The sequence below is a fragment of the Nocardia sp. NPDC041819 genome, from assembly GCF_055590505.1.
The window spans coordinates 164,894-278,069 of sequence record NZ_JBVJAP010000010.1 but is presented as its reverse complement, the minus strand read 5'-3'; the positions used below and the strand labels follow the sequence as shown (position 1 = coordinate 278,069).

Genomic DNA, 113,176 nt, shown 5'->3' with positions numbered 1-113,176 from the left:
GCTGGTCGGCTGGTCCGTGCCGGAGCAATACGCCTGGCGGACCGGAAACTACTGCGCGAGTGGTGATCCGGTGTGCGAGGGCGGCATCCGTCCGGCCGCGCACACGGACTACCGCTGGGCCATGTGGCCCGCCGTGGAGTTCGCGGTGTACCGGATGTGACCGCGCGGGACCGGGAATCCGCAGGAGTGGGGCCGACCGAGGTCGGCCCCACTCAGCTGTGCGGAGCTACCAGTGCAAGCCCGGGACCACACGAGCGACGCGCGCCGCGGGGGTCGGCAGCGCCATGAGCGGCATGATCACCGGGGCCAGCGCGGACAGCGCGCCGCCGCCGGTCGCGGGCGCGGTGGCGGGCGACGGGTCGGCCGGCCGGCGCTCCGCGTCGCCCCGCGCGGCGCGGGACTCGCCGAACATGCGGTAGCCCTGGTGCATGATCTGACGCTTCACCGACGGCATCAGCAATTCCACCGCCTGGGCGAAGGTGCCGACCGGCGTGTCGATGCGATGCGGCCGGTCCTCGAGCGCACGCACCACGATCGCGGCGGCCTGCTCCGGATCCGGCACCGGAAGCGAGCGGTACAGGTCGGTCGGCGCGATCATCGGGGTCCGCACCAGCGGCATCCGCACCGAGGTGAACGTAATCCCGGCATCCCGGTTCTCCACCGCCGCGATCTCGCTGAAGTTGTCCAGCGCCGACTTGCTCGCCACATAGGCGGCGAATCGGGGCACCTTGGTCTGCACCGCGATCGAGGAGATGTTCACCACGTGCCCGAAGCGGCGCGCCCGCATCGACGGCAGCAGTCCGAGGATCAGCCGCACGGCGCCGAAGTAGTTCACCGCCATGGTGCGCTCGAAATCGTGCATCCGGTCGGTGGAGTTGAGCACCGAGCGCCGGATCGAGCGGCCCGCGTTGTTCACCAGGTAGTCGACGTGGCCGTGGTCGTCGAGCACGCACTGAACGAGCTTCTCGACCGCTTCGGAGTCGGTGATGTCGCACGGATAGGTATGCGCGACACCGCCTTCGGCGCGCACGGCGTCGGCGGCGGCCGCCAGGTCGTCGTGCCCGCGGGCGACCATCAGGACCGTGGCGCCGCGCCGGGCGACGGCGTGCGCGGTGGCCAGCCCGATACCGGAGGACGCGCCGGTGATCAGCACGACCCGTCCGGCGAGCGGGTCGCCGGTGATGGACACGCGTCCGCGCTGCGGGTCGAGGTGGTCGCGCCAGTATTGCCACAGCCGCTCGGCGTAGCTGTCGAACGACGGCACCGTCAGGCCGCAACCACGCAGCTGGGCGCGGGTGGAGTCGCTGATGAACTCCGCGGAGAACGAGGTGTGTGGAGCGACTTCGACCGGGATGCCCACCTGCTCGAGCAGGAAATCGCGCACGGCGGTGAGGCCGGGGATCTGCGCGAGCCCGCTGAGCGCCAGTGCGCTGCCCGGCACCGTGCCCACACCGGTCGGGGCGCCCGCCGCGGCGGCGAGCGCGCGGTACACCTCGCCGAACGGCTGCGGCTCCGGGTTGACCAGGTGGAAGGTGCGTCCGTCCAGGCCGGGACGGCGGATCAGCTCCGCCATGGCGGCCGAGACATAGTCCACCGGAACGATATTCGTGGCGCCGAGGTCGGGGAGCGGCAACGGCAGCTCGGACGGCAGCGCGGCCAGCCGCGCGATCGCGCCGAAGAAGTAGTAGGGACCGTCGATCTTGTCCATCTCGCCGGTGCGGGAATCGCCCACGATGATCGCGGGGCGATAGACCCGCCAGCGCACGCCGCGCGACTCGCGGACGAGCTTCTCGGCGGCGAACTTGGTGCGGTGATACGGCGAGGTCAGCCGCTGCCCGAGGTCGAAGTCCTCCTCGAAGAACTTGCCTTTGTGGTCGCCCGCCACGGCCACCGAGGAGACGTGGTGCAGCACCGCGCCCAGCTCGCGGGCCAAGGCCAGCACCGAGCGCGTGCCGGTGACGTTCGCCGCGTGCGCGGTGTCCTCGTCGGCGGTCATGTCGTAGACGGCGCCCAGGTGCACCACGTGGTCGGCCCGCGGCGCCTCGCACGCCAATCCCAGGCCCTCGGCGGTGAGATCGCCGATGAGCGCGAAGACCCGCTCGGCGCCGCGCCAGCCCGCCGCGATGTCGGTGAATTTCGCCAGCGATGTCTCGCGCACCAGCACGTGGACGATCGCGTCGGCGTCGCGATCCAGCAGGTCCTGCACGACCCGCCTGCCCAAGAATCCGGTTCCGCCCGTCACGATGTAAGTGGCCATCGCACTCTCCTGCTGCTTACTCGAACCATGTTGTCGCACAAGTCATCCGGCATGCGGCAATGGATGCGGACAGCGTTGATTCGGCCCCCAGCGACAGAACGTCGGGCCGAAAGTAGGAACACCTTCGTCCTGACTTATTACTGAAGAGTAATGGAGCGCGGGCTGCCCCGGCAAGCGATCATGGGCCGTGTGGCCTGTGGGACTGATCACCGTCCGTGCAGGTCAAACGGTATGTGTTACAGAGATTTCCAGTTACTCGCGTTCTGGTCGAGTGTCCAGCAACTTCATGGCGTCCCGTCGCGGCTACTTCTTCTCGACCCGTGCGGACGGGGCGCGCAGCGCGGGCTTGTCACGCAGGAACGTCTCGAAGGCGTCCAGGTCGGTCGGCCCCACCGCGGTGTCGACGCCCTCGGTGAAGACGGTGAATCCGTCGCCGCCCGAAGCGAGGAAGTTGTTGGTCGTTACGCGATAGGCGGCGACCGGGTCGAGCGACTGCCCTCCGATACGGACGCTGCCCGCGATCACCTTCGCACCTGTGGGAGCGGTATCGGAGTAGGCGTAGCCGATGCCCGCGAGGGACAGGATCGTCGGTTTGCCGGGGTCGGTCCACTGCTGTTCCAGCAGGCGCAGGATCTGGCTGCCGGTGAGCGTGAGCGTGACGACCTGGTTGCCGAACGGCTGGACGGTGAAGAGGTCGCCGTAGGTGATCGGTCCCTGTTTCAGATCGGCGCGTACGCCGCCTGGGTTCATGAAGGCGGCCACGGCGGCGGCCGGGCCCGCGGTGACCGACAGCATGGAATCGGCGATCACGTCGCCCAGCGGTGAGGTGCCCGCCGGGTTCGGGTCGTGCGGGAGGGTGGCCGCGGTCGCGCCGACCACGCGGCCCGCGCGAGGGCGGGACTGCTCGGTGTAGAAATCGATCAGCGCGGTCGTCGGGGCGTCGGGTGTCACCTCGCGGGTCACCACTCGGTTGACCGCCGACGCTTGCACGCCGTCGGGGCCGAAACGCAGCGTGACGTCGGTGATGAGCCGTCCGTAGGACAATGCCTGGGTGATGACCTTGTCCCCTGCGGTGCACACGTAGGGCTGGTGGCTGTGGGCGGTGAACACCGCCCGGACCGCGGGGTCGATCCGCTCGGCCAGCCCGGTCACGTTCGGGGTGACGTTCGCGCAGCCGTTGTAGTCCAGTGGCGCGTCCGGTTCGGGCCGCTGGGAGCCGCCGTCGTGCACCAGCGCCACGATCGCCTCGGCGCCCGCAGCTCTGATCTCCGGCACGTAGCGGTTGATCGCGGCGGCTTGGTCGCCGAACAGATAGCCCCGGATGCCCTCGGGCAGAACGATATTCGCGGTGTCCGGCGTGACGGTGCCGACGACGCCGATCCGGTGCCCGCCCACCTCCAGCAGGGTCCACGGGCGCAGTGCGGGTGGCAGGTTGCCCTGCGCGTCGGTGACGTTCGCGGCCAGGTAGGGGAATTTCGCGCCGGTGAACGGAGCGCCGGGAGTGCATCCGTCCCACGCGCACCCGCCCTGCTGCAAACGCGTCAATTCTCGTACACCGTCGTCGAATTCGTGATTGCCGACCGCGGAGGCGGCCACTCCCACGTTGCCGAGGAAGTCGATCGTCGGCTCGTCGTGGAACAGGCTGGAGACCAGCGGGCTCGCCCCGATGTTGTCCCCGGCCGCCAGTACGGCGCTGGACGGATAGGCGGCCTTCAGCCGTGCCAGATGGGTTGCGAGATAGGCGGCTCCGCCCGCCTCGTATTTGCCGATCTTCCCGTTGGACCCGCTCGGCGGCTGGAGGTTTCCGTGCAGATCGTTGAAGCCGAACAGGTGCACCTCGTCCGGCTGCGCGGGACGCAGATCGTTCGTCGAGATCAAGGGCACGATCTGTGCCGCCGTCGACGAGCCGGGCCCGGCGCCGGGGTCGGACGTCGTGCCACAACCCCCCACCAGACCGACGCCGACAAGACCGGCCACAACCACGGCGATGCGACGGCGCGCTCTCATACCATGACTGTCCCACGTCCCCGGCATTTGCGCAGCACTGCCGAAATACCGCGCGCCGCAGCGCGATGAGTCAGGTGGATCCGGCTACTGAGCGGCCGGGAATTCCTCGGCGAGTTCTTCGAAGACCGCGGTGTTCATCGCGAAGGCGCGCTTGCCCTCGTCGAGTACGCGGCGGCGCTCCAGATCATCGAGCGGCAGGCGATCGAGCAAGCCGCGGTATTCCCGCTTGAACGCCGCCGGATTGCGTACGCCGTCGAAGACGTAGAAACGCACCCCGTCGCCGCGATGCGGAAGGTTCCACAGCTTTTCGGCGGTGCCGCGGATGACTTGTCCGCCGGACAGGTCACCGAGGTAGCGGGTGTAGTGGTGGGCGATGTACCCGGCGGGCCAGTCGCGTGCGCACGCGTCGATGCGGTCGGCGTAGGCCGCGGTGGCGGGCAACGGTTCCAGGCCGGTACGCCAGCCGGAGCCGAGGAGATGCGCGAGATCGCGTTCGAGTTCCGCGGTGCGGGCCAGCTCCGGCCGGATGAACGGTCCGGCGACCGGGTCGTCGGCCAGCGTCTCCCACCGCTGTTCGAGCGCGCGGTAGATGAACCAGAGCTGACCGGTGTAGCGGTGATACGAGTCGACGCCGAGGGATCCGCCCAGCATGTCACTCATGAAGCGGGAGTTCTCCGCCTCCGCGTGCTGCTGCGCGGTGGCGGTACGGATCTGCTTCGAGAACGGATCTGTTTCCGGCATGTCCGAACCACCTCACCTCACACCGGGGCTGCCGCCGCATCGCGCCGCCCTGACCAGTCCGATAAGAGGTTACCGGGCGGGCGTTCGGCGCGCATGCGCCTCGCGGTTCAGTGCGCGGACGCCGAGCGGCGCCGTCGCCGCACGATCGGGCGGCGCAGCGAGCCGAACCGGCGCAGTATCCGGGGCCTGCGCACGGTGCGGTCGCACCACTCGCCGAGGGTGACACCGGCAGCCAGCGCGCAGCCGATGCCGAAGGCCGACAGCAGTTGGTTGCCTCCGATCACCAGTTCGTCGTTGAGCAGGGCGTAGAGCCCGCGGTAGACCTTGAGGCCGGGGAGCAACGGTGTGATGCCCGCGACCGCGACGACCAGCGGGGGAGTCAGCGCCCGACGGGCCATCAGGCCACCGGCAAGCCCGACCAGCGTGGCGGCCGCGCCGGAGGAGATGACGGGACCGAACCCGGCCTGCTGGACGAGCAGGAAGCAGATGATGCCCGCGGCGCCGCTGCCGGCCGCGGCGGCGAGGGCCCGGCGCTCGGCGTAGCAGGCGAGCGCGAACGCCAGGGCCGCCACCGCACCGGCCAGGATCTTCACCGGCAGGTCGGTGATATCGCGGGCGGAGGTCAGATAGACCGGTGGCACCGTGGCGTCGAGGAGGTCGGCGATGCGCAGGGTGAACGCGATGCCCGCGATGATGCCGCCGGTCATCATCATCACCTCGAGCATGCGGGCCGTGGCGGTGATGGGAGCGCCGGTGATCGCGTCCTGCACCGAGCCGACCAGTTGCAATCCACTGAGCAGCACGGTGATCCCGGCGGCGATGATCAGGGTCGGGTCGGCGTCGATCCGCAAGCGTGCGGCCAGGCTCGCCAGCACGATGGCCGGGATCGCGGCGATGGCGCCGCCCACCATGTGCTGGAAGAAGAAGGGCAATCCGTAACGATTGAGGACGCGATTGGTGCGGTCGATCGCCGCGGTGGTCGCGAAACTGATCGCGGCCACGAGTGCGCCGGCGCCGAGTAGCGCGGCGATCGCGGCCGCCATCAGCGACCACGCGGCGGTGGCGGTCCACCGGTGGTAGGGGTGCGGCGCCGAGGTGATCGCGTCGAGCGCGGCGCGGGCCTGGTCGGGAGGGACCAGTTCGTTGCGGATCCGGCGGGTGAGCCGGTCCACCGCGGCGAGCCGGGTGAAGTCCAGGGCGCGATAGTGCACGATCCGCATGGTGCTGGCCGGTGGCAGCGCGGGCCCGCGGTCGGCCCAGATGCGGATGGCGTCGTAGGTGACATCGATGCTGCAGCGGGACAGGCCGTAGGTGGCGGCGATGAACCGCACCGTCGTGGTGGTGTCCACCACGCCGGTGCCGGAGGCGAGCACCACCTCGCCGACCCGGACCGCGAGGTCGAGGACTTCGGCCACTCTGGCGTCGTCGGTGAGATCGATCGGCTGCAACGGCGTCGGCGCGGTGACGATGGTGTCCGCGGTCGCCTGCCGGTCGGCCACCAGCAGGCCGACGGCCTGGGTGACGACGGGTATGGGCCGGGCGCGCCGCAGGCGAAGCCCGCGACGCCAGCCGAGGTGATCCACCCGTTCGGTGGTGACATCGCCTACGGAAGATGCGTCGAGACTCATGGAGGCGAACCTAGTCATCCGACGTCTCCTTGGCATCCGTGCGGGTCGCGGCGGGCGCGCCGGTACCGCTCACCCCTTGGTGTGACCCGGCGAACCGTGATAGAACTTGTTCTAATTTCGGCGATGGGAGCGCGTACGGTGCGGTACGGAATCGTGTTGTTCACCAGCGATCGGGGCATCACCCCCGCGGATGCGGCGGTGGCCGCCGAGCGTGCCGGTTTCGACACGTTCTATGTCCCCGAGCACACGCACATCCCGGTGGTTCGCGCCGCGGCGCACCCGCGCACCGGCGATGCGAGCCTGCCCGACGACCGCTATCTGCGCACCCTGGATCCGTGGGTCGCGCTGGGCACCGCCGCGTCCGTGACCGAGCGCATCGGGTTGTCCACCGCGGTGGCGCTGCCCGCCGAGCATCATCCGATCACGCTGGCCAAGACCATCGCCTCGCTCGACCATCTGTCCGGCGGCCGGGTCAGTCTCGGCGTCGGATTCGGCTGGAACACCGACGAGCTGGCCCACCACGGTGTGCCCGCGGGCAAGCGCAGGACGGTGCTGCGTGAGCATCTCGAGGCCATGCGTGTGCTCTGGACCGAAGAGGAAGCGGGCTTCGACGGCGAGTTCGTCACCTTCGGCGCCAGCTGGTCCTGGCCGAAGCCGGTGCAGAAACGCATTCCGGTGCTGCTCGGCGCGGCGGGCACCGAGAAGAATTTCACCTGGTTGGCGAACTACGCCGACGGATGGATCACCACGCCGACCGAGGACGGGTTGGATCAGAAAATCGCTCTGCTGCACCGGGTGTGGCGCGAGCACGGGCGCGCCGACCGCCCCGAGGTCGTCGCGCTCGCCGGGCGCCACGACGCCGAGCAGCTGGCGCGCTGGGCCGAAGCGGGTGTCACGGAAGCGGTTTTCGGGCTGCCCGATCGCGCGGCGGAGGACGTGCGCGCCTACCTCACGCGACTGGCCGGGAAGCTGGGTATCGAGACCAACGGGTGACGCGCTCGGCGCGCCACTGCGGTCACCCGTAGCCGCGGTCGATCGGCGAGCCCGCGAGCACCGGCCCGAGGCGAGGCGATCTGCCCCTGGACGAGAAGTGGCCCGCGCGAAGCGGCTTCGCGCAGGCCACGGGGTCCGGCGTCAGCGCAGGTCGCGCCTGCGGAACGCGGTGATGCCGACGGCCAGCAGGACCGCGGCGACCGCGAGCAGCCACAGCACCGGCAGCGCCTGGAATTCGGCGCCGGGCACCTTCGGTGGGTGGACGAACGGCACCAGATCCACCATCCATTGCGGCAGCCCGTCCAGCGAACCCACGAAGAAGATCACCACCATGGCGCTGAGCACACCCCAGGCGACCGGGGCGAAGCGCGGTGCGACACCGTAGAGCGCGACCGCGATGCCCGTGACGACCCATACCGCGGGCACCTGCACGGCGGCGGCGCCGATCGATTGCCCGAGTTTCGTGCCGAGATCGCCGCCGGTGGCGCCGTACACGATGCCGATCGCCACGCCGGAGACCAGCAGTGCCGCGGCGGGCCCGAGCAGCGCGAAGCCGATGTGGCTCAGCGCGTAGCGGACGCGGCCGACCGCACCGGACAGCGTCGCCTCGACCCGGGCGCTGGTCTCCTCGTCGTGCAGGCGCAGGGCGGCGGAGATCGAGTAGGCGGAGGCCGCCGCGGCCAGCATCGTGATCGCGTAGGTGATGAACGACTGCTGTAGCTGCTGGGAGCCGCCCATCCGGGTGACCATGTCGCGGATGGACGCGCTGCCGTCGAGCATGTCGCCGACGCTGTCGACCGCGCCGCCGATCAGCAGGCCGTAGAGGGCGAAGCCGACCGTCCACGCCAGCAGGGTGCCGCGCTGCAACCGCCAGGCCAATCCGAACGGGCCGGACAGCACAGGCGCCGCGGCCGGCGGCCCGGGACGCTCGGCGATGAGCCCCGAACCGACGTCGCGATTGCCGAGCAACGCGTACGCCAGCGCGGTGCCCGCCACGGCGAGGACGGCGAAGGGCAGCAGCACCCACCATCGTTCGTCGGCGTACGGGCGGATCTGCAACGACCATCCGATCGGCGAGAACCAGGACAGCACACCGTTTCCGGCGTCGCCGACCGCCCGCAGGGCGAAAGCCGCGCCGAGGGCGGCGAAGGCTACGCCGCGCGCCACTCGCGCACCGGCGCTCACCTGAGCGGCGACCGCGGCGATCGCCGCCCAGGCGATGCCGGACGCCGCCAGCGCGGCGCCGAAGGCCACCGATCCCGCGCCGGGCAGGTCGGCGGCATACAGCGCCAGCGCGCACACGATCCCGGCGAGCAACGCCCCGGTGTAGGTCATGATCAGGGTGGCGGTGAGACCGGCGAAACGCCCGATACTGGTGGCGCCCACCAGTTCCGCGCGCCCGGTCTCCTCCTCGACGCGGGTGTGCCGGATCACCGTGAGCACCGTGGCGATGGCGATCATGGTGTACATGGCGCCGGCTTTCCAGGTGCCGATCGAGCCGAGCGCCGAGCTGAACACCGGACCGTACATCGCGATCAGCGCGGGGCTGTCGGCCGTGGTGCGCGCGAAGCTGTCCAGGGACGCCTGGTTGTCGTACAGGCCCTTGATGCTGGCCACCTGGAACGCGGGCATCAGACCGATGAGCAGCGTCCACAGCGGCAGCACGATCCGGTCGCGGCGCAGGTACAGCCGCAGCAACCGCCCGGTGCCCGCGAAGTCGCGGGAGACGCCGCGCGCCGGCGCCGCCGCGGCGCGCCCGGCGATGGCGGTGGTCATGCTCGCACCTTCTCCCCGGTGACCGCGGCGGACTCGGCGTCGTGGCCGTCGACGTGGTAGTGCCGCAGGAACAGCTCCTCGAGCGTCGGCGGCGTGCTGGTCAGGCTGCGCACGCCCGCGTCGCCGAGCACCCGGATCAGCTCGCCCAAGTGCTCGTTGTCGACCTGGCAGCGCAGCGTGTGGTCGTCGAGTTCGATGTCCTCCACGCCGGGGATGCGGCTCAGATCGCCCGCGTCGCCGATCAATTCGGCGGTGATCGACGTGCGCGAGAGGTGGCGCAGGTCCGACAGCGACCCGCTCTCCACCGTGCGTCCGGCCCGGATGATGGTCACCCGGTCGCACAGCACCTCGACCTCGGACAAGATGTGGCTCGACAGCAGGACCGTCGCGCCGCGCTCGCGCGCCTCGTGCACGCACTCCCGGAAGACCTGCTCCATCAGCGGGTCCAGCCCCGAGGTCGGCTCGTCGAGCAGCAACAGCCGCGCGCCGGAGGCCAGCGCCGCGACCAGCGCGACCTTCTGGCGGTTGCCCTTGGAGTAGGTGCGCGCCTTCTTGCGGGGGTCGAGGTCGAAGCGCTCGATCAGCTCGTCCCTTCGTTTCTCGTCGAGACCGCCGCGCATCCGGGAGAGCAGATCGATGGTCTCCCCGCCCGACAGCGACGGCCACAGCGTCACATCGCCCGGCACATAAGCCAATTCGCGGTGCAGGGCGACCGCGTCGGCCCACGGGTCGCGCCCGAACAGCCTGGCTTGCCCGCCCGTGGCGCGCAGGATGCCGAGTAGTACCCGGATGGTGGTGGACTTGCCCGCGCCGTTGGGGCCGAGGAAGCCGTGGATCTCGCCCTCGGTGACCGTGAGGTCGAGGCCGTCCAGCGCGGTGACGTGACCGAAAGTCTTGCGGAGACCGCGGACTTCGATAATGTCGGACATCACTTCTCCTTGGTGAATGTGTCCAAGATCGTGGGATCGGTGATCAGCCCTTGGGTGTAGAACTCCAGGGCCGGTGGGGTGAGTTCTTCGGTGAGTTCGCGAATCGCCTTGCGATAGTCGATCTTCTCGTCGCGGTGCTGGCGCATCTGCATGTACAGCATGGTGGCGCCGACGTTCAGCATCATCAGATAGCGGGCGCGCGCCGCAGGATCGCGGCTCGGCTTGATCCTGCCCGCCTCGACCGCCTTCTCGAGATAGCCCTCGGCATCGGCGGTCATGTGCTCGAACAACGATTCCGCCATCGGTCCGCCCGCCTGCAGGCTGCGCACCATATAGGCGACCAGCGGCGCGTACGACTCGACCTCGGCCAGGGCGTCGAGCATGCCCGCCTTCATGGACGATGCGGTGATCGCCTTGACCTTCTCGTCGCGGATCAGCTGCAGGACTCGGTCGTCGCAGGCGGCGCGCAGGCCGTCCTTGGAACCGAAGTGATGGTTGACCAACCCGGGTGAGACGCCGGCGGCGGCGGCGATCTTGCGGACTCCGACTTGGAATCCGTGCTCGCCGAACACCTCGATCGCGGTATCGCGAATGCGGGCCGCGGTGGTCAGATCCTCGGGGGATCCTTGCGGAACGGGCTGTTGGTTAAACACATGTTCAGTATATTAAACGAGTGTTCAATGGTCTAGCAAGACCCTGTCCCCGAGTTGTCGCGCATCACGGTTTGCCGCCGGTGTACCGGGCTATCGTCGAGACATGACTAGCGGCACGGCAACGACGGCGGACCACCTACGCGCGGCACTCGACGGACCCTGGGCGGCCGTCCGGGACGAAGCCCGGACCCTGCTGGCCGGGGAGGAGTTCACCGGCGACCCCTACCTGGACTACAAGGCCGCGCGAACCCGGGTGCTCGAGCAGATGAAGGCGATCTCCACCATGGGGTTCGCCGAGCGCGGGTTCCGCCGGGAGAACGGCGGTACCAGTGAGCCGGGCGCCGCGGTGGTCGGGCTGGAGATGCTGGCGTACGCGGATCTGTCGCTGTGGGTGAAATCGGGCGTGCAGTGGGGACTGTTCGGCGGCGCGGTGGAGAACCTCGGCACCGAACGGCACCGGGAGTACATCGAGCGCTTGATCTCGCTGGACCTGCTCGGTTGCTTCGCCATGACCGAGTCCGGGCACGGCAGCGACGTCGCGAACCTGGAGACCACGGCCACCTACGACCCGCAGACCCAGGAGTTCGTGGTGCATTCGCCGACGCCGTCGGCCCGTAAGGACTACATCGGCGGCGCGGCCGAACACGCCCGGATGGCCGCGGTGTTCGCGCAGCTGATCACGCTCGGCGAGAACAAGGGCGTGCACTGCCTGCTGGTGCCGATCCGTGACGAGAACGGCGCCGACCTGCCCGGCGTGACCACCTACGACGACGGCCTCAAAGGCGGCCTGCCCGGCGTGGACAACGGGCGCATCGTCTTCGACCACGTGCGGGTGCCCCGGGAAAATCTGCTCAACCGCTATGCCGACGTCGCGCCGGACGGCACCTACAGCTCCGAGATCGAGAACCCGAGCCGCCGGTTCTTCACCACGCTCGGCACCCTGGTGCGCGGGCGGGTCAGCGTCGGCGGCGCCGCGGCTGCCGGCGCGCGGGTCGCGCTGAGCATCGCGGTGCGCTACGCCCTGCAACGCAGGCAGTTCTCCGACCCCGACACCGGTGTGGAGACCGTGCTGCTGGACTACCGCAGCCATCAGCGCAGGCTGCTGCCGCTGGTCGCCAAGTCCTACGCCCTCGCGTTCGCGCAGAACGACCTGGTGCGCCGGATGCATCTGGTGCAGACCGGCCAGAACCTCGAGGAGGGCGCCCAGCGCGCGCTGGAGAAGCGCGCCGCGGGCCTGAAGGTCGCGCAGACCAACCACGCCACCCGCGCCATCCAGGAGTGCCGCGAAGCGTGCGGCGGCGCGGGCTACCTCACGGAGAACCGTCTGGTCACGTTGAAGGCCGACACCGACGTCTTCACCACCTTCGAGGGCGACAACGTCGTGCTCACCCAGCTGGTGGCCAAGGAACTGCTCACCTCCTACGCCGACGAGGTGCGCGACCTGGACGCGCTGGGCTGGGTGCGCTTCGCCGCCACCATGGCCGGTGACGTGGTGCGCAAGCGGTCCGGCGTGCGCCAGCTCATCCAGACCCTGCGCGACCGGGGAGACGACTCCATCGACGAGGGCGACCTGTCCCGCCGGGTGGTTCAGTTGCAGTTGTTCGCCGACCGCGAGGACTACCTGGTCCGGACCGCGGCGCACCGGCTGCGCGCCAGGGCCGAGGAGACCGGTCCGTTCGAGGCGTTCAACAATGCCCAGGACCACATCCTGGCCGCGGGCGCGGCGCACATCGACCGCCTGGTGCTCGAGGCGTTCATCGAGGGCATCTCCGACATCGAGGATCCCGAGGCGCGCGAACTGGCCGACTGGATGTGCGACCTGTTCGTCTACTCCACCATCGAGGAGAACCAGGCGTGGTACATCATGCACCGGTTCATGTCGGTGGACCGGGCCAAGGCCGTGCGCCGTGGCGTGAACGAAATTGTCGACCGGCTGCGTCCGCACGCGCTGACCCTGGTCGAGGCAATGGGGGTCCCGGAGTCGATGCTGCGCGCGGCCATGCTCGACGACGCGAGCGTCTTCGAGCGGCCCCAGCCGATCTCGGCGTCTTCGTAGCGGCTGCCACGATCGGCCGCCGCCCGCCCGCGGCCGATCAGCCCGGCCCGTACGTCGTCAAGGCGGTGACCAGGAACCACACCACCCAGACGAAGCCGACCACCATGCCGATGGCCAGGAGGGTGCGCATCACCGCGCGGCCGAAGTCGAGGTCACCGCTCTCCCGTGGATACAACTTCCACGGGCTGTACCAGGGAGCCCGGATGGCGTACCGGGACGCCTGCGCCTCTCGTTCGGCCTGCGCGAGTTCCTCCGCGTAGGCCTCGGCCTGCGCCTGATTGGGGCCGCCGTGCCAGAGCGTGATGTCGATCGGGCCGAGGAAGCCCTCGTTGATCAGTTCCTGCGGTGCGGGGAGATAGGGCAGGATGCCGAGCCCGCGGAACGCGACGGCGACGTCGTTGGCCGTCCAGAGGTGTTTCTCCTCGGCGGCGAGCGCGTCGAAGTAGTGCCGGAGCCGGCCGGGATCGTCGCCGATGATCACGTCGAAACTCGGATCGGCCCAGCGCTGTTCGAGCTGGAGCTGGGCGCCGGGCAACGTGACGAGCAGCGCGACGCCGTGCACGACGCGCTGCCCGAGACCGCGGGCCGCCAGCCATTCCTGCAGCGCGAAAGTGTGCTCGCGGGACTTGTCCAGCGGTGTGCGACGGTCGCGGCTCTCCGTCGCGATCGGCTCGCCGCCGATGCTCCACGGCCCGTTCAGCGGGACCTCGAGCACACCGTCCTGGCGGGCGACGAGCGCGTCGGCCTCGATCACCACGCAGCTGGTCGGTGTCCAGATCACGGCATCGAACTGGTGCAGCCGATCCTTGTGGAACAGGCTGCAGGTGATCGTCGCGACACCGTGCGGACTCGCGGAGTCCTTCCAGGTGCGCAGCCAATCGATCAGCGCGCGCTCGGCATTGGTGCCTGCGGCGTTCTGGACTCGCACGAGCATTGGCGGCCACCCTTCACGTCGACACTCGACAGTGGACAGGATACGAGGTGCCGCAACGGGTTCGCCGCGCCCACGCCGCGCGAACGGCGTGTCGGGTGCACGCCCGGGTGGAGGCGCTACTCCGGTTCCGCTGCGTCGACCCGGCCGGCCCGCACGGCCTCGACCAGTTCGGCATGGTCGGCCTCGGTGCGGTCGGCGTAGCGCACCGCGAACGCGGCCACCGCCTCGTCGAAGCGCTCGTCACCGTCCAGATAGCCCGACAGCAAGCGCGGATCCAGCGACCGGGAATGGGCCCTGGCCAGCAGTGCGCCCGCCAGCCGTCCGTAGTCGTCCAAATCGGTCGCAGGCAGCTCGGCGGGATCGATGCTGCCCTTCAGGTTGCGGAATTGCCGGACGATGAAAGGCAATTCGGCGCCGTCAGCGGCCGGGGCGAGCGAGGTCCAGCCGAGCAGGATGTCGGATTCGGATTGAACGAGCCGCGCCCCCTGCACGATTCGCTCTCCCTCGTGGCGTACGGCTTGGGACGGCAGGAACGGGGCGAGTGCCGCCGGCGCGGCCTGCTTCACCTGGAGGACCAGCGCTTCGCCGTCGTTGCCGTGCAGCAGCGCGAGGTAGCTGTGCAAGCCGACGCTTCCGGTCCCGACGATCCGTAACGCGATGTCCGACACCGCGAATCGGGTCAGCAGGGTGCGCCGCGACTCGGGCAGGGTGTCGGCGTAGCGCTCCAGGCCGCCGATCACCGCCGCCGCGACGCGCTCGTCCACCGCGGTGAGGATCGGGGGATCGCTGAGGAAGCGGTGCTTGCGGATGCCGGTCTGGTGATCCTCCAGGTGCTCGGTCCACTTCGCCACCACCTTGGCGCTGGTGTTCTTGCGTGCCTTCTTGGCCGCCTTCTTGAAGTCGTCGAGCAAGGCGTCGGCCTTGGCGCGGGTGATCACCGACTCGTCGGGAAGCGCGCACCAGGACGTCATGAACGGCATCGCGGCCAGCTCGTCCGCGGCCAGGCGGTAAGCGCGGGCGGCGTCGCGCGCCGCGGTGCGGCACTCGTCCTCGTCAGCGCCCGCCTCGCGTCCGGCCAGCACCAAACTGGCCGCCAGCCGCTCCAGATCCCACTCCCACGGGCCGGGCACGGTCTCGTCGAAATCATTGATGTCCATGATGATCTCGCCGCGCGCGGTGCCGTACAGGCCGAAGTTCGCCGCGTGCGCGTCACCGCACAACTGGGCGCTGAGCCCACTGTCCGGGCCACCCGCCAGATCGGCCGCCATCAGACCCGCCGCACCCCGGTAGAAGGTGAACGGTGAAGCGATCATCCGCCCGATCCGCAGCGGTATCAGGTGCGCCAGCCGGCCTGCGTTGCTCGCCTCGACGAAGTCGAGCACACCCGGCCGCCGCACGCTGGTCGCCTCCCGGTCCCGTGCGATGACCGGAACCCGCTGACGCAGGGCGCGTCCGCGGGCGCGGACCTCCTCCGCGGGCAGGTAGGAGCGCAGATCGATACCACTGTCCGACACAACGGCTCACGCTAGCCGGAACCGACCGTTCACGCTGCCCGGCCTCGCCCTCATCGCGCCGTAACGCTGGGCGGCGCAGGCTCGATCGGCAGCCGCAGCGCGCCCGGCGCCGCCGCGGGCACCGTGGGGTGCGCGGGGGGCACCGCAGCGATGCGCCGGTAGGGCGAACCCAGTTCCGGCCTGGGGTCGGGATCGTCGCGGTTGGGCCAGTACGCCATGGCGCGCTCGGCCTGCGCGGTGATGGTCAGCGACGGGTTCACGCCGAGATTGGCGGTCACCGCCGAACCGTCCGCCACGTGCAGGCCGGGATGGCCGTAGACCCGCTGATACGGGTCGACCACGCCGGTCCGCGGGCTGTCGCCGATCACGCATCCGCCGATGTAGTGGGCCGTGGCGGGGATGTCGAACACATCCATGATCAGCCCGTGGGTGTCGCCGTCGACCTTGGCGCCGAACCGCTTGCCGATGTCGTGGGCCAGCGGGATCCAGGTCGGGTTCGGCTCGCCGGTGCCCTGCCTGGTCCGCAGCCGCCCGCGCTTGCGGAACGAGGTCAGCGAGTTGTCCAGCGACTGCATGATCAGCAGGATCACCGACTTCTCCGAGGCGTGCCGCGCGTCGAGACTGCGCAGGAACACCAGCGGATGCAGCACGATCGCCAGCAGGAACCGCAGGAAGCGGAACGCACCGCCGTCCACGATGGGCACCGACATCGGGAACAGCGCGTTCTGGCCTTTGCCGTAGTGACACACCTCGACGTGGGTATCGGGCTCCGGGTGGATCGAGGAGGTGATCGCGATGCCCTCGGCGAAATCGCGGCGGGCGCGGCTGACCACGTTGAGGATGGCCTCGGAGTTGCTGCGGGTGAGTTCGCCCAGCCGGGGCGACAGGTGCGCGAGCACGCCGTCGTCGCGCATCTTGTGCAGCAGCTTCTGGGTGCCGAGCGCGGCGCCGGCGAACACGACCTGCTCGGCGGTGAAGGTTCTGCGCTGCTTGCGGATCCAGCGGTCGGAGCGCTGGGTGTCGACGGCGTACCCGCCGCCGGGCAGCGGTCGCACCGCGGTGGCCGTGGTGAGCGGATGAATCTGCGCCCCGGCCTGTTCGGCGAGGTGGAGATAGTTGGTCGTGGTGGTGTTCTTGGCGTTGTGCGGGCAGCCGGTGAAGCAGCGCGCGCAGTGCACACAGCCGGTGCGGCGCGGGCCCGCGCCGCCGAAATAGGGGTCGTCGACCTCGGTGCCGGGAGCGCTCTCGTTGAAGAACACCCCGACCTCGGTCGGGTGGTAGGTGTCGGCCACGCCGAGGTCCTCGGCGATCTCCCGGATCACCTCGTCGGCCGGGGTCGTGCGCGGGTTGGGCGCCACACCGAGCATGCGCTTGGCCTGGTCGTAGTACGGGGCCAGCTCCGCGCGCCAATCGGTGATGTGCGCCCACTGCCGGTCGGTGTAGAAGTTCGGCAGCGGTTCGTAGAGCGTGTTCCCGTAGATCAGCGAGCCGCCGCCGACCCCGGCGCCGGAGAACACGGCGCACTTGCCGAGCAGGCTGATCCGCTGCGGTCCGGTCAGGCCGAGGCGCGGGGCCCAGATCGACTTACGGACATTCCAATTGGTGCGTGGGATGTCCTCGGCGTTCCAGCGGCGGCCCGCCTCGAGCACGCCCACCCGGTAGCCCTTCTCGGTGAGCCGCAGCGCGCTGACGCTGCCGCCGAAACCGGAACCGATCACCACCACGTCGTAGTCGAATGCGGACATGACTTCCTCTCGCTCACCGGCCACACGATGAGAAATATTTCGAATCATTCTGTCACCGGCGCGCTGTGGCGGAAACCATCCTCGCACGCGCCCGCCGGTGGCAATATCCGGAAATTCGGCGCAGGGAGATGGCGAGGACCGGGGCCGGTGGGGTATGCACGGGTCGTGACAACCGAATCGGGCACCGCCCAACCGGAGGAACGCGCCACAGGCGGCGGCGCGCGGGGCGTCTTCGCCGATCGCGTCCTGACCGTGCCGAACGTGCTGAGCGTGCTGCGGCTGCTCGGCGTTCCGCTGTTCCTGTGGTTGCTGCTGATCGAGCGGGCCGATGGCTGGGCGTTCGCGCTGCTGATCGGCAGCGGCGTCACCGACTTCCTGGACGGCAAGCTCGCCCGGCTGCTCGATCAGTCCTCACGACTGGGGGCGCTGCTGGATCCGTTCGTCGACCGGCTCTATCTGGTCACCACGCTGGCGGCCTTCGTGATCCGCGGCCTGATGCCGTGGTGGGTGGCCGCGATCCTGGTCGGGCGCGACCTTGTGCTCACCGCGACGCTCTCGGTGTACAAACGCCGCGAACTGCCCCCGCCGGAGGTGATCTACCTCGGTAAGGCGGCCACCTTCGCGCTGATGTCCGCGCTGCCCTGGCTGCTGGCGGGGGAGATGGACTGGGCCGCCGACGGTTTCGGGCGGGCCTTCGGCGCGGCCTTGCTGATCTGGGGCACCGCGGTCTACGTCTGGACCGGCGTGCTCTATACCGGTAGAGCCATCGCGGTCGCAAGAGCGATACCGGCTGTGGGGCACCGCGCGGCGTAGCCGATAGAGTTTGCGTGCAACGTTCAAACGAAAGGACGGCCTGTGACCCAGACCCCCGACGATCTGCGCTACACCGAGGAGCACGAGTGGGTACGCCGGATCACACCGACCCGGGTGCGGGTGGGCATCACCGACTACGCCCAGTCTCAACTCGGTGACGTTGTGTTCGTGCAGCTGCCCGAGGCGGACGCGGATGTGGCCGCAGCGGACAGCATCGCGGAGGTCGAGTCGACCAAGAGCGTGTCCGACATCTACGCGCCGCTGAGCGCGAAAGTGGTTGCGGTCAACGACTTGCTGAACTCGGAGCCGGAGACGTTGAACACCGATCCCTACGGTGACGGATGGCTGTTCGAGTTGGAGGTGGGTGATGCGGCGAGTCTCGACGCGACACTCGGTGAACTGCTGGATGCCGCAGGTTATCAAGGAGTTATCGGGGGCTGAAGCAGCCTTCCCAGTTCTACCTGCACGGGTGCGGCCCGGCAGGGTACGGTCAATGCCAACAGATGCACCCGGCGGTTGTGCCGGGAATCTAGGGACTCGACGGCAGGTCGTGATGCCAGAGGTATCACCTGCTTGCATGGATAATCAGGTTCGAGGAGGAGAGAAACGGTGAGCGAGAACAAAGACCCGGGTTACGGGGAGACCGCGGCCGAGACGACGTCGGTCTTCCGCGCGGATTTCCTGAACGAGGTCGACGCGTCGCGCTCCGGAGAGCCGACCGGCGAGCAGCCGGTCCAAGGGGTCGAGGGTCTGCCCGTTGGCGCGGCCCTCCTGGTCGTCAAGCGCGGCCCGAACGCGGGCTCGCGGTTCCTGCTGGATCAGCCGACCACGTCGGCGGGGCGCCACCCCGACAGTGACATCTTTCTCGACGACGTCACCGTCAGCCGTCGGCACGCCGAGTTCCGTCAGGACGACGATTCGTTCCAGGTCGTCGATGTGGGCAGCCTCAACGGCACGTACGTGAACCGGGAGCCGGTGGACTCCTCGGAACTGCAGAACGGTGACGAGGTGCAGATCGGCAAGTTCCGGCTGGTGTTCCTCACCGGACCGCGCGCCCAGGTGTCGGACTCGTCGGCGGGCGCGGGGAGTCTATGACGGCGTCGGCCCGGGTCGCGCACTCATGAAAGGCTCGGAGTCATGAAGGACCCGGCGCTGTGACCGGTGCGGCGCAGTGGGCACGCGGAGGAATGTCGATCGGCTCCGTGCTCGACCTGCTGCGTCCCGACTTTCCCGATGTCACCATTTCCAAGATCCGCTTCCTGGAAGCGGAGGGCCTGATCCGGCCGGAGCGGACGCCCTCGGGCTACCGCAGGTTCTCCGTGGCGGATGTGGAACGGCTCCGGTTCGTGCTGACCGCGCAACGCGATCAGTACCTGCCGTTGAAGGTGATCAAGGAACAGCTCGAGGCAATCGACAGCGGTGCGGCGACGCTCGGTGTGCGGGAAGCCCGCGCCCGAGCGCACTCCGTCCGCACCGGGGCGCCGGAGCCCGCACACGCCGCGGCGGACGCCGACCAGGCCGCGCCGGGTTCCGAACGTGAGGTGCGCCCGGTGGCCGCGCCTCGGCGGCTCGGTGTGGTGCCGAGCGAGGTCTCCCCGGATGATCTGCGGTTCGATCACGAAATCCGGGTCACCCGGGCGGATCTGCTCGACCAGGCCGGAATCGAGGAGCGGTTCCTCAACGACCTCATCCGGGCCAACCTGATCACGCCCGGCCCGGCGGGGTACTTCGACGCGGACGCGGTCACGCTGGCCAAGACGGCCAAGGCGATGGCCGAATTCGGTTTGGAGGCACGGCATCTGCGTGCGTTCAAGCTCGCCGCCGACCGGGAAGCCGCGCTCGTGGCACAGATCGTCGCCCCTATCGCGAAGAGCCGGGACGCCGGGGCACGCGCCCGTGCGGAAGAGACGGTGCGGGAACTGGCCGCGCTGTCGCTGACCCTGCATACCTGTCTGGTGAAGTCCTCGGTCCGGGGCTCGCTCGGGGGCTGACCCCCGGGCGAGCCCCGGGTCGGTAGGTTTCGGCGATCCAACACGGTGATTTCGGCTGTGCAGACGGATCGCTGGACCGGTGCGGGTTCGCCTAGACTCGTGGTACGGCGAGCTCTGCAGCGGTCATGCCGGGCCGGCGGCGAGTATGGGAGGCAGTGCGATGAGCGAAATGCGCGTGATCGGCATCCGTGTCGAGCAGCCACAGAACCAGCCCGTGCTGTTGCTCCGCGAAGTGGCGGGCGATCGGTATCTGCCGATCTGGATCGGGCAAGCCGAGGCGACGGCGATCGTGCTCGAGCAGGAGGGGGTGACTCCGATCCGCCCGCTGACGCACGACCTGATCAAGATCCTGATCACCGAGCTGGGGCACACCCTCAAGGAGGTGCGCATCGTGGATCTGCAGGAGGGCACGTTCTACGCCGACCTGGTCTTCGAGAACGATCTGCGGATTTCGGCGCGGCCCTCGGATTCGGTTGCGATCGCCTTGCGGGTGGGTTGCCCGATCCATGCCGAGGAGTCGGTTCTCGAGGAAGCCGGCCTGGTGATGCCGGACGAGCGCGAGGACGAGGTGGAGAAGTTCAAGGAGTTTCTCGAGTCGGTATCCCCCGACGACTTCAAGGCGACCGATAGCTGAAGTAGAGGTCGAGACTTTTTCCGCGCGTCGCGTTTGGCTCGATGACGCCGCTCCCTGGACAATCGTGGGGAGTAATCTCGACAGTTGGGCCACGACCGTTTCGGCCGAATCCGCACCGATTCGGTCGGTGACGGAGCCGGGTCATCGATGAGGCTGGGAATGCGTCGGCGAAGCAAGGGAGTGGTCAGTGGCAGAGCAATCGCAGGATGTGGTACAGCCAGGCCTGTTCCCCGACGATTCGGTACCCGACGATCTGGTCGGCTATCGCGTTCCCAGTGCGTGCCAGGTGGCCGGAATCACCTATCGGCAGCTCGACTACTGGGCGCGCACCGGTCTGGTGGTGCCGTCCATCCGGAGTGCGGCGGGCTCGGGGAGTCAGCGGTTGTACTCGTTCAAGGACATCCTCGTCCTGAAGATCGTCAAGCGGCTGCTCGACGCGGGCATCTCGCTGCAGAACATCCGGATAGCCGTCGACCATCTGCGCAGCCGCGGCGTGCAGGACCTGGCGGGGATCACCCTTTTCTCCGACGGCACCTCGGTCTACGAGTGCACCTCGGCCGAGGAGGTGGTGGATTTACTGCAGGGTGGGCAGGGGGTCTTCGGGATCGCCGTCAGCGGCGCCATGCGTGAGCTGACCGGCGCCATCGCCAATTTCCCGGCGGAGCGCGCGGCGGCGATCACCGAGCGTCCGGAGGACGAGTTGTCATTCCGTCGGAAGGCGCGGATGAACCGCAAGACGGGCTAGAATTCGCCAGGTCAGCGCGGAAACACAGGAACAACGCTTTCACGGCCGGGTAAGGCGTGCAGCCTCCCGGCCGTGTTGGTGACACGCCGTCGGCGGCGGGAGAAGGGGCCGCGGCGGCAGCGAGAGGGGGCGCCGTGCGTGCACGGGACATCACCGGGCTCGTCGGGCCGATCGGCCGGATCGAGGCGTTTCCGACCGTCGATGAACTCGATGAGTTCGCCGACGCGCTCGCCGCGGATCACCCGGATCGGATCTCGATCAACGAACTGGGACGCTCCCGCGGCGGTGATCCGATTCGCGAGGTGACGGTCGGATCGGGCGAGCAGCACATCCTGGTGTTCGGCAACCCGCACCCGAACGAGCCCATCGGCATGGCCACGATTCGCCACCTGCTCGGCCGGATGGCTGCGGACGAGGCGGTGACCGTCGGCGCCACGTGGCACTTCCTGCTGTGTGTCGACCCGGACGGCACGCGGTTGAACGAAGGGTGGTTCGCCGGGCCGCACACCAGGACCGGCGTCGCGCGCGGCTTCTACCGACCGCCCGCGGCCGAGCAACCCGAATGGTGCTTCCCGGCCGAGTGGCGCGGCAGACGCGTCGGGGTGCCGCTCCCGGAGACGAAGGCGATGATGTCGCTGATCGACCGCACCCGGCCCGCGCTGATCGCCTCTTTGCACAACGCGGAATTCGGCGGCGGATTCTTCTATACCTCCGGCGGTGACCCCGGGTACTGGTCGGCGCTGACCGCTCTGCTTGCCACCGCCGAAGTGCCGATCTACCAGGGCGAGCCCGACGCGCCGGGCGCGCGCACGCTGGCGCCCGGCGTCTTCGAACTGCCGCCGTTCGAGGCGATGGCCGATCTGCTCGCGGCACAGGGCCTGGACTCTGTCGCCGCGCTGGGCGGGGGAGGCTGCCGGGACTACGCGGCGCGCTACGGCACGGCGATCCTGGTCTGCGAATTGCCGCTCTGGGTCGACCCGCGCATCGGCGACGGCTCGGCGGGCGACCACGTGCTGGGTGACCTGCTCGATGCCACCGCCGCCGACTATCGGGCCATGGCCGAAGTCGCCGCCGAGGTGCTGGCCCGCCTCGACGGCCGGTTGAGCGGCCGCAGCCCGTTCGAGCGGTCGGTGCGTGCGCTGGTCGCCGGATTGCCCGGGCTGGCCGTGAGCAGACAGGCTGTGCCGGAACGGAACCGGATCGCGACCAGGGGCGAGATCTTCGTCGAGCGGTACGACTGGACCGCGATGCTGCGCCTGCGGCTGGGCGGCATGCTGCTGCGCCTGCTGGAGGAGGAATACGCCCGCGATGGCGCGCCGGTGCTGGCCGTCGAGCGCGACCGGTTCGCGGCGGTCTTCCAGCAGTGGTGCGCCGACGTGGAGCAGAACGCGCCGGGCACCGTAGTGCCGCTGGACCGTCTGGTGGGTATCCAGGCCGAGGCGATCCTGCTTGCCGCGATGAGGGTGCGCGCGGGCCTGGCCGTCTGACGGTCGCTCCGGTTCGAGTGACCAGAACGACACGGTTCGCGCGGGGTCCCGGGGCGCGCTCCGGCGTGGCGTCGGCATAAACTGACCGTGCGTCGCCGCCGTGCGGGAGAGTCTCGGTCTCGAAAAGAGTCCGAGCGCCGAAGGAGCAGCACCTCCCCGTCAATCTCTCAGGCAAAAAGGACCGTGCGGGCTTCGGCGCCTCTGGAAAGCGGTGGCTTCGAGCCGCCCGCCCATGGGGAAAGGGGCTCGGCCACCGGTCGCGGTACCCGAATCTCTCAGGCGCCACGACAGAGGGGGAGGGCCGGTACCCGTCGACCGCGTGGTCGACCCCGCCCGACCTTGGGAGCTGTTGTGACTCGCTCATTCGCCGACCGCCATATCGGACCCGACGGGGACGAACTGGCCACGATCCTGGACGTCGTCGGCGTGCCGTCGCTGGACGAACTGGCTGCCGCGGCGCTCCCTGCGAGCATCCTGGACGGCGACGGACTGGCCGGGATGCCCCCCGCGGCCTCCGAGCACGAGGTACTCGCCGAACTCGCCGGACTCGCGGCGTCGAACACCGTGGCCACCTCGATGATCGGGCTCGGCTACTACGACACGCTGACACCCCCGGTGCTGGTGCGCAACCTTTTGGAGAACCCGGCCTGGTACACCGCGTACACGCCCTATCAGCCGGAGATCAGCCAGGGCAGGCTGGAGGCGCTGCTCAACTTCCAGACCATGGTGTCGGAGCTGACCGGCATGGACGTCGCCAACGCGTCCATGCTGGACGAGGCGACCGCCGCCGCCGAGGCGATGACGTTGCTGCGCCGGGCGAGCAAGGTGAAATCCGGCAGGCTGTTGATCGACACCGATCTGTTCCCGCAGACCAGGACGGTGCTCTACACCAGGGCCGAGCCGCTCGGCCTGGAGATCGTGGAGGCCGACCTGTCCACCGACGAACTGCCCGAAGGGGAGTTCTTCGGCGTGCTGGCGCAGTCGCCCGGAGCCTCCGGTCGCGTCGTGGACCGCACCGGGCTGATCGCGGCGGCGCACGAACGCGGCGCGCTCGTGGCGATCGGCGCCGACCTGCTGGCCATGACCCTGATCACGCCGCCCGGTGAGCAGGGCGCCGACGTGTGCTTCGGCACCACCCAGCGCTTCGGCGTCCCGCTCGGCTTCGGTGGTCCGCACGCCGGATACCTCGCGGTGCGGCAGGCGCAGGCCCGTCAGCTGCCCGGCCGCCTGGTCGGCGTCTCGGTGGACGCGGACGGCGCGGTCGCCTACCGGCTCGCCTTGCAGACCCGCGAGCAGCACATCCGCCGGGAGAAGGCGACCTCCAACATCTGCACCGCGCAGGTGCTACTGGCCATCGTGGCCGCGATGTACGCCTCCTACCACGGCGCCGACGGGCTGCGGGCGATCGCGCGCCGGGTGCACGGGCACGCCGCAGCGATCGCGGCCGGGCTGGACGGCGCGGTCGTACACGACAGTTTCTTCGACACGGTGCTCGCGCACGTGCCCGGTGGTGCGGAAGCCGTTGTGGCGAAGGCGAAGTCGCGCGGCATCAATCTGCGCTTGGTCGACGTCGACCACGTCGGCATCGCCTGCGACGAGGCGACCACCGATGCGCATGTCGCGGCCGTGCTCGAATCCTTCGGTACCGCGGTGTCGTCCGAGCCGGGGACGGCCGCGCCGGTCGCGGCGATCGAGAACCGCGCCTCGGAGTTCCTCACCCACCCCGCGTTCACGAAGTACCACACCGAGACGGCGATGCTGCGGTATCTGCGCACGCTGTCCGACAAGGACATCGCGTTGGACCGCAGCATGATCCCGCTCGGCTCGTGCACGATGAAGCTGAACGCCACCGCGGAGATGGAGGCCATCACCTGGCCGGGTTTCGCGCGCGTGCATCCCTACGCGCCGGTCGAGGACGCGCCCGGTCTGCTCCAGGTTATCGCGGATCTGGAACGCTGGTTGTCGGACATCACCGGCTACGACTCGGTGAGCCTGCAGCCCAACGCGGGCAGCCAGGGCGAGTACGCCGGGCTGCTGGCGATCCGCCGCTACCATCTCGACCGCGGTGACACCCACCGCGACACCTGCCTCATCCCGTCCAGCGCGCACGGCACCAACGCGGCCTCGGCGGCGATGGCCGGACTGCGCGTGGAGGTGGTGAAGTGCCGTGCCAACGGCGACGTCGACCTGGACGATCTGCGCGCCAAGATCGCCGATCACGCCGATCGCCTGGCCTGCATCATGATCACCTATCCGTCCACGCACGGCGTCTACGAGCACGAGGTCGCCGAGTTGTGCGCGCTGGTGCACGACGCGGGCGGTCAGGTCTATGTGGACGGGGCCAACCTGAACGCCCTGGTCGGTCTCGCCCGGCCGGGCCGGTTCGGCGGCGACGTGAGCCACTTGAATCTGCACAAGACGTTCTGCATCCCGCACGGCGGCGGTGGCCCCGGCGTCGGCCCGGTCGCGGTGCGCGCGCACCTGGCGCGGTATCTCCCCGGCGATCCGCTGGAAACGGGATCCCACGCGGTGTCGGCGGCGAAGTACGGCTCGGCCTCCATCCTGCCGATCACCTGGGCCTACATTCGCATGATGGGCGCCGACGGGCTGCGCCGCGCCTCGCTGACGGCGATCGCCTCGGCCAACTACATCGCGCGGCGGCTCGACGAGTATTTCCCGGTGCTCTACACCGGCGAGCACGGCATGGTGGCCCACGAGTGCATCCTGGACCTGCGCGAGATCACCAAACAGACCGGCGTCACCGTCGACGATGTGGCGAAACGCCTGGCGGACTACGGTTTCCACGCGCCGACCATGAGCTTCCCGGTGGCCGGTACGTTGATGGTGGAACCCACCGAGAGCGAAAATCTCGCCGAGCTGGACGATTTCATCGAGGCGATGATTTCCATCCGCGCGGAGATCGACCAGGTCGCCGCGGGTGTGTGGCCGGTGACCGACAACCCGCTGCGCGGCGCGCCGCACACCGCGTCGTCGCTGGTGGGGGATTGGGAGCACCCTTACAGCCGGGAAGTCGCCGTGTATCCGCGGGGTCTCGGACATGCCCGCGCGAAGGTGTGGCCGCCGGTGCGCCGGATCGACGGCGCCTACGGCGACCGCAACCTGGTGTGCGCCTGCCCGCCGCTGGAGGCGTACGCGGGCTGAACTCCGGCCCGGCCACGCCTCGCCGTCATGCCGCGGCGGCCGCTTTCGCGTAACTGTTCGCCAGGTCCGGCCAACCGCCCGAACTGCCGACAGCGTCGTGCATGGATTCCCAGCCCGGTCCGTGCCTCTCGAAACCGGAGTGCACCAGCGTGACGGCGGTGCGATCGGGAGCGATGGCCGAAAAGGTGACGTCGACGCGGCTGGCGCGTTCCGGATCGGTCTCCTGCTTCCAGTCCAGGCCGATCTGCCAGGAGAACGCGAAATGGCTGGGCGGCTGCCAGACCAGTACCGTCCCCCACGGGCATTCGGTGCCGTCCTCCTCGCGGCCGAGGCAGCGGCCGCCCACGCGCGGCTCGATCACCTCCTCGGCGAGCCGGCCGGTGCCGATGTGGTGCTCACGCGGCCACCAGCGGTCGATTCCGGTGGTGAACACCTCGTACGCGGTCTCGATCGGTGCGTCGACAACGAGTTCGACTCGCACGTCCTTGCCGTTGACCTGTTGTGTCATGACTGCTCCTCCTTGCCTGCTCGTTGTTCGGCGGCCCGCCGGTTCGCCTCGTCCTGAAAAGCCGACATCGCGGTCGTCCAGAAGTGCGTGAAGTACGCGCGCAGCGCGTCGATACCGGTGGGATTCAAGCGGTAGACCCGGCGCGTGCCGACCGCCTCGTGGGTCACCAAACCGGCCTGTTCCAGCACCCTGAGGTGCTGGGACACGGCGGGCCTGCTCACCGGCAGGCTCGCGGCCAGCTGCCCGACCGCGCACGGCCCTTTGCCGAGGCGTTCGAAGATCGCTCGCCTCGTCGGATCGCCCAGTGCGTCGAGGGCTGCGTCTCGGTAAGTACCCACGAACCGTAAGTCTAGACTTACTGATACGCGCTGTCGAGAGCTTCGAGTGAGGTGACCTGCGGGTTGGGCGGGAGCTGCCGGGGTGCGCGCGGCTACGGAGTGGTGAGCGCTTGGACGACGGCGTTGCCGAAGCCGATGTCGTCGGAGGTGGACGGTCGGGTGTAGCTGCCGCCGGTCTGCTGCGCCAGGGCTTGGAGTGTCTGGGTGCCGCTGCCGCCGAGCACGATCACGTCGATGCGCACGGGGCGGGCGCGGTCGATGGACGCTGTGATGTCGGCGGCCAGTTGGGTGCCGGTGACCGTGGAATCGTCGTCGGGTCCATCGGTGATCAACAGCACCGAGTTGGTGCGGCCGGGCGTGTACCCGGCGACCGCGCTCTTGTACGCCGCGATCAGGGACGGATAAGCCTGGTCGGACCGGTTCTCATCCGGGCGCACCGAACCGAGCGCGGTGGTGATCTTCGTACGCTGCTCGGCGGTCAGCGGCGCGGTGGCGGCCGCCACCCGGTACGGGGTGTTGCCGTCGAGGTTCTTGCCGAAGGTCCACACACCGAGGCCGAAGTCGGGCGGCATGACCGTCATGGTGGAGTTCAGGGCGGCGAGGACGTTCGCCAATCGCGTGGTCGAGCCCTCGGTGGTCCCCATCGACGCGGAGACGTCGACCAGAACCGTCGAGCGCACGCCGAGGACGGGATTCGCCAGCGTGGCGCGCACCTTGTCGAGCGCGCCGCGCGGCGGGACGGCGGCCGCGGCGGGCGGCGCACTGCCGAAGCCCGCCGCGACGAAGGCTTGCGCCTGCTCGGGCTTGCGCAAGTAGTCGGTGAACCGTCCGGCGATGAGGTTCTGCGTCTTGTCCACCCAGGCGCCGGACATCAGCGCGGCCGGGTAATCGGCCACCGGCGCCGACCCGGCGGGATGGAACGCGACCACACCGGCCACGCCCTTGAGTTGCTGTTCGGTAGCCGCAATGGCGTGCAGCGGCGCTTCCTGGCCGGTGAGTTGCGCGGGCACCGCCGCGGTGTCGGGTACTTCGGGCGCGTCGGCGGCGAGCCCGGAGATCGCGGCGACCACCTGGCCGGACTGCGCCGCCTGTTCGCTGAGCGGCTCGGCTCCCGAGACCGCGGTCCCGACCGCCGTGGCCGCGGCCAGTGTGGCGTCACTCGAGGGCAGCGCCATGCGCAGCCCGCCCCATCCGTTCAGTCCGATCTCCCCGAGCGATCCCTGCTGCAACCGCGGCAGATCCGCCCAGGACGTGTCGGCCTGCTCCAGTGCGCGACGCAGCTCCTCCGGTACCGCGAGCACGATCGGGCTGGCGGCGATGGGCACCGGTGCGCCCTCGACCAGGCCGGGGACCCGCATGGATTCGATGGAGCGGGTCGAATCGGCGATCCACAGCGCCGGTTGCGGGCCGAGCGCCTGGTCCCACGGCTTGCCGCTGGTGAACGCGGCGACGATCGCGGCGGATGGCTGCGCGGTCACGCTGACCCGCGCGCAGTGGTCGCGCACTTTCGGCTGGGTGGCGTTGTAGCCGTCGGCGGCGGCCCGCACCTGCGCCGCGATGCTGGGATCGGCCGTCACCCAGAGCGTCGCGGGGCCCTCCACGCATTCGGCCGCCGCCGCGCTGTCCTGATCCGCCGCGCGATCGCGCAACTGGAACCAGCCGACGACGGTCGCGGCCAGTAACGCAACGGCGACCACTGCGATAACCGGACCTTTGCTGATGCCTCGGGACCTGGTTCCGCTGCGATGAGTGCCCACGGCGCCCAGTGTATGGTCACCGGCGCCGGACGAAGTCGGCGAGGCTTCTCCCGACCGGCACGAGGGGCACGGCAGTCCGCCGTCGCACCGCAAAGGCGCGACCTCAGTGGCGGATCACGCGTCCGCGGTCGAACTCGTGCCCGCCCCAGACGCCGGACTGCCCGGTGCGCGCGGCGAATTCGCCACACGCGTCCCGGATCGGGCAGCGGGCGCAGACTTCGCGCGCGTAGTCGAAGTCTTGCGACGGGTACGGGAACCAGGCTTCGTGGTTCGGGTCGCCGCGGCAGGCCGCCCGGTGCCACCCTCGGGAGTCCGAGAGCGGGAGCAGGTCGGTCAGGGTCAACTCCGCGACGGCGGTGGTCTCGGTGCGCGTCATCGCGTTCTTCTCCTTTCTCGGGTCGCGGTCAGGTCGCGGCGAGTTGTCTCCAGATCCGGCGCTGTCGCCTGACCTGATGGGTGGGGGCCTTCGGCTCCCAGAGCAGGCGCATGCCCGCCTCCTGCGGGGTGCGGTCGGCCTTGGCCGTGTTGCACGGCGCGCAGCAGGCCACGAGGTTGCTCCAGGTGTTCGGCCCGCCCCGCGACCGCGGCCGGATGTGGTCCACGGTGCGTGCCCACCCGGCGCAGTAGCCGCACCGGTTCCGGTCGCGGCGCAGTACGCCGGCCGGCGTGGCCCTGCTCTCGTCGTGCGCCGGCACGGTGTGTTCCAGGTAGACGTAGCGCAGCAACCGAATCGTCTGCGGCAGAGCGAGTTCCACGTGCCGCGACCGGATCGGGAAGTGCGGCTCGCGCTCGGCCACCGATTCCGCGGCTCCGGCGACCAGCAGCACCACGGCCCGGTCGGCCTTGATCTCGTCGAGCGCCTCGTAGGAGGCGTTCAGGACGAGGACCCCGGTGTGTATCCAGTTGTCGGCGGTTATCGCCGCCTGATCGGCGGCACGGCGGAACGTCATGGGAATCACCATGTTTCGTGCGAAATGAAGCGGGGAGAGGAGTGCGGCGATCAGCCGGCGATCTGGAGGCGGCTGACGTCCGGTTCGCCGTGCGATGCGCGCAACGGCCTGCCGAACGCATCGCCCGCGGCCGCCGATCGCGCCGTCCTGGTCCGCATTCGCTTCGTCGTTTCCGGAATCACTGCCGCCCCTCCTCTCCACTGCTCGGCGACCACCTCGAGGCGGTGGTCGGTGTCGAAACACATGGTGGCACAGCGCACCCGCCGTTGTCGGGTCATTTTTCGGCGGTGCGGCCCACGGGCCGGGTTCAGGCCGGTCGTAGTTCGGCCGCGCCGAAGGAGACGTTGAACCGGTCGCACCAGATCGCGACGCTGGTCAGCTGGGCCAGGTCGGCATCGGCGGGGACGGGGTAGTTCTGGTTGCCCTGATTGCCCTCGAGCTCGCCCAGGTCGGTGTGGACGCCGTCGTCGAAGACGAACCATCCGTCGCGGCCCTCGCGCACCGGCGCGTCGGTGAGCCAGACGTGCAGGTCGGGGCCGTTGGAGGTGTCGAGGTTCTCCACTCGTAGCACCCTGCTGCCGTCGGGCAGCCGCAAGACCACGACGGCGCCCGAGGTGGCGTGCTCGTGCGAGACGAACGTGCCCCGGGCGATGGCCTGCGGCTGCGCTTGCGTGCCGCCCGGACCGGGCGCCGCGGTGACCGACGGCGCCGCCTCCCACACGGTGGTATCGGTGAACAGCCGCCACGGCTGGAACACGGCCAGTCCTACGCCCAGCCCCACCACCAGCAGCACGGCGACGGCCCAGGTGATCGGCGATCGTGCGATTCCGCGTGCGGACACCATGGCTTCTCCTCGGAGCGTCGTCGTGTGGCCGGAAAGGCCGGTTCACTGCGCGAGGGTTCTCGCCCCCATCGATTATGGAGGCGAGTGGCGACGGCGTCGACGGAATGGACAGGCGTCATCCGATCGGGGACTGCCCGAGCAGGACACGACCGGAGAAGTGGGTCTGCTTGGCTCGCGGCAACGGGTGGAACAGACAGCCGTGCACGTCGCGATAGCGCATCTCGAGTTCACAGGTGCGGGAATAGCCCGCTCCGCCGACGGTTTCGATCGCCAGGCGCACGGTGTGCACGAGCGCGTCCGCCGCGGCGGTCTTACGGCTGAGCGTCCGGCTCGCATACTGATCGGTGTTGGCGAAGCGCAGATTCTCCGAGGCGTTGAACATGGCGTCGACGAGGTCGCCCGCGGTGGTGTGCGCGGTGGCCAGCTCGCCGGCCAGCTGGACGGTCGGCGCGTCGGCGCGGCCCGCCGCCAGTGCGGTCGCGATCTCGACCGCGCCGTCGGCGATGCCGAGGTAGGCCGCCATCACCAGCGGCATCGCCGCGCCGAGCACGACGTTCAGCAGCGGCGGCCACACGGTGGCGGGGCGGGCCAGTGAGACTGCGGCGTCGGGCACGAAGACGTCGTCGAGCACGACGGTGTGCGATCCGCTGGCACGCAAACCCATGGTGTCCCAACTCTTTTCGATCCGCACACCGGCGGCGGTGAACGGGATGGCGCAGTGCAGCACCTGCGGGCCGTCCGGTGCGGCGTCCCAGCGCACGCTGGTCACCAGGATGGTGCCCGCCTCGCATCCGCTGGCCGGCGCCTTGCGCGCGTGCACCCGGTAGCCGCCCTCGACCCGCTCGGCGCTGCCGTTGGAACCGACCCAGTCGGAGGCGCCGGTACTGACCAGGATCGCTCCCGAGACCACCTTTGCGAACAGCGGCGCGGCGTCGATGCCGTGGTTGTGCCGCCACACCTGGGCGGCGACCAGGTGGGTGTGCATCGCGAAGGCGACCGCCGTGGAGGGGTCGTGGCGGCCCAGTTCCCGCAGGATCGCGCCCATCTCGCGGTGGGTGACCCCGCCACCGCCGAACTCGGCGGGTACGAGAGCCGCGGACAGCCCGCTGTCGCGCAGCAGGTCGAAGGCGGCGAGGGAGATCTCGCCGGAGTGGTCCCGGGCGGCGACGTCGGGACGCAGGGTCTCGCCGACGCGGCGTGCGCGGGCGATCCAGTCCGTGGTGATGGTTTCGGTGATGGCAGGAGCTGTAGTGGTCATGTTTCGAAACTAAGAACGGCCGCGATAACCGGATAGTGCAGAAAGTGGACCCCGCCGGTCCAGAGAATAGACCCCGTTGCCGAGGTGCCATGACGACTTCCACGCCGAGTTACGGCCAGTACTGCCCGATCTCCCGGGCGCTCGACCTGGTGGGCGAGCGCTGGTCGCTGCTGATCCTGCGCGACCTGCTGCTGGGCACCACCCGGTTCAACGACCTCGCGCGCGGCTTGCCCGGGCTGTCGCGCAGCCTGCTCGCCAAACGTCTGCGGCAATTCGAGCGGGCGGGGCTGGTGGAGCGATTGGTCGGGGAGTACCTGCTCACCGACGCGGGGCGGGAGTTGGAGCCGATCCTGTTCGGCCTCGGCGAATGGGGCGCACGCTGGACCTTCGGTACGCCACGCGACGACGAGCGCGATCCCGCCCTGCTGGTGTGGTGGATGCACACGCGCGTGGACACCTCGTCGTTCCCGGGCCGCCGCCACGTGCTGCTGGTGCGCTTCACCGACGACCCGCGCCGCTTCTGGATCGTGCTCGAGGCGGGCGTGCCCTCGGTGTGCGAGTCCGATCCCGGCTATCCCGTGGACGTCGCGATCAGCTCCGACGTCGCCTCGCTGTACCAGGTGTGGCTGGGGCGGCTGCCGCTGGCGCACGCGCTGCGGGCGGGCCGGGTGGCGTTCACCGGCCCGCCCGCGCTCACCCGCCGGATGCCGGCGGTCTTGCGGCTCAGTCCCGTGGCCGGGTACGCGGACACCTCGCATGTGGACGCGGCCGCCCAGCGCGCGTCCTGAACTCGGACACCGGCCAGCGCACCTTGCTCAGAGGTTCCCGACGATGTGCTCGAGACGCTGGGCGACGAGTTCGCGCGCCTTCTCCCGCAGCGCGGGCCGGTAGCCGCTCGGGTACACCGGGTCCGCGGGGGCGTAGTCCTTCAGGACCTCCTTCGCGAGGGTGATCTTGTGTACTTCGGTGGGTCCGTCGGCGATGGCCATCACCTCGGCGTAGCCGAGCATGTCGATGAACGGCAGGTCTTGGCTGACGCCGAGCGCGCCGTGCAGGTGCAGCGCGCGCTGGGCGATGTCGTGCATCACCTTGGGCATGGCGACCTTGATCGCGGCGATGTCCTTGCGGACCTTCCTGTAGTCCTGCTCCTTGTCGATGCGCCACGCCGTGCGCAGCACCAGCAGCCGGAACTGCTCCATCTCGATCCAGCTGTCGGCGATGCGTTCCTGGGTCATCTGCAATCCGGCCAGCGGGCCGCCGCGCATCGGACGCGACACCGCTCGCTCGGCCATCATGTCGAACGCCTTGCGGACCATGGCGACCGTGCGCATCGCGTGATGCACGCGCCCGCCGCCCAGTCGCGTCTGCGCGACGACGAAGCCCTGCCCCTCCGCCCCGAGCAGGTGGTCGGCGGGCACGCGGACGTCGGTGAACCGCAGATGGCCTTCGTGCTCGCTGAATCCGGCGACGTGATAGTTCTTCACGATCTCCAATCCCGGGGCGTCTGCGGGCACGATGAACATCGACATGCCCCGGTACGGGCTCACCTCCGGATCGGTCACCACCATGACGATGTGGAAGGCGGCGAACTGCGCGTTGGAGTTGAACCACTTCTCGCCGTTGATCACCCAGTGGTCGCCGTCGCGCACCCCGCGGGTGCGGAACAGCGTCGGGTCCGAGCCGCCGGTCGGCTCGGTCATCACGTAGCACGAGCCGATCTCCCCGGCCAGCAGCGGCTCGAGATAGGTCTTCTTCTGCTCCGGCGTGCCGTAGTGGGCGAGGATCTCCGCATTGCCGGAATCCGGTGCCTGGCAGCCGAATACCGATGGCGCCCACACCGACGTGCCGAGCACCTCGTTGAGCAGGGCGAGCTTCATCTGCCCGAAACCGGGGCCGCCCAGTTCCGGCCCGAGGTGGCAGGCCCACAGGCCCTGCTCCTTGACCTGCTCCTTCAGTGGCCGCATCAGCGCCATGGCCTCACGGTCGGTGCGGTCGTACGGGTTGGGGTAGAGCAGGTCCAGCGGCTCCACCTCGGTGCGGACGAACTCCGCCGCCCAGTCCAGCTTCCGCTGGTACTCCGGGTCGGTCTCGAAATCCCAAGCCATGGTCAGCCTTTCGTGTCTGGCGCGGTGCCGGTCACCACGCCGTCGAGCAAAGTGGTCGCGAGGATGTCGGCGATCTCGCCGGGGGAGCGGTCGCCGTGCGGGCGGTACCAGAAGGAGACCATGTTCAGCATGCCGAGCGCGCTGTTGGTGACCACGTGGTCGCCGGTGCGCAACAGCCCTTCCGCGTGACCGGCGTCGATGACGCGTTGCCAGCAGTGCTGCACCCGGTCGCGCAGCTCCTGGAGCTGCGCGGCGCGCTCGCCCGTGAGCGCGCCGACGTCGCGCAGCTGGATGGCCACCTCGCGCTGATGGCGAACGATCAGCCGCACATGACTGTGAATCATCTTGCGCAGCTTGGTGACCGGATCGTCGGGCCCGTCGGAGATCTGCTCTGCCTCGACCAGCATCAGCTGGATGTAGTCGCGCAGAATCTGCCAGAGCAGTTCCTCCTTGGAACCGATGTGGTAGTACAGCGCGCCGCGCTGCACGTCGGCCCGCTCACCGATCTCGGCCACGCCGGTGCCGTGGAAGCCCTGCTCGGCGAACAGGTCGATCGCCGCACGCACGATCCGCGCCCTGGTGTCGCTCGCCGTCGATTCGGCGGCGGGCGGGCGGCCGCGCCTGCGCGAAGGGGCGGTCATCTCGACGGGTCCAGCACGATCTTGCCCACCCCGTCGGCCCGCTCGGCGAACATCCGGTAGGCGTCGGGCCCCTCGGACATGGGCAGGTGGTGGGTGACCACGGCCTCGGGCCGCAGCCTGCCGCCCGCGGTGAGTCTCAGCAGCGCGGGCAGTTCGTACTGGATCGCGCACAGCCCGATGTGGAATTCGAGGTCCTTCACCTGGGCCGCCATCAAGTGGAACGGGAAGGCGCGGTTGTGGCTCACGCCGATCACGCTGACCCGGCCACCGTGCCCGACGGCGCTGATCGCCAGCTTGACGGTTTCGTCGGCGCCGACCGCCTCGATCGCGACATCCGCACCGCCGCGCAGTGTTTCGCGGATCGCCTGCTTCGGATCGTCCGATTCGACCGGCTCGGCGCCCAACTCGGCGGCGCGCTCGCGGCGTTCGGCGAGCAGGTCGACGCCGAGCACCCGGGCCGCACCCATCGCGAAGGCGGACTGCACCGCCATGAGACCGACCGGACCGAGCCCGATCACCACCACGGTGTCGCCCGGGGCGATCCGGGCGCGCCGGGCTCCGTACCACGCGGTAGGGGCGTTGTCGGTGAGCACCACGGCGGCGGTGTCGCTCACCTCGTCGGGCAGCTTCGCCAGATTGCCCCCGGCGTGCGGTACGGCGAGCAGCTGGGCCTGACATCCCGCCAGCGAGCCGCCGAGCCCATAGCAGGCGTCGACCGGTAGCGGGTGGCGCTCGCACGCGGTGACGATCCCGGCGCGGCACTGCGCGCAGCCGTCGCAGCCCGCCGAGGCGGCGACCAGCACGCGGTCGCCGACGGCGAACCCGCGGGCGTGCGGCCCCAGTTCCACGATCTCGCCGACCGCTTCGTGCCCGACGCCGTAACCGGAGCCCGCGACGAATCCGTGTCCGGCATAGATGTGCAGATCACTGCCGCAGATGCCCGCCGCGGTGACCCGGACGATCGCGCCGTCCGGTCCCGGCAGGACCGGGTCGGGCCGATCCTGATACGAGATCTGCTGCGGGCCTTCGTAAGTCAATGCCTTCATCGCCAGCCTCCGTCGATCGCGAGGGTGGCGCCGGTGCAGAACGCCGAGGCTTCGGTGGCGAAGAACAGCGCCGCCCCGACGATCTCCTCCGGCTCGCCGACTCTGCGCAGCGCGTTGTGTCTGGTGAGTTCCGCGCGCAGCTCGTCGGGCCACGCCGTGGCGATGTCGGTGTCGAAGGGGCCGCACTGGATGGTGTTGACCCGCACATTCGGCGCGAACGTCTGGGCCAGCCCGCCGGTCAGGGCGTTGAGTCCCGCCTTGGCCGCCGAGTACGGGACCGCGAAGGGCTCCGGCCTGGTCGCCTCGATCGAGGAGACGTTGATGATCGAGCCGCCGCCGTCGGCCGCCATGCGGCTGCCGATCAGGGCCGACAGCCGGAACGGACCTTTGAGGTTCACCCCGATGACCTTGTCGAACAACTCCTCGGTGACCTGGTCCAAGCTCGGGTACAGCGGCGAGAGTCCCGCGTTGTTGACCAGCACGTCCACCCGGCCGAACGCGCCGTAGACGGTCTCCACCAGGGCATCGCACTGCGACCAGTCGCTGACGTTGCAGGCCACCGGCAGGGCTCGACGCCCGAACCGCCGCGTCACCTCCTGCGCGAGCGCGGAGCACCCGTCCAGCTTGCGGCTCGCGATCACCACGTCGGCGCCGGCCTCGGCGAACGCCAGCACCATCTGCTTACCCAGGCCGCGACTACCCCCGGTGACGACGGCGACCTTGTCGGTGAGTGGCACTCGAACTCCTGCCTGTCATGAAATGTTCCGATCAGTACATTAAATCGGCCGCGGGTTACGATCAAGGGGCTGTCCGGCCGACCGTCGACGGCTCGACGACCCGCCGGGTGGAAGAACAGCTCATTCGGCGTGGCGGATGCATTCGGGCACAGTGCCCACAGCGACCCGGCGCGCGGCGACACCGCTACCCACGGGTAACATGGCACTGTTTTCCCACTCGGCTTTCTCGGAAGTGAGGCAGTAGATGACAGAGCGGATTCAGGTCGGCGGGCTCCAGGTGGCACGCGTTCTCCACGAGTTCGTCGAGAACGAGGCGCTCCCCGGTTCCGGCGTGGATTCCGCCGCGTTCTGGGCCGGCGCCGAGCAGGTCATCAACGATCTCGCTCCGCGCAACCGCGCTCTGCTGGCCGAACGCGACGAGATCCAGGGCAAGGTCGACGCGTGGCACGCCGAGCACCCCGGCGTGAACTACGACAAGGCCGCCTACAAGAACTTCCTGACCGAGATCGGCTACCTGCGCCCCGAGCCCGCCGATTTCCGGATCACCACGCAGAACGTGGACGACGAGATCGCCGTCACCGCGGGCCCGCAGCTCGTGGTGCCCGTGATGAACGCTCGCTTCGCGATCAACGCCGCCAACGCCCGCTGGGGCTCGCTGTACGACGCGCTCTACGGCACCGACGCAATCCCCGAGGCCAACGGCGCGGAGAAGGGCACCGGCTACAACAAGGTGCGCGGCGACAAGGTCATCGAGTGGGCGCGCAACTTCCTCGACGACTCGGTCACCCTCATCACCGGCTCGCACATCGGCTCGACGTCCTACAAGATCGTGGACGGCGAACTGGAGGTCGGCCTGGAGGACGGCACCAGCATCGGCCTGGCCGACGCCTCGCAGCTGGTCGGTTACCTGGGTGACCCGGAATCGCCGAGTTCGGTGCTGCTGAAGCACAACGGTTTGCACATCGAGATCCAGATCGACCCGCAGTCGCCGATCGGCAGCACCGACACCGCGGGCATCAAGGACGTCGTGCTGGAGTCCGCGGTCACCACGATCATGGACTTCGAGGACTCGGTCGCCGCGGTGGACGCCGAGGACAAGGTGCTGTGCTACCACAACTGGCTCGGTCTGATGAAGGGCGACCTCGCGGAGAAGGTCAGCAAGGGCGAGAAGACCTTCACCCGCACCATGAACCCCGACCGCGTGTACACCGCGCCGGCCGGCGGCGAACTGGTGCTGCACGGCCGTTCACTGCTGTTCGTGCGTAACGTCGGTCACCTGATGACCTCCGACGCGATCCTGGACGCCGAAGGCAACGAGGTGCCCGAGGGCATCATGGACGGGCTGATCACCTCGCTGATCGCCAAGCACAGCCTGGCCGATGACGCGAAGCTGAAGAACAGCCGCACCGGCTCGGTCTACATCGTGAAGCCGAAGATGCACGGCCCGGACGAGGTCGCCTTCACCAACGAGCTGTTCGGCCGGATCGAGGACGTGCTCGGGCTGGCGCGCAACACGCTCAAGGTCGGCATCATGGACGAGGAGCGCCGGACCACGGTGAACCTGAAGGCCTGCATCCAGGCCGCCGCCGAGCGGGTGGTGTTCATCAACACCGGCTTCCTGGACCGCACCGGCGACGAGATCCACACCTCCATGGAGGCCGGGCCGATGGTTCGCAAGGCCGACATGAAGTCCCAGCAGTGGATCCTGTCCTACGAGGACTGGAACGTCGACACCGGTCTCGCGGCGGGCCTGCCCGGCAAGGCGCAGATCGGCAAGGGCATGTGGGCCATGCCGGACCTGATGGCCGATATGCTCACCCAGAAGATCGGCCACCCGCGCGCGGGCGCCAATACCGCGTGGGTTCCCTCGCCGACCGCCGCCACCCTGCACGCGACGCACTACCACCTGGTCGACGTGTTCAAGCGGCAGCAGGAGATCGCGAAGGGCGGTCGCCGTGCCACCGTCGACGAGATCCTGGAGATCCCGCTGGCCGCCGCGCCGAACTGGACCGACGAGGAGAAGCGCCAAGAGCTGGACAACAACTCCCAGTCCATCCTCGGTTACGTGGTGCGCTGGATCGACCAGGGCGTCGGTTGCTCCAAGGTGCCCGACATCAAGGACGTCGCGCTCATGGAAGACCGTGCGACCCTGCGCATCTCCAGCCAGCTGATGGCCAACTGGCTGCGCCACGGCATCGTCACCGCCGACGAGGTGGTGGCCAGCCTGGAGCGGATGGCCCCGGTCGTGGACCGGCAGAACGCCGGCGACCCGAACTACCGGGCGATGGCGGCGGACTTCGCGGGCAGCATCGCGTTCCAGGCGGCCAAGGAACTGATCCTGGAGGGCACCAAGCAGCCCAACGGGTACACCGAGCCGATCCTGCATCGCCGTCGCCGTGAGGCCAAGGCGCTGGCCTGCGTCTAGTCCCACCTGTCGCGAATCCCCCGGCCCCAGGCGGCCGGGGGATTCGCGCTTTCGAGGCGGTCGGAGTTTCGACTCCCGTTTATCGGTCCGTTACCCTGGGTGCCGCACGAGATCGTTCGATTTGTGAGGAAGATTCATGGGAAGCGTTGTGCTCGACATCGTGGCATTGCTCGCCAATCGCGCGGCGATGTTCTGGAATTGGATGGCCACCGGATCGGCGGGCTTCCGCCGCTGTGAGCGTGCGGTGCACGATCTGTTTCGAGTAGCGAATCCCCTGGTCAGGTAGCGCTGGCCGGGGGATTTTCCGGTTCGGGACGGAATCGGAAAACGTTCCGGAATGTTTGTTTTCACACTGAGGTTCCTACTGCCCGCGGACGCGAGTAAGCCTCGGCTGTCCGAATTCGGCCGACACGGCCGCACCGGACCGCAGGAACTCTCGCGCGCGGATTCTCGAATTGACCGTGCACCGGTGGCGCGGGCTATCTATCGCGCTCGAAGCGGCTTCCCCGGCATGGTGATCGTCAGGGGGCCGGGCGATTTCGGCACCGATCCCGCGCGCGAAGCCCCTGCCCCTCGTATCTTGAACACGTGAACTCCACCGGCTCCGTGCGCACACGGTCGCGTATTCCTCGTTGGTTCGTGCTGTGGATGGGGCTGCTGACCGCCCTGGTCGCGCTCTGCTGCGCGGCGCTGTTCTGGCAACTCGCCGCGGAGGGCACGTTTCCCACCCTCGTCGTGCTGTGGGTGGTACTCGGCGTGCTCGGCGGAATCGCCGTCCTGTTCGGGCTGCTCGGCCTGCTGCGCTACCGGGCTTTCTTCTACAGCCTCGCCTCACCCGTGCTGATCGGCGTCCTGGTGGCGCTGACACTGTACGACGTCCCGGAGGACACCGGCTGGCGGCTGTCTCGCGGCATTCTCGAAGATCAAGCCGTCGACTGTGCCCACCCCGGCCAGCGCACCCGCCTGGGCGTCTACACCATCACCTTCGTCACGCCCCGTGACGGCGGCTGCCTGTTCTACACCCAGGCGGGCGACTCGAATTCCGAAGGCTTCGCGTTCTTCCGCGACCCGGCCACCCCACCACACCTCGGCCCGCCCGCCATTAACGGTATCGAGTACTCCGCGTTCGACGGCCAGTGGTACCGCTTCGTCGACACTCACTGAGTCCGGTCGCCGAAGATCTCCTCGAGCGCGCTCGCCGTCGCGGCACGGGTGATCCATTCTGTGAGGCGCGCATGATCGGTGCAGGCCTCGATCTCGGCGGTGAGTACCGCGGGGACGTCGAATCCGCGGGCACCGAGCATGGTGAGCAACGCCTTGGCCTCCCCCTTGGCCTCGCCTTTGGCCTCGCCGATGGCTTCGCCTTCGGCCATGCCGTCGGCGTACAGCTGCTTGAAGTACTGGCTGTAGTACGGGGACGTGTCGGTCGTCATCAGCATCTCCAGGAAGTGCCGGGCCGCTGCTTTCGGCAGTGCGGCCAGTACCAGGTCAATGTACCTTTTACCGTCCGCGGAGTCGTGTGCTGTCGCGGCGAGGGCGGTGAGAATCGAGTCGCGTTCGGGGTCGTTGCGGTGGGCGATGGCGGACAGGGCGGCCAGGTCGGGGCGTTCGAGCGCGGTGTGGGTGTCGCTGACCACCGGCACGTTGGCCGGGCTGAGGACCATCGGCGACAGGGTGAACCCGGGCGCGACGGTGATCGGGCGGCGGCAGTGCCCCGCGGCACGTTCGTTCGGGCACACGACGACGAGCAGGACCAGGCAGCGCAGGCGAGCACGCAAGGTCGTCAGGTAGACCGGCCAGCTCCATGCCTTGTCGTCGTCGCGCTGCAGTTGCACCTCCACGACGATGCCGAGAACCGGGACGTCGGCGTCGGTGAGGGTGACGACCAGGTCCGCGCGATACTCGGTCGGCTCGATGTCCGGTAGGTCGCCGGAATCGACGCGGGCGTGATCGAACTCGGGAAGCGCCAGGCCGAGTGTGGAAGTGAGCAGTTCGGCGACCAAAGTCGGTCTGCGGCGGACCAATTCGATGAGGACTTCGTGTACCGACGAGGGCATGGCGCGGACGTTACCGATAGCCACCGACACGTGCTGGTGGGGTGGATCACCATTCGAACGGCAGCGGCTGCCGGGGCTCGATCCAGAGAGCTTCGGCGAGGGCGCAGAGCGTGCCGTCTTCGCGGGCCAATGCCACGCCGACCGTGTGTTTCCGGCCGTTCGCGGAGATCGGCCAGCCGTAGGAGAGGTAGGGATCGCCGGCGCGGACCGGTTCGAACTGGGTGGCGGTGAGGGCGGCGGTCACCGCTCCCGGGCGCAGGTCACGCAGGGCCATCGCGGCCCAGCCGCCGGGACAATCCAATGCGGCCCAGACGTTTTCGGTGGGCAGGAAGCCGCCGGGTCCGCCGAGTAGTGGATCAGGTGTCCAGGCGGCGACGACCATGTCGTGCGTCGGCATGGCCCAGGGCGACAGGCGCAAGCCTCGACCGGGTGTGCAGGCGGCTCCGCAGCCGTAGCAGTGGCTCATCTTGCGCAGCACGTCGGCGGTCGCAGTCGCCGCCCGTGCCTCCGCCCAAGAGGGCGCGGGCCGCGGCGTCACCGTAACCGTCGACGCGGACGCCTCGGCGAGTACCGTGCCCTCCTGATCGGTGAGCGACGCGCCGCCCGAACCGTCGGCGGTCAGCACGACCGGGGAATTCACGGAAACCGCGCGCCGGAAGTCGACGCGCACCTGCGTGGCGCCGCTCGCTGCGGCGAGCAGGCCCGCCACGTACCCGCCGAACGCCACTCCCGGATAGCCACGCACGTGACCCGGCACCGTGAACGCATCCGTCCGAATCATCCGCTGCCCAACCTCTCCCGGCCGACGATCATGACCCGGCTCAGCCGACCATACCGTCCCGGCGTCGCCGGACGGTCTTCGGGCAACCTGTCACGCCACCGAGGACGATGATCTCGCCGGTCGCCCACGAGCCGGCCGTTCCGGCGCGCCGCGTGCCGAACGTGGCCGCCCCGGACGCTTGGCGGGCCTCGATCCGGTCACCGAGCCGCGAACGAGATCGCCCGCGGGCTCGTGGGCGGCGAGACGCCCCGCCGGGACATTCCACCCCATCGCGGCAGTCCGTCTGCCGTCGCGCGTCCGCGCAGGTCGAGGGGATGGCGGAATATCCGTCGTTCCGAACGCTGTTGCGCCGAGATGTGACGAAAGCCGGAATGAACGTACTGATCGTGTACGCCCACCCGAAGCCGGATTCACTCACCGGTGCGCTCAAAGACGTGGCCGTGCGGCAATTGCGGGCGGACGGGCACGAGGTGCGGGTCACCGACCTCTACGCGATGGGCTGGAAGGCCGCCGCCGACACCGAGGATTTCGGTGCGGTCGAGGAGTCCAACTTCATGCTGGCCTCGGGCGTGGCCTACCGCGACGGGACGCTGAGCCCCGACATCCGCGCCGAGCAGGAGAAACTGCTGTGGGCCGACGCTGTCGTGCTGCACTTCCCGCTCTGGTGGTTCGGCATGCCCGCGATCATGAAGGGCTGGGTGGATCGGGTTCTCACCTGCGGGTTCGCCTATGGGGCCGGGGGTGAGGCGGTGCCCAGGTACGGGGCGGGCGTCCTGGCGGGCCGGCGTGCGATGCTCGTGGTCTCGGTTGGGGGCAAGCAGCCGTCGTACTCCGATCGGGGGATCAACGGCCCGGTCGAGGATCTGCTGTTCCCGATCCACCACGGCATCCTGTATTACACCGGCATGGACGTACTGCCGCCGTTCCTGGTGCACGACACCATCCGGCTGGACTCCCCGCGGTTCGGCGACGTCGCGCTCGACCTGCGGCAGCGGATGTCGGAGCTGGCGCGGCTGGAGCCGATTCGGTACCGCTCGCAGGCCGGGGGCGACTACGACCGGAGCCTGCGCCTCGTGCCGGGGCGTGAGGCGCTGGGGGCGAGCGGTTTCGGGTTGCATGTGGCGTCGTGACCGACGGTCACGGCAGTACCGGAGCCCCGCGCTGGGCTAGCAGCATGCCCATCACCCCCGCTTCCTGACCTTGACCGTGGACCATGGACCGGGCGGTCTCCTTGACCGGCCCGGAGCGCAGCAGACCGTCGGCGGCCTCGGCCATCGCGATGCCGCCCTGGTGATGGCGAAGCATCAACTGCAGGAACAGGATTTCCGCGTCGCGGCCACGCGCCGACGCCAAGGTGTCCAATTCCGCCGTGCTCGCCATCCCCGGCATGGGCGGGGCGTCGGCGCTGTGCGCTGCCGGATGCCGATGCGCTGACGCGTCCGCGCTGTGCATCCACGTCATCGGATGCGCCGAGCTGGGGGCCGCGTCCGCCAGGCGCAGCCAGCCGAGCATGGTGCCGATTTCCAGGCGCTGGGTCCGGTCGAGCTGCTCGGCCAGCCGGGCGATCGCCGGATCGACCGAGCGATCCAGCCGCTGCACCATGAGCAGCGCTTGCTGGTGATGGGTGGTCATGTCCTGGACGAAGCCGATCTCCACGTCGGTGAGAATCGGTGTCGCGGACCGGCCTTCCGGAAAGATCGCGGGGCGCAGCGCGGCGCCGAGCACGAGCAGCGCGAAGGCCGCCGAAGCCAGGGCCGCGACGCGCGTCCAGTGCCGCATCGCTACGACCCGACGATCGAGTGCTGGTCCGGCGGTGGCGAATACACGTTGTCGTCCAGTTGCAGCACCATGAAACCGTTGTCCGAGCACGCGACGTAGAGTTGCGTGCCGCGCCATTCCGGCGGCGAGAGACACCAGTCGGTGGACACGTCGCCGAAGGCGAGTCGGCCGGTGCGCGCGGTGGTGGCATCCAGCGGATCGAACTCTCCCCCCAGCACGGCGCGCAGCGCCGACGGTGCGCTCATCAGCGGAACGCCGATGATCGAGGCCAGCGCGTGCGGCGAGTTCCACAGGCTCAGGTTCTGCCCGGTGCGGGCGGGCGGGTTGTAGTAGGCGATCTCGCGGATGGCGTAGGGATCGCTGATGTCGAAGACCCGGATGCCCGAGGAGATCCACCCGCAGGCCAGGGCGGTCGGGTTCGCCTGCCGGTCCGCGGCGCAGTAGTGCGATTCGTAGGCGAAGGCGGAACCGCCCATGGAGGAGCCGATATTGCTGTCGAGATGCTGGGGCAGGTTGATCTCGAGCTTGATCTTGCCCACCACCTCGGGCGCTGTCTCGTCGGAGATGTCGATGAGTTTGACGCCGCCGGAACCGCCCTCGTCGACGGTGTAGAGGTAGGGTCTGCCGTCGTAGCTGACCGGGACACTGTGCTGGGTCGCCCACCCGTCCGTCCAGAACGTCCGGCCGAGGTGGTGCACCTGTGGGTTCGGGTCGCGGCGCTGCACCGCGCTGATGTCGAGGACGGTGAAGCCGCCGAGCGCGGAAATATACATCCGGTTGCCGTCGGGGCTGATGCCGAAGCCGTGCGCCTCGATGCCGGTCAGTCCCTGCCAGACGACGTGCGGGTTCGCCGGATCGGTCAGGTCGACGGCGCTGACGAATCCGGGCGCGATTCCCGAGGCCCAGTACGTATTGCCGTCGGGGGAGAAGCCGCCCTCGTGCGTGGTGATCGGCAGCGGCATAGCGAGATTCGTGCCCGGACCGGGATTGAGCAGTCGCGGATGCGCGCAGTCGGAGACATCGTAGACCGACAGGTAGCCCACGCCCTCCAGGAACGGGACGCCGGTACCGACCAGCAATTTCCGCTCGGTGTTGACTTTGAGGCTCTCCCAGGTGCCCGCGAGCATGGCGGGCTCGGTCAGCGTCGTGGTCGGGCGCGGATGCGCGGGATCGGACACGTCGAGCACCTGGACGCCGCGCCCTTCGCTGATCAGGTCGCCGGGAAAGAACGAGCCGAGATAGGCGCAGTGCTCGAAGCTGGTGGAGGTGATGCCCGCACCGCGGCCCGCGTAACCGCCGACGAACGAGATATTGCATCGGTAGCCCTGCGTACTGCGCCCACTGTCGCGGTCGGCGGCGGTGACATCCCCTTGCAGGCCGTTCTCGGGTGCGGCGCCCGGTCCGCAGTCGGCGCGGGGCACCGAGGTGCGCCCGACGTCGAGGAACTCCTGGACGGCGTTCCGGATCTCCGAAGGCGGATCGGCCGCGGCGCTCGCGGGCAGCAGCACGGCCGTGACCATGCCGATGGTGAGCAGAGCGAGCGGTTTGGCACGGCACAGCCTGGCCAGTGGGCGCATCGTCGCGACCCCCCAACTTCGTCGTCGAGTTTGGCTACCAGAGTGACTGGGACAGTCAGCACTGAACTGACTGAATGGTAGTAATCCGCGGTAACTTGCGCGGAGGGTTTCGTCGAATCCGCACGGATCCGGGAAGTTTTTCGTTGGGCTGCGGCGGCGTCAGCGTCGGTGGACCGATGCCGCGCACTCGTCCGGCGCCAGCAGTTCGTCGCAGACGCTCAGAAAAGTTCGGCGCAGTTCGGCGGCGCGTTCGGCCAACGCGGACTGGGCGCGGACGTACTCGGCTCGTCCGGCGGGCGTCTCGATGCGCACCGGGTCGTAGCCGAACTCGGACAGGTCGTAGGGGCTGGCGCGCATGTCGAGTTCGCGTGCTGCGCAAGCCGACTCGAAGCAATCCAGCAACAACTCCGAAGGGATCAGCGGGACCAGCTTGAAGCCCCACTTGTACAAGTCCATGTTCGCGTGCAGACAGCCCGGCTGTTCGCGGTGGATCTGGTCGTCGCGGGTGAGCGGCTCGGCATTGCGGCCGACGGCGTCCGGGGTGAAGAAGCGGTAGGCGTCGAAATGCGTGCACCGCAGCGACATCGAGTCGACCACCGCGTCGGTGCCCGCGCGCCCGAGCCGCAGCGGCACCTTCTGGTGGCGGATATCGTCGGTCCGATACACCATCGCCCATTCGTGCAGGCCGAAACAGGACAGCTGGGCGGGGCGGGACGCGGTGGCGCGCAGCAGTCTCGCGACGAACGCGACGGTGTCCCTGCGTTTGACCAGGTAGGCGGGATCGGCCGTGTAGACGCTCCGCACGGCGGGATCCCCGGTAGTCGAGTCGGTCGCTTCGTCGGCACGGTGATACCCACGGGCGCCGTCGTACTCGGCGGCATCCGCCAGGCCGATGCCGTATCCCGGATGCCAGCGCCGTAATTGGGCGGGTTTGTGTCCGTAGTAGGTGAACAAGAAGTCGATCACCGGGTGCGCGGACCCTTGTGCCCGCCGCTCGAGATAGGGCCCGACCAGATCGTCCAGCCGGGCCCGGTACGCGGCGGCGGACGCCCGCCACCGCGCACCGGACAACACCCGCATGATCACCGCACCTCGCGCGCGCCGGTGATGACGATCGTCATTCGCCCACCCGGTGCGTGCCGTCTCGGACCGTGCCGACGAACTCCTCGACCAAGTCCTCCAGGGCGACGATCCCGGTGGTGTTGCCACGCTCGTCGACCACGCGGCCGAGATGGCTGTTGGTGCGGCGCAGCCGGGCGAGCGCCTCGTAGAGCGTGGTCTTCATCCCGACCGTCGGCAGCGGGCGGATGTCGGTGCGCGGAATCGGCGTCCCCGGACCGGCGCTTTCATCGGCGACCTTGTCCAGCACATCCTTGACATGCAGGTACCCGACCAATGAGCCGTCGTTCGCCCGCACCGGGAAGCGGGAGAAGCCGGTCTCGGCGACGGCGGATTCGATGTCCCCGAGCGTGGTCCCGTTGCCGCGCAGTGGGATCGATCGGGTCGCGTCCCGCGGCACCATCACGTCGGCGACCACGCGGTCGCTGGTGCCGAGGGCCTGGGTGAGACGGCGGTGCTCTTCCTCGTCGAGCAGCCCCTCGGAGCGGGACTCACCGATCATCTCGGCCAGTTCGACCGTCGAGACGGTGGCCTCGAGCTCGTCCTTCGGCTCGATCCGCAGCAGGCGCAGCGACAGATTGGCGGCCAGGTTGTACAGCGCGATGAGCGGGCGGGCCAGCCGCAGCCACATCAGGTGCAGCGGCACCAGCAACAGCGCGCTGCGTTCCGGTCCGGCCAGCGCGATGTTCTTCGGGATCATCTCGCCGAACAGGATGTGCAGGATGACCACGATGGTCAGCGCGAGGGCGAACGCCACCGGGTGCAGCAGCTGTTCGGGCAGGCCGAGCAGCTCGAACGGGCCTTCCAGCAGGTGGGCGACAGCGGGCTCGCCGACGCGGCCGAGCAGGATCGAGCAGATGGTGATGCCCAGCTGCGCGGCCGCGAGCATCATCGAGAGGTTCTCGCCCGCCCGGATGACGGTGTTCGCGTTGCGTTTGCCCTGCGCGGCGAGCGCTTCCAATCGGTCGCGACGGGCGGAGATGAGCGCGAACTCGGCAGCGACGAAGAAGGCGTTGCCGCCCAGCAGCACCACGGTGAGCAGGACGCCGAGCAGGTCACCCATGGCTGTGCTCCTTGGTCGCGAGGGCGTCGGCGTCGACCGGGATCAGCCGAACCCGGTCGATGCGCCGTCCGTCCATGCGCTCCACCCGCGCGATCCAGCCGCCCGCGTCGGGGCCCTCGGCCGTCGTCCACTGCTGCGAGCGAGGATTCGGCAACACGACCTCGTCGCCCGTCACCGGGATGCGGCCGAGCCTGGTCAGCACGAGGCCGCCCAGCGTCTCGTACTCACCCTCGGGGGCGTCGTAGCCGGTGGCCCGGGAGACCTCGTCGATGCGCAGCAGGCCCGAGCAGTCCCAGCCGTCGGAGACGCGACGCACGTCGCGCTCCTCCTCGTCGTGCTCGTCGCGGACATCACCGAGGATCTCCTCGATGATGTCCTCCATGGTGACCATGCCGGCGGTGCCGCCGTACTCGTCCACGACGAGGGCGACCTGCATACCGTCGGCGCGGACGCGTTCGAGCACCTCGTCGCCGTCCAAGCTGGCCGGCACGATCGGGACCGGCTGGGCGAGCCGGTACAGGGGGATCGTCCTGCGCGCGTGCACCGGACGGGTGAAGGCCTGCTTGACGTGCACGAAGCCGAGGGTGTTGTCGAGGTCGCCGTCGATCACCGGAAAGCGCGAGTAGCCGGTGCGGCCCGCCGCGTCGATCAAGTCGGCGATGGTGTCGTCCTTGTCCAATGCTTCGATCTTCACCCGCGGGGTCATCAGTTCCTCGGCGCTGCGCTCGCCGAACTGCAGGGAACGGTCCATCACCTGGGCGGTGGGCTGGTCGAGCGCGCCGCGCAGGGCGGAGGTGCGCACCAGGGAGCCGAGTTCCTGCGGCGAGCGGGCCGAGCGCAACTCCTCGGCGGGTTCGACGCCGAGCCTGCGGACGACCCAGTTGGCGGTGCCGTTGAGGAAATGGATCATCCACTTGAACACCACCGAGAAGGCGATCATCGGTCCGGCCGTGACGCGGGCGGTGCCCAGTGACTTGGCGATGGCGATGTTCTTGGGCACCAGCTCGCCGTAGATCATCGACAGCGAGGTGGCCAGGATCAGCGCCAGCGTCAGGGCGATACCGCTCGCGGCGGCTTCGCTCAGCCCGGCGGCGGTGAACAGCGGATTCAGCAGCCTGGCCAGCACCGGCTCGGCGATGTACCCGGTGATCAGCGTGGTGATGGTGATACCGAGCTGGGCGCCCGACAGCTGGAACGACAGGGTGCGATGTGCCTTGCGGACCATGCGGGCGCGGACGTCGCCGGTGCGGGCGTGCGCCTCGACGGTGCTGCGCTCGAGCGCGGTGAGAGAGAATTCCGCGGCGACGAACAGGGCCGTGCCCGCGGTGAGTGCGATGAACCCGATCAGGCTGAGCGCGGTGAGCGCGATGGACATCGTCAACACCACCTGCACGGTGCTGCGAGACGGCCTGGGCGGAATGGGACTACTGCGGGGAGGAGGACGCCGGGTCGGTCACCCGGCTCGGTAGAGGAGCCCTCCTGTGCGGCGCCCTCGGACGCGGGTGACAACTGGATCCTTTCGCGAATGTGTCGTGGTGCCGGTGTCCGGCAACCACCATGCTACCGGCCCACGCCCGAAGCGGCGTGGGCCGGTGCCGGTGCGATGCGCGTGTCGGCGCTCACCAACCGCCGGGCAGTGGGCGGCCTTCGGCGAACCCGGCGGCGGACTGCACGCCGAGTACGGCCTTCTCGTGGAATTCGGTGAGCGTTCGCGCGCCCGCGTAGGTGCAAGCGCTGCGCACGCCCGAGCAGATGTGATCGAGGAGGTCCTCGACGCCGGGGCGCTCGGGGTCCAGCCGCATCCGGGAACTGGAGATGCCTTCTTCGAACAGCGCCTTACGCGCCCGGTCGAATTCGCTGTCGGAGGCGGTGCGGGCGGCGACGGCCCGCTTGGAGGCCATGCCGAAGCTCTCCTTGTACGCGTTGCCGTCGCGATCGACGCGCAGGTCACCGGGCGATTCGTAGGTGCCTGCGAACCAGGAGCCGATCATCACGTTGGACGCCCCAGCGGCCAGCGCGAGCGCCACGTCACGAGGATGGCGCACGCCGCCGTCGGCCCAGACGTGCACGCCGAGTTCCCGGGCGGCGGTGGAGCATTCGGCCACCGCGGAGAACTGCGGGCGGCCGACGCCGGTCATCATCCGGGTGGTGCACATGGCGCCGGGCCCGACACCGACCTTGACGATGTCCGCGCCCGCCTCCGCGAGATCCCGAGTGCCCTCGGCGGAGACGACGTTGCCCGCCGCCAGCGGGACGCCGAGCCCGAGATCGCGCACGGCGGAGAGCGTTTCGAGCATCTTGGCCTGGTGGCCGTGGGCGGTGTCGATGACGAGCAGGTCGGCGCCGGAATCCACGAGGGACTTGGCCTTCGCGGCCACATCGCCGTTGATGCCTACCGCGGCCGCGACGCGCAGCCTGCCCGCGGCGTCGACGGCGGGCTGGTAGATGCCCGCGCGCAGGGCGCCGGTGCGGGTCAGCACCCCGGCCAGGGTGCCGTCCTCGGCGGTGAGCACGGCGAAATCGGCGTGCTCGGCGTGCAGCAGGTCGAACAGGTCACGGGGGGTGGTGCTCGCGGGGGCCCGCACGAAATCGGTGACCGCGACCTCACGGAGCCGGGCGAAACGGTCGACGTCGGCGCAGGCGGCCTCGGTCACCACGCCGACCGGCCGTCCGCCGTCGACCACCACGACCGCGCCGTGCGCACGCTTGTGCATCAGGGCGACCGCCTCGGAGACCGAGCGGTCGGGGCCGAGGGTGACGGGGGTGTCGGCGGTGAGCGAGCGGCTCTTGACGAACGCGATGGTGTCGGCGGCCGCGGTGATCGGCAGGTCCTGCGGAAGCACGACGATACCGCCGCGCCGGGCCACCGTCTCGGCCATTCTGCGCCCGGCGACCGCGGTCATGTTGGCCACGACGATGGGGATGGTGGTGCCCGACCCGTCGGACGTCGAGAGATCGACATCGAAGCGCGACGCGACGTCCGTCCGGTTCGGGACGAGGAAGATGTCGTCGTAGGTCAGGTCGTACGGCGGCTGATGACCGGGGAGAAAGCGCACTCGACCGATGATATCCGGGCGTCGGCCGGTGCGTGCCGTTCTGCCGGACTGCCCGGCTACCGGCAGCGCGGACATCGGCAGGCCGCGCGTCCGGCTCGCGGACCGACTCGCCTGGGTCTGTCGCCCGCCGCGCCGAGATCCGCGCCTCGCGGCATGCGCCGACGGCCCGGCCTGGTCGGGGCGCGGCGTCGATCCGCGTGGTCCGCGCCTTCGCGCGTGGGTTCAGGCGGTGGCTTGGGAGCGGGAGAGCGCGATCGTCGCGGCGATCATGACGAGCACCGCACCTGTGGTGACGACGAGTCCGACGGTGTTCGTCCGCAGCCGCTCGTCCAGCACGGCGATGCCGATGAACGCGGCGGCGAGTGGCTCGACGACCGTGACGGCGGGCAGCGACGCGGCCAGCGGTCCGGCTTGGAACGCGCGCTGCTGCAGGTAGACGCCGGTGATGCCGGCCCCGATCAGCACCCAGGTCTGCCAGCCGCCCAGTACGCTTCCGAGGCCGTGTTCGAACAGGCCGGTGACGTACTCGGTGAGCGCGGCGGCCAGCCCGAAGAGCGCGCCGCTCGCGGCGCCGATCAGCAGCGCGCGCCACGCCGGGTCGGGGGCGGCGATCCCACCGGCGGTCGCGGCGGCGATCAAGCCGACCAGCAGGCCCAACGGCACAAGCCACTCGTGCAGCGGCGCGTCGGTGTTGCCTTCGGAGGGATCGCCGACGAGCAGGAAACAGGCCAGCGCGGCGGTGAGCGCGAGGGCGGTGGCCCAGGTACGAGGCGCCACGCGGCGATGATTGAGCCGGGCGGACAGCGGCAACGCGAACACCAGCATGCTCACCAGGATCGGCTGCACCAGCAGGACCGCGCCGAGGGCGAGCGCGGCGACCTGCATGGCGTATCCGCCCGCGTCGCCGACGACGCCGCCCCACCAGCGGGGGCTCCGCAGCAGCGAGCGGATCAGTGCATCGCTCTCCGGTACCGCGGCCGCCGCGCTCTGCTGCGCGACCGCGGCGACCGCGAACAACAGAGCGGCGAGCAGTGCGAAGAGGACGGCGGCTGCCGGATGCGTCGACACCGTACTAGTTTGCTGTGCGATTGCTTCGTGATGGGGACTGCTGCGTACGCACGGCGCGTCGCCGGGTCCGGCCCGGCGTGTCGCCAGCCGTGGAAGCTGCGGCGCGGCCGGGGTACCCGCCGGTCGTGCCCGATTTGCGAACCGGCGCACCCGTAGCCGAACCCGCGCCGCGTCCGGCAGGGTTGCTCGCGGCGACTTTCCCGTTGCCTCGGTGGCGCGTGGGCGCGGTGACCGCTTCGCCGCCACGCCCCGTCCCGGCGGCCGACCGGCTCCCGGATTGCTTCGCCGAACCCGCGCCACGGCCACCGGCCGCCGTCTGCTCACCGCGCCTGCCCGGCTTGCGCCGAGCGGGTTTCGCGGAGGCCGCGGCGGGGGCGGCCACGGGCGCGGCCGCCGCCGCGATCGGAATACCGGATGGCCTGCGGGCGCCGGTGATCTCGATCAGCGTGCGGTCGCCGGGCCGGACCGCGACCCCGTCGACCTCGACGCCCGCCTTGCGGGCCATTGTCTCGACGTCGCGGCGTTCTTCGTCCATCACCAGCGTGACGACCACCCCGTCCTCGCCCGCGCGGGCGGTGCGCCCGGCCCGGTGCAGGTAGGCCTTCGGCTCCGGCGGCGGATCGACGTGCACGACGAGGGAGATCCCGTCGACGTGGATCCCGCGCGCCGCGACGTCGGTGGTGACCAGTACCGGCACCGAACCGTCGGCGAACGCGGCGAGGGTGCGGGTGCGGTTGTTCTGCGCCTTGCCGCCGTGCAGCACGCCCGCCGGGATGCCCGCGCCGCGCAGCTGCTTGGCGAGCCGGTCGGCGCCGTGCTTGGTGCGGACGAACATGATGGTCAGCCCGTCGCGGGCGGCGATCTCGGTGGCGACCGTCCGTTTGGCCACTTTGTCACCGACGTACAGCAGATGGTGCGACATCGTGCTGACCGCCGCCGACGGCGGCGCGGTGGAGTGCGTGACGGGGGCGCGCAGGTAGCGCTTGACCAGTTTGTCCACCTCTCCGTCCAGCGTGGCGGAGAACAGCAGGCGCTGGCCGTCGCGCGGCGTGCGGTCGAGCAGCTTGGTCACCTGCGGCAGGAAGCCCATGTCGGCCATGTGGTCGGCCTCGTCCAGGGCGGTGATCAGCACCTCGGACAGGTCGGCGGACCCTTGCGCGATGAGGTCGGCGAGTCGCCCAGGCGTGGCGATGAGCAGATCGACGCCGCGGGCGAGCCGGTCGGCTTGACGCTTGATCGGGGCGCCGCCGACCACCGAGGCCACCCGCAGGCCGAGCGCGAGCGCCGGTTCGTCGAGCGCTCGCTCGATCTGCGCGGCCAGTTCGCGGGTGGGCACCAGCACGAGTCCGCGTGGGCGGCCGGGCTTGGCCGAAGCGCCCATCAAGCGGGCGAGCATCGGGAGGCCGAAGGCCAAGGTCTTTCCGGAACCGGTCGGCCCGCGGCCCAGTACGTCCTTGCCTGCCAGGACGTCCGGCGCCGTGGCGGCCTGGATCGGGAACGGCGTCTCGATGCCGTCGCGTCGCAGTGCCTGTATGAGCACGGCGGGCAGGCCCAGTTCCGCGAAGGTCGCGGTGGGCGCCGCGGCGACGGTGGTCGAGGAGGTCACGAGGTGGATGTGCCTTTCGTCGCACGGCGCGTTCCAGCGGAACACGCTGTTCGGTGGGGTGAAGAGCGGTGCACGATGCGGTTCACCGCGCTGGGCGCGGGCTATGACGCGCGCCGGGTGGAGCGAGAGGGTGCGGCCGACCGGAGGCGGGCCGAGTCTCCAGGATACGTGCCGGGGAGTCAGCCGTGGAACAGGCGGCTCAGTTCCACGAGCCAGGGTACGGCCACGGCCTGGGTCGGCACCACCAGGATTGCGGCCGAGCCGAGGTAGGCGGCCGTGGCGATGCGGATGTCACCGATCCGCTCGCTGAGTCGCTGGATGCGGATGAGCGTGGTTGGGCCGCCTGCGGCGAGCGCGCCTTGCGGCGCGGTGGATTTCGCGCACGCGACGAGGGCGCGGGCCAGCGGCTTCGGGCCGGTGACCTTGACCGCCGAGTCGTCGGCGAGCAGTTCGATGAGCAGTTTGACCGAGCCGAGCGCGGCCTTGCTGCGCACCACTCTCGGGAATGCCTCGTGCACCGCCGTGAACGCCTCCAGCACGAGATCGTGCCTGGCCCGCAGGTGCGAGCGTTCGTGGCTGACGATGGCGGTGACCTCGGCGTCGGCGAGATTGGTCAGGGTGCCCTCGCTGAGCACGACGCGCTGGCGCAGACCGGGCAGGCAGTAGGCGATGGGCTCGGTCGCGGCCAGCACCCGGATGTCGGCCGCGCGCCGGTGCGGACCACTCTGGTCCAGCAGATCCACGAGCATGCGGTGGCGCGCCCGCCGCCTGCGGGTGTGCACGCCGACCCGGATGACCGCGTAGATCAGCCGGGCGCCGACCAGCAGGGTGAGCGCGAAGACGAACACGTAGGCCAGCCACAGCGGCAGGCCGAGCGCGTCGATCTCCCGGGTCGGCGCGGTGGTCGGGCGGCCGTCGGGGCCGGGCACGAGCAGCTCGGCGGCGATGGCCAGGCCGGAACCGAAGGCGCTGAGCACGGCGGCGAGCGCGATGGCCTGCCAGAGCACCAGCGCGGCGCGGGGCGTCCGGTATGTCCAGGTCGCCCGGCTGAGCAAGGCCGGGGCGGGCCCCGCGAGAAGCAATGCGAGTCCGGCGAAGACCGGCGCGGTTGCGTTCATCGACTCAGCTCACTGCGTTGTGGGGCCAGGGCGCCCGAGGAGTCTACTGCGGCGGCGGCGCCGAGTCCTCGTCCTCGGTAGCTTCGAGCTTAGCGAGTGCTTCGCGCAAGGCGGCAGCCTCGTCCTTGCCGACCTGCTCCACGAAGTGCACCAGCGCGGCCGCGCGGCTGCCCGCCGCGTCGGCCTGCTGTAGGGCGTCGACCATCAGACTGGCCACGAGTTCGTCCCGGGTGTGCACGGGCGCGTACCGGTGCGCGCGGTCGTCGCGCCGCTGCACCACGAGGTTCTTCTTCGCGAGGCGTTGCAGCACGGTCATCACCGTGGTGTACGCGAGCTCACGGCGTGCGGCGAGCGCCTCGTGCACCTGCCGGACCGTTTGTGGTTCGTCGGCCGACCACAACTGGTCCATGACCGCTTTCTCGAGTTCACCAAGACCTGCCATTCCACAATTTTAGGTACTCAACGACGCCGATGCGTACTACAGGGTGTCGTAACCATGAAATAGCTGGTGTGTCATTTCTCATACGGCGCCGATTCGGCCCCCGTGTCGGCGGGTCCGCCGACCTTTCCGCGCACATGCCGCGCCCCGATCGGCACGATCATCGGGCGGCCCGATACCGGGTCCTCCAGCACCATCGCATCCAGATCGAACACCGCGCGCAGCAGCTCGACCGATATCACCTCGCCCGGTGCGCCCGCGGCGACGACGCGCCCGTCGCGCATGACGACCAACTGGTCGCTGTAGCGGATCGCGAGATTGAGATCGTGCAACACCATGACGACGGTGCGCCCGAGATCGGCGTGCAACCGGTCCACCAGGTCGAGCACCTCGATGGAGTGCGCCAGATCCAGATACGTGGTCGGCTCGTCGAGCAGCAGGATGTCGGTGCCCTGGGCCAGCGCCATCGAGATCCAGGCGCGCTGGCGTTGCCCGCCGGACAACTCGTCGAGCGCGCGTTCGGCGAGGTCGGCGATCCCGGTTTGTTCCAGCGCGGTCGTCACCTCGGTTTCGTCCGTCCCCGACCATTGCCGGAACCAGGACTGGTGCGGGTGGCGTCCACGGGCGACCAGATCGGCGACGGTGAGTCCTTCCGGCGCGACCGGCGACTGCGGAAGCATGCCGACGACGCGAGCCACGTCCTTGGTCTTCATCGTCGAAATGGCCTTGCCGTCCAAGACGACTCGGCCTTCTCGGGGGCGCAGCAGACGGCCCAGCGAACGCAGCAGGGTGGACTTTCCGCAACCGTTGGGTCCGATGACGGTCGTGACCACGCCGGGGGTGATGGTCAGGCTCAGCCCGTCGACGATCACCCGCTCGCCGTACCCGAGAGTGACCCGCTCGGCGCCGAGCCGGTGCCCCGGAGCGCTCGCCCGCCCCGTGGCGTCGGGGGTGGTGATGTCCGCGATCGTCATGACAGCGTCGCCTTCCGGTTCATACGCACGAGCAGGTACAGCAGGAACGGTCCGCCGAAGGCCGCGGTCACGACGCCGACGGGCAGTTCGACCGGAAACAGCGTGCGCGCGGCGGCATCCGCGCTGACCACCAGGATGGCGCCGACGACGGCGGAGCCGACGAGCGGCTCGCCCGGGGTGCGCAGCAGGCGTCGTGCGATCTGCGGCGCGGCGAGGGCGACGAAGCCGACCGGCCCGACGGCGGCGGTCGCCACCGAGGCGGCCACCACCGCAGCCCCGATCAGGATGGCCTGCTGGGTCTGGATGCGCACTCCCAGTGCACGTGTGGTGTCGGAGCCGAGGCGCAACGCGGCGAGGGTGCGGGCGGAGGCGAGTGCGACGGTGGCGGTGACGCCCGCGGCGATCGCGGCGGGCGCCAGGTGCGCGGAGTCGGCCGCGTTGAGCGATCCGTTCAGCCACAGCTGCGCGCGCTGGGCGTCCCCCAGGCTGGCGCGGGTGAGCAGCCAGCTGATCCCCGCCGTCAGCAGGGCGTTCATCCCGATGCCGATCAGCACCAGCCGCAGCCCGGTGGCGCCGTACCCCCCGGTGGCGGTGCGGCCCCAGGCGAGCAGGTAGATGGCGACGGCGGTGAGCAGACCGCCCGCCAGCGCGGCCAGCGGCGCACCGACCGAAGCGGCCAGTCCTGTGCTCGCGCCGCCCGTGCCGACCAGCACGGCGACAGCGCCCAGGCTCGCGCCCGAGGTGATGCCGAGCATGTCCGGCGCGGCCAGCGGATTGTGCAGGACCGACTGGGTGATCGCGCCCGCCAGCCCGAGCGCGAGGCCGACCACGAGCGCGGTGAGCGCGCGCGGCAGCCGCGATTCGAGCACGATGAACCGCTGTGCCCTGGTGCCGCCGCCGGTGAGCACGTCCAGCACGCGCCCGAGCGGCAGATGGGATTCGCCCACCGCGATATCCAGGCAGAAGAGTCCGAGCGCCAGCGCGATCAGGACCGCGACGATCAGCACCATCCGCGGCCGCAGCACCGCCGACACCGGGCCGACGCGCAGTGCGGGACGCGCGCTCGTGGTTCGCGGCGAGATCGTCACGGGTTCACCAGCTTTCGCCGGCGCACGAACGCGAGGAAGAAAGGCACGCCGACCACGGCCAGCATCACCCCGACCTCCAGCTCGCCCGGCCGGGCCACCAGACGGCCCGCCACGTCGGCGCTCAGCAGCAGCAACGCGCCGAACAGCCCGGAATAGGGGATCAGCCAGCGATTGTCCGGCCCGGTGACCGCGCGTGCCAGGTGCGGGACGACCAGGCCGAGGAAGGCGATCGGACCGACCGCCGCCGTCGCCGCGCCTGTCAGCAGTACGACCGACGCGAGCCCGAGCGCACGGCTGCGGCCGACATGCACGCCGAGTCCGCGCGCGACGTCGTCGCCCAGGCCCAGGACGTTCAGTCCCGGCGCTGCCAGCACCGCCAGCAGCATGCCCGCCGCCACGAACGGCAGCACCTGCCAGAACACCGTGGCGTCGCGGCCCGCGACCGTGCCGATCACCCAGAACCGGTAGGTGTCCAGCGCGGAGGCGTCGAACAGCACGACGGCGTTCGTCATCGCCTGCAGGAACGCGGTGACCGCGGCGCCGCCGAGCACCAGGCTCAGGGGGCTCGCCTTGCCGCCGCCCACCGACGAGGTCGCGAACACCACCACGCCGGCGATCAGCGCTCCGGCGAAGGCGAACCAGATGTATTGCTCCGGTGCGCTGAAGGCGAACAGATACGTGCTCAGCGCGGCGAGAAACGCCGCGCCCGCGTTGAGTCCGAGCAATCCGGCGTCGGCGAGCGGATTGCGGGTGTAGCCCTGGATGAGCGCGCCCGCGATACCCAGGGCCGACCCACAGACCAGCGCCAGCGCGGTGCGGGGCAGGCGCAGGCCGCGCACGATCTGCTCCTCGGTGGAACCGGCCGCGCAGGCGAAGGGCCCGCCGGGACAGGTGAGTGCGTGGTGCACGGCGTCGTACACGGTCCCCGGCGCGAGCGAGCGGGCGCCGACCGCGACGCCGGCGAGCACGGCGAGCAGGAGCAGAACGGTCGAGACGAGAAGTCCGGAAAGACGTCGCCGCCTCACGGTGGCAAGGGAGGTCACGGCGACGAGCTGCTCCTGAAATCAGCGATACGGTTGCTAGGTCTGGTAAGCCTAACCTATCTTTCGCTACAGACGGGCATGGCCGAGTGTCCGCCGCGCCGCGCGACGGAGCCGATCCCCGAGGAGGTTCGATGACCGAGCTCATCACCACGCCACATCGCTCGACGACGGCGTTCGGACGCGCCGGTGCCCGGCTTCGCGCGCTGCAACCGGAGCATCCGCGGGTCTATGCCGTGGCCGCGATCGCGGAGCAAGGGAAACGGCGCTGGTGGCAGCTGGCGGACGGCGTGCGCGAAGGACGTGTCGAACTCATGTACCGGCGGCACGCGGCGGAGATGATCAGCGCCGACATCGCGGCGGAAGTGGTGGCCACGGCCCTGATCCACGCGATCGCCGGCCGAGTGGTCGCGCTGCTCGTCGCGGAGGGGCGCGCGTGGGATCCGGGGCTGGAGAACCTCTGGATCCATACCGACAACGATGGCGGAATCGACTGGGCGGGCTTGTCGGACACCACTATTCGCGTGATCGACGGTGACCCCCTTGCGGGCGGCCCCGGTGTGGTCACGCTGCCGTGCGCGGAAGCGATGTACGTCTGGCTCGCGCATCGCTGCGCGTCCGCGCTGACCGTCGTCCAGCAGAGCATGACCCGCTGCTCCGGTTTGAGTGCCCGGCGGTTCTGGTCTCTCGTCGGTGAATCGGTAGCGGGCGCTTCGACTTACGTCCCCGATCTCGCGCGGACCGATTCCGTCACCGGCGCCCGGCGGGGGCAGGGACTGCTGGCGGCGATGGCCGAGCGCGGGCTCCCCGTGCGGCGGACCGGGCCTTGCTTAGTTAGGTAAGCCTGACCTATACTCGAACGCGGCGTACGGATCGCGTGAGAGTCCCGAGGGCTGCGGTGACCCCCGATCCCTTGCCGCGGCGGGCTCCACCTCCTGTGGGGCCCGCCGCTCTGTCTCCCTGTGAACTACGTCGCCCGCTCTGGCGTGCCGCCCCGTCCCGGATCTAGTCTGACGCCGACACGAACGTAGAACCCGCTGCACAGCAAGGGTATTCGTCGTCCGGTCGTCCTCGGTGGGCCACCGGCGCGCCGTGGATTCGCCCCGGTGCTGTGTCGCGATCATCGGTGCGCAGCGTCGCGCGCCGGCTCCGAGCCGTCGATGATGCCCGCTTGCCCTCTCGCCGGGTTCACGGTGGCTCTCCGGAAGTTCGAGGGGTTGTCAGCTTTGCCCACCAACACACCGTCCCGTCCCATCGCAGCGGTGCTGGCCGCCGTCGCGGTACTCGTGATCCCCGCCTGCGGCTCCGGCGAGCAGCAGCTGTCGAGCGAATCCTCCCCGCACGCCGCGCCGCACTGGGATTACGACGCGGAGGGCCCCGACCACTGGGCCGACCTGGACCGGGACTTCGTCACCTGCAAGAGCGGCCATCAGCAGTCACCCGTCGACCTGCCCGGTCACGCCCGGCTCGAGCCGCATGAGCACACCACCGTCGACTACCACTCGGCACCCACGGTGACGCTGCGCAACACCGGGCACACCGTGCAGGCGAATCTCCCCGCGGGCAACGGAAATCGCATCGTGGTCGACGGCGTGCCGTTCGAGCTCGCCCAATTCCATTTCCACCTGCCGAGCGAGCACACCGTGGACGGCGTGGGCACCGCGATGGAAGCGCACTTCGTGCACAAGAGCGCGGCGGGCGAGGTGGCCGTGCTCGGTGTGCTGCTGCAAGCGGCGCCGGGACCGTCGGCCTTCGCGCCGATCCTCTCGGTCGCGCCGCGGGCGGTGGACGCCGAGACCGTCGTCGTGGGCCCGATCGACCTGCGCTCCATGCTGCCTGCCGCCACCGACCAATACCGCTATCAGGGTTCGCTCACCACGCCGCCGTGCAGCGAGGGCGTCCCGTGGACGGTGCTCGGCAGTCCGGTCACGGTGACCCCGGACGACATCGACCGGTACCGGACGCTGTTCGCGCACAGCAACCGGCCGATCCAGCCGCTGAATGGCCGGACGGTGACGCTGGCGGGCGGGTGAGGCCGAGAATCCGGCGTGAGCCTGTCGTGGCTTCGGCCGTGACTCAGTTGCCCGTCGCGCTTCCGTTCGGCCGGAACGAGAACGACTGCCCGTACGGGTTGGCTTGATGACCAAGTCCCGGCGGTCACACCGGCAGGCGGGTGAGGCCGCGACGGCGGGGAGCGGACGCTGTGCGACAGTGAATGCATGACACAGCAGGAGACCCAGCAGGTCGGCTCGCTGGCGGATGTGACGCCCGAGCAGATGAACGCCTACAGCGAAGGCACCTTCGCCGACCTGATCGGCCTGCGCTACACCGAGATGAGCCCCGACCGCGTGCGCGGCGAGTGGGTCGTCAAGCCGCATCTCTACCAGCCCGCGGGCATTCAGAACGGCGGCGTGTACTGCACCGTCATCGAGACGCTCGCCAGCATCGCGGGCGGCGTCTGGTTCGGCGAGCAGGGCACGGTGGTCGGCGTGAACAACAACACCGATTTCCTGCGCGCGGTGCGTGAGGGCACGCTGTTCGGCGAGGCGACGCCGTTGCATCGCGGCAGGCTGCAGCAGCTGTGGCAGGTCGTCATCACCGATGAGCAGGGGCGCACGGTGGCCCGCGGCCAGGTGCGATTGCAGAATCTGCCGCACCGTTCCTGAGCGCTCCTCCGGCGTGGGCGGAACGGGCGTGCCAGAATGTCCGTCACCCGCCCCTGCGAACCGGTGAGGAGCCCGGATGCGACTGTCACCGCACGAGCAGGAGCGCCTGCTGCTCAGCTACGCCGCGGAGCTGGCCCGGCGCAGGCAGGCGCGCGGGCTCAAGCTGAACCATCCCGAGGCGGTGGCGCTGATCACCGACCACGTGCTGGAAGGCGCGCGCGACGGCCGCACCGTCGCCGAACTGATGTCCTCGGGGCGGACGGTTCTCACCCGCGACGACGTGATGGAAGGTGTGCCGGAGATGATCCCCGACGTCCAGGTCGAGGCGACCTTCCCGGACGGCACCAAGCTCGTCACCGTGCACCACCCGATCGGCTAGGCGGCCGGTATGCGATACCCGAGCGGCCTCGAGCCGGACCGAGGCCCGGCGTGATCCCCGGCGAGTATTTCTGCGCCGAGGGCGTCATCGAACTGAACGCCGGTGCGCGGCGCCTCGAACTGGACGTGATCAATACCGGTGACCGGCCGGTGCAGGTCGGCAGCCATGTGCACTTCCCGCAGGCGAACGCGGCGCTGGAGTTCGACCGGGCGGCCGCGCACGGCCATCGTCTCGATATCCCGGCCGGGACCGCGGTGCGCTTCGAACCCGGTCTCGGGCAACGCGTATGGCTCGTGCCGCTGGGCGGCGCCCGCGAAGTCCACGGCATCAGCCCGACCCCGCCGGGCCGTCTGGATGACTAGCGCGTGTGCCCGGCGCGGGGCGGGGCCGAGTGCGCGGGCACAGGAGGTAGGACGCGATGAGTGAGCTGAGCCGGGCGCGGTACGCCGAACTGTTCGGGCCGACGACGGGCGACCGGATCAGATTGGCCGACACCGATCTGCTGATCGAGATCACCGAGGACCGCAGCGGGGGACCGGGGCGCGCGGGCGACGAGGCCGTGTTCGGCGGCGGCAAGGTACTGCGCGAATCCATGGGCCAGTCCCGCGCGACGCGCGCCGAGGGCGCTCCCGACACGGTGATCACGGGTGTGGTGATCATCGATCATTGGGGAATCATCAAGGCGGACGTCGGTATTCGCGACGGCCGGATCAGCGCGATCGGCAAGGCGGGCAACCCCGACACCATGACCGGCGTGCACCCGGACCTGGTCGTCGGCCCGTCCACCGAGATCATCGCGGGCAACGGCCGCATCCTCACGGCGGGCGCGATCGACTGCCATGTGCACTTCATCTGCCCGCAGCTGATGGAGGAGGCGCTCGGCGGCGGGATCACCACGCTCATCGGCGGTGGCACCGGTCCGGCGGAGGGCAGCAAGGCGACCACGGTGACGCCGGGCGCGTGGCATCTCGCGCGCATGCTAGAGGCCACCGACGCCTGGCCGCTGAACATCGTGCTGCTCGGCAAGGGCAACACCGTCAGCGCCGAGGCCATGTGGGAGCAATTGCGCGGCGGGGCATCGGGATTCAAGCTGCACGAGGATTGGGGCTCCACGCCCGCCGCGATCGATGCCTGCCTCACCGTGGCCGACGCCGCGGGGGTGCAGGTGGCGCTGCACTCGGACACCTTGAACGAGGCGGGTTTCGTCGAGGACACCCTGGCGGCCATCGCCGGGCGCGGCATCCACGCCTACCACACCGAGGGCGCGGGCGGCGGGCACGCGCCCGACATCATCACCGTCGCCGCCCACCCCAACGTGCTGCCCAGTTCGACCAACCCGACGCGTCCGCACACCGTCAACACCCTCGACGAGCACTTGGACATGCTCATGGTCTGCCACCACCTGAGCGCGTCGATCCCGGAGGATCTGGCCTTCGCCGAGAGCCGCATCCGCCCGTCCACCATCGCGGCGGAGGATCTGCTGCACGATCTCGGCGCCATCTCGATGATCGGCAGCGACTCGCAGGCCATGGGCCGCATCGGCGAGGTCGTGCTGCGCACCTGGCAGACCGCGCACGTCATGAAACGCCGCCGCGGCGCCCTGCCGGGCGATGGCGCGGCCGACAACGCCCGGGTGCGGCGCTACGTCGCGAAATACACCATCTGTCCGGCCGTCGCGCACGGCCTGGACCACGAGATCGGCTCGGTCGAAGTCGGCAAGCTCGCCGACCTGGTGCTCTGGGAGCCCGCGTTCTTCGGCGTCCGTCCACACGCCGTGCTCAAGGGCGGCGCGATCGCCTGGGCCGCGATGGGCGACGCCAACGCCTCCATCCCGACCCCGCAGCCGGTGTTGCCGCGCCCGATGTTCGGCGCCGCCCCGGCGACCGCTGCCGCCACCTCGCTGCATTTCGTCTCCGAGCAGGCGATCGAGGACGGCCTCGCCGACCGGTTGCGGGTCCAGCGCACACTGGTGCCGGTCCGCAACGTGCGCGGCGTGACCAAGACGGACCTGCCGCACAACGACGCCATGCCGCGCATCGAGGTCGAGCCCGACACCTTCACCGTCCGCGTCGACGGCGAGGTCTGGCGGGAAGAACCCGCCACCGAGTTGCCCATGGCGCAGCGGTATTTCCTGTTCTGATCGTCCTCGACGGACGATCACCCCCGCCCATGGCCGCGGCGAGGTGTATGGGTCTCGGTGGTGTGCCACTTGTGCGGCAGCCAGCGGGGGAGGAGCGTATAGTCCGGTAGCCTGCTGGGCCTCGAGGAAGGGAGGGAAGCGTGTTCCGACCAGGTGAGCGGGGGGTGGGGCGCCGAGTTCTGCTGGGCGTTGTGGGCGGAGGGACATTTCTGGCGGCGATGTTCGCGACCTCCGCGGCCGCACCGTTGCCGTCCCGTAGCGGGTCGGCTGGAGCGCTGGACGGCTCAACCGTCACCTTGAACGACTATTGCCAGGATCCAGGCGCGGTCGGCCACCTCGCCGACGGGCGGACCGTCTACTGCACACAGGTGCAGGGCACCGACGCGTTCGTATGGTCCTACAGCCGAGACCCGATCCCGCGCGACCCCAATACGCGCGGCTACACCTGCGACAGCGATGCCTGCCACTGGCCCGACGGCACCGCCGTCCCGAACTACCAGCGCTGCGGGATCCTGTGCGGCGAGCCTCCCACCAGCGGCGACAGGCAGAGCGGCCTCTACGACTGCGTCGAAACGGGGACCGAGTTCGAGGAGTGCGAACGCCGGATCAGATGAGTCGGTCGCGGCGCTGCCTGCGGTAGCGAGACTCGATCCCGCCGATGCTCGCCCGGCGGCACTCGGTTCCGGCATCGCATCCGCACGGGCTGCGAACCTGCGCTACCCGGCGGCTGCCCGAAGATTACGGGAGCCGGTGCTCGTCGACCGAGGTGCTCAGGCCGGTGCCGTTGAGGTCCAGATACAGCAGGCGCTCGGTGACCGACAGGGTGACGGTGTTGCGTCGTTCCACGGCGGCGACGGCGGCATCGATGAAGTCGCGGTCGAAGCTGTACAGCGGTATGGCTTCGGCGCGATGGATGCGTTTGCCGGTAAGTTGCGCAAGCACCTTCATCGGATCGCGATGGGTGTAGACGGCGACGCGTTCGGCCAGTTTGCTGCCCCGGTGCAGCCGCTCCGCGTCCGGTGCGCCGACTTCGATCCACGCGGTGACGCGCCCGGTGAGGTCGCGGACCAGCACCGCGGGCTCGTCGGTCGAGGAGACCCCGCCGTCACTGAAGGCGATGCCCTCCTCGTACTCGAGGCAGTAGGCCAGCACGCGCGTCAGCATGAACTCCGCGGATTCCGACGGGTGACGCGCCACCCGCAACTCCAACTCCTGATAGACGCCGCGATCGACGTCGGCCAAGTGGACGGCGAAGTTGTGTAGTGTCGCGCTGAGTGCCATAGGTGCAGCAGCTTAACCCGAGTGCGCTGGGTGCCGCGCCTTGCCCGTTGCCGGACCGCGAGATAGGGCGGAAAACGTCTCGGAGCCCGAAGTCGGCGGCTCGGCGAATGTCGTCGGCGGCTTCTAGGATTCGGCGGTGACAGTTACCCGTGACGACTTGGCCGGTTACGTCGAGCGAGACTTGGACGCCGACCTGGCGCGATGGTTCGCCGATCAGCCGCCGGTCACCGTGCCGGAGGAGACCCGGCCTGTGGCACCCTTCCTCGAACGGTTGGCACCCTCGAACGCGGCGGCGCTCGCGGCCTTCGATCGACGGGTGCGATCCGGGCGGATGCCGCAGTTCCTGGACATCCATTCTTGGTCCTACGGTTTCGACTTCGCCGGAAACGACTGCGGGATCCGGGATTCCGACTACGAGACCGAGCTCACCGACGACGACGTGTACTCGATCGGCGCGGACGGCGGCGGCAACCTGTACGTGGTGCTCACCAACGGGCAGGTCGCGAGCTGGTTCCACGAGGAGGAAGTCGTCGAAGGAGAGACCCGTTTCGACGACCTCGATGTCTTCCTCTGGTCGGTCGTGCGGTACCACGCGGTGCGCGCCGGGGTCCTGGAACCGGCCGCGGTCGAGGCGGATTTCCTGTCCCTGGGCCAGGACGGCGCGCTCGAGCCGGACCTCGGCTTGCTGCGCTTCATGAAGTAGCCGCCGACCACGCGATGTCCGCCTGGTGCGGACCGTCATCAGGTCCGGCAACTTCGTTGTCGGAGTAGACATCCCCGGCGGGGCCGGTGTGGGGCAGGGAGCGAATTGCGGTCGCCGCCCACTCCCCCGACCCGTCGCTCAGTCTTCGCCCGCTCGTCGCTGAAACGGCCTGCGGGCCCGGAATATGTCGCGAACCCAGGGTGCTCGGCGGTGGTGGGGACGACTGCGGTCGGCCCAGAGCGGATTGGATTCGTCCCGGCGGTAGGCCGCGAGCTGACCCGCGATGGCGAAGTGCAGGCGGGTGGCTTTGCCGACCACCTCACCGTCGGTGGCCAGCGCCTCCGGAGTGGGCAGCTGCACGAGGAGTTCGGGCAGTTGGCGTTCGCCGTAGACCTTGCTGTGGCCGATCGCCGCCAGCAGCAGCGCCAGCACGGCGCGAGTGCGCGACCACCGCAGATCGGCGCGCAGCCAGCGCACGTCGAGCAGCCCGGCGTCGAGCCGGTCGCGGAAAGCGGGCACGGCGCCGTGCGGGTGGTAGGGACCGTTGCCGACGAACAGGAACCACACCCGCTGCCAGCGCCCGTCCAGGCAGATCTCGATCGGCTCGGCCCGGCGCAGGGTGACCACGAGCGCGGCGGCGAAGGCAGGCCACTTACCCCAGCGCGGCTGCCACTTCTCGCGCAGTTGCACCAGATCCGGATAGGCGCCGAGGCTGGCCGTGTTGATCAGATGCCTGGTGCGCGAACCGCTTTCGTCCTCACATTCGACGCTCGCGATGTCGACCGCGACCGCCTCGCCGACGCCGGTGGCATCGATCACCTCGCGCAGGTCGTAAACGCCGAGGTCGCGGGCGAAGTGGTTGAGCGTGCCGGTGGGGATGACGACCAAGGGCAACTCGTGGCGCAACGCGACCGCGGCCACGGCGGCCACGGTGCCGTCACCACCGGCGACGCCTACCGCCAGCACCGGTTCACCGTGCTCGGCGATGGCCTGTTCGAGTTGTTCGGCACAGTCCAGATCGGGTCGCGTGCGCAGCACGGTGGCGGCGGGCAGTGCTGCCGCGACGTCGTCGGTGGGATCGTAATTCGGATCGCCCGAAATCGGATTCACCATCACCACAAGGCCTTTGCCCTCCACCAGGGTGGGGACCTCGCGGACCGGGCGGGCTTGCGCCTCGTCGGATTCACGCACCGGCCACCAGCGCCGTGTGGCCAGTGCGACACCGGAACCGACGGCCGCGCCGACGAGCACATCCGAGCTCCAGTGCACGCCGGTGTGCACCCGCGAGTACGCGACGGTGGCGGCCAGCGGGGCGACGACCAGTGCGGTACGCGGACTTTCCAGCGCTACGGCCGTGGCGAACGCCGCGGCCGTGGCACTGTGTCCCGAAGGGAACGAGGAGGACGTCGGGGCGGGAGTGAGTCGCCGGTGCACCGGCAGGAGTTCGGCGGCCGGCCTACGCCGTGCGATGAGCGACTTGAGGCCGACGTTGACGATGAGACTGGCTCCGGCGAGGGAGACGATACCGCGCAGCGCGGCACGTCGAGGTGCGCCTTGGCGGGTGGCGAGCAGCGTCGCGACGAACAGCCACAGCCCGCTGAAATCGGCGCTGTTGGTGATGCGCAGCAGCCCTCGGTCGACCACCGAAGCAGGCAGTTCGGCGACCGCGCCGCCGATCGCTCGATCGATTCGTCCGATACCTTGGAACTTCCGGCGCACCCAAATACTCACCCGGTCGACACTACCGATCACCGCGCAGACCTCGCCGAACGCGGTGCCGCGCAGCATTCGTCGGCAAGTGACCTCCGGGACCGGGCAGAGATGGTGATCATGCCGAACACATGCCCGGAAAATCGCGGATGTAACGGCGTTCGTGCGATACCGACTTCCATTTGTTCGGGAATTCGAAAGGGAGGCGAATGAAGACGATCATCGGTGCGGCGGTGACGGCGATCGCGGTGAGCGTGGCTGTCGCGGGTTGTCAGGGCGAATCGGGTGCGCCGGCGACCGGAACGAGCGAACCCGGCCGGTCCACCGTCGAGGCCACTCGGACAACGCCCGCGCGGGGTGGTGCCACCACTACCGAGGCCGCGCCCGCGAAACTTCCTGCTACCAGTGGAAATGGTCGATGCGTCGATCCCGGGTCGAGCGTGGTCGCCGACGCGATGACCTCGCTCGGGCCCGCGCCGGGTGGCACGCCGTACGTCGTCGACAGCGTCACCGACGCGTCCGAAGGAGCTTGCCCCGAACTGCTGTGGGTGCTGGCCGCGACACCCGGTGGAACGGCGAGTTCCCCTTGGCACGTGCTGTTCTTCGACCACGAGGGCTATCTCGGCACCGCGACGGCGAAAGCGACGTCCTACACGACAGTGGTCGGTTCGGGCGACCGCGATGTGCGGGTGCAGTACCGGTGGCTGGAGGGTCGCGACGCGAACTGCTGTCCCTCCGGCGGTCCGGTCGTGATCACCTTCACTCTCACCGGCGACGGCCGCACGGTGACACCGAGTCCGGCGATCCCCGATCAGGTCGGGTGATTCCAGCGGCTGTCCGTTCGGGAAGGGCGCTTTGCCGCAAGCCCCGCACAACAGCGAAGGCGAACCTCGTATTGCCTGGTCATCGAGCCTGAAGACGCCGTGCCGTAACGGGATTCGGTAGCACGGCACGCTCGGTGTGACCGTCGCGGAGACGGACGCCGGTACAGCGCGGCGACCGTATCGGCTGTCCGGCCTATCGCATAGCGGTCGGAATGAGGTGGCGGCGGGCGAAGAGGCGGGCGTCTTCGTCGGTCTCGAGGGAGAAGTAGCTGTCCGGGATGAGCAGGAGGGTGAGGGACAGGCGCGCGGCGATCTCGGCGGATGCGTCGGGATCGATGTCGCCCAGGTCGTCGGCTCGGCGGAGCTGTTCGGCGAAGAACGCGCGCGCCGCGGCGAGAAGTGTCGCGCCGTAGGTGATGACGAAGGGCTGGCCGCCTTCGTCGGCGAGCAGGATGCGGTTGGTGAGTGGGTCGGTGCGCAGCGTGCGCAGGGCGATGGCGAAACCTTCGGCGGCGCGGTCGCGCACGTCGGTGTGGTCGGCGACGGCAGTGGTGATCCCGGACAGCACGCGCCGCAGCCACACGGTCAGCGCCGTGGTGACGAGCAGATCCTTGCTGGGAAAGGCCCGGTAGACGGTGGCGCGATGCAGGCCGGCGCGGCGGGCGATGTGCTCCATGCGGACGCGATCGATGCCGTGGTCGCGGAATTCCGCCAGGGCCGCGTCGATGATCCGGATGGCCTGCGGGTCGCCTTCGATGCCGGCGGCGAGCTGGTCGGCATCGAAGGCGGCGGTCGTCTCCCGGGCACTGCGCATGGCCCTAATACTGCCCGAGGGCTCGGGCGTGCCGCATGCCCGCGCGCGCCCTCGGGTGGTAGCGCAACGGTTCGGGGATGAACCGCCAAGCGTTGCGGATCAAGCCTGCGGCGGCGCGGAAATGCGCCTGGTCGGTTCTGCTGTAGCGCAGGCCGAGCTTTTCCCGGGCGGGCTCGGGCAGCAGCGCGGCGGTGAGCACCCGGTATTCGGACATGATCACCGGCCGGAGTACCCGTTCGACCGGTTGCGGCAGATACGGCAGTCGCATGTCGCTGGTGAATCGCAGCCGCTCGGTCAGCCACCGCGCCGACTCCGTGGCTTCCAGGACGTCGCGGCAGACGTCGTCGAAGTACTTCCGGAAAGCGGCGTAATCGGCGGGCATCGGCCGGTCGCTCACGCCGTATCGCCGAAACCAGATCTTGCTCTGCTGGTACAGCTGCTCGCGTTCGGCCGTGGTCAGGCCGTCGCCGAACACGTCGGCGATGTCGATGGTCGCCTGCACCATCGTGGCGTGCGTCCAGTAGTAGGTCTCGGGATCGAGTGCGTGATAGCGCTTCCCGTGCGCGTCGGTGCCCCGGATGTGGCGGTGATAGTCGCGGACCCGGGTTCCGGTGCCGCGTTCGACCGGGTCGTAGACGGTGCCGATGATCTCCGGAATCGAGCGCAGGACCCGATCCCACGGGTCGCCGAAGAAGTCGGAGTGCCCGGTGACGCCCGCGCCGACCGCAGGATGCATCAGCTCCAGCATGCCGTACGGGGCGGCGACCAGAAACAGCCGCAGGTCACCCAGATAACGCCACAGCAGTGTGCCGGGGCCGAGCCGCGGGTCTTCTCCCGTGCTGTCGTCGTGGGCGGTCTCCAGGTGTGCGGTCATCGTCGAACCCTCTCGTTTGTGCGACGAAATTACTATAAATGTCGCAGATGTCGCATTCAAGCGTCCACTGGTGAGCCATATGCAACCAATGGTTGCGCGAGAGTCGCGGGCGGGTTAGCGTCATGTGCAACCAAATGTTGCGCATGACGAGAGGGTGGCAAGTATGGAGTACGGCAGCATCGAACGGGAGATCTACGTCGACGCCTCGCCCGAGGTGGTCTTCGAGGTGGTCAGCAGCCCGGAGCACATCTCGCAGTGGTGGACCGACGATGCCGAATTCGAGGTGGCGTCCGGCGCGGTCGGTGAACTCGTCTGGGGTGACCGGGCCCAAGTCGCCCCGATCACCGTGGTGAACGCTGAGCCGCCTCGGGTGTTCTCGTTCCGCTGGTGCTACCCCGACCGCGAGGTCGACGACTCCGCCGGGTCGCTGCTGGTCACCTTCGAGCTCGTTCCGTCGGGCGCGGGTACCACGATCCGGCTGATCGAGACCGGATTCCGGGAGATGGGTTGGGAGGCCGCGAAGTCGGCGGAGCAGTATCGCGAGCACACCGTGGGCTGGGACACCTACATTCCGCGGCTGGGGGAGTACATCGCCCGGCTGGTTTCCACCCGGTGACCGCCGCCGTCGACGACGACCTGTGGTCCGCGGTCGGAGATCCGACTCGTCGGCGGATGCTCGACCTGCTGCTCGCGGAGGGCGGCGGCACCGCCACCAGTCTCAGTGAGCAACTGCCCGTCACGCGGCAGGCGGTCGCGAAGCATCTCGGCGTGCTCGACCGCGTCGGTTTGGTGCACGCCACACCCGCCGGGCGGGAGCGGCGGTACCGGGTGGACGAGGCGCAGCTCGCCCGCGCGGTCGCGCAGTTGTCCTCGGTGGGGGCGGCGTGGGACGCCAGGCTGCGTCGTATCAAGCGGATCGCCGAGGCGATTCAGCGCGGGCAAGACCAGCGGTGAATTCATGGAAATCAACGGCAATCGACATCGGAAAGAAGTGACGAAATGGTGGACATCCTGCACAGGGTCGGAATCAAATCCGCGGTGGCCGACGTCTACGCGGCCTTGACCACCACCGAAGGGCTGGCAGGCTGGTGGACGACCGACACCAGCGGCAAAGGCAGTGACGTCGGTGGTGTGCTCGAATTCCGGTTCGGCGCCGGTGGATTCGACATGAGGGTCGCCGAGCTCGATCCGGGCAAGCGCGTGCGGTGGGAAGTGATCGATGGACCCGAGGACTGGGTCGGCACGCAGCTGCACTGGGATCTCGCTCAGGCCGACGACTACGCCATCGTTCTGTTCAAACATCAGGGCTGGAAGGAACCGGTGGAATTCATGCACCACTGCAGCACCAAGTGGGCGGTCTTTCTGCTGAGTCTGAAGTCGCTGATCGAAACCGGGAAAGGCGCGCCGGAGCCCTACGACGTCAAGATCGACAACTGGAACTGACGTTTCCGGGGGAACCCGAGCTTCTCGCGGCGGCGCGAGGATCACGACAACGCCTTTACCGGCGCACTTCAACCGGTGAAGGTGACCTCGGCGGTGTGGGGGCATGCGCCGTCGCGCGGATCACCTAGTGAGACTCGGCTTTCCGACCGCATACGGGTTTCGAACGTCCGATGGGCCGCCGCCGCTTCGGCCAAGGGCAAGCACCGTGCCGAGGATCGGCGTGAGCTCGACCCAGCGACCTTCGCAAGCCGGGTGCCCGGAGATCGCCGACTGGAAACTCCCGGCAGCGCCACCGTGACGGCGTCCTCGCCCTGACCGTGCGCACACTCGGCCTCGGCTCAGTGGCGTGGTCGCCGTCGCGGTACTACGGCTACTGGAAGTAGTGGCCTTTGTCGAGGTCATCGATGAGCCCGGGCTGGGTCGGCTGCCATCCGAGCCGCTGCCGGGTCAGCGCGCTCGAGGTGGGGCGGTCCATAGCGTAGAAAGCGGCCAGCCAGCCGAAGTGCGCGCCCGCATCCTGGGGTGAGACCGAGGCGACCGGCACGCCGAGGTTGCGCCCGATCGCCGCGGCGATGTCTCGCGTCGCGACGCCCTCATCGGCCACGGCGTGCAGGATCGATCTCGCCGGGGCATGTTCCAGTGCCAGCCGCGTCAGTCTGGCCGCGTCGAGCCGGTGTACCGCGGGCCACCGATTGGACCCATCGCCGATGTACCCGGCCACGCCCGTTTCGCGGGCGATGGTGACCAGCCGCGCCAAGAACCCGCTGTCGCCTTCGCCGTACACCGTCGGGGAGAATCGCACTACGCTGGAACGGATCCCGCGGTCGGCGAGCGCGAGCGTCGATTCCGCGGTGGCGAGCCGGAGCATCGGGCCCTCGGGTGTCGTCCCCGGCTCCGGGCCGAATCCGTCCTCCTCGGTCAGTACAGGGCCGGCGGCCTGCCCGATGACGCCGGAGGCGATGGCGAACGGTCGATCCGAACCGTCGAGCGCCGCGGCGATCGTCTCCACCGCACGGCGATCCGCTACGGCTGCGCCCGCGAAGTCGCCGGAGAACGCGATGTCGTGTTTGAAGGCCAGATGGATTACGCCGTCGGAATCGGCCGCGGCGTTGCGCAGCACCTCGAGGTCATCGAGCGAGCCACGCCGCACCTGCGCTCCGGCGGCGGCGAGCGCGGCGGCCGAGGGGTCGGAGCGTGCGAGTCCGAGGACCTGATGACCTGCGGCGATCAGTTCGGGGACCACGGCAGAGCCGATCCACCCGGAGGCTCCGGTGACAAAAACGCGCATGAGAAGTCCTTTGTGCGGATGCCGACCGACTGATGTCAGTCGCTGACATCAGCGTAGCAACGATGTCAGTAACTGTCATGACCTAGAATTCGGACATGGGTAGATGGGAGCCGAACGGGCGCGGCAGACTGGAGTCCGCGGCGCTCGAGCTCTACACCGAACGGGGGTTCGAGCAGACCACCGTGGCCGAGATCGCCAAGCGGGCCGGACTGACCGAGCGCACGTTCTTTCGGCACTTCGCCGACAAGCGGGAGGTGTTGTTCCCTGGTGGAACGGCGCTGCACGATGTGTTGATTCGCGCCGTCGCGGAATCGCCGGAGTCGGCCGCGCCGATCCAAGCGACCGCGGCGGCCGTGGAAGCCATCGGTGCGGTGTTACAGGAGCGGCGGGAGTTCTCCCGGCAGCGGCAAGCCGTCATCGACGCGAATGCGGAGCTGCGCGAGCGCGAACTCATCAAGCTCGCCTCGTTGGCGGCGGCGATAACGGGCGCGCTGTGTGAGCGCGGCGTCGCCGAGTCCGCGGCGAACCTGGCCGGGGAGACCGGCATCGCCGTATTCCGGGTGGCGTTCCGGCGCTGGCACGACGACGCGAACACGAAAGAACTGCCACGCCTGGTACGGGAGTCGTTCGGCGAGTTGACGGCCGTGGTGAACGGCGATGCCGGAGCCGCCGCGATGTCGGACCACCTCCGCTAGGCGGCAATCGTCGCAGCGCAGGCAGCCGGTGGCCACCGAATCGCTCGGTGGCCACGAGGGCCTCGATCAGGCGCCGATGTAGTCCGCGAGGTGCTTGCCGGTCAGGGTGGAGCGGGCGGCGACGAGGTCGGCGGGAGTGCCCTCGAAGACGACCCGGCCGCCGTCGTGTCCGGCACCGGGGCCGAGGTCGACGATCCAGTCGGCATGCGCCATGACCGCCTGGTGATGTTCGATGACGATGACCGACTTGCCGGAGTCGACGAGCCGGTCGAGCAGGCTCAGCAGCTGCTCGACATCGGCGAGGTGCAGGCCGGTGGTCGGCTCGTCGAGGATGTAGACGCCGCCCTTGTCGGCCATGTGGGTGGCCAGCTTCAGCCGCTGCCGCTCGCCGCCGGACAGCGTGGTGAGCGGCTGGCCGAGGCTGAGGTAGCCCAGTCCGACGTCGGCGAGCCTGCCGAGGATGGCATGCGCGGCCGGCGTGCGCGCCGCACCGTCGCCGAAGAACTCCTGGGCCTCGAGCACCGACATCGCGAGCACCTCGCTGATGTCGCGGCCGCCGAGGTGATATTCCAGCACCGATGCCTGATACCGCTTGCCCTCGCACTCCTCGCAGGGAATGGCGACACCGGCCATCATCGCCAGGTCGGTGTAGACGACGCCCGCCCCGTTGCAGGTGGGGCAGGCTCCCTCGGAGTTGGCGCTGAACAGCGCCGGCTTCACGCCGTTGGCCTTCGCGAACGCCTTGCGGATCGGGTCGAGCAGTCCGGTGTAGGTCGCCGGGTTGCTGCGCCGCGAGCCACGGATGGGCGCCTGGTCCACCGACACCACGCCCTCGCCCGTGGGAATGGACCCGTGCAGCAGCGAGCTCTTGCCGGACCCGGCCACACCGGTGACGGCGACCAGAACTCCGAGCGGAATGTCGACGTCGACGTCACGCAGGTTGTTCGCCTTCGCGCCGCGGATCTCCAGCGCGCCCGTGGGTTTGCGCACCGTCTCCTTGAGCGAAGACCGGTCGTCGAAATGGCGGCCGGTGACCGTTCCGCTGGCCCGCAGCCCTTCGATGCTGCCCTCGAAGCAGACGGCGCCGCCCGCCGCGCCGGCGCCGGGGCCGAGGTCGACGACGTGATCGGCGATCGTGATCGTCTCCGGCTTGTGCTCCACGACGAGCACCGTGTTGCCCTTGTCCCGCAGCCGCAGCAGTAGATCGTTCATCCGCTGGATGTCGTGGGGGTGCAGGCCGATGGTCGGCTCGTCGAAGACGTAGGTCACGTCGGTGAGCGAGGAGCCGAGGTGGCGAATCATCTTGGTGCGCTGAGCCTCACCGCCCGACAGCGTGCCCGAGGGCCGGTCGAGCGAGAGGTAGCCCAGCCCGATCTCCACGAACGAGTCGAGGGTGTGCCGCAGCGCCGCCAGCAGCGGCGCCACCGACGGCTCGTCCAGGCCGCCGACCCATTCGGCCAGGTCGCTGATCTGCATCGCGCAGGCGTCCGCGATGCTGATTCTCTTGATCTTCGATGATCGAGCCGCCTCGCTCAGCCGCGTGCCGTCGCACTCGGGGCAGGTGGTGAAGGTGACCGCCCGGTCCACGAAGGCGCGGATGTGCGGCTGCATCGCCTCCCGATCCTTGGCCAGGAACGTTTTCTGGATCTTCGGGATCAGCCCCTCGTAGGTGAGGTTGACGCCCTCGACCTTCACCTTGGTCGGCTCTTTGTACAGGAAGTCCTGCATCTCCTTCTTGGTGTACTTGCGGATCGGCTTGTTCGGGTCGACGAAGCCCGACTCCGCGTAGACCCGCACCGTCCAGAAGCTGTCCGACTTCCAGCCGGGAATGGTGAACGCGCCCTCGGTGAGCGACTTGGAATCGTCGTAGAGCTGCGTGAGGTCGATATCGGACACCGAGCCCCTGCCTTCGCACCGTGGGCACATGCCGCCGGTGATGCTGAAGCTGCGGCGCTCCTTCACGGTCTTTCCGGCGCGCTCGGTCGTGACCGCACCCGCTCCGCTGATCGAGGCGACATTGAAGGAGTACGCCTGCGGCGAGCCGATGTGCGGCTTCCCGAGCCTGCTGAAGAGGATGCGCAGCATGGCGTTGGCATCGGTGGCGGTGCCGACCGTGGAGCGCGGGTCCGAACCCATGCGTTGCTGGTCGACGATGATCGCGGTGGTCAGCCCTTCGAGCACGTCGACATCGGGCCGGGCCAGCGTCGGCATGAAGCCCTGGACGAAGGCGCTGTAGGTCTCGTTGATCAGCCGCTGCGACTCCGCGGCGATGGTGCTGAACACCAGGGAGCTCTTGCCCGAGCCGGAGACGCCGGTGAACACCGTCAGCCGCCGCTTCGGGATCTCGATGCTGACATCCTTCAGGTTGTTCTCGCGCGCGCCGTGCACGCGGATCAGATCGTGGCTGTCGGCAGCGTGCGGCGCGGGCGACCGCCTGTCCGTCGTCGTGGCCGTGCTCATCATGTCTCCCTATTGTCGGGCGGGGCCGCCTGCGCGGCCCGGGGTCGGCGTCGCCTGGCTCGATTCAACCAGCTGGACCGATCCGTCTGAGTGTTTGTTCGATGCGCCCGGTCCGAGACGTCGGACCAGCGGCGGGTCGCGGCCGTTTCCTGCGGCGGACCGGTCGTGAGCAGGCTGTCGCGGGCAGCGGCTCCGAAGCCGACCCACCGCCCACCGAGTCGCGGGCACGCGGACGTCTTCGTCACGGTGACGCTGCTCGGTGTGACCGGTGGCCATCGCTCGGGGCGCGGCCGCGCGCCGGGTGGCTCAGCGCAGTTGCTGGATGCGGATCAGGTTGCCCGCGGGATCGCGGACGGCGCAGTCGCGGACCCCGTACGGCTGCTCGGTCGGCTCCTGGACGATCTCCGCGTCCCCGGCCACCAGCCGCTCGAAAGCGCCGTCGAGATCTTTGGTAGCCAGGAGGATGCCGCCATAGGTGCCCTTGGCCATCATTTCCGTGATGGTGCGGCGCTCGTCATCGGTGATGCCCGGGTCGGCGCCCGGGGGGTGCAGAACGATGGACGTGCCCGGCTGGTCGACGGGGCCGACCGTGAGCCAGCGCATCCCTTCGTATCCGACGTCGTTGCGCACCTCGAAGCCGAGGAGGTCACGGTAGAAGGCGAGGGCCGCGTCCGGATCGTCGTGCGGCAGGAAGCTCGCGTGAATGGTGATGTCCATGGCAGTCAGGCTAATTGCGGCTCGGTAACCGGCGCTTCTCGATTCCTGATCGGTCTGGTCACCTGTTTCGCCACACACGACGGGATTCCCGCCGTTGTGCGCGCGGCGTCGCGCCGGTAGACGCTGGGCGGCACGCCGACCAGCTCGGTGAAGCGCGTGCTGAACGTGCCCAGCGACGAGCAGCCGACCGCGAAACAGACCTCGGTGACGCTGAGATCGCCCCGGCGCAGCAGCGACATCGCGCGTTCGATGCGCCGCGTCATCAGATAGGCGTACGGCGACTCGCCGTAGGCGAGCCGGAACTGGCGGCTGAGGTGCCCGGCCGATATGTGCGCGTCGCGCGCGAGCGCCTCCACGTCCAGCGGCTGCGCGTACTCCCGGTCGATGCGGTCGCGAACGCGGCGCAGCCGCGCGAGGTCGTGCAGGTGCTGCGTCGCGGCGGGTCTGCTGGTCACTCACCAGATCGTGCCACATCACGGTGACAAGCGACCGCATGGCGCCGCTGGGCCGGCAGGCTACCCTTCCGCCGCTACCAGAAGGTCGCCGAGAGCTCGTACTCGGCGAGCGCGGCCCGCACCAGCTCGGTGAGCTGCTCGGCGTCCAGGAGCGTCGGCGGGTGGAAACCCATGACACGCAGCGTGATCACTTCCCCGGTTTCGACCAGCGCGACGTACAGATTGCCGCCGCGTTCGGTCACCACGGTCCGCGAGTTCAGGCTCTGATTGACCAGGCCGAGCATCATCGCCGAGGCCGGACGGCCGTCGATGCGGAGGATCTCGGAGTCGAGCTTGCCGAGGCTGGAACACACCGTCGAGATGGCGTCGGTGGCGGCCTGCCGCGCCAGCACCGCGTAGCGTCCGCGCGGCAGCGCCACCGCGACCGGGACCAGCGGGGGGACATCCGGTCCGCCGGCCGTGGCCGCGCTGAGCTGTTCCTTCATCACCGCGCGCAGCGGGGCGAGGTCGGCCGGTTCGCCGTCGCGGGTATCCACCTCGAAGGCGATGGAGGTCAGCGCGTTCGTGCGAAGATCGTCGGCGGTGCGGGTGCTGACCGGCATCATCATGCGAACCCGGCCCTCGTCGTCGGTGCGGCCGATCGCGGTGGCGATGGACGCCATCATCGCCACCGCCAAGGTGGTGCCGGTGCCGCCCCGGCCGCGCGCCGCCGCATGCCAGAGCTGCGCCGGGACCGTCGCGGTGACCGTCGGCAGACGGAAGTGCCGCGCGTCCTCGTCGGTAGGTCCGGTCTTGCCGCCCCGTCCGGTCACGGCCAACCGCAACGCCAGAATGGCAGCCGACGGCAACGACCGGGCGCGCCGCGCGGCATCGCGAAGATCCCCGGCCAGCAGACGCATCCGACCGAATTCGTCGCTGCGGTACGCCAGATCGAGTCGCTTGTCCGCGACCGCGTCCGTGACCGCCGCGCAGAACGCCTGGCCGTCCGCGAGGGTGTGCGAAACCAGCAGCGACACCGCACTTCCCCCGTTGTCGAGGTGGGTCGCCGCCAGCCGCCATGCGGGTCCGCCGAAGGTGCGCAACTCGGCATGCCCCTGCTCGGCGATCCAGGCTTCCAGATCGCCCGGAGGGATGGGCGCTTCCGTGACCTCGAGCGGGCTGAACTCGGTGCGGGTGGTCCACCGGTCCCCGGCGGCCGGGATCATCGCGGGCGCGACCGCTCTCCCCAGCCCGCCGTGCCGCAGTGCCTCGTGGAAACGCTCCAGCGCCGCCATGTCGACCGGACGGTCGTAACGCCAGACCGCCTGTATCGCGAGGGTGCCCCCTAGCGCGGAGTGCCCCCGCGCACTCACGCAATCGATATCGGTCAGGCGGTAGGTCACGCGATCTCCCCTCGAGTTCTGCACACCGGAGCAGGTCCGCACCGGCGTCGTGGCCGCCACAACTCGGCGCAACGACGATGAGGATCGTTCGAATGTCCGGTTTCGAGCTGTTCGGCCAAACAAGAGCATTAGGCCTGGCAACGTCGTGGTCAACCCTACTGGCGGGTTCGGTGGGTGCGCCCGCGGCGGGGTGCCGGAAGTGGGCGAAAAGCTACTCATCGGTTCGCTGTCCTGCGTGAACGGCGAACCTGCCCGTCAGCTGCGCGGAAACCGCGGCACGGCCGTTCGTCGCGCCGAACCGGCCCGATGCCGAGTACTCGAGCTGGACGGGCGTCCACTTCAGCAACGCGCTGGTGGACGAGTGGCGTCCGCCGGTGCGGCCGGATCGCGCCGCCGGATCAGCGGCAAGTAGACCTCGTCGACGATGTCGACCAGAACGTCATCGGGTGCGGTCGGGGCTCCGCGCACGACGAATTCGTTGCGGAGCAGAACCAGGGCCACGGTGGCGACCCGGGGGTGCAGCGCTTCGGGGGCGGCTTCTCCCCGGGCCACCGCGCGGCCCAGCAAGGTGAGCCAAGGGGCCGCGGCGGCATCGCCGGACTGGTCCGGCAGCTGTGCGAGGAGTTCCGACGCGCCGCCGGAGGCGGCGATGAGCTCGCGCAGGATCGCGCCCGAGGGCGAACTCCAGTGGCGGTTGACCCGGCGCAGCAGCTCGAGCGCGTCTTCGCGCAGGTTTCCGGTATCGGGTGGAGGCGTCGTCCTGGCCAGCTGCCGGTAGGCGGCGATGCCGAGGGCGAGGCGGTTCGGCCAGCGCCGGTAGATGGCGTTCTTGTTGGTCCCGGCGCGGGCGGCGACCTTGTCCATGGTCAGTGCGGCGTAACCGGATTCGACGAGTTCGTCCACCGCGGCCCGCAGAATCGCCTCTTCGAGGGCGGGTCCGCGCCTGCGCGTCTGTCCGGCGCCCGGCTGCCGCGCCGCATCGTCCACCATGCCTCCTTTTCGCAGTCGGTGCCGATCCTACGTTCCGGCACCGGGCTTGCCCGGCCCGCTCAACTTCTTTAAGGTACTTGATGTACTCTATTTGATGATGAAAGGACGGTGCCTGTGCGCGCCAAGGGCATCAGCTACGAGACCGGCTTCATCCGCGACGGGCGAATCTCCCGCCGGCATTTCGACCCGGAAATCGTGGCACGCGAACTGCGTATCATTCGCGACGATCTGCACTGCAACGCGGTGCGGATCATCGGAGGCGATCCCGCGCGGCTGGAACTCGCCGCGGCATGTGCGGCCGAGCTGGGTCTCGAAATATGGTTCTCGCCGTACCCTCTCGAATCGACAATCGAGGAGATGCTCACCCTGTTCGCGGACTGCGCCGAGCGAGCGGAGCGGATTCGACGGCAGGGCGCCGAAGTGGTGTTCGTGACCGGCGCCGAACTGAGCTTGATGCACAAGGGGTTCCTCCCCGGCGACAGCCTCGACGAGCGCGTGCACTCGCTGACCAGCCGGCCACATGACCTGGGAGAGCGGGTCGTCGAGGCAAGCAGGCGTGTGAACGACTTCCTCGACAAGGCCGTAGCTGTTGTCCGGGCGCGCTTCGGTGGCCGGATCACCTACGCGTCCATCCCGCTGGAGCGCGTGGACTGGACCGCTTTCGACATCGTGTCGGTGGACCTGTATCGCACGGCCGAGGTCGCCGACCGATTCGGCGACGGCGTCCGCACGCTCGTCGCGTCGGGAAAGCCGCTCGCGATCACCGAGTTCGGTGCGTCGACCTTCGCGGGCGCGGGCGATCTCGGCGCGCACGGGCTCGAGATCGTCGAATACGACGACATTCGCGGACCGATCCGATTGAACGGGGAGTACGCCCGCGACGAGGCCGGGCAGGCGAAATATCTGCGCGAGCTGCTGGAGGTCTTCGACGCCGAGGGCGTCGACAGCGCGTTCGTGTTCGTCCTCGCGCTCTACGACCACGTGCACCGCCCGGACGGCGACCCGCGCGACGACTTGGACCTGGCCAGCTACGGCGTGGTCAAAGTCTTCGAGGACCGCCGCGGCGATACCTACCCGGATCTCCCGTGGGAGCCCAAAGCCGCATTCGACGCCCTGGCCGACTACTACCGGAACCACTAGGGCCCGAGAACCGGTAGGGGTGCGCCCCTTTCGGTGCCGACTGTCCGGTGATGCCGTGCGGTTCGAGTCGAGGATGGCGTCGTCACGGGCGCGGCGTCGGGCACGGCCTCCGAAGAACGGACGTTGGTGCCGGCCGGGATGTACCTGCGTGGTGACTTGTGGTGTTGCGTGCGGTGGGACAAGGTCATCCGCGACGCGTGTCCGGCTGTGCAACCGCACGGTCGCCACCGACCGGCCGGTGCGCCGCAGGACCGAAAACCGCTGTCCTGGACGTTATCCGGGCCGTTGCATTTCCACCGGGTGGCGCGTTGTCGAATACTTGCGCAACTGATTGACGTACCTCGATCGGCGGGTTTCTAATGATGGATGGCGCAATTCGTGCGCCGGTCGACCAACGAAGCGAGGTGAGCGGCAGATGCCGGTTGACAGTATCGACGTCTACAGCCGGGCCGCCCTCGAGAAACGGGTTGCGCCGCCGCGTCGTTGATCTGTACGCGATCGGCGGCCGGGCAACGGCGCCCCGATCGTCCGACGCGGCATCGAATTCCACCTTCGTCAGCTCTTCGACGCGTAACGGCGTGCGCGTCCGGCCGATGCGGTCGTCCTTCGACCACGGCGCGGCGGGTTCGTCGTGGCTCGACGCTGCCCGCCCCGTGCGCGCGTCCTCTGTCCCGGAGGGGCGTGCCAGCCCCGCACGATAGTAAGTATTGGAGTCCCCGCTATGGCCACATTGCTCGAGAAAGCCGAAACATCGCCTCGGACACGGAAACCGGAGCGTCCCCAGCAGGCGGCCTCGCTCCTGCGCTCCTTCCCCGGGCAGCGATAGTCGATGACGACCTTTCTCAGCGCCGTGACCGCCGACCACTTCGACACCGAAGTGCTCCAGCAGCACTGGATTCCACTCGCCGCCGACGACGCCGACACCGCTGCCGTACTCCGGGAACGGCTGGGGATCGACTTCACCGTCGCCGGCAGGCAGGTCTGGGAATCCGACAACTTCCTCTATTTCCCGGTGGTCGCCTGCTACCAGCGCGGCGAGACGATCGAACACGCGACGATGGTCTTCGCCTTGGGCGGTGAATTCCTCGTGACGCTCCAGCCGTCCGAGCATTTCGTCCCCTTCGACAAGGCGGTCGCGAAAATGCGCCGCAGCCCGGAACTCGCCGGATCCGCGCACGGGGTGATGTACGCGCTGCTGTGGGCACTGAACGAGGCGTCGGAGCGGGTGCTCCACCACGCCGGTGACGAGCTGGAGGCGATGCGCGAGGAGATCGAGGAGGCACTCGAACGCCGTGATCGAAGCGGCACCGACATCGCTGACCTCCGCGAGGCCATCTCACGGCTGGACGCCACCGCGCGCATCGTCGCGCGCACCCGCGAGACCCAGCTGCAACTGGCCCGCGCCGCCCGCCACCTGATGGCCGACGCCGGCTCCGGCCACGGGAAGCTGAACGATTCCATCGGCCTCCTACTCGCCGACATCGACGGGGTGAAGGAGCACGCGCGCGTCGAATCCGACAAGGCCCGCTACCTCCAGCAGTCTGTGACGACCTGGCTGGGCGCGCGTCAGAACGAGGTCGTCCGGGCGTTCACCGTCGCCACCGCGGCTTTCCTGCCGCCCACGCTGATCGCGGGCTGCTACGCCATGGATCTCACCGGCATCTCCGAAATCTCCTGGCAGTTGGGTTTTTTGGTCACCGCACTGCTGGCGCTGATGGCCGCGGTGATCCCCTTGGCGTACCTGAGGAAGAAGGGCCTACTGCGCTGAATCCCCGCCCGCGTGGCGACCGCTTCGTTTCCGGCGATCATTACCTCGCGCGTAATCGACGCGAGGCGCGCGGCACGGCAAGGTTGGGGTCAGCCGATCGGAGAAACCCGGATCGGCGACTGTAAACCATTACCGCACAGGAGGATTCATCATGTCGCGCTACGACGAAGCGGTCGATCGGTACTTCGCCGCGTGGAATGCCACCGACGAGGAAGCCAGGGCCGCGGCGGTCGCGGCCGCTTGGGCCGAGGACGGCGGATACACCGATCCGCTCGCGGAGGTGAGCGGGCACGCCCAGCTGGCGGCGGCCATCGGAGGAGCGCAGGCGCAGTTCCCCGGCTTCGAGTTCCGCCGTGTGGGCGAGGTCGACGGCCACCACGACATCGCCCGGTTCTCCTGGGAGCTGGTCTCGGCGGCCGATGGCAGCGCCCCGGTCGCGGGCTCGGACGTGATCACCCTCGGCGCCGACGGCCGGATCACGAATGTGCACGGCTTCCTCGACCGGGTGCCCTCGGCGTAGCTCGCGGGCCGCGGCGCATTCCGCGACACGCCCGGCAGGCCGCCGTCCGGTTTGCGCCTGCGGCGAACACGGTGCGTCGTCCACGCCACGGGGGCATCCTGGACGTCAGGAGTGCAGTTCCGGCAAACAGGGTGGTGGTCGGCGTGGACAACGCCGCGATGGATGCCTACTCCCGCACCGTGATCGCGGTGGCGGCGTCGGTGACCCCGCACGTGGCCAGTGTGCGGACCAGGCGGGGGAGCGGGTCGGCGGTGGTCTTCACCGACGACGGATTCCTGCTGACGAATGCGCACGTCGTCGGCGTGGCGAGCGGGGGAGAGGTGGTCTTCGCCGACGGAGTGGAATCCCGGTTCGAAGTGGTCGGGGTGGATCCGCTGTCGGATCTGGCCGTGCTGCGCGCTCGCGATGGCGCGCCGGGCGCGGTGCCGCTCGCGGACGCCGACCGATTGGTGGTCGGTCAGCTGGTGGTGGCGGTCGGCAGCCCGCTCGGCCTGGCGGGTTCGGTGACGGCGGGCGTGGTGAGCGCGCTCGGGCGCGCGGTTCCGGTGGCGTCTCGCCGTGCCGGCCGGGTGATCGAGGACGTGATCCAGACCGACGCCGCGCTGAACCCCGGCAATTCCGGTGGCGCCCTGTCGGATTCGGCAGGCCGGGTGGTCGGCATCAATACCGCGGTCGCGGGGATCGGACTCGGTCTGGCCATCCCGATCAACGCGACGACGCGCCGGATCATCGGCACGCTGCACGCCGAGGGACGCGTCCGGCGCGCCTACCTCGGCTTGGTCGGCGTGCCCGCGCCGCTGCCCGAGCCGGTCGCCGCGCGCACCGGCCAGGCCGCCGGAGTGCGCATCGTCGAGGTGGTCCGCGGCGGCCCCGCCGAACAGGCCGGGCTGCGCCGCGGTGATCTGGTGCTGAGCGTGGCACGGTCGGAAGTGCGTGACGCCCAGGGCATCCAGCGACAGCTGTTCGCCGAGGCGATCGGTGTGCAACTGCCCGTCACCGTGCTGCGCAACGGGGCCATGGTGGACGTGATCGCGGTCCCGGTGGAATTGGCGGCGGACTGAGCGCGGGCCTAGTCGACGGCCGGGACGGGCTCGGCGGCGGGGGGCTGCGCAGGTGACTCTGTCTTCCATCGCGCGTCGACGACCAAACCGCCCAGGCCGACGGCGAGGCAGACGCCGGACAGCGCCAGCATCGCCGGATGGGTCGTCCCGGTGAGCGCGTCACCGAGGATGACGGTCCCGATGGTGCCGGGCAGTACGCCGAGCACCGTGGCGATCAGGTAGGGCCAGAACCGGATCGACGACAACCCGCAGCAATAGTTGATCACCGAGAACGGCACGGCCGCGATGAGCCGCAGCGAGCCCACCGCCAGCCAGCCCCGGCGTGCGAGACGTTCATCGATCGCGCGCACCGCGGGGTGGGTGAGCCGGGCGGCCACCTGATCGCGATCGAGCGCGCGCACGAGCAGGATCGCCAGTACCGCGCTGACGGTCGTCGCCCCCACCGCCAGCGTGATGCCCAGCAGCGGGCCGAACAGCAGTCCGGCGCTCACGGTGAAGACGGTGCGTGGAATCGGCGCCACCGTCACCAGGGCGTGGACCAGGAAGAACAGCAGCGGAAAGACGGGGCCGACGGACGTCGCCCAGTCCTGCACCTGACGGGGCGACGGCAGCGGAACCAGCAGGGCCGCGCCGAACAACGCCACCGCGCCGACGATCAGCGCGAAGATACGCGGGTCCCGGAGCAGCCTGGTCATCCGCGACAGGTTACCGGTTGGTAGTGGCGGGCAGGATCAACCGGCTGGGAATCCGCCCGCTAGCATCAGAGGAGCGGGACGAATGCCCGTTAACCGAAGTAGTCGCTGAGCTGGGCGAATGTGAGGGTATCGGGCGCACACTGCCGGTGCGCCCGTGTTGAGGAAGAGGAACAGCAAGCTATGCCGATTGCTTCAGATTCCGGGGCCGATCCGGTGCCCGAATACGCCGCGTGGCGCAAGGGCGTTGCCGGGGTGCTGGCCAAGGCTCGCCGCGTCGATGTCGGCGAACTTCCCGAGGAGCCCGAGCGGCTGCTCGACGAGACCACCTACGACGGGCTGACCGTCGCCCCGCTCTACACCCGGCGCGACGAGTTGCCCGAGCAGCCCCTGCCGGGAACTTTCCCCTTCGTTCGCGGCCGCGACGCCACCCGGGATGTACACCGCGGCTGGTTCGTCAGCGCGCAGTTCGCCCAGCGCGACGCCGCGGCGGCCAACCGGGAGATCCTGGCCGCGCTGGAGAACGGGATCAGCGCGATCTGGCTCGGCGTGGGCGAGCGTGGCGTGCCGGTGGCGGAGCTGCCGACCGCGCTGAACGGCCTGCTGTTCGAATTGGCCCCCCTCACGCTGGACGCGGGCGGCGACGTCGCGGACGCGGCGGACCAGGTGTTCGCGGTGCTCGACGGCTACGCCGCGCCCGCTCGCGATGACATCCGCGTCTGCTTCGGCGCAGCACCCTTGACCAGCCGCTTCGCCGACCTTCCCGATACCGGTCTCGCCGAGGCCGTCGCGCTGGCCGGACGGGCCGCCGGACGGCCGGAAACGGTTCGCGCGATCACCGTGGACGGCACCGTCTTCCACGACGCGGGCGCCTCCGACGCGCAGGAACTGGGCGCGGCCGTCGCCGCTGGCCTGGCCTATCTGCGGGCGCTGACCGAGAGCGTCGACATCGCCGACGGGCTGGAACAGTTGGAGTTCCGGTTCGCGGCCACCGACGATCAGTTCGCCACCATCGCGAAGCTCCGTGCCGCCAGGCGGCTCTGGGCGCGGGTCGCGCAGGTCTGCGGCGCACCGGATTTCGGCGGCGCGCCGCAACACGCGGTCACCTCGGCCGCCATGATGAGCCGGCGCGATCCCTGGGTGAACATGCTGCGCACCACCCTCGCCGCGTTCGGCGCCGGCATCGGCGGGGCCGACACGGTGACCGTGCTGCCGTTCGACTCCGCCCTGCCGCCCGGTGAGCTGGGCGTCTCGAAGTCGTTCGCCGACCGGATGGCTCGCAACACCCAGTTGCTGCTGCTCGAGGAATCGCATCTGGGCCACGTGCTCGACCCGGGTGCGGGCTCCTGGTACGTCGAGGACCTCACCGCCGCGCTGGCGGCGAAGGCGTGGGAGTTCCTCCAGGAGATCGAGGCGGCCGGTGGCTACCTCGCCGCGCTGGAGTCGGGCATGCTCGCCGAGCGCGTCGCCGCGACGAAGGACGCCCGCGATGCCGATGTCGCGCACCGCAAGACCGCCGTCACCGGCGTGAACGAATTCCCGAACCTGGCCGAACAGCCGTTGTCCGAGGCGGCGCGGCAGGCGGGCCGGGTCGCTCGCTACGGCGCGGCGTTCGAGCAGTTGCGCGACCGCTCCGACGCCTACCTCGCCGAACACGGCGCGCGGCCGAAAGCGCTGCTGGTGCCGCTCGGTTCGGTGGCGGAGCACAACGTGCGGGTCACCTTCATCGCGAACCTGCTGGCCTCCGGCGGCATCGAGTCGATCAACCCCGGACCGCTCGCGGTGGACGGCATCGCCGCCGCGGCCACCGACGCCGGGGCGCCGATCGCGGTCCTGTGCGGGTCGGATACGCGCTACGGATCCGAAGCCGGTGCGGCGGTGGAGCAATTGCGTGCCGCCGGGGTGGGAACAGTGCTGCTGGCGGGTTCGGCGAAGGCCGTCGCCGACCTCGACGGCGCGCGGCGCCCGGACGGATTCCTCGCCGCGCGCATCGACGCCGTAGCCGCGCTGTCCGGCCTGCTGGAGAAGGTGGGAGCCTGATGACTACTCGTGAGATCAAGCATGTGATCGGCAGTTTCGCCGATGTGCCGCTGACCGAGCGCGCGCCGGAGCCCGCCGCGGTGGACGCGGCGCAGGTGACCGAGTACGTGCGCGCGGCAGCGGCGGCCAACCGGTACGCACCCGAGCAACTGGTGTGGTCGACGCCCGAAGGCATCGATGTGCCGCCGGTGTTCACCAAGGCCGACCGGGACGCCGTTGCCGCCGAAGGGTATCCACTCGACAGCGTGCCCGGTGTCGCGCCGTTCGTGCGCGGGCCGTACCCGACGATGTACGTCAACCAGCCGTGGACCATCCGCCAGTACGCGGGCTTCTCCACCGCCGCGGATTCGAACGCCTTCTACCGGCGCAATCTGCAGGCGGGCCAGAAAGGCCTGTCGGTCGCCTTCGATCTGGCGACCCACCGCGGCTACGACTCCGATCACCCGCGCGTGCAAGGTGACGTCGGCATGGCGGGCGTCGCGATCGACTCGATCCTGGACATGCGCCAGCTGTTCGACCACATCCCGCTGGACCAGGTCAGCGTCTCGATGACGATGAACGGCGCCGTGCTGCCGATCCTGGCGCTGTACGTCGTCGCCGCCGAGGAGCAGGGCGTCGCGCCCGAGCAGCTGGCCGGAACCATTCAGAACGACATTCTGAAGGAGTTCATGGTCCGCAACACCTACATCTACCCGCCCAAGCCCTCGATGCGGATCATCTCCGACATCTTCGCCTACACCAGCGCGAAGATGCCGAAGTTCAACTCGATCTCCATCTCCGGCTACCACATCCAGGAGGCGGGCGCGACCGCCGACCTGGAGCTGGCCTACACCCTCGCCGACGGTGTCGAGTACATCCGCGCGGGCATCGACGCGGGCATGGAAGTCGACAAGTTCGCGCCGCGCCTGTCGTTCTTCTGGGCCATCGGCATGAACTTCTTCATGGAGGTCGCCAAGCTGCGCGCCGGGCGCCTGCTGTGGAGCGAGCTGGTCGCGAAGTTCAACCCGAAGAGCGCGAAATCGCTGTCGCTGCGTACCCATTCGCAGACCTCCGGCTGGTCGCTCACCGCGCAGGACGCCTACAACAACGTCGCGCGCACCTGCATCGAGGCGATGGCCGCCACCCAGGGGCACACCCAGTCGCTGCACACCAACGCGCTCGACGAGGCGCTGGCGCTGCCGACGGACTTCTCCGCCCGCATCGCCCGCAACACCCAGCTGCTGATCCAGCAGGAGTCCAACACCACCCGCCCGATCGACCCGTGGGGCGGTTCGTACTACGTCGAGTGGCTCACCCACCAGCTGGCCAACCGCGCCCGCGCGCATATCGCGGAGGTGGAGGCGCACGGCGGCATGGCGCAGGCGATCGGCGAGGGCATCCCGAAGCTGCGTATCGAGGAAGCCGCCGCGCGGACCCAGGCGCGCATCGACACCGGCCAGCAGCCGGTGATCGGCGTCAACAAGTACCAGGTCGAAGAGGACCAGCAGGTCGAGGTCCTCAAGGTCGAGAACTCGCGGGTGCGCGCCGAGCAGATCGAGAAGCTGCGGCGGCTGCGGGCCGAGCGCGATCCCGACGCCGTGCGGCGGGCGCTGGCCGAATTGACCCGTGCCGCGGCCTCCTCCGAGGGCGGCATGGCGAATAACCTGCTCGCGCTGGCGATCGACGCGGCAAGGGCCAAGGCCACTGTCGGCGAGATCTCCGATGCGCTGGAGCAGGTGTACGGACGGCACCAGGCCGAAATCCGTACGCTCTCCGGCGTGTACCGCGACGAGGCAGGAAAGGTCACCAACATCACCAAGGCGAGCGAGCTGGTCGAGGAATTCGCCGAGGCCGAGGGCCGCAGGCCGCGGATCCTCGTCGCGAAGATGGGCCAGGACGGTCACGACCGGGGACAGAAGGTGATCGCCACGGCCTTCGCCGACCTCGGCTTCGACGTCGACGTGGGCCCGCTGTTCCAGACTCCGGAAGAGGTGGCGCAGCAGGCGGCCGACAACGACGTGCACGTCGTCGGGGTGTCGTCGCTGGCGGCGGGCCACCTCACGCTGGTGCCCGCCCTGCGGCAGGCACTGGCCGATGTCGGACGCCCCGACATCATGGTCATCGTCGGCGGCGTGATCCCGCCCGGTGACTTCGAGGAGCTCTACCAGGCGGGTGCCGCGGCGATCTTCCCGCCCGGCACGGTGATCGCGGACGCGGCGATCGACCTGCTGAAGAAGCTCGGCGCCGAACTCGGTCACGAACTCGGCAGCGGCGCCACGGATTCCGCCGCGACGGAATGAGCGAAGCCGGTTCCGCGGCGCGCGCCACCCCGAAGGCGGCCGCGCGTCGCACGATCGATGTCGACGCCCTCGCCGCGGCGGTCCGCGCCAACGAGCGGGCCGCCCTGGCGCGGGCGATCACATTGGTGGAGTCCACCAGGGCCGATCACCGGGCGCTGGCGCAGCAACTGCTGCTCAAGGTTTCGCCGGAGGCGGGCGCCGGGGGCGCGCCCTCCAACCGCGTCGGCATCACGGGCGTTCCGGGCGTCGGCAAGTCGACCTTCATCGACGCGCTCGGCATGTACCTGATCGGGCAGGGCCACCGGGTCGCGGTGCTCGCGGTCGACCCGTCCTCGACCCGGACCGGTGGCTCCATCCTCGGCGACAAGACCAGGATGGCGCGATTGTCGGTGGAACGCGACGCCTACATCCGGCCTTCGCCCACCGCGGGCACGCTCGGCGGCGTCGCCAAGGCGACGCGGGAAACCATCGCGCTGCTCGAGGCGGCGGGCTACGACGTGATCCTGGTCGAGACCGTCGGGGTGGGGCAGTCGGAGGTCACGGTCGCGAACATGGTCGACGTCTTCTGCTTCCTGACCCTGGCCAGGACCGGCGATCAGCTACAAGGCATCAAGAAGGGTGTACTCGAACTCGCCGATCTGGTCGCGGTGAACAAGGCCGACGGCAAACATCAGGTCGAGGCCAAGGCCGCCGCCCGGGAACTCGCGGGTGCGCTGCGCCTGATCCATCCGCACGACGCGCTGTGGCGGCCGCCGGTGCTGACCATGAGCGGATTGGAAGGCGTCGGTCTGGACCGGTTCTGGGACACGGTGCTCGAACACCGCCGCGTGCTCACCGACGCCGGTGAGTTCGCCGAGAAGCGGCGTCGCCAGCAGGTCGACTGGACCTGGACCATGGTGCACGACCAGTTGCTGCGCAGGCTCGCGGACAACCCGGAGGTGAAAGCCATTCGGACGCAGGTGGAAAAACAGGTCCGCGAGGGCACCCTGACCGCCGCGCTCGCCGCCGAGGAACTACTGCGCGCGTTCGACGGACGCTGACCTGCCGTAGGCGCGAACGCCGCGTCGTGCGGCATCGGCATGGCAGCCGGGTCGATGCGGAACTGCGGAGGCCACCTCGGCCTGCGCGACCGTTCGCGCGGCGGACACTCGACGGTCCCGGGATTCGGCCGACCTCGCCGGGTGGCTTACCGTTGCTTCCCGGGCAAGCGGACCTGCGCCACCAGTGCGCGGTGGTCGGCTCCCGGGAGGTCTACGGTCTCCACAGCGACCGCGCGACCGTCCGCGACGAGAATGTGGTCGATGCCGACGAGGGGCGGCCAGCGCTTGTCGGTCGGATAGGTGACCAAATGCCCGGCGCCCGCCTGTTCGGTGGCGTCGCCGAAGCGGCCGGAGAGCATCGCACGGAACTGCCGGTGATCGTAGGTCGCGTTGAAGTCGCCGCCGGCGATCGCCGGTCGATTCGCGGGCGAGCGGTCGAGAATGTTGCGCACCCGGGACAATTCGTCGGCCCAGACGCGCGTCCCGTACACCGGCGGTACCGGGTGGAAGGCGTACACCGTGACCGGCCCTGCGCCCGGGATCTCCGCGGTCGCCGAGAGCTGGTTCAACACGAAGCCGTCGTACTCCACGGTTTCCGACAGGGGGTGGCCGCTCCAGATTCCCGTCCCGGTCGCGGTTCTTCCCGGCGACAGAAAACGGTACGGCAGTACCTGATCGAGACCTGCCCGGCCGAGGTCCTCGACCGCCGTGGGAGTGAGCTCGTCGACGGTGAGCACGACGACGTTCCGTGCGCGCACCTCATCGACCAGCGCCCGGGGGTCGGCTCCGTCGAACAGGAGATTGGCCTGCATCACGGTCACGGTGTGCCCGCCACTGTCGTCCGGGTGGCCGACATACAGCGGCGCCTGCGTCCACGTCGCGATGGCGACGACCACGATCGCGACTCCCGCGCCGATCCGGTGCCCCATGGCGACGAAGGTGACCGCACCCAGGACGGCAGAACCCATCAGATACGGCGCGCCCGACGCCGCAAGAACCAGTATTCGAGACGACGACCCGTTGAAGTGCAGGGCGATCCCGGCGACGGCGGCCAGAGCCGCGACCCACGCCAGCAGACGGATACCGAGCAGAACCGACTTCGAAATCACGTCCGATACCCGAGCGCGCCCGTTCACTCGATACCGAACAGCGTCGCCGCGTTGCGGTAGCAGACCTGACGCAACCAGTCGTCACCGAGTTCGAGCCGTTCGAGCGCCTCGATCGAATGACCGTAGGAGTGCGGGATATTGGGAAAGTCGCTGCCGAACAGGATGCGGTCGGCGAAGGCGCGCAGTCTGCCGTGCTCGTGCACGGGGAACGGAGCGTCGGCCTCGGAGAAATCGGTCCACACCATCGTGGTGTCCAGCCGAACTTCCGCGTAATCGCCTGCGAGGTCGAGGAATTCGGAATACTCGGGCGTGCCCATGTGCGCGATGATCAGCCGCAGCCGCGGAAAGCGCCGCAGCACACCGGCGATCGGCTCCGGGCCGGTGTGGGTTCCGGGCGCGGGGCCGGAACCGCAATGGATGACGATGGGGATGCGCGCGTCCTCCAGCAGGCCCCACACCGGGTCCAGCAGCGGGTCGCCCGGGTGGTAGCCGCCGACTTGGACGTGCGCTTTGAAGACGCGCGCGCCGCGCTCGACCGCGTCGCCGACATAACCGGCCGCCTGCGGCTCGGGAAAGAAGGTGGCGGTGTGCAGGCAATCCGGGGTACCGGCGGCGAAGTCGGCGGTCCAATCGTTGAGCCACGCCGCCATGTCCGGTTTGTGTGGGTACACCAGCGCGGTGAACGCGCGCACGCCGAAGTCGCGCAGAGTCTTCAACCGGACCTCGGCATCGTCGCGGTAGGTGATCGGCCAGGTGCGGCCGGTCAGCGGCCCGACCGTGTCGAAATACGCCCACACCTTCCGCATCACCTGATCGGGCATGAAATGGGTGTGCACGTCGATGATGCCGGGCAGGCCCAGCCCGGCGCGGAAGGCGGACAGGTAGGTCGCGTCGTCGGCGGCGGTCATCGGACCTCCTGCGGCGTCGGCGGGTGCACCGTCAGCGCGAGGTCGCCGACCCGGGCGATCAGTCGTTCGAAGAACAGCTCCGGGTCGGTGCCGATCACGATGTCGGCGTTGGGTTCCCGGCCCCACATGCCCGCCCAGTCGGCGACCGTGGTCGCGCGGGTGAGGGTACCCGCGAGCTCCACGTCCACCGTCGCCGGACGGGTGCGGGCCAGCGCCGGGTCCAGCGCCACCGCGGCCGCGAACGGATCGTGCATATGGGCCAGATACCCCAGGTCGTACCCGTGATGGAAGTCGAAGTAGAACCGCACGGCATCGGTGACGTGCCGGACGATCGGATTGCTCGCGGCCGATCGGGCCTCGGGGGGGTCGGCGGGCGAGAGGACTTCCACCGGAAAGCTTTTCGCCCGCTCGGCCAGACGGACCAGGTGCTCGGGTCGCATCTCGATCGTCTCGGTGATGTCGAGCGGGCAGACGATCGGCCTACGCTCGGCCGGCGCCGCGGCGAACGCGTCGAAGACCTCTTTGGCGGCCTCCGGGTCGACGTGCACATTCCACTCGTTGGTGGGCGTGGTGTTGCCCGGATGGTTGAACGCGCCGCCCATGATGACCAGACGATCCAGCAGCAGCGGCAGATCCGGTTCGATCCGCAACGCGAGGGCGAGATTGGTCAGCGGCCCGGTGCAGAGGCCGACGATCTCGCCGGGATGGGCGCGCACCAGCTCGGCCCACATCAGCGCGGCCGATCGCGGCGAGAGACGGCGAGTCGAGGCGGGAAGTTCGGCGTATCCGATGCCCAGGGGCCCGTGCGTGTCCTCGGTGGTGCGCAGTGGGATCGCCAGGGGATCGGCGGCGCCGAGCGCCACTTCGATCACGGGTGCGCGGCAGACGTCCAGCCAGGCGAGATTGTTCGCCGCCACCTGCGCCGCGGGAACGTTGCCCGCGGTGGCGGCGATGCCGGCGATCTCGGCCTCGGGGGAGCCGAGCAGGTACAGCAGCGCCAGGGAGTCGTCGATGCCGGTATCGACGTCCAGGATGATCTTCTGCCGCACGGCACGAGACTAGCGAGCGTGGATGCCGGGCCCGCGCCGAGGTGCCGATTGCTCGGCGGTCGCAGTAGGTAGTACATACGTCTAGTACGTTTGTCTAAGACGTTGTAGCCTGTGGGTATGGGAAATCGCGAGGATCTGCTGGCGGGAGCACGGAAAGTCATCGTCGAGCGAGGCGTCGCCAGGGCGACCGCCCGCGACATCGCCTCGGCGGCCGGTGTGAGCCTGGCGGCGATCGGCTACCACTTCGGCTCCAAGGACCAATTGATCACCGAAGCGCTGAGCGACGCTTTGGGCACCGCGATCGGCGACAACATGGAGGCGAAGATTCGCGAGGGCAGCGGCTCGGCGCCCCTGGCGGCGTTCGCAGCCATGTGGAACGGCATGCCCGCGGTGTTCACCGAGAACCGCGACAGCATGCTGGCGAGCTTGGAGAACCTGGTGCGCGTCGCGCGCTCGACGGAGTCGCAGGAGTTCTTCGCGCAGAGCCTGCCCGGCGCCTACCGGGACATGGCCGACGCGCTGCGGCAGGCGCACCCGCAGCTGAACGAAGCGCAGGCCGAGGCGATCGCCGAGCTGTACTTCGTGCTCGTCCAAGGGCTCGGCGTGCTACAGACCATCGCTCCGGAGGCGAACCTGCCCGACGGAGACCGCCTGGCGCAGGCGGTCGCCGCGCTCGCGGGGGTGGAGATCTAGTGCCGGCTCGGCAGCTCCCCGGAGGGAGGCCGCGGACGATCTCCGCGGCCTCCCGGCGGGACGGTCAGTGCGTCGGCAGCGGCCACGCGGGATGGTCCGCGCCGTAGGCGGGCGCGGGCGAGGCGTAATCCGGGTACTCGGCCAGCACGGGCGGCGCGGTGACGACCTGCCCGTGCCGGACCACGTGCGCCGCGCTCGGCATCGCGGGCTTAGGGTGACGCGGTGTGCGGTCCGGCGCGTCGAGCAGCCAGGACGCCGTGCGCGCCAAGGCCACTCGTACGTCCCGTCCGACGCCGTCGTCGCTGCGCGCGACCAAGGCGTCGATCACGCCCGCGGCGAGCAGGTAACCCGACGCGTGGTCGAGTGCCTGCGCGGGCAGCGCCCCCGGCACGGCGGGCGCGCCCTCGACGATCGAGATGCCGGACGCCGCCTGCACGATGCTGTCGAAACCGCGACGATCACCCCAGGGACCGGCTTCACCCCAGGCGGACACCCGCCCGTGGATCAATCCGGGACGGGCGGCCGCTCGCACTCCGGCCCGCTCCAGCGCGCCCGGCCGGTATCCGGTGATCAGCACGTCGGCGGCGGCGATCAGATCATCGATGCCGTGGGTGCGCAGGTCCACCAGCGTCGAGCGTTTGCCCTGGCAGGTGTCGGCGAATTGCCAGGAGATCTCGGGCAACTGCGGCGGGTCGACGCGCAGCACCTCGGCGCCGAGCAACGCCAGCGCGCGCGTCGCGACCGGTCCCGCGATCACCCTGGTCAGATCGAGCACCCGCACGCCTCGCAGGGGTTGCAGAGGCGCGGTGGCCGCCGGTAAGCCGGTCTCCCCGCGGTCGGGGCGGTCGGTGATCGCGACCAGCGGACCCGCTGCCGCGGCCTGTCCCTGCGGGCTCGCGGACCATTCCTCCTCGGTGCGGACGCGCACCGCGATGGCTCCGTGCGCGGCGGCCTGCTCCTCCAGGTCCGAGGCGCGGATCATGGCCATCTGGGCGACGGCGAGGTCGACCGGCGCTGAGTCGGGCAGGCCGAGCGTGGCGAACAGTCGCGCCCGGTGATGCGAATAGTTGGCGTGCGTGCGAACCCAGCCGTCGAAGGTGGGGAAGAAGCCGGAAAGATCGGCGAACGGTGTCGGCATCCGGCCACCGATGCGTAACAGACGCTCGCTGGAGAAGGCCGCGGTGATGCGGGCGGGATCGAGGCGATGCGCCACCGGGTGGAGACCGCGTGCGGTCCGCATGCGGTTCGCGGCCGTGGTCAGCGCCGCGATCGAACCGGCGGCCAGTGCCCAGACCGGTAATGTCGCGGCGAGATTGCTACCCGGATCGGGCGCGGGGGAGATGCGCGAGGCGGTGACACCTATACCGGCCTCGTAGTCCTGGACGAGCCGTGCGTGCGTGTTCACTCGCTTCAGCCTAGTTGGCGCCCCGGGTAACTCGCGTGGCGTGGTCCCTCAGGCCCGGCATGCGCGAAGGACGCCACTTCCGCCCGCCGCGCCGCTCCCCACGGCCACCTGCGCCGATTCGGCTCGAAGACGCGTCGGCTCCGCGCACCGGTGCGCCGTGCGCCCATGCGGCGATGCTGTCGTCGACCGGCCGTCGCGTTCGGCCGGGTCGGACCGCCGCGGGCGCTCGGGCGGCGACCGCCTGATCGCAGACGTGTGTTCCCGGGGTAGCGGATGAGGTGCTGACGGGTCCGAGACCTTCGGGGAAGACCCACGATCCCGCGGGATCGAGACCGGGCGAACCTTGGGCTCGCGCGGCGTGAAAAGAGCTGTCCGAGAGGATTTTCTCGCCGGTGAGGATAGTGACACGCGCCGGATCGCGAGGAACAGTGCAGCATATCCCCAGGCTGCGCGGCAGCAGTCCGCGCGGGACGCCGCGCGGATCCGATGACCTGTCCTTCGTGTGCACGAGGGCGGACGAGCCGGTGGTGCTCGCCTCGGTGGTGAAGGTGCCGCTGGTCCTGGAGTTCTTCTTCCTCGCGACCATGGGAGCGGCCGCGCTCGCGGGCGTAGTCGTTTGCGGCACAACGGATTCCAACAACAACATCGAGACGGACACGGTCTCGGCGGGGAGTCGTCCGGCGGGATGACACTGCGCTGGTGGGGCGACAACAGCTGGGAGATCCGCCTGCTGCCCACCCACTGGGACGACTTCGATCATCCGCTCACCGAACTCGCTCGTGACTGGGGCGGTCTGGAAGCCCTGGGGACCGCGGTGGCCGCGGCCAGTCCGCAAGAGCGTCTTCGTCACCGTGGATCATCTACAGACCTTCACGCCCCGACCGGGTCGGTCGCTCGCCCGGACCCGGGACCGCCGCATCAGGAAGCTCCCGCACTCGACCGCGGCGACTACCGTGGTCTGGTCCGGCCGCGCGGTGGGACGACGACGGCGAAGGGAGACCGAACGTGGCAGGCGGCAGCACCGACTCGGAGTGGTTGCGGACGCTGCGATCCGACGCGGTCGCGCGGCAACACCTGCTGTGCTTCCCACCCGGCGGAGGGTCGGCCACGGCATACCGGGATCTCGCACAACGGTTCGGGGTGGGCTTCGCGGTGCTCGCGGTGCAGTACCCGGGACGGCAGGACCGATTGGGTGAGGACCCGATCACCGACCTGGTCGTGCTGGCGGACCGGATCGCCCAGGCGGTGCTCGCACAGGGCCGGATCGCGCGGCTGTCGTTGTTCGGGCACAGCATGGGCGCGACCGTGGCGTTCGAGACCGCGCGCAGGCTCGAGCGTGCCGGGCAGCCGGTGGCCACCCTGTTCGTATCCGGCCGTCCGGCACCCACGTTCGAGGAGACGCAGCGGTTGCACCTGGCCTCCGACGACGAACTCATCGATGACCTGGTGCGGCTGGCCGCGGATCCCGCCCCGCTCGAGTTGCTGCGCGCCGAGCCGGGCCTCGCCGAACTCGTGTTGCCCGCCGTGCGCGCCGACTACCGTGCTGTAGAGACCTACCGGTATCAGCCGGGGGAGTCGCTGCGCACCGATATCGCGGCACTGGTCAGCACCGAGGACCCGACGATGCGACCCGAGCAGGCCGACGAATGGCGCGCGCACACCAGCGGAGAATTCGACCGGGCGACCTTCCCCGGCGGCCATTTCTACCTGGACGAGCACGTCACGGAGGTGGCGAGCTTCGTCGCGCGCCACCTCGGCGCCTGAGCACCGGCGTCAGCGTGGTGCGTCGACACGGGCGGCCGGGGCGAGCCGCCGCTGCGCCAACACATAACCGATCCAGGACGCCACCACCAGCGCGGCCGCCACTGCGCGCACCAATCCGAGCGCGTGTTCGGGGTAGATCACACCGGTGAGGTAGTGGTCGATGAATCCGCTCGACGGCAGCCGCTCTCGGTGGGCGTGCTCGCGCGCCCAATTCTCCAGATGTGTGAGCGGGCAGTCGAAACCGACCACGATCGTGCCGAACCCCCAGCAGACCGCGAGCAGGTGTAGCCAGATCGTGCGCCGAAAGCGCCATGCGAGGAATCCGCCGACCACCACGTAGGCCACGAAGGCGAAATGCGTGACGGCGGTGGCGTCGGCTGCCAGCCGGTAGAGCACGCCTCCAGGGTAGTCCTCCGCCGCCTGACGGAGCCCGGATCGACCGCTACCAGGGGGAGGGCTGATAGTCCTTGAGAAAGCAGCCGAACAGATCGGTGCCGTTCTCACCCTGCACGATGGGGTCGTAGACGCGCGCCGCGCCGTCGACCAGGTCCAGCGGCGCGTGGAAGCCCTCGTCGGCGAGCCTGATCTTGGTGTAGTGCGGTCGCTCGTCGGTGATCCAGCCGGTGTCGACCGCGGTCATCAGAATGCCGTCCTGCTCCAACATCTCGCGGGCGCTGGTGCGGGTCAACATGTTCAACGCCGCCTTGGCCATGTTGGTGTGCGGGTGCCCCGGGCCCTTGTAGGCGCGGGAGAACTGCCCTTCCATGGCGGAGACGTTCACGACGTACTTCCGGCGGGCCCCGGCGGCGGCCATCGCCGGGCGCAGGCGGGAGACCAGGATGAACGGCGCGACCGAATTGCACAGCTGCACTTCGAGCAGTTCGGTCGGATCCACCTCCGCGACGGTCTGCACCCAGCTGTTGGTGTGCGCGAGGTCGGGCACCAGGCCACCGGCGTCGATCGCGACGCCGCGCGCGATGCGTTCCGGCGTCGCCGACCCCGCGACCAGTGCCAGCTCGGCTACGTCGGCGGCGGTCAGCGCCGGGGTGAGCGACGCGGTCAGCGCGGTGGGGTGGGCCTGCATGGTCTTGCCGAAGCTCACCACCTCCGGCAGCGCGCCCGCGGGCAGCGGCCCGGATTCGGCGTCGACCAGGGCGCTGTAGGCGCCGGGGGAGCGGCGCACCGTCTGCGCGGCGTTGTTGATCAGGATGTCCAGCGGGCCCTGGGCGGCGACGTCGTCGGCCAGGGCGACCACCTGAGCCGGATCGCGCAGATCGATGCCCACGATGCGCAACCGGTGCAGCCAGTCCGCGCTGTCGTCCATCGCCGCGAAACGCCGGATGGCGTCGTTGGGGAAGCGGGTGGTGATGGTGGTGTGCGCGCCGTCGCGCAGCAGGCGCAGCGCGATGTACATGCCGATCTTGGCGCGGCCGCCGGTGAGCAGCGCCCGCCGCCCCGTCAGATCGGTGCGGGCGTTTCGTTTGGTGTGGCTGCTTGCCGCGCACTCCGGGCACAGCTGGTGGTAGAAGGCGTCGACCTGGGTGTAGCGCTGCTTGCAGATGTAGCAGGGGCGCGCGCGGATCAGCGTGCCCGCGCTGGCTCCGTCGGTGGCCGAGCGGATCGGGATGCCCGCGGTCTCGTCATCGATCCGGTTCGGCGATCCGGTCGCGGTGGTGGCGACCACCGCGCGGTCGGCCGCGGAGACCGCCGCGCGCGCTTCGGTGCGGCGGCGCTGCTTGAGCTTTTTGAACATGTGGCCGACCGCCCGCTGCACGGCCACCGAGTCCGGATGATCCTTTTCGAGCGTTCCGGCCTGCTCCAGGACCCGAAGACAGGTCGCGAGCTCCTCGGGATCGATCATGCTTTCGGCCATCGGGGCGGGGGACATCCTTCATCGAGCTGGGCAGACGACCGCCCCATTGTCGCAAACCCCGCCCGCCGGGTGGTCGCCCGGTCGCCCCACGCCCCGCTCGAGCGCGTCGGTCAGCTGCTGCGCGGGGAGATGGCCGCCCGGTCGGCGCGCAGGTCGTCGACGAAGTTGGCGACCGCTTCGGCGACCAGCAGTGGCTCGGTGATCGGCAGCCAGTGATTCGCCGGAACGGCGCAGCGCCACAGCTTGTCGACCCAGCGCGTGGAGGCGTCGTAGACGGCGGCGGGCACAAACGGGTCGGTGGTGTCGACGAGCAGCTGGACCGGGACCGCCGTCCGCCGCACCCGCGGCTTGCCCAAGTGGTGCAGCAGATTGGCCTGGGCGATCCGGGCGCCGGCGACGAGATCGGTGCGCCAGGTGGGGGCGACGCGCGCGGGTACCGGCGCGAGACCGCCGAGCCGGCCCACGAGCAGGCCGCGCACCCGCGGCGGGTAGAGCCTGCGGGCGATCGGGCCGGGCGTCAGCGCCCAGCGCGCGCCGCGCAGCCACCAGCCCAGGTCGCCGAGTTCGCGTCCGGCGCGCGGCGTCAGCGCGCGCAGCCACAGACCCAGATGATCGAGATTCGGTCCCGCGATCGCGGTGAACGAGGCGATGCGGGTATTGGCCCGCTCGTCGCAGACCGCCTCCCACAGCTGCACGGCGCCCCAGCCGTGGCCGCAGGTGTGCACCGGCCTGCGCGGGCTGGCGGCGTCGATCACCGCGAAGAAGTCCTCCGCCAGCAGGTCGAGGCGATACTCCGACAGCGCCGCGGGCGTGGCCGAACGTCCGTGACCGCGTACGTCGTAGGTGAGCACCCGGAAGCCGTCGGCCAGCAGGGCCGCGACCGTCGACCACACGCGGTGGGTGTCGGTGAGGCCGTGTACCAGCACCAAGGGCTCGGCGGCGGCATCACCCCACTCGTAGACGGCGAGATCGGCGCCGTCCCGGTCGACCGTCCAGGTGCGGTCCGGGCGGGGCGGTTCGGTGATGTCGAGCAGTTCGGCCATGTCGTTACCCCTTCGCTGCCGGCTACCGATCCGATGGCACGTCGCCGTCGTGCCCGATGTCAGTGATTCCGATACGGACAGTACGAAGAATTGACCCATCGAGGGAAAGGTAAAACGCCCGAATATGGCACAGCTCACCAACGAGCGAACCGACCCCGCCGACCGAGCAGGAGGGCGACCGCGCGCACTCGCCGGCCTTGCCTCGGCATCCCTGGGCGGGCTGCCGGGTCCGGCCCGCCCGCACAGCGTGCTCGAGACGGTGCGTCACGCTTGTTGACAACTCGCCAATAGTCCGGGAATCTGGGCGTAACCGGTCACGAGACCGGACCGGAGCGAGCGAAGGATCGAGCGATGGCACGCGCGGCGTGGAGTGACGACGAGGTCGAGGCGGTACGAGACCTGGCGAGGACCTTCTTCGAAAAGGAGGTCGTGCCCCACGAGGAGAAATTCGTCGCCCAGGGGCACCCCGATCGCGCCCTGTACAACCGGGCGGGTGAACTCGGCCTGCTGTGCCCCGCCATTCCGGCGGAATACGGCGGTGGCGGTGGCACCTTCGCGCACGAGGCCGCCATCATCGAGGAGCAGGCGCGCGCGGGCGACGGATCGATGGGCATCCCCGTGCACAGCTCGATCATCGCGCCGTACCTGTACGAGTTCGGTTCCGAGGAGCTCAAGCGGCGCGTGCTGCCCAAAGCCGCGAGCGGCGAGATCGTGCTGTCCATCGGCATGACCGAACCGGGCACCGGATCCGACCTGCAGAACATCAAGACCCGCGCGGTCCGGGAGGGCGACGAGTACGTCATCACCGGTTCCAAGATCTTCATCACCAACGGCTGGCTCTGCGACGGCATCATCATCGCGGCCAAGACCGACCCGACCAAGGGCGCGGCCGGTGTCTCGCTGATCTTCGCCGAAGTCGGCGACGACACCCCCGGCTTCAAGCGCGGGCGCATCCTCAACAAGATCGGCGGCAAGGCCCAGGACACCGCCGAGCTGTTCTTCGACGGCCTTCGCGTGCCCGCGTCCAACCTGCTCGGCGAGGCCGAGGGCCAGGGCTTCTACCAGATGATGCAGATGCTCGCGCAGGAGCGCTTGGTCACGGCCATCATCGCGGTCGCCATGATGGAGAAGGCGGTGCAGCTCACCGTCGACTACACCAAGGGCCGCGAAGCGTTCGGCAAGCCGCTGTTCGCGATGCAGAACACGAAGTTCGAGCTCGCCGAGTGCGCGACCATCACCAAGGTCTCCCGTACCTTCCTCGACGACTGCCTCGACAAGCACCTGCGCGGCGAACTCGATATTCCCAGCGCTGCCATGTCGAAGTACTGGCTGACCGATCAGCTCGGTATCGTGGTGGACCGCTGCCTGCAACTGTTCGGCGGCTACGGCTACATGACGGAGTATCCGATTTCCCAGCTCTACACCGGTGCCCGCGTCCTGCGCATCCTCGCGGGCAGCAACGAGGTGATGAAGGATCTCATTGCCCGGTCTCTCTGACACCACGAGCGCGACCGCGGACGGTGGCGCCGATCCGGCGCTACCGCGCCGCCGCAGGCTCGAGCCCGACGAGCGGCGCGCGCAGATCCTGGCCTGTGCGATCGACATGTTCGGCGAACGCCCGTACGCGGCCGTCTCCACCGCCGAACTGGCGCAGCGGGCCGGTGTGGCCCGCGGTCTGATCAACCATTATTTCGGCAACAAGCGCGATCTCTACCTGGCGGTGGTGCGGCGGATGGTGACGCTGCCCAAGCTCGACAACATGGCCGTGCCTACCGGCTCGTGGCGCGAGCGGGTCGATGCCAGCGTGCGCTGGTTGCTGGACACCATCGCCGAGCACGGCAGCACGTGGGTGAAGGTGACCAGCCACGAGGGGGTCGGAGACGATCCCGAGGTGCAGCAGATCCTGGACGCGGCCGACGACGCGGCGGCCGAGCGCCTGCTGCTGATGGTCGGCCTCGCCCATTCGGCACATGACGCCCAGCTGCGCGCGATGGTGCGTGCCTACGGCGGGCTGGTGAAGGTCGCCGGCCGGGAATGGATCACGCGCGGCACGCTCACCCGCGAGCAGGTGCACGACCTGCTGTGCGACATGTTGCTGACGCTGGTCACCGAATCACTGCCCAAGGTCGACCGCAGGCAGTGAACGGTGCCAACGATCAAAGCTGTAGCGGGGTCGGGGCCGGAACACTTTGCGGCGACGTCCGCGTGTAGGCCGCCGTGGCCACGGCGAGCGCGTACGGCGCAATGCCCGGCAGGCCGGAATTACCTCGAGCAAATTCCCGGCCCTGGCAGGTCTACGGAGAGCGCCCTGCAGCGCGACGTCGCCTTATCGGATGTGAATACTCTCGGAAGGATGGCAATCGCGCAGGCCGCCGGTGAACCAGCATGCGCCTCGGTTACCGATGCCGCGCGTTCGTTATCACGGCCCGATCACAAATGTCGGACACTTCGGATCAACTTTTCGCGGTGCGCGTCCTATTCTGTGTCGGTATATCGGGGCGGGTCCGGATAGTCCGAGGTTCCTGCGCGGTGTGTTGGTGTGGAGAGGACCTTGATGACACGGGCAGAACGGCGTGAGACGGATCGCTGGCCGCAGGCGCAGCCGGAGGATCGCTGGTCGGTGCCGGAGCCCGACGACCGCTGGCCCGACGAGGAGGACGAGCGCTGGCCCGAGCCGCCGAGCCGCCGCCGGACCGGACGGCTCCGCGTGGAGATTCCTCCGATCGTCAATCCCTACGCGATCATCGCCCTGGTGGCGGCACTGCTGGGGTTGTTCCCCGTGGCCATCGTATTCGGCTTCATCGCCTTCAGTCATCCCCGCGGCCGGGTCATGGCGATGTTCGCGCTGCTGCTCGGCGTAGCCGAGATCACCGCGGTGGCGGGATTCATCCTGATGACGAGCAAGTGGCTGCCCGACGTGACCAACCGCACGGCCTCGCTCGGGCCCGCGCCCGTCGCCTCGACTCCCACCACCGTCGAGCGTCCGATGGTGACCACCACGACCGCCGCACCCAGCCTCGCGGCGACGACCACGCCGCCGGAGAGCCAGGAACCGGTCACGAAGGGCGCGCCGTGCACCGACGCCCAGCTCGGCAAGATCGGCAGCGCCTCCACCGGCGGCACGCTGATCTGTCTCACCGCCGCCGGTGGCAACCAGTGGTCGGGCCCGCACGTGGTGGCGACCGCCGTGCAGCAGGCGGGTTCGAAGTGCGACGCCTCCGGTGCCAAGACCGGGCGCACCGCCGACGGCCGGGCCTTGGTGTGCGAAGTCAGCGGCCGCGGCGGCACATGGGTGCTGTGGACCGAGTAGCCGTCGACGCTATTCGGGCTTCTTCGCGCGGCTCGGCTGCACCCGGGGCGGCTCGTTGGGCATCTTCGGGTACTGCGGTGGCCACGGCGCGTCCATGAGGCCGGCCGCCATGTCCCGTTCGGACATCTCCAGCAGCGGGGCGACGGACTGCGGTGCGCGGTCGGCCCACGGGTCGCCGGATTCGGCGTAGCGCGCGGGCACGGTCGCGATGGTCAGGTCGTCGGGCACCACCGAATCCAGATCGGACCAGCTGATCGGCGTGGACACCTGCGCGCCGACCTTCGGCCGCACGCACCACGCGCCGAAAACCGTTTTGTGCGGAGCGTTCTGATTGAAATCGATGAACACCCGGTTGCCGCGTTCTTCTTTCCACCATTGCGCGGTGATGTCCTCGGGGTACCGGCGCTCCAACTCGCGCGCCAGCGCCACCGCGGCGGCGCGCACCTGATAGCCGTCCCACTTCGGCTCCAGCGCGGAGTACAGATGCAAGCCTCGTGAGCCGGAGGTCTTGACGCGGGACTCGATGCCGAGTTCGGCCAGCAGATCCCTGGTGCGGATCGCGGCCCGGCGCAGGTCGGCGAAGGTGATGCCCGGCGAGGGATCGAGGTCGATGCGCAGTTCGTCGGCGATCTCCAGATTGTCGGCACGGTTGGGCCAGACGTGGAATCCGAGGCACCCTTGATTCACCGCCCACAGAATGTGGGCGAGATCGTGGGCGACGAGGGCGTCGCTGGTGGTGCCGTTCGGCGTGGTCACCTCCACCGTGCGCAGCCATTCCGGTGCGGATTTCGGCACCCGCTTCTGGAACCAGGATTTGCCCGATGCCCCGTCCGGGTAGCGCTCCAGCAGCAGCGGCCTGCCGCCGACCACATTCAGGAACGGTTCGGCGACCGCCTGGTAGTAGCGCACCAGATCGAGTTTCGTCTCGCCTCGCTTGGTGAAATAGATCTTGCCCGGATTGCTGATCGTGACGGTGCGGCCGTCGGTCTCGATGTCGACGGACTCGGTCATCGTGCCGCGCCTTCGCCGAACAACATGCTCAATTCCGCCGGCGCGACTTCGTCGAGCTGCGCGTAGGTACACGATTCCGGGGTCCGGTCGCTCCGGAAGCGCACCAGCCTGCCACCGTGGCGCAGCCGGCCCGACTGCACGTGCTCGTAGCGGACTTCGGCGACCAGCTCCGGCCGCAGCGCCTCCCAGGACAGATCCTTGCCGCCGGTCCAGCGGCTGACGCCGCCTGGCATCTTGCCGTCCGCGGCCGCCTGCGCCGCCGCATCGGCCCACTGCCGCCAAGGATGATCGTCCAGCGCGTTCTCCCGCAACGGCGCCAGCTCCTCGATCAGTTCCCGCCGCCGCGCCGCGGTGAAGCTGCTGGCCACGCCGACGTGATGCAGGTGGCCCTCGTCGTCGAAGAGCCCGAGCAGCAGCGAACCCACACCCGCTCCGTCCTTGTGCCAGCGGAAGCCCGCCACCACACAGTCGGCGGTGCGTTCGTGCTTGACCTTCAGCATCACCCGCTTGTCCTGGAGGTAGGCGAGGTCGTCGGACTTGACCATCACGCCGTCGAATCCGGCGCCCTCGAAACGGGTGAACCAGTCCTCGGCCACGTCGGGGTCGTGGGTGATCGGCGTGAGGTGGACGCGCGCGAGCGCGGTGTCCAGAATCGTCTCCAGCAGCCGCCTGCGTTCGGTGAACGGCTCGCCGGTCAGGTCCTTGTCGCCGAGCGCGAGCAGATCGAAGGCCACGAAGCTGGCAGGCGTCTCCACGGCCAGCTTGGCGACCCTGGACGCCGCCGGGTGCAGGCGGTTCTGCAAGGTGTCGAAATCCAAACCCTGCTCGGTGACCACCACGATCTCGCCGTCCACCACGCAGCGGTCCGGCAGGGCCTGCTTCAGCAACTCGGCGACCTCGGGAAAATACCTGGTCAGGGGCCGGTCATTGCGCGAGCCGAGTTCCACTTCGGTACCGTCGCGGAACACGATGCAGCGGAAACCGTCCCATTTGGGTTCGTAGCTCAGGCCCGGCTCGCGCGGCACCGCGGGTGCGGATTTGGCCAGCATCGGCCGCACTGGGGGCAGAACCGGTAGATCCACGCGATCCTCCTCGGGTTCGATCCTCACCCATACCGACGGTGCGCGCCCGACGAACTCATCGGTCTGTGGCCGTGGTCTCGGCTCGATCGTAGGCGGACGCCCCGACAGTGATCGTGGAGTTCGTCGTTCAGGTCTCCAACCAGCCCTGCTGGTCGGCGAACGCGGTGAGCCGGTCGCGGATGGTGAGGATCTCGCCCGCGGTGAGCGCGGGGCTCGCGTCCAGGAGCAGTTCGGTGATCAGGCGTTTGTGCTCGGCGACGGTGAGCGGTCCAGAACCCGGCCGGTCCTTTCCCTTGTGCCGCGCCGGGGGCGCGGACGATCCGCCGACCACGGTGAGATTGACCGCCTTGGGTCCGCGGTCGCCTTCGGTCACCTCGAATTCGAACACCCGCCCCTGCCGCAACTCGTCCTCGTCCAAGCCGATGTCGTTGACGTGGACGAACACGTCCGGTCCACCGTCCTCCGGCCGAATGAATCCGAATCCCCGAGAGCTGTCGAACGACACCAATTTCCCGATGGACACCAACACCCGCTCCTCGTCGCCGTCGCTACCGGGCAACTTTAACCCGCGTTTTCGCCGTCGTCGGCGGAAAGCGCCTTTTGCAACGAATGGAAAACGGTCAGTCCTTGACCGACCATTCCGTTCACCAGTTCGCCCACTCCGTCCGGTCCGTTCAGCACGGTGAGATTCGCGTTCGCCAGCCCGTTCGACGCCTGCTTCACGATTTCCGGCAGTTGTTCGATCAACAACTGATCCAGCGCGATCCGGTTGTTCGACGCGGCCGCGGCGGCCTGGATGCGGGTGCGGTCGGCCTCCGCCTCGGCCAGGATGCGCACCCGATCCGCTTCGGCCTGAGCGGGTTTCACGACCTCGGTCTGCAACTGCTGCTCCCGCAACTCGGCCTCTTTGCGCGCCTGCTCGGCCTGGGCGGTGAGCACCTCCTGCAACGCCATCGCCTCGGCCAGCGGGCCCGCCTGCGCGGCCTCGGCGTTGGCCTTGTCGATATCGCGCTGGTATTGCGCGCGCAGGATCGCCGTCTCGCGCTGATATTCCGCCTGCCTGCGCTGGGATTCCTGCTCGGCCTGCGCCGCCGCCTGCGCGGCCTGTGATTGCGCGATCTGCGCGTCGCGCTGCACGGCGGCATTGTGCGGCGCGGCGAGCGCGGCGATATAGCCGAGGTTGCCGTCATCGATGGACTGGATCTGGAAGGAATCGACCCACAGGCCGATATTGCTCATCTCGACTTTCGACGCGACGAGCACCTCGTCGGCCAGTTTCTGGCGCTCCCGGATGATCTCCTCGACCGTCATCGAGCCCACGATCGACCGCAGGTGCCCGGAGAAGATGCGCCCGGTCAGCACCGACATCTCCCGCTCCTGCTCGGAGAGGAACCGCTGTGCGGCGTTCACGATGGACTGGGTGTCGTTGGCGACCTTGAACGCGATCACCGCGCGGACGTCGAGCTGGATCGCCTGCTTGGTGACGCAGCGCTCCTTGATCTCGGATTCGAACATCGCCAGCGACAGGTAGCGCACTTTCCGGAACAGCGGAACCACCCAGGCGCCGCGCCCGATGACCACCTTGAACGGCGCGTTGTCGCGGCTCTTGGCGCCGCTGACCAGCATCGCCTCGTCCGGGTCCGGCACGTGGTAACCCAGCACGTCTGTCTCCCTTACTTTTTCAGGTTTCTCCGGCCGCGACCGGGGTGAGCGGAATCCACGGGACGACGTCGACGACGCGCCCCGGATGGACCGCGATGACCAGCACGGCCGCACCGGCCGGGATCGGCTCGGTGGACTGTGCGATGTACAGCTCGGTTCCCCCTCGAATAGCGACCAGGACCTCGCCCAGCGTCCCGGCGCCCCGGATCGGCGATGTGAGCGTACCCGTCAACCCCACCACCGGGTCGATCATCCCAGGATCTCCTTCCGACGATCCGCCCGTCAGCCTACGTCTCGCACAGCACCTTTCGATATCGGCCGGGCGGGACCGCCGCGGGGGCGCAGGTATGTTTCTTGCATGGGAGGACGGCTGGCGCTGGTGGTGGGGTCGGAATGCGCGGCGCTGGGAGAATTGGGTTTCACCGAGGAACTCGCCCATGGGCTGTACGGGAGCCTGACCGAAGCGGGAGGTTGGCGGCCCGCGATCGATGTCGACGGCCCGGTGCTCAATCCCACTGCCGCGCAATTGTTCACCGCCGTCGACACGGCCTTCGCGGCGGCATCGCAGCGGCAGGCCACCCTGCTGCTCGGCTTCATCGGCCACGGCGTGGCGACGACTGCCGAGGACTTCTACCTGCTGAGCCACGACTCACCCGGTGAACCCACCTCGCACAACGCCTTCCACCTGACCCAGGAGATCCGCGAGCGGCTCGACCGCGCCGCGCTCGATGGGCTTGTGCTGCTCGTCGACGCCTGCGAGGCGGGTCAGGGCGTGCAGGGCGCCGCGCGCCGGTGGACCGATCTGCTGGCGCAGTCGGGCGGCCGGATGGAGCTGCTGGTCGCCTCGGGCGACGGTCCCGCGTACTCCGGGTGCTTCACCCGCACCATGCTCGCCACCTTCGACCTGGGCCTGCCGCTGCGCGGGGAGAACCTGCTGCCCTCGGACCTGGTCGATCCGATCGCCGGGCAGTGCGCCCATCAGCAGCCGCAGCATCTGTCCTTCAGTTCCGGCGCGGTGTCCACGACCCAGGGCGTCGACCCTGGGTTGTGGCTGGTGCCGAACACCGCCCGCCACCGCGACGCGGTGAGCGGACGTTCCGCCGCCGGGTTCGTCGACCAGCTGACCCGGCGTCTGCTGTTGACGCCCGATGTGCGCGAGCGTCTCGACGCGATCATCGACGCGGGCAGCCACCGGCTGCGGGCGGTGCTCGGGCCCGCAGGCGTCGGCAAGTCCACGCTGCTGGCCATGCTGATCCGCCCCAGCCTGGTCGACGGACTCGCCGTGACCCCCGACTACATCACCGCCGCGGTGTTCCTGACGGTGAACAGCTCGGTGGAGTCGGTCGCCTCGGAACTGGCCGCGCAACTCGACGCACGACTACCCGGCTTCCGGGAGGCGGCGCGCGCGGCGCGGGCGCACCGGCCCAGGGACGAGTTCGACATCTTCGACATCCTGGTGCGTCGCCCGCTGGCGCGCCTGTCCACCGCGGGCCGGCGGGTCACCCTGGTCTTCGACGGATTGAATCAGCCGCAGGAGGGGACCAGGCGGTTGCTGGTGGCCGCGATCGCCGATCTGACCCGCCGGGAAGATCTCCGGCACGTGCGGGTGATCGTCGGCATCCGGCCCGGCGCCGGTGTCGAGGACGATCCGGGTCTGGCGCACATGTACCGGATCGATGTCGCCGAACCGGCGGCCGACGACATCGCCGCCGTGGTGGACTCGGCGCGCGGAACGGCGCCGCTCGGCCCGGTCGACTGGATCGGCTGGATCCAGCGGCTGCTGGCCGAGACCCCGACCGACGCGACCGGTTCGCGGGTGGTCTCCGGCGGCTGGCTGGTGGCGCGGATCCTGCTGGAGGTGGCCTCGAGATTGACCGACGACGCGGTCGCGTCCGGGATCGGTCTGGACCGGGTCATCGCGCTGCGGGTCGAGACCGCGCTGCGCGGGGCCGATCCCGCGACCGCGAGTGACACGGCGAACCTGCTCGGGTTGCTGGCCGCGGCGGGAGTCGGGCCCGTGCTGCCGCTGGAGTTGCTGGATTCGGCGCTGTTGTCGCTCGGCGTCGACCTCAGCGCCGCCCGGATCCGCGACATCGCCGTCAATCTCGGCGATTTGATCACCCGCAGTCATCCCGGTACCGTTCGCGAGTCGCTCGGTGTCACCCACAGCGCGTTCCTGCCCGCGCTGGAGGCGGAATGCCGTCGTTCCGGTGTGCGCATCGCGGACGCGCACCGCGCCCTCGTCGCGGCGATCCAGGCCGACGACGGTGACCGGGCCGCCGACTACGCGCGGGGCGCGGCCGTACGCCACTGCCTGGCCTACGGTGATTCCGCCTTGGCCATCGACTTTTTGATGAAGCTGGAGACCGGCAGGTCGGCCGACGATCGCGACCTGTGGGCCGCGTGGGCGCCGGACTTCGTCGAGTCGCTGGGACCGGATCATCCCGACACCTTCACCACACGGGAACGGCGGGCCTTCCACCGCGCCGAGAGCGGCGACCTGGTCGGCGCCATCGCCGATTTCGAACAGTTGCTCACCGACCGGCTGCGGGTCTTCGGCCCCGACGACCCGGCCACCTTGGACACCCGCGACAGGCTGGCCAGCTACCGCGCCCGCTGCGGTGACCACTCCGGTGCGGGCGAGGAATTCGAACGACTGCTCACCGACCAGCTGCGCCTGCTCGGCCCCGACCATCCCGAAACCCTGCGCACCAGAAACAATCTGGCGTCCAATCGCGGCGACGTCGGCGATTTCGCCGGGGCCATCGCCCGCTTCGAACAGCTGCGCGCCGACCGCGCCCGCGTGCTCGGTCCCGACCATCCGGACACCTTGCGCACCCGCAACAGCCTGGCGTACTGGCGTGCCGACAGCGGCGACCTCGACGGTGCCCGCGCCGAGTTCGAGCGGCTCGTGGCCGACTATCTGCGCGTCTTCGGCGCCGATCACCCCAACACACTCGGCGCGCGCAATAACCTCGCGGCGTTCCGCGCGCGCAGCGGTGATCTCGCCGGTGCGGGCGCGGAGTTCACCCGCCTGCTCGACGACCGTCTGCGGGTGCTGGGCCCGGACCACCCCGACACGCTGCTCACCCGCGGCAGGCTGGCCGGTTATCGCGCCGACAGCGGTGACCTCGAGGGCGCGATCACCGACCTGGAGAAACTGCTCGGCGACCGGTTACGGGTGCTGGGCCCGGATCATCCGGACACCTTCGGCACCCGCAACGAGCTCGCGGGCTGCCGCGCCCGCCACGGCGACCTCGACCGCGCGGTCTCGGAACTGGAGGTTCTGCTGGTCGCGGAGCTGCGGGCCCTCGGCCCCAACCACGCCGCCACCATCCGGACCAAGGACACCCTGGCGTATTGGCGGGAACAATCCGGGGATTGACGGCAGGCGCTTCCCTCCCGCTGTGCGTCAGGACCGATAGAGCGAGCGGTACACGGTCAGCATCGCGAGGCAGTGCTCGATGATCTGCTCCCGGGTGGCGCGCAGCGAGCCGTTCAGCCACGCCGAGAACATGCCCGCGTTCCCGCTGGCCATGCTCACCGCCGCCAGCCTGCGTTTGACCGGATCGTCGATGTGGCCGAACAGATGGTCCTGCATGACCCGGGTGAAGACCGGCATCACGGCGAAGGTGGTCTGCCCGAGGCCGGTGCTGGAATACGGCTCGACCAGGAACAACCGCGACTTGCGCGGATCGTCGAGCACCTTGTCCACGAGGATCTCCGACAGCGCGCGGTCGCGCGACGGGTCGTCGGTGGCGGCGAAGGCCGTCATGGGCTCCAGGAATTCCTCGGCGACCTGACGGTAGAGCACGTCCAGCAACTCGTCGCGGCTGGCGAAGCTCTCGTAGAAGTAGCGGTCGGTGAGGTTGGCCTTGCGGCACACCGCCCGCATGGTGACGCCGCTCGCTCCGGACTCGCCGATCAGGTCGAGCGCGGCCTCCAGCAGCGCCGCCCGCCGCGTCTCCCTGCGTTCGGTGAGCGTCGTCCCACCCCAGATCCGCGGGCCCCCGTCGTCGTCTGCTTCCTGACCTGTCTGCACGGCCCCACGATAATGCCTGGCGGCGCACCACCGCGCCGCGCGCACCGGGCCCGGACTCCGCGGTCTCGCCGAAATGGATCCCACGCCGTCGCCGAGGCGATCGGCGTCCGAATCGGGCGCCCGGCGTCACCTTCCGTCCGACCAGCGGTTCGGCGCCTCCCGCCGCCGCTGGCCCGCGTCCAGCGCACATTCCGCTCGCACCCGCGCAAAGAACGGCCTGCGAGCCCGCGGAGATCAGCCTCGTTCCAGCGGCAGCCCCGCATCGCGCCAGGCGACGACGCCACCGGCCAGGCTGGCGGCGTCGTATCCGGCTCGACGGGCTCGCGCGGCGAAACGCACCGACAACTCACCCACGGGGCAGACGAAGACCACGGGCCGCGAGCGCGGGAACGGGATGCCGTGGCCGAACATGTCGTCGAGCTGGTCGTCGCGAATGTTCAGCGCGCCGGGCACGTGCCCGATCCGGTAGGCCATGGCGCCACGGCTGTCCACGATGGTCGGGCGGCCGGTCCGGTCGAGTTCGGCGAGCTGCTCGGGCGACAGGCGCGGCACCGCCGCCAGCTCCTGCGCGCTCGGCGCCGTTTCGCGTTCGGCGCGGCCGAACAGTTCCGGCCTGCGCTTCTTGATGTAGGACAGGTACGGCTCGAGCCGATCGCAGACGATGAACACCGCGACGATCGGGTCGTCCGGATCGGCGCCCGAGCGATCGAGCGCGCCGAGCGTGTCCAGCGCGGCGGTGTAGGCCGCGCCGCTGGTCGGCCCGGCCAGGACGCCGTATCCGGTCGCCAGGCGCAGCGTCGCGTCCACGGCGTCGCCCGCCGACACGGTGACGATCCGGTCGTAGAACTCCGGCTGGAACAGCCCGACATCCCACATCTCGGTCTCCGACCGGATACCGGGAATGAAGTCCGACCGCTCCGAGACAACCGCGACAGTGCGCAATTCGGGATTGTGTTTGCGCAAGTAGGTGGCGGTCCCCCTGGTGGACCCGGTGGTGCCGAGCCCGCCGATCAGATAGTCGATCCTGGTGATGCCATCGGCCGCGAGGTCCTCGTGGATCTCCCGTCCGGTGCCGTGGTGGTGCGCCTCGATGTTCTTCTCGTTGGTGTACTGCGACAGATGCCGGTAAGCGCCGGGATGCTGCGTCATCGTCGCCTCGATCACCGAGTAGACGTCGTTCGGTGTGGTCGGGTCCGGGCACTCGGACAGTCCGGGCAGTTCCACGATCTCGGTCCCGAACAGCTGCAGCAGGTCACGGACCTCGCCGACTTTGATCCGGTTGGTCACCGCGCGCAGGTCGATGCCGTACATCGCGCCGAGGACGCGCAGCGCTTTGGCCGTGTTCCCACTGGATGCCTCGATGAGCGTCCGGCCGCCTTCGCGCAGCTCCGTCAGTTCGTCGCGCAACATCGCCCAGGCCACCCGGTCCTTGACCGAGCCGAAGGGGTTGTGCGACTCCAGTTTCGCGTAGAGCTCGACCCCGGCCAGTCCGTGCACCGCGGGGTCGAGCCGCAGCAGCGGCGTGTCACCGATGAGTTCGGTGATGTGGTCGTATCGCATCAGGGGGCCTCGACCGATCGGACCGGGCCTGCTGTGTGCGTCGCGAGAGGACGCGCCCGCGAAGACTCGACGGGGAAGTCGGGTTCGTAGGCTGTGTCGGGGACGATCCGGAACCCATCGGGCACCCGGGTGACCGCGAGTTTCGCGGGAAGCGGATGCATGGAGGCCGTCGCCGCGGACAAATCCATGTGATAGGCGGCGGTGTTCGGGAACACCACCGTGTCGCCCGGCAGGGGGCGGACGGGCAGCCACACCTTGTGATTGGTGATCAGGTCTCGCTCCAGGCACAATCGTCCGGCGATATAGACGCCGACCGGATTCGTCGCGCGGTCGGTGCCTGCGGCGACGCCCGCGCGGGGCAGCAGGATCGGGTCGACCATGACCTCCTGGTCGGCGGGCGTCACGGCATCGCGGCTGAGATCGACGTGTACCAGCACGCTGCCGTCGGCGACCTCCTTGACGAACTCGACCGTGGCCAGGGTGATGCCCGCCTGGTCGACCAGCGCCTTGCCCGGCTCGAGCCATATCTCCAGCAGATTGTCGCCCGCCACCTGCGCGACCGTGCGCCCGCCGTGCCGCTCCAGCGGCGCGTCGAGAAGATCGGCGAGCATGCGGTCGGCGGGAACGGTGTTGGCGTACTTGTGGAACACCGGTGTGCCGTGCACGGCGCCACCCGCGACGTGATAGCCGAAGGTGTTACTGCCCCAGGTCATCGGTTCCCCACGGCCGAGCAGCGACTCACGCAGCGCCAGCACATAGGCGTCGAACCGTTCGGCGTCGGCGGTGAACACCTGCCGGAAACCGCCGCCGATGTCGAGCACCGAAGGGGCGAACCCGCGATCGTAGGCTCGCTCGATCAGGCGCAGGCAGGCATCGATCGCCCGGACGCGCTCGCCGAGGTCGCCGGAGTCGAGGTGGAAGGCCAACCCGAGGAGGGCGATTCGCCCGCGCTGTGAAGACAGCAGATCGAACGCCTGCTCGACATGCGCGACCGGCATCCCGAACCGGCTCACGTGTCCCGTGCCGATACCGGAAACCCGCAGCAGCACCGGTATTTCCGCATGGTCGGGGGCCAGTTCCGCGATGCGGCCCAGTTCCCACAGGTTGTCCACGTTGATCGTCACTCCGCGGTCGAGGAGCTCGCGCAGGAATGCTTCTCCTTTCGGCCCGGTGACCTCGATGCGCGCCGGACCGAACCCGGCGGCGAGGGCGCTGGACAGCTCGTGCGGTGACGCGACGTCGACGGCGATGCCGGCGCGCTCGGCCGTGCGGACGAACGCGCGAGACTGATTCACCTTGTGCGCGTAGCAGATTCGGTGTCCGGACAGGCGTCGCTCCAGCACTGCGCGCAAACGGAGCAGATTCTCCGAGTAGACCTGCGGGAACACCAGATGCACCGCGGATCCGAAATTCGCCCGCGTTTGCGTCGCGAGGCCAGGGGTGTCGAGAAAGGCGCGGACCATCGGATGCAGCTTCGCCGGCAGCGCGGGCGGCCGAGGCGTCATACGGCGGCTTCCGATGCCTCGCTGACCGATGCCCGCGTGGCGTCGTCGGGGCGTTCCGCGACCGGGTTGTAGCCGCCGTCCCGGATCGCTTCGAAGGCCCGGGCGCGATTGCGCGGGCTGCGGAACTCGGCCACCACGCGTTTGCTGTCCAGATCGATCTCCACCACGCGGATGTCCATCGATTCCAGAACCCCGCCGATCGTGCGTACGCAGTGTTTGCATGTCATGTCCGGCACGTAGAACACCTGGTCCTCGGCGGTGGCGGCACGGTCGGCGGTCGCCTCGTCGAGTTCGGCGCTCACCTCCGCGACCTCGATGCGGCCCACGATCTCGGTGAACGTCGCGACGAACCGGTCGACC

The 113,176-nt window shown here is 69.5% G+C and carries 106 protein-coding genes and 1 riboswitch (2 of these 107 cut by a window edge); of the genes, 43 read left to right on the top strand and 63 right to left on the bottom strand.

Going from position 1 to position 113,176, the window contains the following annotated elements; genetic code table 11:
- Positions 1–160: the final stretch of a cutinase family protein gene (locus tag ACZ6DL_RS26560; RefSeq protein WP_393238867.1), read on the top strand. It extends 497 nt beyond the left edge of the window; the window shows 160 of its 657 coding nt (coding positions 498–657); its start codon lies off the left edge, out of view; it ends in the stop codon at positions 158–160.
- Between the two features lie 66 nt (positions 161–226).
- Here the strand turns inward: ACZ6DL_RS26560 and ACZ6DL_RS26555 are convergent, their stop codons facing one another.
- From ACZ6DL_RS26555 to ACZ6DL_RS26540, 4 genes are all read right to left on the bottom strand, one after another.
- Positions 227–2,257, bottom strand: coding sequence for an SDR family oxidoreductase (locus ACZ6DL_RS26555; protein WP_393238864.1), 2,031 nt, complete (start codon positions 2,255–2,257; stop codon positions 227–229).
- Between the two features lie 303 nt (positions 2,258–2,560).
- Positions 2,561–4,264, bottom strand: coding sequence for a bifunctional metallophosphatase/5'-nucleotidase (locus ACZ6DL_RS26550; RefSeq protein WP_466055084.1), 1,704 nt, complete (start codon positions 4,262–4,264; stop codon positions 2,561–2,563).
- Between the two features lie 84 nt (positions 4,265–4,348).
- The gene (locus ACZ6DL_RS26545; RefSeq protein WP_466055082.1) at positions 4,349–5,005 is read right to left on the bottom strand and encodes a biliverdin-producing heme oxygenase; all 657 of its coding nucleotides are present in this window, start codon (positions 5,003–5,005) and stop codon (positions 4,349–4,351) included.
- 107 nt (positions 5,006–5,112) lie between these two features.
- A complete protein-coding gene (locus ACZ6DL_RS26540) occupies positions 5,113–6,537 on the bottom strand; it encodes a threonine/serine exporter family protein (protein WP_466055130.1) in 1,425 nt (474 codons plus the stop codon).
- Between the two features lie 234 nt (positions 6,538–6,771).
- Between ACZ6DL_RS26540 and ACZ6DL_RS26535 the strand changes: the two genes are divergently transcribed.
- The gene (locus ACZ6DL_RS26535) at positions 6,772–7,626 is read left to right on the top strand and encodes an LLM class F420-dependent oxidoreductase (protein ID WP_466055129.1); all 855 of its coding nucleotides are present in this window, start codon (positions 6,772–6,774) and stop codon (positions 7,624–7,626) included.
- A gap of 141 nt (positions 7,627–7,767) precedes the next feature.
- Here ACZ6DL_RS26535 and ACZ6DL_RS26530 read toward each other — a convergent pair whose 3' ends face one another.
- From ACZ6DL_RS26530 to ACZ6DL_RS26520, 3 genes are read right to left on the bottom strand one after another with little or no spacing between them, the layout of a single operon-like run.
- The gene (locus tag ACZ6DL_RS26530) at positions 7,768–9,402 is read right to left on the bottom strand and encodes an ABC transporter permease (RefSeq protein ID WP_466055080.1); all 1,635 of its coding nucleotides are present in this window, start codon (positions 9,400–9,402) and stop codon (positions 7,768–7,770) included.
- Positions 9,399–10,331 (bottom strand): ABC transporter ATP-binding protein, encoded by a 933-nt coding sequence (locus tag ACZ6DL_RS26525; RefSeq protein WP_040866512.1) that lies wholly within the window; start codon positions 10,329–10,331, stop codon positions 9,399–9,401. Before ACZ6DL_RS26525 ends, ACZ6DL_RS26530 begins: the two co-directional genes overlap by 4 nt.
- The gene (locus ACZ6DL_RS26520; protein ID WP_466055077.1) at positions 10,331–10,984 is read right to left on the bottom strand and encodes a TetR/AcrR family transcriptional regulator; all 654 of its coding nucleotides are present in this window, start codon (positions 10,982–10,984) and stop codon (positions 10,331–10,333) included. Before ACZ6DL_RS26520 ends, ACZ6DL_RS26525 begins: the two co-directional genes overlap by 1 nt.
- 103 nt (positions 10,985–11,087) lie before the next feature.
- On the opposite strand from ACZ6DL_RS26520, the gene ACZ6DL_RS26515 reads away from it, so the two are divergent.
- Positions 11,088–13,040 carry an acyl-CoA dehydrogenase family protein gene (locus ACZ6DL_RS26515; protein WP_466055076.1) on the top strand — a complete coding sequence of 651 codons (1,953 nt, stop codon included), beginning with the start codon at positions 11,088–11,090 and terminating at the stop codon, positions 13,038–13,040.
- Between the two features lie 37 nt (positions 13,041–13,077).
- On the opposite strand, the gene ACZ6DL_RS26510 is transcribed toward ACZ6DL_RS26515, so the two are convergent.
- The 3 genes from ACZ6DL_RS26510 to ACZ6DL_RS26500 form a co-directional block, all read right to left on the bottom strand.
- Entirely contained in the window at positions 13,078–13,974 is an 897-nt protein-coding gene (locus ACZ6DL_RS26510; RefSeq protein WP_040866477.1) for a nuclease-related domain-containing protein, read from the bottom strand.
- Positions 13,975–14,090: 116 nt separating this feature from the next.
- Entirely contained in the window at positions 14,091–15,488 is a 1,398-nt protein-coding gene (locus ACZ6DL_RS26505; protein ID WP_466055074.1) for a DUF2252 domain-containing protein, read from the bottom strand.
- Between the two features lie 50 nt (positions 15,489–15,538).
- On the bottom strand, positions 15,539–17,233 hold the full coding sequence (locus ACZ6DL_RS26500; protein ID WP_466055072.1) for a GMC oxidoreductase: 1,695 nt from the start codon (positions 17,231–17,233) through the stop codon (positions 15,539–15,541).
- Positions 17,234–17,398: 165 nt separating this feature from the next.
- Here ACZ6DL_RS26500 and ACZ6DL_RS26495 point away from each other — a divergent pair, with 165 nt between their 5' ends.
- The 8 genes from ACZ6DL_RS26495 (at position 17,399) to gcvP (ending at position 26,065) form a co-directional block, all read left to right on the top strand.
- Entirely contained in the window at positions 17,399–18,046 is a 648-nt protein-coding gene (locus ACZ6DL_RS26495) for a CDP-alcohol phosphatidyltransferase family protein (protein ID WP_466055071.1), read from the top strand.
- 42 nt (positions 18,047–18,088) lie between these two features.
- On the top strand, positions 18,089–18,487 hold the full coding sequence (gene gcvH / locus ACZ6DL_RS26490) for a glycine cleavage system protein GcvH (RefSeq protein ID WP_357043843.1): 399 nt from the start codon (positions 18,089–18,091) through the stop codon (positions 18,485–18,487).
- A gap of 168 nt (positions 18,488–18,655) precedes the next feature.
- Positions 18,656–19,141 (top strand): oxoglutarate dehydrogenase inhibitor Odhl, encoded by a 486-nt coding sequence (gene odhI, locus ACZ6DL_RS26485; RefSeq protein WP_040866480.1) that lies wholly within the window; start codon positions 18,656–18,658, stop codon positions 19,139–19,141.
- Between the two features lie 92 nt (positions 19,142–19,233).
- Positions 19,234–20,037, top strand: a complete 804-nt coding sequence (gene ftsR / locus ACZ6DL_RS26480; protein ID WP_466055127.1) for a transcriptional regulator FtsR — start codon at positions 19,234–19,236, stop codon at positions 20,035–20,037.
- A 160-nt stretch (positions 20,038–20,197) separates the two neighbouring features.
- Entirely contained in the window at positions 20,198–20,671 is a 474-nt protein-coding gene (locus tag ACZ6DL_RS26475; protein WP_040866482.1) for a bifunctional nuclease family protein, read from the top strand.
- 187 nt (positions 20,672–20,858) lie between these two features.
- Positions 20,859–21,416 carry a MerR family transcriptional regulator gene (locus tag ACZ6DL_RS26470; RefSeq protein ID WP_040866483.1) on the top strand — a complete coding sequence of 186 codons (558 nt, stop codon included), beginning with the start codon at positions 20,859–20,861 and terminating at the stop codon, positions 21,414–21,416.
- A 134-nt stretch (positions 21,417–21,550) separates the two neighbouring features.
- Positions 21,551–22,903: a M14 family zinc carboxypeptidase gene (locus tag ACZ6DL_RS26465; RefSeq protein ID WP_466055067.1), complete on the top strand. Its 1,353-nt coding sequence runs from the start codon at positions 21,551–21,553 to the stop codon at positions 22,901–22,903.
- A gap of 93 nt (positions 22,904–22,996) precedes the next feature.
- A riboswitch (glycine riboswitch) is annotated at positions 22,997–23,097 on the top strand.
- A 157-nt stretch (positions 23,098–23,254) separates the two neighbouring features.
- Entirely contained in the window at positions 23,255–26,065 is a 2,811-nt protein-coding gene (gene gcvP, locus ACZ6DL_RS26460; RefSeq protein WP_466055065.1) for an aminomethyl-transferring glycine dehydrogenase, read from the top strand.
- Between the two features lie 25 nt (positions 26,066–26,090).
- Here the strand turns inward: gcvP and ACZ6DL_RS26455 are convergent, their stop codons facing one another.
- From ACZ6DL_RS26455 to ACZ6DL_RS26425, 7 genes are all read right to left on the bottom strand, one after another.
- Positions 26,091–26,573, bottom strand: coding sequence for an SRPBCC family protein (locus ACZ6DL_RS26455; RefSeq protein WP_466055063.1), 483 nt, complete (start codon positions 26,571–26,573; stop codon positions 26,091–26,093).
- The gene (locus tag ACZ6DL_RS26450) at positions 26,570–26,911 is read right to left on the bottom strand and encodes an ArsR/SmtB family transcription factor (RefSeq protein WP_466055062.1); all 342 of its coding nucleotides are present in this window, start codon (positions 26,909–26,911) and stop codon (positions 26,570–26,572) included. Before ACZ6DL_RS26450 ends, ACZ6DL_RS26455 begins: the two co-directional genes overlap by 4 nt.
- Positions 26,912–27,003: 92 nt before the next feature.
- Complete coding sequence (locus tag ACZ6DL_RS26445) at positions 27,004–28,668, bottom strand: VWA domain-containing protein (RefSeq protein ID WP_466055060.1); 1,665 nt, start codon at positions 28,666–28,668, stop codon at positions 27,004–27,006.
- A 103-nt stretch (positions 28,669–28,771) separates the two neighbouring features.
- On the bottom strand, positions 28,772–29,044 hold the full coding sequence (locus ACZ6DL_RS26440; protein ID WP_062975604.1) for a WhiB family transcriptional regulator: 273 nt from the start codon (positions 29,042–29,044) through the stop codon (positions 28,772–28,774).
- A 28-nt stretch (positions 29,045–29,072) separates the two neighbouring features.
- Positions 29,073–29,618, bottom strand: a complete 546-nt coding sequence (locus ACZ6DL_RS26435; RefSeq protein ID WP_466055058.1) for an HNH endonuclease — start codon at positions 29,616–29,618, stop codon at positions 29,073–29,075.
- A gap of 307 nt (positions 29,619–29,925) precedes the next feature.
- Complete coding sequence (locus tag ACZ6DL_RS26430) at positions 29,926–30,462, bottom strand: DM13 domain-containing protein (protein ID WP_466055056.1); 537 nt, start codon at positions 30,460–30,462, stop codon at positions 29,926–29,928.
- A 115-nt stretch (positions 30,463–30,577) separates the two neighbouring features.
- Entirely contained in the window at positions 30,578–31,720 is a 1,143-nt protein-coding gene (locus tag ACZ6DL_RS26425) for an acyl-CoA dehydrogenase family protein (RefSeq protein WP_466055054.1), read from the bottom strand.
- Positions 31,721–31,809: 89 nt separating this feature from the next.
- On the opposite strand from ACZ6DL_RS26425, the gene ACZ6DL_RS26420 reads away from it, so the two are divergent.
- Positions 31,810–32,508, top strand: coding sequence for a winged helix-turn-helix transcriptional regulator (locus ACZ6DL_RS26420; RefSeq protein ID WP_466055052.1), 699 nt, complete (start codon positions 31,810–31,812; stop codon positions 32,506–32,508).
- Between the two features lie 27 nt (positions 32,509–32,535).
- Here the strand turns inward: ACZ6DL_RS26420 and ACZ6DL_RS26415 are convergent, their stop codons facing one another.
- Genes ACZ6DL_RS26415 through ACZ6DL_RS26400 form a run of 4 tightly spaced genes read right to left on the bottom strand, consistent with a single transcriptional unit; the run spans position 32,536 to position 36,249 of the window.
- A complete protein-coding gene (locus ACZ6DL_RS26415) occupies positions 32,536–33,825 on the bottom strand; it encodes an acyl-CoA dehydrogenase family protein (protein ID WP_466055050.1) in 1,290 nt (429 codons plus the stop codon).
- Between the two features lie 2 nt (positions 33,826–33,827).
- The gene (locus tag ACZ6DL_RS26410; RefSeq protein WP_466055048.1) at positions 33,828–34,466 is read right to left on the bottom strand and encodes a TetR/AcrR family transcriptional regulator; all 639 of its coding nucleotides are present in this window, start codon (positions 34,464–34,466) and stop codon (positions 33,828–33,830) included.
- Positions 34,463–35,512, bottom strand: coding sequence for a zinc-binding dehydrogenase (locus ACZ6DL_RS26405; RefSeq protein ID WP_466055046.1), 1,050 nt, complete (start codon positions 35,510–35,512; stop codon positions 34,463–34,465). The genes ACZ6DL_RS26410 and ACZ6DL_RS26405 overlap by 4 nt, the downstream gene beginning before the upstream one ends.
- A complete protein-coding gene (locus ACZ6DL_RS26400; protein ID WP_466055044.1) occupies positions 35,509–36,249 on the bottom strand; it encodes an SDR family NAD(P)-dependent oxidoreductase in 741 nt (246 codons plus the stop codon). The genes ACZ6DL_RS26405 and ACZ6DL_RS26400 overlap by 4 nt, the downstream gene beginning before the upstream one ends.
- 244 nt (positions 36,250–36,493) lie before the next feature.
- On the opposite strand from ACZ6DL_RS26400, the gene ACZ6DL_RS26395 reads away from it, so the two are divergent.
- The 3 genes from ACZ6DL_RS26395 to ACZ6DL_RS26385 all read left to right on the top strand — a co-directional run bounded on the left by ACZ6DL_RS26395 (position 36,494) and on the right by ACZ6DL_RS26385 (position 39,838).
- Positions 36,494–38,674: a malate synthase G gene (locus ACZ6DL_RS26395; RefSeq protein ID WP_466055043.1), complete on the top strand. Its 2,181-nt coding sequence runs from the start codon at positions 36,494–36,496 to the stop codon at positions 38,672–38,674.
- A gap of 136 nt (positions 38,675–38,810) precedes the next feature.
- The gene (locus ACZ6DL_RS26390) at positions 38,811–38,960 is read left to right on the top strand and encodes a hypothetical protein (RefSeq protein ID WP_466055041.1); all 150 of its coding nucleotides are present in this window, start codon (positions 38,811–38,813) and stop codon (positions 38,958–38,960) included.
- 302 nt (positions 38,961–39,262) lie between these two features.
- Positions 39,263–39,838, top strand: coding sequence for a hypothetical protein (locus ACZ6DL_RS26385; RefSeq protein ID WP_466055039.1), 576 nt, complete (start codon positions 39,263–39,265; stop codon positions 39,836–39,838).
- Here the strand turns inward: ACZ6DL_RS26385 and ACZ6DL_RS26380 are convergent.
- Positions 39,832–40,731, bottom strand: coding sequence for a hypothetical protein (locus tag ACZ6DL_RS26380; protein WP_466055037.1), 900 nt, complete (start codon positions 40,729–40,731; stop codon positions 39,832–39,834). The genes ACZ6DL_RS26385 and ACZ6DL_RS26380 overlap by 7 nt on opposite strands.
- A 46-nt stretch (positions 40,732–40,777) precedes the next feature.
- Complete coding sequence (locus ACZ6DL_RS26375) at positions 40,778–41,512, bottom strand: PaaI family thioesterase (protein ID WP_466055035.1); 735 nt, start codon at positions 41,510–41,512, stop codon at positions 40,778–40,780.
- Between the two features lie 371 nt (positions 41,513–41,883).
- On the opposite strand from ACZ6DL_RS26375, the gene ACZ6DL_RS26370 reads away from it, so the two are divergent.
- A complete protein-coding gene (locus ACZ6DL_RS26370; RefSeq protein ID WP_466055033.1) occupies positions 41,884–42,642 on the top strand; it encodes an NAD(P)H-dependent oxidoreductase in 759 nt (252 codons plus the stop codon).
- Positions 42,643–42,649: 7 nt separating this feature from the next.
- On the opposite strand, the gene ACZ6DL_RS26365 is transcribed toward ACZ6DL_RS26370, so the two are convergent.
- The 13 genes from ACZ6DL_RS26365 to ACZ6DL_RS26305 all read right to left on the bottom strand — a co-directional run bounded on the left by ACZ6DL_RS26365 (position 42,650) and on the right by ACZ6DL_RS26305 (position 57,442).
- Positions 42,650–43,291 carry a DUF305 domain-containing protein gene (locus ACZ6DL_RS26365; protein ID WP_466055031.1) on the bottom strand — a complete coding sequence of 214 codons (642 nt, stop codon included), beginning with the start codon at positions 43,289–43,291 and terminating at the stop codon, positions 42,650–42,652.
- A 2-nt stretch (positions 43,292–43,293) separates the two neighbouring features.
- Positions 43,294–44,868 carry an LVIVD repeat-containing protein gene (locus ACZ6DL_RS26360; RefSeq protein ID WP_466055029.1) on the bottom strand — a complete coding sequence of 525 codons (1,575 nt, stop codon included), beginning with the start codon at positions 44,866–44,868 and terminating at the stop codon, positions 43,294–43,296.
- A 159-nt stretch (positions 44,869–45,027) separates the two neighbouring features.
- Entirely contained in the window at positions 45,028–45,948 is a 921-nt protein-coding gene (locus tag ACZ6DL_RS26355) for a 3-methyladenine DNA glycosylase (protein WP_466055027.1), read from the bottom strand.
- 37 nt (positions 45,949–45,985) lie between these two features.
- The gene (locus ACZ6DL_RS26350; RefSeq protein ID WP_466055025.1) at positions 45,986–47,050 is read right to left on the bottom strand and encodes a hemolysin family protein; all 1,065 of its coding nucleotides are present in this window, start codon (positions 47,048–47,050) and stop codon (positions 45,986–45,988) included.
- A complete protein-coding gene (locus ACZ6DL_RS26345) occupies positions 47,043–48,425 on the bottom strand; it encodes a hemolysin family protein (RefSeq protein ID WP_466055023.1) in 1,383 nt (460 codons plus the stop codon). Before ACZ6DL_RS26345 ends, ACZ6DL_RS26350 begins: the two co-directional genes overlap by 8 nt.
- Before the next feature lie 244 nt (positions 48,426–48,669).
- Positions 48,670–50,106 carry a GuaB1 family IMP dehydrogenase-related protein gene (locus ACZ6DL_RS26340; protein WP_466055021.1) on the bottom strand — a complete coding sequence of 479 codons (1,437 nt, stop codon included), beginning with the start codon at positions 50,104–50,106 and terminating at the stop codon, positions 48,670–48,672.
- 222 nt (positions 50,107–50,328) lie between these two features.
- Positions 50,329–51,174: a DMT family transporter gene (locus tag ACZ6DL_RS26335; RefSeq protein WP_466055019.1), complete on the bottom strand. Its 846-nt coding sequence runs from the start codon at positions 51,172–51,174 to the stop codon at positions 50,329–50,331.
- A gap of 4 nt (positions 51,175–51,178) precedes the next feature.
- Complete coding sequence (locus ACZ6DL_RS26330; RefSeq protein ID WP_466055018.1) at positions 51,179–52,780, bottom strand: DEAD/DEAH box helicase; 1,602 nt, start codon at positions 52,778–52,780, stop codon at positions 51,179–51,181.
- A 179-nt stretch (positions 52,781–52,959) separates the two neighbouring features.
- Positions 52,960–53,898 carry a M56 family metallopeptidase gene (locus tag ACZ6DL_RS26325; RefSeq protein WP_466055017.1) on the bottom strand — a complete coding sequence of 313 codons (939 nt, stop codon included), beginning with the start codon at positions 53,896–53,898 and terminating at the stop codon, positions 52,960–52,962.
- A 43-nt stretch (positions 53,899–53,941) separates the two neighbouring features.
- Entirely contained in the window at positions 53,942–54,340 is a 399-nt protein-coding gene (locus ACZ6DL_RS26320; protein ID WP_040866505.1) for a BlaI/MecI/CopY family transcriptional regulator, read from the bottom strand.
- A gap of 71 nt (positions 54,341–54,411) precedes the next feature.
- On the bottom strand, positions 54,412–55,311 hold the full coding sequence (locus ACZ6DL_RS26315; protein WP_466055016.1) for an ABC transporter ATP-binding protein: 900 nt from the start codon (positions 55,309–55,311) through the stop codon (positions 54,412–54,414).
- Positions 55,308–56,399 (bottom strand): FecCD family ABC transporter permease, encoded by a 1,092-nt coding sequence (locus tag ACZ6DL_RS26310; RefSeq protein WP_466055014.1) that lies wholly within the window; start codon positions 56,397–56,399, stop codon positions 55,308–55,310. The genes ACZ6DL_RS26315 and ACZ6DL_RS26310 overlap by 4 nt, the downstream gene beginning before the upstream one ends.
- Complete coding sequence (locus ACZ6DL_RS26305; RefSeq protein WP_466055012.1) at positions 56,396–57,442, bottom strand: FecCD family ABC transporter permease; 1,047 nt, start codon at positions 57,440–57,442, stop codon at positions 56,396–56,398. The genes ACZ6DL_RS26310 and ACZ6DL_RS26305 overlap by 4 nt, the downstream gene beginning before the upstream one ends.
- 131 nt (positions 57,443–57,573) lie before the next feature.
- Here ACZ6DL_RS26305 and ACZ6DL_RS26300 point away from each other — a divergent pair, with 131 nt between their 5' ends.
- The 7 genes from ACZ6DL_RS26300 to ACZ6DL_RS26270 all read left to right on the top strand — a co-directional run bounded on the left by ACZ6DL_RS26300 (position 57,574) and on the right by ACZ6DL_RS26270 (position 63,238).
- Complete coding sequence (locus ACZ6DL_RS26300; RefSeq protein WP_466055011.1) at positions 57,574–58,281, top strand: hypothetical protein; 708 nt, start codon at positions 57,574–57,576, stop codon at positions 58,279–58,281.
- Positions 58,282–58,665: 384 nt separating this feature from the next.
- Positions 58,666–59,472 (top strand): carbonic anhydrase, encoded by an 807-nt coding sequence (locus ACZ6DL_RS26295; RefSeq protein WP_466055009.1) that lies wholly within the window; start codon positions 58,666–58,668, stop codon positions 59,470–59,472.
- A 243-nt stretch (positions 59,473–59,715) separates the two neighbouring features.
- Entirely contained in the window at positions 59,716–60,105 is a 390-nt protein-coding gene (locus tag ACZ6DL_RS26290) for a PaaI family thioesterase (protein WP_466055125.1), read from the top strand.
- 76 nt (positions 60,106–60,181) lie between these two features.
- Positions 60,182–60,484 (top strand): urease subunit gamma, encoded by a 303-nt coding sequence (locus ACZ6DL_RS26285; RefSeq protein ID WP_062967452.1) that lies wholly within the window; start codon positions 60,182–60,184, stop codon positions 60,482–60,484.
- A 50-nt stretch (positions 60,485–60,534) separates the two neighbouring features.
- Positions 60,535–60,846 carry an urease subunit beta gene (locus ACZ6DL_RS26280; RefSeq protein WP_040866550.1) on the top strand — a complete coding sequence of 104 codons (312 nt, stop codon included), beginning with the start codon at positions 60,535–60,537 and terminating at the stop codon, positions 60,844–60,846.
- A 56-nt stretch (positions 60,847–60,902) separates the two neighbouring features.
- Positions 60,903–62,624 carry an urease subunit alpha gene (locus tag ACZ6DL_RS26275; RefSeq protein ID WP_466055007.1) on the top strand — a complete coding sequence of 574 codons (1,722 nt, stop codon included), beginning with the start codon at positions 60,903–60,905 and terminating at the stop codon, positions 62,622–62,624.
- Between the two features lie 164 nt (positions 62,625–62,788).
- The gene (locus ACZ6DL_RS26270; RefSeq protein ID WP_466055006.1) at positions 62,789–63,238 is read left to right on the top strand and encodes a hypothetical protein; all 450 of its coding nucleotides are present in this window, start codon (positions 62,789–62,791) and stop codon (positions 63,236–63,238) included.
- 124 nt (positions 63,239–63,362) lie between these two features.
- On the opposite strand, the gene ACZ6DL_RS26265 is transcribed toward ACZ6DL_RS26270, so the two are convergent.
- Positions 63,363–63,905, bottom strand: a complete 543-nt coding sequence (locus tag ACZ6DL_RS26265) for a YaeQ family protein (protein WP_466055004.1) — start codon at positions 63,903–63,905, stop codon at positions 63,363–63,365.
- Between the two features lie 136 nt (positions 63,906–64,041).
- On the opposite strand from ACZ6DL_RS26265, the gene ACZ6DL_RS26260 reads away from it, so the two are divergent.
- On the top strand, positions 64,042–64,608 hold the full coding sequence (locus ACZ6DL_RS26260) for a hypothetical protein (RefSeq protein ID WP_466055002.1): 567 nt from the start codon (positions 64,042–64,044) through the stop codon (positions 64,606–64,608).
- Between the two features lie 138 nt (positions 64,609–64,746).
- Here the strand turns inward: ACZ6DL_RS26260 and ACZ6DL_RS26255 are convergent, their stop codons facing one another.
- A complete protein-coding gene (locus tag ACZ6DL_RS26255) occupies positions 64,747–66,339 on the bottom strand; it encodes a phosphatase PAP2 family protein (protein WP_466055000.1) in 1,593 nt (530 codons plus the stop codon).
- 188 nt (positions 66,340–66,527) lie between these two features.
- Between ACZ6DL_RS26255 and ACZ6DL_RS26250 the strand changes: the two genes are divergently transcribed.
- Positions 66,528–67,142: an LppP/LprE family lipoprotein gene (locus tag ACZ6DL_RS26250; protein ID WP_466054999.1), complete on the top strand. Its 615-nt coding sequence runs from the start codon at positions 66,528–66,530 to the stop codon at positions 67,140–67,142.
- Between the two features lie 193 nt (positions 67,143–67,335).
- On the opposite strand, the gene ACZ6DL_RS26245 is transcribed toward ACZ6DL_RS26250, so the two are convergent.
- Together ACZ6DL_RS26245 and ACZ6DL_RS26240 are read right to left on the bottom strand one after the other, a co-directional pair.
- Positions 67,336–67,956, bottom strand: coding sequence for a TetR/AcrR family transcriptional regulator (locus ACZ6DL_RS26245; RefSeq protein ID WP_357953780.1), 621 nt, complete (start codon positions 67,954–67,956; stop codon positions 67,336–67,338).
- Between the two features lie 4 nt (positions 67,957–67,960).
- Entirely contained in the window at positions 67,961–68,830 is an 870-nt protein-coding gene (locus tag ACZ6DL_RS26240; protein WP_466054997.1) for an oxygenase MpaB family protein, read from the bottom strand.
- Positions 68,831–68,993: 163 nt separating this feature from the next.
- Here ACZ6DL_RS26240 and ACZ6DL_RS26235 point away from each other — a divergent pair, with 163 nt between their 5' ends.
- From ACZ6DL_RS26235 to ACZ6DL_RS26225, 3 genes are read left to right on the top strand one after another with little or no spacing between them, the layout of a single operon-like run.
- Entirely contained in the window at positions 68,994–69,446 is a 453-nt protein-coding gene (locus ACZ6DL_RS26235) for an SRPBCC family protein (RefSeq protein ID WP_466054995.1), read from the top strand.
- On the top strand, positions 69,443–69,784 hold the full coding sequence (locus ACZ6DL_RS26230) for an ArsR/SmtB family transcription factor (RefSeq protein WP_466054993.1): 342 nt from the start codon (positions 69,443–69,445) through the stop codon (positions 69,782–69,784). The genes ACZ6DL_RS26235 and ACZ6DL_RS26230 overlap by 4 nt, the downstream gene beginning before the upstream one ends.
- Positions 69,785–69,829: 45 nt before the next feature.
- Positions 69,830–70,273 (top strand): SRPBCC family protein, encoded by a 444-nt coding sequence (locus ACZ6DL_RS26225; RefSeq protein ID WP_466054991.1) that lies wholly within the window; start codon positions 69,830–69,832, stop codon positions 70,271–70,273.
- A 370-nt stretch (positions 70,274–70,643) separates the two neighbouring features.
- On the opposite strand, the gene ACZ6DL_RS26220 is transcribed toward ACZ6DL_RS26225, so the two are convergent.
- A complete protein-coding gene (locus ACZ6DL_RS26220; RefSeq protein WP_466054989.1) occupies positions 70,644–71,561 on the bottom strand; it encodes an SDR family oxidoreductase in 918 nt (305 codons plus the stop codon).
- A 95-nt stretch (positions 71,562–71,656) separates the two neighbouring features.
- On the opposite strand from ACZ6DL_RS26220, the gene ACZ6DL_RS26215 reads away from it, so the two are divergent.
- A complete protein-coding gene (locus ACZ6DL_RS26215; protein ID WP_466054987.1) occupies positions 71,657–72,256 on the top strand; it encodes a TetR family transcriptional regulator in 600 nt (199 codons plus the stop codon).
- Positions 72,257–72,322: 66 nt separating this feature from the next.
- Here ACZ6DL_RS26215 and ACZ6DL_RS26210 read toward each other — a convergent pair whose 3' ends face one another.
- The 5 genes from ACZ6DL_RS26210 to ACZ6DL_RS26190 all read right to left on the bottom strand — a co-directional run bounded on the left by ACZ6DL_RS26210 (position 72,323) and on the right by ACZ6DL_RS26190 (position 78,260).
- Positions 72,323–74,716, bottom strand: coding sequence for an ATP-binding cassette domain-containing protein (locus tag ACZ6DL_RS26210; protein WP_466054985.1), 2,394 nt, complete (start codon positions 74,714–74,716; stop codon positions 72,323–72,325).
- Between the two features lie 306 nt (positions 74,717–75,022).
- Positions 75,023–75,433 (bottom strand): VOC family protein, encoded by a 411-nt coding sequence (locus ACZ6DL_RS26205; protein WP_040866560.1) that lies wholly within the window; start codon positions 75,431–75,433, stop codon positions 75,023–75,025.
- A gap of 5 nt (positions 75,434–75,438) precedes the next feature.
- Positions 75,439–75,888: a helix-turn-helix transcriptional regulator gene (locus ACZ6DL_RS26200; protein WP_040866561.1), complete on the bottom strand. Its 450-nt coding sequence runs from the start codon at positions 75,886–75,888 to the stop codon at positions 75,439–75,441.
- A gap of 74 nt (positions 75,889–75,962) precedes the next feature.
- Positions 75,963–77,270, bottom strand: coding sequence for a hypothetical protein (locus ACZ6DL_RS26195; RefSeq protein ID WP_466054982.1), 1,308 nt, complete (start codon positions 77,268–77,270; stop codon positions 75,963–75,965).
- 339 nt (positions 77,271–77,609) lie between these two features.
- Complete coding sequence (locus ACZ6DL_RS26190; protein WP_466054980.1) at positions 77,610–78,260, bottom strand: TetR/AcrR family transcriptional regulator; 651 nt, start codon at positions 78,258–78,260, stop codon at positions 77,610–77,612.
- Between the two features lie 114 nt (positions 78,261–78,374).
- Between ACZ6DL_RS26190 and ACZ6DL_RS26185 the strand changes: the two genes are divergently transcribed.
- The 4 genes from ACZ6DL_RS26185 (at position 78,375) to ACZ6DL_RS26170 (ending at position 82,749) form a co-directional block, all read left to right on the top strand.
- Complete coding sequence (locus ACZ6DL_RS26185) at positions 78,375–79,400, top strand: hypothetical protein (RefSeq protein WP_466054978.1); 1,026 nt, start codon at positions 78,375–78,377, stop codon at positions 79,398–79,400.
- 829 nt (positions 79,401–80,229) lie between these two features.
- Positions 80,230–81,168 carry a CorA family divalent cation transporter gene (locus ACZ6DL_RS26180; RefSeq protein ID WP_466054976.1) on the top strand — a complete coding sequence of 313 codons (939 nt, stop codon included), beginning with the start codon at positions 80,230–80,232 and terminating at the stop codon, positions 81,166–81,168.
- 151 nt (positions 81,169–81,319) lie between these two features.
- Positions 81,320–81,688 (top strand): nuclear transport factor 2 family protein, encoded by a 369-nt coding sequence (locus tag ACZ6DL_RS26175; RefSeq protein ID WP_466054974.1) that lies wholly within the window; start codon positions 81,320–81,322, stop codon positions 81,686–81,688.
- A 158-nt stretch (positions 81,689–81,846) separates the two neighbouring features.
- Positions 81,847–82,749, top strand: a complete 903-nt coding sequence (locus ACZ6DL_RS26170; protein WP_466055123.1) for a S1C family serine protease — start codon at positions 81,847–81,849, stop codon at positions 82,747–82,749.
- Positions 82,750–82,757: 8 nt separating this feature from the next.
- On the opposite strand, the gene ACZ6DL_RS26165 is transcribed toward ACZ6DL_RS26170, so the two are convergent.
- Positions 82,758–83,444, bottom strand: coding sequence for a TVP38/TMEM64 family protein (locus ACZ6DL_RS26165; RefSeq protein ID WP_466054972.1), 687 nt, complete (start codon positions 83,442–83,444; stop codon positions 82,758–82,760).
- Between the two features lie 180 nt (positions 83,445–83,624).
- Between ACZ6DL_RS26165 and ACZ6DL_RS26160 the strand changes: the two genes are divergently transcribed.
- The 3 genes from ACZ6DL_RS26160 to meaB are packed head-to-tail and all read left to right on the top strand — an operon-like array spanning position 83,625 to position 88,800.
- Positions 83,625–85,481 carry a methylmalonyl-CoA mutase family protein gene (locus ACZ6DL_RS26160; RefSeq protein ID WP_466054970.1) on the top strand — a complete coding sequence of 619 codons (1,857 nt, stop codon included), beginning with the start codon at positions 83,625–83,627 and terminating at the stop codon, positions 85,479–85,481.
- On the top strand, positions 85,481–87,760 hold the full coding sequence (gene scpA / locus ACZ6DL_RS26155; protein ID WP_466054968.1) for a methylmalonyl-CoA mutase: 2,280 nt from the start codon (positions 85,481–85,483) through the stop codon (positions 87,758–87,760). Before ACZ6DL_RS26160 ends, scpA begins: the two co-directional genes overlap by 1 nt.
- On the top strand, positions 87,757–88,800 hold the full coding sequence (gene meaB, locus ACZ6DL_RS26150) for a methylmalonyl Co-A mutase-associated GTPase MeaB (RefSeq protein ID WP_393238671.1): 1,044 nt from the start codon (positions 87,757–87,759) through the stop codon (positions 88,798–88,800). The genes scpA and meaB overlap by 4 nt, the downstream gene beginning before the upstream one ends.
- 146 nt (positions 88,801–88,946) lie before the next feature.
- Here the strand turns inward: meaB and ACZ6DL_RS26145 are convergent, their stop codons facing one another.
- Genes ACZ6DL_RS26145 through ACZ6DL_RS26135 form a run of 3 tightly spaced genes read right to left on the bottom strand, consistent with a single transcriptional unit; the run spans position 88,947 to position 91,866 of the window.
- Positions 88,947–89,909, bottom strand: a complete 963-nt coding sequence (locus tag ACZ6DL_RS26145; RefSeq protein WP_466054966.1) for an endonuclease/exonuclease/phosphatase family protein — start codon at positions 89,907–89,909, stop codon at positions 88,947–88,949.
- Between the two features lie 23 nt (positions 89,910–89,932).
- Positions 89,933–90,817 carry an amidohydrolase family protein gene (locus tag ACZ6DL_RS26140; protein WP_466054964.1) on the bottom strand — a complete coding sequence of 295 codons (885 nt, stop codon included), beginning with the start codon at positions 90,815–90,817 and terminating at the stop codon, positions 89,933–89,935.
- Positions 90,814–91,866: a nucleoside hydrolase gene (locus ACZ6DL_RS26135; RefSeq protein WP_466054962.1), complete on the bottom strand. Its 1,053-nt coding sequence runs from the start codon at positions 91,864–91,866 to the stop codon at positions 90,814–90,816. The genes ACZ6DL_RS26140 and ACZ6DL_RS26135 overlap by 4 nt, the downstream gene beginning before the upstream one ends.
- A 117-nt stretch (positions 91,867–91,983) precedes the next feature.
- Here ACZ6DL_RS26135 and ACZ6DL_RS26130 point away from each other — a divergent pair, with 117 nt between their 5' ends.
- The gene (locus ACZ6DL_RS26130) at positions 91,984–92,559 is read left to right on the top strand and encodes a TetR/AcrR family transcriptional regulator (RefSeq protein WP_466054960.1); all 576 of its coding nucleotides are present in this window, start codon (positions 91,984–91,986) and stop codon (positions 92,557–92,559) included.
- 64 nt (positions 92,560–92,623) lie between these two features.
- Here the strand turns inward: ACZ6DL_RS26130 and ACZ6DL_RS26125 are convergent, their stop codons facing one another.
- Positions 92,624–93,964: a CoA transferase gene (locus tag ACZ6DL_RS26125; protein ID WP_466054958.1), complete on the bottom strand. Its 1,341-nt coding sequence runs from the start codon at positions 93,962–93,964 to the stop codon at positions 92,624–92,626.
- A gap of 428 nt (positions 93,965–94,392) precedes the next feature.
- Here ACZ6DL_RS26125 and ACZ6DL_RS26120 point away from each other — a divergent pair, with 428 nt between their 5' ends.
- Both ACZ6DL_RS26120 and ACZ6DL_RS26115 read left to right on the top strand, forming a co-directional pair.
- Complete coding sequence (locus ACZ6DL_RS26120) at positions 94,393–94,653, top strand: hypothetical protein (protein WP_466054956.1); 261 nt, start codon at positions 94,393–94,395, stop codon at positions 94,651–94,653.
- Between the two features lie 316 nt (positions 94,654–94,969).
- Positions 94,970–95,728, top strand: coding sequence for a thioesterase II family protein (locus ACZ6DL_RS26115; protein WP_466054954.1), 759 nt, complete (start codon positions 94,970–94,972; stop codon positions 95,726–95,728).
- 9 nt (positions 95,729–95,737) lie between these two features.
- Here ACZ6DL_RS26115 and ACZ6DL_RS26110 read toward each other — a convergent pair whose 3' ends face one another.
- The 3 genes from ACZ6DL_RS26110 to ACZ6DL_RS26100 form a co-directional block, all read right to left on the bottom strand.
- Positions 95,738–96,124 (bottom strand): DUF2784 domain-containing protein, encoded by a 387-nt coding sequence (locus ACZ6DL_RS26110; protein WP_466054952.1) that lies wholly within the window; start codon positions 96,122–96,124, stop codon positions 95,738–95,740.
- A gap of 46 nt (positions 96,125–96,170) precedes the next feature.
- Positions 96,171–97,601: an SDR family NAD(P)-dependent oxidoreductase gene (locus tag ACZ6DL_RS26105; RefSeq protein WP_466054950.1), complete on the bottom strand. Its 1,431-nt coding sequence runs from the start codon at positions 97,599–97,601 to the stop codon at positions 96,171–96,173.
- Positions 97,602–97,711: 110 nt separating this feature from the next.
- Complete coding sequence (locus ACZ6DL_RS26100; protein ID WP_466054948.1) at positions 97,712–98,644, bottom strand: alpha/beta fold hydrolase; 933 nt, start codon at positions 98,642–98,644, stop codon at positions 97,712–97,714.
- Positions 98,645–98,995: 351 nt separating this feature from the next.
- Between ACZ6DL_RS26100 and ACZ6DL_RS26095 the strand changes: the two genes are divergently transcribed.
- The 3 genes from ACZ6DL_RS26095 to ACZ6DL_RS26085 all read left to right on the top strand — a co-directional run bounded on the left by ACZ6DL_RS26095 (position 98,996) and on the right by ACZ6DL_RS26085 (position 101,954).
- Positions 98,996–100,141, top strand: a complete 1,146-nt coding sequence (locus tag ACZ6DL_RS26095; RefSeq protein ID WP_040866574.1) for an acyl-CoA dehydrogenase family protein — start codon at positions 98,996–98,998, stop codon at positions 100,139–100,141.
- A complete protein-coding gene (locus ACZ6DL_RS26090) occupies positions 100,125–100,787 on the top strand; it encodes a TetR/AcrR family transcriptional regulator (RefSeq protein WP_062967385.1) in 663 nt (220 codons plus the stop codon). Before ACZ6DL_RS26095 ends, ACZ6DL_RS26090 begins: the two co-directional genes overlap by 17 nt.
- Before the next feature lie 411 nt (positions 100,788–101,198).
- Positions 101,199–101,954, top strand: a complete 756-nt coding sequence (locus tag ACZ6DL_RS26085; RefSeq protein WP_466054945.1) for a DUF4190 domain-containing protein — start codon at positions 101,199–101,201, stop codon at positions 101,952–101,954.
- Between the two features lie 9 nt (positions 101,955–101,963).
- Here the strand turns inward: ACZ6DL_RS26085 and ligD are convergent, their stop codons facing one another.
- The 5 genes from ligD to ACZ6DL_RS26060 form a co-directional block, all read right to left on the bottom strand.
- Positions 101,964–102,965, bottom strand: a complete 1,002-nt coding sequence (gene ligD / locus ACZ6DL_RS26080) for a non-homologous end-joining DNA ligase (RefSeq protein WP_466054943.1) — start codon at positions 102,963–102,965, stop codon at positions 101,964–101,966.
- Complete coding sequence (locus ACZ6DL_RS26075; protein WP_466054941.1) at positions 102,962–104,047, bottom strand: ATP-dependent DNA ligase; 1,086 nt, start codon at positions 104,045–104,047, stop codon at positions 102,962–102,964. The genes ligD and ACZ6DL_RS26075 overlap by 4 nt, the downstream gene beginning before the upstream one ends.
- Positions 104,048–104,174: 127 nt before the next feature.
- Positions 104,175–104,576: a cold-shock protein gene (locus ACZ6DL_RS26070; RefSeq protein ID WP_466055122.1), complete on the bottom strand. Its 402-nt coding sequence runs from the start codon at positions 104,574–104,576 to the stop codon at positions 104,175–104,177.
- A 32-nt stretch (positions 104,577–104,608) separates the two neighbouring features.
- A complete protein-coding gene (locus tag ACZ6DL_RS26065; RefSeq protein ID WP_466054939.1) occupies positions 104,609–105,709 on the bottom strand; it encodes an SPFH domain-containing protein in 1,101 nt (366 codons plus the stop codon).
- Between the two features lie 19 nt (positions 105,710–105,728).
- Positions 105,729–105,962, bottom strand: coding sequence for a hypothetical protein (locus ACZ6DL_RS26060; RefSeq protein ID WP_466054937.1), 234 nt, complete (start codon positions 105,960–105,962; stop codon positions 105,729–105,731).
- A 105-nt stretch (positions 105,963–106,067) separates the two neighbouring features.
- On the opposite strand from ACZ6DL_RS26060, the gene ACZ6DL_RS26055 reads away from it, so the two are divergent.
- Entirely contained in the window at positions 106,068–109,094 is a 3,027-nt protein-coding gene (locus tag ACZ6DL_RS26055) for a tetratricopeptide repeat protein (RefSeq protein WP_466054936.1), read from the top strand.
- A 27-nt stretch (positions 109,095–109,121) separates the two neighbouring features.
- On the opposite strand, the gene ACZ6DL_RS26050 is transcribed toward ACZ6DL_RS26055, so the two are convergent.
- From ACZ6DL_RS26050 to ACZ6DL_RS26035, 4 genes are all read right to left on the bottom strand, one after another.
- Positions 109,122–109,751 (bottom strand): TetR/AcrR family transcriptional regulator, encoded by a 630-nt coding sequence (locus ACZ6DL_RS26050; RefSeq protein ID WP_051175165.1) that lies wholly within the window; start codon positions 109,749–109,751, stop codon positions 109,122–109,124.
- A 234-nt stretch (positions 109,752–109,985) separates the two neighbouring features.
- Entirely contained in the window at positions 109,986–111,311 is a 1,326-nt protein-coding gene (locus ACZ6DL_RS26045; protein WP_466054934.1) for a pyridoxal-phosphate dependent enzyme, read from the bottom strand.
- A complete protein-coding gene (locus tag ACZ6DL_RS26040; protein ID WP_466054932.1) occupies positions 111,311–112,816 on the bottom strand; it encodes an alanine racemase in 1,506 nt (501 codons plus the stop codon). Before ACZ6DL_RS26040 ends, ACZ6DL_RS26045 begins: the two co-directional genes overlap by 1 nt.
- Positions 112,813–113,176, bottom strand: partial view of a heavy-metal-associated domain-containing protein gene (locus tag ACZ6DL_RS26035; RefSeq protein ID WP_466054930.1) — the end only. Its footprint extends 923 nt past the window's final position; only the last 364 of its 1,287 coding nucleotides appear in the window; the start codon falls outside the window, past its right edge; the stop codon is at positions 112,813–112,815. Before ACZ6DL_RS26035 ends, ACZ6DL_RS26040 begins: the two co-directional genes overlap by 4 nt.

Excerpts from the sequence above, each read along its gene's own strand:
- ACZ6DL_RS26555 (WP_393238864.1), bottom strand. The coding sequence starts at position 2,257 with ATGGCCACTTACATCGTGACGGGCGGAACCGGATTCTTGGGCAGGCGG.
- ACZ6DL_RS26550 (WP_466055084.1), bottom strand. The coding sequence starts at position 4,264 with ATGAGAGCGCGCCGTCGCATCGCCGTGGTTGTGGCCGGTCTTGTCGGC.
- ACZ6DL_RS26545 (WP_466055082.1), bottom strand. The coding sequence starts at position 5,005 with ATGCCGGAAACAGATCCGTTCTCGAAGCAGATCCGTACCGCCACCGCG.
- ACZ6DL_RS26530 (WP_466055080.1), bottom strand. The coding sequence starts at position 9,402 with ATGACCACCGCCATCGCCGGGCGCGCCGCGGCGGCGCCGGCGCGCGGC.
- ACZ6DL_RS26525 (WP_040866512.1), bottom strand. The coding sequence starts at position 10,331 with ATGTCCGACATTATCGAAGTCCGCGGTCTCCGCAAGACTTTCGGTCAC.
- ACZ6DL_RS26515 (WP_466055076.1), top strand. The coding sequence starts at position 11,088 with ATGACTAGCGGCACGGCAACGACGGCGGACCACCTACGCGCGGCACTC.
- ACZ6DL_RS26510 (WP_040866477.1), bottom strand. The coding sequence starts at position 13,974 with ATGCTCGTGCGAGTCCAGAACGCCGCAGGCACCAATGCCGAGCGCGCG.
- ACZ6DL_RS26500 (WP_466055072.1), bottom strand. The coding sequence starts at position 17,233 with ATGTCCGCATTCGACTACGACGTGGTGGTGATCGGTTCCGGTTTCGGC.
- ftsR (WP_466055127.1), top strand. The coding sequence starts at position 19,234 with ATGTCGATCGGCTCCGTGCTCGACCTGCTGCGTCCCGACTTTCCCGAT.
- ACZ6DL_RS26475 (WP_040866482.1), top strand. The coding sequence starts at position 20,198 with ATGAGCGAAATGCGCGTGATCGGCATCCGTGTCGAGCAGCCACAGAAC.
- ACZ6DL_RS26455 (WP_466055063.1), bottom strand. The coding sequence starts at position 26,573 with ATGACACAACAGGTCAACGGCAAGGACGTGCGAGTCGAACTCGTTGTC.
- ACZ6DL_RS26440 (WP_062975604.1), bottom strand. The coding sequence starts at position 29,044 with ATGACGCGCACCGAGACCACCGCCGTCGCGGAGTTGACCCTGACCGAC.
- ACZ6DL_RS26435 (WP_466055058.1), bottom strand. The coding sequence starts at position 29,618 with ATGACGTTCCGCCGTGCCGCCGATCAGGCGGCGATAACCGCCGACAAC.
- ACZ6DL_RS26430 (WP_466055056.1), bottom strand. The coding sequence starts at position 30,462 with ATGGTGTCCGCACGCGGAATCGCACGATCGCCGATCACCTGGGCCGTC.
- ACZ6DL_RS26425 (WP_466055054.1), bottom strand. The coding sequence starts at position 31,720 with ATGACCACTACAGCTCCTGCCATCACCGAAACCATCACCACGGACTGG.
- ACZ6DL_RS26420 (WP_466055052.1), top strand. The coding sequence starts at position 31,810 with ATGACGACTTCCACGCCGAGTTACGGCCAGTACTGCCCGATCTCCCGG.
- ACZ6DL_RS26415 (WP_466055050.1), bottom strand. The coding sequence starts at position 33,825 with ATGGCTTGGGATTTCGAGACCGACCCGGAGTACCAGCGGAAGCTGGAC.
- ACZ6DL_RS26410 (WP_466055048.1), bottom strand. The coding sequence starts at position 34,466 with ATGACCGCCCCTTCGCGCAGGCGCGGCCGCCCGCCCGCCGCCGAATCG.
- ACZ6DL_RS26405 (WP_466055046.1), bottom strand. The coding sequence starts at position 35,512 with ATGAAGGCATTGACTTACGAAGGCCCGCAGCAGATCTCGTATCAGGAT.
- ACZ6DL_RS26395 (WP_466055043.1), top strand. The coding sequence starts at position 36,494 with ATGACAGAGCGGATTCAGGTCGGCGGGCTCCAGGTGGCACGCGTTCTC.
- ACZ6DL_RS26390 (WP_466055041.1), top strand. The coding sequence starts at position 38,811 with ATGGGAAGCGTTGTGCTCGACATCGTGGCATTGCTCGCCAATCGCGCG.
- ACZ6DL_RS26380 (WP_466055037.1), bottom strand. The coding sequence starts at position 40,731 with ATGCCCTCGTCGGTACACGAAGTCCTCATCGAATTGGTCCGCCGCAGA.
- ACZ6DL_RS26375 (WP_466055035.1), bottom strand. The coding sequence starts at position 41,512 with ATGATTCGGACGGATGCGTTCACGGTGCCGGGTCACGTGCGTGGCTAT.
- ACZ6DL_RS26370 (WP_466055033.1), top strand. The coding sequence starts at position 41,884 with ATGAACGTACTGATCGTGTACGCCCACCCGAAGCCGGATTCACTCACC.
- ACZ6DL_RS26365 (WP_466055031.1), bottom strand. The coding sequence starts at position 43,291 with ATGCGGCACTGGACGCGCGTCGCGGCCCTGGCTTCGGCGGCCTTCGCG.
- ACZ6DL_RS26360 (WP_466055029.1), bottom strand. The coding sequence starts at position 44,868 with ATGCGCCCACTGGCCAGGCTGTGCCGTGCCAAACCGCTCGCTCTGCTC.
- ACZ6DL_RS26355 (WP_466055027.1), bottom strand. The coding sequence starts at position 45,948 with ATGCGGGTGTTGTCCGGTGCGCGGTGGCGGGCGTCCGCCGCCGCGTAC.
- ACZ6DL_RS26350 (WP_466055025.1), bottom strand. The coding sequence starts at position 47,050 with ATGGGTGACCTGCTCGGCGTCCTGCTCACCGTGGTGCTGCTGGGCGGC.
- ACZ6DL_RS26345 (WP_466055023.1), bottom strand. The coding sequence starts at position 48,425 with ATGTCCATCGCGCTCACCGCGCTCAGCCTGATCGGGTTCATCGCACTC.
- ACZ6DL_RS26325 (WP_466055017.1), bottom strand. The coding sequence starts at position 53,898 with ATGAACGCAACCGCGCCGGTCTTCGCCGGACTCGCATTGCTTCTCGCG.
- ACZ6DL_RS26320 (WP_040866505.1), bottom strand. The coding sequence starts at position 54,340 with ATGGCAGGTCTTGGTGAACTCGAGAAAGCGGTCATGGACCAGTTGTGG.
- ACZ6DL_RS26315 (WP_466055016.1), bottom strand. The coding sequence starts at position 55,311 with ATGACGATCGCGGACATCACCACCCCCGACGCCACGGGGCGGGCGAGC.
- ACZ6DL_RS26300 (WP_466055011.1), top strand. The coding sequence starts at position 57,574 with ATGACCGAGCTCATCACCACGCCACATCGCTCGACGACGGCGTTCGGA.
- ACZ6DL_RS26290 (WP_466055125.1), top strand. The coding sequence starts at position 59,716 with ATGAACGCCTACAGCGAAGGCACCTTCGCCGACCTGATCGGCCTGCGC.
- ACZ6DL_RS26285 (WP_062967452.1), top strand. The coding sequence starts at position 60,182 with ATGCGACTGTCACCGCACGAGCAGGAGCGCCTGCTGCTCAGCTACGCC.
- ACZ6DL_RS26275 (WP_466055007.1), top strand. The coding sequence starts at position 60,903 with ATGAGTGAGCTGAGCCGGGCGCGGTACGCCGAACTGTTCGGGCCGACG.
- ACZ6DL_RS26265 (WP_466055004.1), bottom strand. The coding sequence starts at position 63,905 with ATGGCACTCAGCGCGACACTACACAACTTCGCCGTCCACTTGGCCGAC.
- ACZ6DL_RS26250 (WP_466054999.1), top strand. The coding sequence starts at position 66,528 with ATGAAGACGATCATCGGTGCGGCGGTGACGGCGATCGCGGTGAGCGTG.
- ACZ6DL_RS26245 (WP_357953780.1), bottom strand. The coding sequence starts at position 67,956 with ATGCGCAGTGCCCGGGAGACGACCGCCGCCTTCGATGCCGACCAGCTC.
- ACZ6DL_RS26240 (WP_466054997.1), bottom strand. The coding sequence starts at position 68,830 with ATGACCGCACACCTGGAGACCGCCCACGACGACAGCACGGGAGAAGAC.
- ACZ6DL_RS26235 (WP_466054995.1), top strand. The coding sequence starts at position 68,994 with ATGGAGTACGGCAGCATCGAACGGGAGATCTACGTCGACGCCTCGCCC.
- ACZ6DL_RS26225 (WP_466054991.1), top strand. The coding sequence starts at position 69,830 with ATGGTGGACATCCTGCACAGGGTCGGAATCAAATCCGCGGTGGCCGAC.
- ACZ6DL_RS26220 (WP_466054989.1), bottom strand. The coding sequence starts at position 71,561 with ATGCGCGTTTTTGTCACCGGAGCCTCCGGGTGGATCGGCTCTGCCGTG.
- ACZ6DL_RS26215 (WP_466054987.1), top strand. The coding sequence starts at position 71,657 with ATGGGTAGATGGGAGCCGAACGGGCGCGGCAGACTGGAGTCCGCGGCG.
- ACZ6DL_RS26210 (WP_466054985.1), bottom strand. The coding sequence starts at position 74,716 with ATGAGCACGGCCACGACGACGGACAGGCGGTCGCCCGCGCCGCACGCT.
- ACZ6DL_RS26205 (WP_040866560.1), bottom strand. The coding sequence starts at position 75,433 with ATGGACATCACCATTCACGCGAGCTTCCTGCCGCACGACGATCCGGAC.
- ACZ6DL_RS26190 (WP_466054980.1), bottom strand. The coding sequence starts at position 78,260 with ATGGTGGACGATGCGGCGCGGCAGCCGGGCGCCGGACAGACGCGCAGG.
- ACZ6DL_RS26180 (WP_466054976.1), top strand. The coding sequence starts at position 80,230 with ATGACGACCTTTCTCAGCGCCGTGACCGCCGACCACTTCGACACCGAA.
- ACZ6DL_RS26175 (WP_466054974.1), top strand. The coding sequence starts at position 81,320 with ATGTCGCGCTACGACGAAGCGGTCGATCGGTACTTCGCCGCGTGGAAT.
- ACZ6DL_RS26170 (WP_466055123.1), top strand. The coding sequence starts at position 81,847 with ATGGATGCCTACTCCCGCACCGTGATCGCGGTGGCGGCGTCGGTGACC.
- ACZ6DL_RS26165 (WP_466054972.1), bottom strand. The coding sequence starts at position 83,444 with ATGACCAGGCTGCTCCGGGACCCGCGTATCTTCGCGCTGATCGTCGGC.
- ACZ6DL_RS26160 (WP_466054970.1), top strand. The coding sequence starts at position 83,625 with ATGCCGATTGCTTCAGATTCCGGGGCCGATCCGGTGCCCGAATACGCC.
- scpA (WP_466054968.1), top strand. The coding sequence starts at position 85,481 with ATGACTACTCGTGAGATCAAGCATGTGATCGGCAGTTTCGCCGATGTG.
- meaB (WP_393238671.1), top strand. The coding sequence starts at position 87,757 with ATGAGCGAAGCCGGTTCCGCGGCGCGCGCCACCCCGAAGGCGGCCGCG.
- ACZ6DL_RS26140 (WP_466054964.1), bottom strand. The coding sequence starts at position 90,817 with ATGACCGCCGCCGACGACGCGACCTACCTGTCCGCCTTCCGCGCCGGG.
- ACZ6DL_RS26130 (WP_466054960.1), top strand. The coding sequence starts at position 91,984 with ATGGGAAATCGCGAGGATCTGCTGGCGGGAGCACGGAAAGTCATCGTC.
- ACZ6DL_RS26105 (WP_466054950.1), bottom strand. The coding sequence starts at position 97,601 with ATGGCCGAAAGCATGATCGATCCCGAGGAGCTCGCGACCTGTCTTCGG.
- ACZ6DL_RS26100 (WP_466054948.1), bottom strand. The coding sequence starts at position 98,644 with ATGGCCGAACTGCTCGACATCACCGAACCGCCCCGCCCGGACCGCACC.
- ACZ6DL_RS26095 (WP_040866574.1), top strand. The coding sequence starts at position 98,996 with ATGGCACGCGCGGCGTGGAGTGACGACGAGGTCGAGGCGGTACGAGAC.
- ACZ6DL_RS26085 (WP_466054945.1), top strand. The coding sequence starts at position 101,199 with ATGACACGGGCAGAACGGCGTGAGACGGATCGCTGGCCGCAGGCGCAG.
- ligD (WP_466054943.1), bottom strand. The coding sequence starts at position 102,965 with ATGACCGAGTCCGTCGACATCGAGACCGACGGCCGCACCGTCACGATC.
- ACZ6DL_RS26060 (WP_466054937.1), bottom strand. The coding sequence starts at position 105,962 with ATGATCGACCCGGTGGTGGGGTTGACGGGTACGCTCACATCGCCGATC.
- ACZ6DL_RS26055 (WP_466054936.1), top strand. The coding sequence starts at position 106,068 with ATGGGAGGACGGCTGGCGCTGGTGGTGGGGTCGGAATGCGCGGCGCTG.
- ACZ6DL_RS26045 (WP_466054934.1), bottom strand. The coding sequence starts at position 111,311 with ATGCGATACGACCACATCACCGAACTCATCGGTGACACGCCGCTGCTG.
- ACZ6DL_RS26040 (WP_466054932.1), bottom strand. The coding sequence starts at position 112,816 with ATGACGCCTCGGCCGCCCGCGCTGCCGGCGAAGCTGCATCCGATGGTC.